The sequence below is a fragment of the Tumebacillus avium genome (assembly GCF_002162355.1).
GTDB lineage: Bacteria > Bacillota > Bacilli > Tumebacillales > Tumebacillaceae > Tumebacillus_A > Tumebacillus_A avium.
Genome location: NZ_CP021434.1, coordinates 32,501 through 147,843 on the forward strand (window position 1 = coordinate 32,501; position 115,343 = coordinate 147,843).

General features: G+C 56.8%; 106 protein-coding genes, 8 tRNA genes, 1 rRNA gene, 2 pseudogenes and 2 other annotated features (2 of these 119 running past the window's edge). Of the genes and pseudogenes, 20 read left to right on the forward strand and 97 right to left on the reverse strand.

Annotated features, from left to right (window positions below):
- The 5 genes from CBW65_RS00220 to tyrS form a co-directional block, all read right to left on the reverse strand.
- Positions 1 to 815 (reverse strand): 16S ribosomal RNA (locus tag CBW65_RS00220); it reaches 732 nt to the left of the window's first position.
- Between the two features lie 111 nt (positions 816 to 926).
- Positions 927 to 1,003, reverse strand: a tRNA-Pro gene (locus CBW65_RS00225).
- 206 nt (positions 1,004 to 1,209) lie between these two features.
- A complete protein-coding gene (locus tag CBW65_RS00230; RefSeq protein WP_087455030.1) occupies positions 1,210 to 1,494 on the reverse strand; it encodes a hypothetical protein in 285 nt (94 codons plus the stop codon).
- 18 nt (positions 1,495 to 1,512) lie between these two features.
- Positions 1,513 to 2,790, reverse strand: coding sequence for an ArsB/NhaD family transporter (locus tag CBW65_RS00235; protein WP_087455031.1), 1,278 nt, complete (start codon positions 2,788 to 2,790; stop codon positions 1,513 to 1,515).
- Positions 2,791 to 3,030: 240 nt separating this feature from the next.
- Complete coding sequence (tyrS, locus tag CBW65_RS00240; protein WP_087455032.1) at positions 3,031 to 4,275, reverse strand: tyrosine--tRNA ligase; 1,245 nt, start codon at positions 4,273 to 4,275, stop codon at positions 3,031 to 3,033.
- A gap of 49 nt (positions 4,276 to 4,324) precedes the next feature.
- Positions 4,325 to 4,540, reverse strand: a binding site (T-box leader).
- Between the two features lie 164 nt (positions 4,541 to 4,704).
- Here tyrS and CBW65_RS00250 point away from each other — a divergent pair.
- Positions 4,705 to 7,911 carry a transglycosylase domain-containing protein gene (locus tag CBW65_RS00250; protein WP_198299715.1) on the forward strand — a complete coding sequence of 1,069 codons (3,207 nt, stop codon included), beginning with the start codon at positions 4,705 to 4,707 and terminating at the stop codon, positions 7,909 to 7,911.
- A 69-nt stretch (positions 7,912 to 7,980) separates the two neighbouring features.
- Here the strand turns inward: CBW65_RS00250 and CBW65_RS00255 are convergent, their stop codons facing one another.
- Positions 7,981 to 10,332 (reverse strand): endonuclease MutS2, encoded by a 2,352-nt coding sequence (locus tag CBW65_RS00255; RefSeq protein ID WP_087455035.1) that lies wholly within the window; start codon positions 10,330 to 10,332, stop codon positions 7,981 to 7,983.
- Positions 10,333 to 10,446: 114 nt separating this feature from the next.
- On the opposite strand from CBW65_RS00255, the gene CBW65_RS00260 reads away from it, so the two are divergent.
- Positions 10,447 to 10,827 carry a phage holin family protein gene (locus tag CBW65_RS00260; protein ID WP_087455036.1) on the forward strand — a complete coding sequence of 127 codons (381 nt, stop codon included), beginning with the start codon at positions 10,447 to 10,449 and terminating at the stop codon, positions 10,825 to 10,827.
- A gap of 79 nt (positions 10,828 to 10,906) precedes the next feature.
- On the opposite strand, the gene CBW65_RS00265 is transcribed toward CBW65_RS00260, so the two are convergent.
- The 11 genes from CBW65_RS00265 to ytxC form a co-directional block, all read right to left on the reverse strand.
- Positions 10,907 to 11,425 (reverse strand): CvpA family protein, encoded by a 519-nt coding sequence (locus tag CBW65_RS00265; RefSeq protein WP_087455037.1) that lies wholly within the window; start codon positions 11,423 to 11,425, stop codon positions 10,907 to 10,909.
- The gene (gene zapA / locus CBW65_RS00270; protein WP_087455038.1) at positions 11,422 to 11,727 is read right to left on the reverse strand and encodes a cell division protein ZapA; all 306 of its coding nucleotides are present in this window, start codon (positions 11,725 to 11,727) and stop codon (positions 11,422 to 11,424) included. Before zapA ends, CBW65_RS00265 begins: the two co-directional genes overlap by 4 nt.
- A gap of 64 nt (positions 11,728 to 11,791) precedes the next feature.
- Entirely contained in the window at positions 11,792 to 14,218 is a 2,427-nt protein-coding gene (gene pheT, locus CBW65_RS00275) for a phenylalanine--tRNA ligase subunit beta (protein WP_087455039.1), read from the reverse strand.
- 15 nt (positions 14,219 to 14,233) lie between these two features.
- Complete coding sequence (gene pheS, locus CBW65_RS00280) at positions 14,234 to 15,298, reverse strand: phenylalanine--tRNA ligase subunit alpha (RefSeq protein WP_087455040.1); 1,065 nt, start codon at positions 15,296 to 15,298, stop codon at positions 14,234 to 14,236.
- Positions 15,299 to 15,352: 54 nt separating this feature from the next.
- Positions 15,353 to 15,617 (reverse strand) — a binding site (T-box leader).
- An 88-nt stretch (positions 15,618 to 15,705) separates the two neighbouring features.
- Positions 15,706 to 16,086: a DUF2512 family protein gene (locus CBW65_RS00285; RefSeq protein WP_157721674.1), complete on the reverse strand. Its 381-nt coding sequence runs from the start codon at positions 16,084 to 16,086 to the stop codon at positions 15,706 to 15,708.
- Positions 16,087 to 16,245: 159 nt separating this feature from the next.
- Positions 16,246 to 17,049 carry a TrmH family RNA methyltransferase gene (locus CBW65_RS00290; protein ID WP_087455042.1) on the reverse strand — a complete coding sequence of 268 codons (804 nt, stop codon included), beginning with the start codon at positions 17,047 to 17,049 and terminating at the stop codon, positions 16,246 to 16,248.
- 27 nt (positions 17,050 to 17,076) lie between these two features.
- On the reverse strand, positions 17,077 to 17,730 hold the full coding sequence (locus CBW65_RS00295) for a potassium channel family protein (protein WP_087455043.1): 654 nt from the start codon (positions 17,728 to 17,730) through the stop codon (positions 17,077 to 17,079).
- A gap of 113 nt (positions 17,731 to 17,843) precedes the next feature.
- Positions 17,844 to 18,203, reverse strand: a complete 360-nt coding sequence (gene rplT / locus CBW65_RS00300; protein WP_087455044.1) for a 50S ribosomal protein L20 — start codon at positions 18,201 to 18,203, stop codon at positions 17,844 to 17,846.
- A gap of 44 nt (positions 18,204 to 18,247) precedes the next feature.
- The gene (gene rpmI / locus CBW65_RS00305; protein ID WP_087455045.1) at positions 18,248 to 18,445 is read right to left on the reverse strand and encodes a 50S ribosomal protein L35; all 198 of its coding nucleotides are present in this window, start codon (positions 18,443 to 18,445) and stop codon (positions 18,248 to 18,250) included.
- 23 nt (positions 18,446 to 18,468) lie between these two features.
- Complete coding sequence (gene infC / locus CBW65_RS00310) at positions 18,469 to 18,990, reverse strand: translation initiation factor IF-3 (RefSeq protein ID WP_087455046.1); 522 nt, start codon at positions 18,988 to 18,990, stop codon at positions 18,469 to 18,471.
- A gap of 253 nt (positions 18,991 to 19,243) precedes the next feature.
- Positions 19,244 to 20,131, reverse strand: coding sequence for a putative sporulation protein YtxC (gene ytxC, locus CBW65_RS00315; protein ID WP_157721675.1), 888 nt, complete (start codon positions 20,129 to 20,131; stop codon positions 19,244 to 19,246).
- Positions 20,132 to 20,320: 189 nt separating this feature from the next.
- Here ytxC and CBW65_RS00320 point away from each other — a divergent pair, with 189 nt between their 5' ends.
- Positions 20,321 to 21,625, forward strand: coding sequence for an S-layer homology domain-containing protein (locus CBW65_RS00320; RefSeq protein ID WP_087455048.1), 1,305 nt, complete (start codon positions 20,321 to 20,323; stop codon positions 21,623 to 21,625).
- A 36-nt stretch (positions 21,626 to 21,661) separates the two neighbouring features.
- Here the strand turns inward: CBW65_RS00320 and CBW65_RS00325 are convergent, their stop codons facing one another.
- The 4 genes from CBW65_RS00325 to trpB form a co-directional block, all read right to left on the reverse strand.
- A complete protein-coding gene (locus tag CBW65_RS00325; RefSeq protein WP_087455049.1) occupies positions 21,662 to 22,933 on the reverse strand; it encodes a sensor histidine kinase in 1,272 nt (423 codons plus the stop codon).
- A complete protein-coding gene (locus CBW65_RS00330) occupies positions 22,933 to 23,610 on the reverse strand; it encodes a response regulator transcription factor (RefSeq protein WP_087455050.1) in 678 nt (225 codons plus the stop codon). The genes CBW65_RS00325 and CBW65_RS00330 overlap by 1 nt, the downstream gene beginning before the upstream one ends.
- Positions 23,611 to 23,703: 93 nt before the next feature.
- Positions 23,704 to 24,600: a hypothetical protein gene (locus CBW65_RS00335; RefSeq protein ID WP_087455051.1), complete on the reverse strand. Its 897-nt coding sequence runs from the start codon at positions 24,598 to 24,600 to the stop codon at positions 23,704 to 23,706.
- A gap of 115 nt (positions 24,601 to 24,715) precedes the next feature.
- On the reverse strand, positions 24,716 to 25,876 hold the full coding sequence (gene trpB / locus CBW65_RS00340; RefSeq protein ID WP_087455052.1) for a tryptophan synthase subunit beta: 1,161 nt from the start codon (positions 25,874 to 25,876) through the stop codon (positions 24,716 to 24,718).
- A 147-nt stretch (positions 25,877 to 26,023) separates the two neighbouring features.
- On the opposite strand from trpB, the gene CBW65_RS00345 reads away from it, so the two are divergent.
- Positions 26,024 to 26,629: a pentapeptide repeat-containing protein gene (locus tag CBW65_RS00345; RefSeq protein ID WP_087455053.1), complete on the forward strand. Its 606-nt coding sequence runs from the start codon at positions 26,024 to 26,026 to the stop codon at positions 26,627 to 26,629.
- Between the two features lie 298 nt (positions 26,630 to 26,927).
- Here CBW65_RS00345 and CBW65_RS00350 read toward each other — a convergent pair whose 3' ends face one another.
- The 19 genes from CBW65_RS00350 to CBW65_RS00435 all read right to left on the reverse strand — a co-directional run bounded on the left by CBW65_RS00350 (position 26,928) and on the right by CBW65_RS00435 (position 38,279).
- The gene (locus tag CBW65_RS00350; protein WP_087455054.1) at positions 26,928 to 27,653 is read right to left on the reverse strand and encodes a C40 family peptidase; all 726 of its coding nucleotides are present in this window, start codon (positions 27,651 to 27,653) and stop codon (positions 26,928 to 26,930) included.
- 292 nt (positions 27,654 to 27,945) lie between these two features.
- Positions 27,946 to 28,119, reverse strand: a complete 174-nt coding sequence (locus tag CBW65_RS23965; RefSeq protein ID WP_157721676.1) for a hypothetical protein — start codon at positions 28,117 to 28,119, stop codon at positions 27,946 to 27,948.
- A 114-nt stretch (positions 28,120 to 28,233) separates the two neighbouring features.
- Positions 28,234 to 28,308, reverse strand: a tRNA-Val gene (locus CBW65_RS00355).
- 3 nt (positions 28,309 to 28,311) lie between these two features.
- A tRNA-Cys gene (locus CBW65_RS00360) sits at positions 28,312 to 28,385 on the reverse strand.
- Positions 28,386 to 28,401: 16 nt separating this feature from the next.
- A tRNA-Gly gene (locus CBW65_RS00365) sits at positions 28,402 to 28,476 on the reverse strand.
- Positions 28,477 to 28,581: 105 nt separating this feature from the next.
- Positions 28,582 to 28,657, reverse strand: a tRNA-Phe gene (locus tag CBW65_RS00370).
- Between the two features lie 21 nt (positions 28,658 to 28,678).
- Positions 28,679 to 28,755: transfer RNA gene (locus CBW65_RS00375), tRNA-Asp, on the reverse strand.
- Positions 28,756 to 28,762: 7 nt separating this feature from the next.
- Positions 28,763 to 28,838, reverse strand: a tRNA-Val gene (locus CBW65_RS00380).
- Positions 28,839 to 28,915: 77 nt separating this feature from the next.
- Positions 28,916 to 28,990 (reverse strand) — tRNA-Ala (locus CBW65_RS00385).
- 121 nt (positions 28,991 to 29,111) lie between these two features.
- Positions 29,112 to 29,498, reverse strand: coding sequence for an adenosylmethionine decarboxylase (gene speD, locus CBW65_RS00390; protein WP_087455055.1), 387 nt, complete (start codon positions 29,496 to 29,498; stop codon positions 29,112 to 29,114).
- Between the two features lie 31 nt (positions 29,499 to 29,529).
- Positions 29,530 to 30,201, reverse strand: a complete 672-nt coding sequence (locus tag CBW65_RS00395; RefSeq protein WP_087455056.1) for an ATPase — start codon at positions 30,199 to 30,201, stop codon at positions 29,530 to 29,532.
- Between the two features lie 10 nt (positions 30,202 to 30,211).
- A complete protein-coding gene (locus tag CBW65_RS00400) occupies positions 30,212 to 30,469 on the reverse strand; it encodes a hypothetical protein (protein ID WP_087455057.1) in 258 nt (85 codons plus the stop codon).
- A complete protein-coding gene (locus CBW65_RS00405) occupies positions 30,450 to 32,069 on the reverse strand; it encodes an AAA family ATPase (RefSeq protein ID WP_087455058.1) in 1,620 nt (539 codons plus the stop codon). Before CBW65_RS00405 ends, CBW65_RS00400 begins: the two co-directional genes overlap by 20 nt.
- Entirely contained in the window at positions 32,066 to 33,055 is a 990-nt protein-coding gene (locus tag CBW65_RS00410; RefSeq protein WP_087455059.1) for a metallophosphoesterase family protein, read from the reverse strand. Before CBW65_RS00410 ends, CBW65_RS00405 begins: the two co-directional genes overlap by 4 nt.
- 144 nt (positions 33,056 to 33,199) lie before the next feature.
- The gene (locus CBW65_RS00415; protein WP_087455060.1) at positions 33,200 to 33,985 is read right to left on the reverse strand and encodes a TIGR00266 family protein; all 786 of its coding nucleotides are present in this window, start codon (positions 33,983 to 33,985) and stop codon (positions 33,200 to 33,202) included.
- Between the two features lie 14 nt (positions 33,986 to 33,999).
- Positions 34,000 to 34,536, reverse strand: a complete 537-nt coding sequence (locus CBW65_RS00420; protein WP_157721677.1) for a GNAT family N-acetyltransferase — start codon at positions 34,534 to 34,536, stop codon at positions 34,000 to 34,002.
- Between the two features lie 19 nt (positions 34,537 to 34,555).
- On the reverse strand, positions 34,556 to 36,424 hold the full coding sequence (locus CBW65_RS00425) for an ATP-binding protein (protein ID WP_087455062.1): 1,869 nt from the start codon (positions 36,422 to 36,424) through the stop codon (positions 34,556 to 34,558).
- 3 nt (positions 36,425 to 36,427) lie between these two features.
- Entirely contained in the window at positions 36,428 to 37,489 is a 1,062-nt protein-coding gene (locus tag CBW65_RS00430) for a DNA double-strand break repair nuclease NurA (RefSeq protein WP_087455063.1), read from the reverse strand.
- A 7-nt stretch (positions 37,490 to 37,496) separates the two neighbouring features.
- Complete coding sequence (locus tag CBW65_RS00435) at positions 37,497 to 38,279, reverse strand: enoyl-CoA hydratase/isomerase family protein (protein ID WP_087455064.1); 783 nt, start codon at positions 38,277 to 38,279, stop codon at positions 37,497 to 37,499.
- Positions 38,280 to 38,462: 183 nt separating this feature from the next.
- On the opposite strand from CBW65_RS00435, the gene CBW65_RS00440 reads away from it, so the two are divergent.
- Positions 38,463 to 39,647, forward strand: coding sequence for an aminotransferase class I/II-fold pyridoxal phosphate-dependent enzyme (locus CBW65_RS00440; RefSeq protein ID WP_087455065.1), 1,185 nt, complete (start codon positions 38,463 to 38,465; stop codon positions 39,645 to 39,647).
- A gap of 22 nt (positions 39,648 to 39,669) precedes the next feature.
- Positions 39,670 to 40,884 (forward strand): alanyl-tRNA editing protein, encoded by a 1,215-nt coding sequence (locus CBW65_RS00445; RefSeq protein ID WP_087455066.1) that lies wholly within the window; start codon positions 39,670 to 39,672, stop codon positions 40,882 to 40,884.
- 18 nt (positions 40,885 to 40,902) lie between these two features.
- Here the strand turns inward: CBW65_RS00445 and CBW65_RS00450 are convergent, their stop codons facing one another.
- From CBW65_RS00450 to CBW65_RS00465, 4 genes are read right to left on the reverse strand one after another with little or no spacing between them, the layout of a single operon-like run.
- Positions 40,903 to 41,202: an Mpo1-like protein gene (locus tag CBW65_RS00450; protein ID WP_087455067.1), complete on the reverse strand. Its 300-nt coding sequence runs from the start codon at positions 41,200 to 41,202 to the stop codon at positions 40,903 to 40,905.
- Positions 41,203 to 41,215: 13 nt separating this feature from the next.
- A complete protein-coding gene (locus tag CBW65_RS00455) occupies positions 41,216 to 41,965 on the reverse strand; it encodes a hypothetical protein (protein WP_087455068.1) in 750 nt (249 codons plus the stop codon).
- A gap of 42 nt (positions 41,966 to 42,007) precedes the next feature.
- Positions 42,008 to 43,204 carry an iron-containing alcohol dehydrogenase gene (locus CBW65_RS00460; protein WP_087455069.1) on the reverse strand — a complete coding sequence of 399 codons (1,197 nt, stop codon included), beginning with the start codon at positions 43,202 to 43,204 and terminating at the stop codon, positions 42,008 to 42,010.
- Positions 43,205 to 43,264: 60 nt separating this feature from the next.
- Positions 43,265 to 43,663, reverse strand: coding sequence for a hypothetical protein (locus CBW65_RS00465; protein WP_408646518.1), 399 nt, complete (start codon positions 43,661 to 43,663; stop codon positions 43,265 to 43,267).
- Positions 43,664 to 44,006: 343 nt separating this feature from the next.
- Between CBW65_RS00465 and CBW65_RS00470 the strand changes: the two genes are divergently transcribed.
- Positions 44,007 to 44,642 (forward strand): hypothetical protein, encoded by a 636-nt coding sequence (locus CBW65_RS00470; RefSeq protein WP_087455071.1) that lies wholly within the window; start codon positions 44,007 to 44,009, stop codon positions 44,640 to 44,642.
- A gap of 58 nt (positions 44,643 to 44,700) precedes the next feature.
- Here CBW65_RS00470 and CBW65_RS00475 read toward each other — a convergent pair whose 3' ends face one another.
- The 5 genes from CBW65_RS00475 to CBW65_RS00495 all read right to left on the reverse strand — a co-directional run bounded on the left by CBW65_RS00475 (position 44,701) and on the right by CBW65_RS00495 (position 48,389).
- Positions 44,701 to 44,967, reverse strand: coding sequence for a DUF2621 family protein (locus tag CBW65_RS00475; RefSeq protein ID WP_087455072.1), 267 nt, complete (start codon positions 44,965 to 44,967; stop codon positions 44,701 to 44,703).
- Between the two features lie 46 nt (positions 44,968 to 45,013).
- Positions 45,014 to 45,313, reverse strand: a complete 300-nt coding sequence (locus CBW65_RS00480) for a hypothetical protein (protein ID WP_087455073.1) — start codon at positions 45,311 to 45,313, stop codon at positions 45,014 to 45,016.
- Positions 45,314 to 45,411: 98 nt separating this feature from the next.
- The gene (locus CBW65_RS00485; protein ID WP_157721678.1) at positions 45,412 to 46,635 is read right to left on the reverse strand and encodes a hypothetical protein; all 1,224 of its coding nucleotides are present in this window, start codon (positions 46,633 to 46,635) and stop codon (positions 45,412 to 45,414) included.
- A 133-nt stretch (positions 46,636 to 46,768) separates the two neighbouring features.
- Positions 46,769 to 47,773: an inorganic phosphate transporter gene (locus tag CBW65_RS00490; RefSeq protein WP_087455075.1), complete on the reverse strand. Its 1,005-nt coding sequence runs from the start codon at positions 47,771 to 47,773 to the stop codon at positions 46,769 to 46,771.
- The gene (locus CBW65_RS00495) at positions 47,766 to 48,389 is read right to left on the reverse strand and encodes a DUF47 domain-containing protein (protein ID WP_157721679.1); all 624 of its coding nucleotides are present in this window, start codon (positions 48,387 to 48,389) and stop codon (positions 47,766 to 47,768) included. The genes CBW65_RS00490 and CBW65_RS00495 overlap by 8 nt, the downstream gene beginning before the upstream one ends.
- Before the next feature lie 259 nt (positions 48,390 to 48,648).
- On the opposite strand from CBW65_RS00495, the gene CBW65_RS24675 reads away from it, so the two are divergent.
- Positions 48,649 to 48,987, forward strand: coding sequence for a hypothetical protein (locus CBW65_RS24675; RefSeq protein ID WP_232463411.1), 339 nt, complete (start codon positions 48,649 to 48,651; stop codon positions 48,985 to 48,987).
- Positions 48,988 to 49,262: 275 nt separating this feature from the next.
- A pseudogene (locus CBW65_RS00500) lies at positions 49,263 to 49,676 on the forward strand (M23 family metallopeptidase); the annotation flags it as partial.
- 94 nt (positions 49,677 to 49,770) lie between these two features.
- Here CBW65_RS00500 and CBW65_RS00505 read toward each other — a convergent pair.
- Positions 49,771 to 50,052: a DUF3905 domain-containing protein gene (locus CBW65_RS00505; protein WP_087455077.1), complete on the reverse strand. Its 282-nt coding sequence runs from the start codon at positions 50,050 to 50,052 to the stop codon at positions 49,771 to 49,773.
- A 115-nt stretch (positions 50,053 to 50,167) separates the two neighbouring features.
- On the opposite strand from CBW65_RS00505, the gene CBW65_RS00510 reads away from it, so the two are divergent.
- The 3 genes from CBW65_RS00510 to CBW65_RS00520 all read left to right on the forward strand — a co-directional run bounded on the left by CBW65_RS00510 (position 50,168) and on the right by CBW65_RS00520 (position 55,173).
- Positions 50,168 to 51,517 (forward strand): PIG-L deacetylase family protein, encoded by a 1,350-nt coding sequence (locus CBW65_RS00510; protein WP_157721680.1) that lies wholly within the window; start codon positions 50,168 to 50,170, stop codon positions 51,515 to 51,517.
- 207 nt (positions 51,518 to 51,724) lie between these two features.
- Positions 51,725 to 53,011: a helix-turn-helix domain-containing protein gene (locus CBW65_RS00515; RefSeq protein ID WP_198299716.1), complete on the forward strand. Its 1,287-nt coding sequence runs from the start codon at positions 51,725 to 51,727 to the stop codon at positions 53,009 to 53,011.
- Positions 53,012 to 53,109: 98 nt separating this feature from the next.
- Entirely contained in the window at positions 53,110 to 55,173 is a 2,064-nt protein-coding gene (locus CBW65_RS00520) for an S-layer homology domain-containing protein (protein WP_087455080.1), read from the forward strand.
- Positions 55,174 to 55,235: 62 nt separating this feature from the next.
- On the opposite strand, the gene CBW65_RS00525 is transcribed toward CBW65_RS00520, so the two are convergent.
- Genes CBW65_RS00525 through CBW65_RS00540 form a run of 4 tightly spaced genes read right to left on the reverse strand, consistent with a single transcriptional unit; the run spans position 55,236 to position 62,858 of the window.
- Positions 55,236 to 57,224: a glycoside hydrolase family 15 protein gene (locus CBW65_RS00525; RefSeq protein WP_087455081.1), complete on the reverse strand. Its 1,989-nt coding sequence runs from the start codon at positions 57,222 to 57,224 to the stop codon at positions 55,236 to 55,238.
- Complete coding sequence (locus CBW65_RS00530; protein ID WP_087455082.1) at positions 57,224 to 59,653, reverse strand: sugar phosphate nucleotidyltransferase; 2,430 nt, start codon at positions 59,651 to 59,653, stop codon at positions 57,224 to 57,226. The genes CBW65_RS00525 and CBW65_RS00530 overlap by 1 nt, the downstream gene beginning before the upstream one ends.
- Positions 59,650 to 62,436, reverse strand: coding sequence for a 1,4-alpha-glucan branching protein domain-containing protein (locus CBW65_RS00535; protein ID WP_198299717.1), 2,787 nt, complete (start codon positions 62,434 to 62,436; stop codon positions 59,650 to 59,652). The genes CBW65_RS00530 and CBW65_RS00535 overlap by 4 nt, the downstream gene beginning before the upstream one ends.
- 11 nt (positions 62,437 to 62,447) lie before the next feature.
- Positions 62,448 to 62,858 (reverse strand): hypothetical protein, encoded by a 411-nt coding sequence (locus tag CBW65_RS00540; protein ID WP_087455084.1) that lies wholly within the window; start codon positions 62,856 to 62,858, stop codon positions 62,448 to 62,450.
- Positions 62,859 to 63,019: 161 nt separating this feature from the next.
- Between CBW65_RS00540 and CBW65_RS00545 the strand changes: the two genes are divergently transcribed.
- The 4 genes from CBW65_RS00545 to CBW65_RS00560 all read left to right on the forward strand — a co-directional run bounded on the left by CBW65_RS00545 (position 63,020) and on the right by CBW65_RS00560 (position 64,977).
- Positions 63,020 to 63,364 (forward strand): DUF4383 domain-containing protein, encoded by a 345-nt coding sequence (locus CBW65_RS00545; protein WP_087455085.1) that lies wholly within the window; start codon positions 63,020 to 63,022, stop codon positions 63,362 to 63,364.
- Positions 63,365 to 63,453: 89 nt separating this feature from the next.
- Positions 63,454 to 63,885: a CBS domain-containing protein gene (locus CBW65_RS00550; RefSeq protein ID WP_087455086.1), complete on the forward strand. Its 432-nt coding sequence runs from the start codon at positions 63,454 to 63,456 to the stop codon at positions 63,883 to 63,885.
- Positions 63,886 to 63,960: 75 nt separating this feature from the next.
- The gene (locus tag CBW65_RS00555) at positions 63,961 to 64,395 is read left to right on the forward strand and encodes a CBS domain-containing protein (RefSeq protein ID WP_087455087.1); all 435 of its coding nucleotides are present in this window, start codon (positions 63,961 to 63,963) and stop codon (positions 64,393 to 64,395) included.
- 90 nt (positions 64,396 to 64,485) lie between these two features.
- Positions 64,486 to 64,977, forward strand: a complete 492-nt coding sequence (locus tag CBW65_RS00560; protein ID WP_087455088.1) for a VanZ family protein — start codon at positions 64,486 to 64,488, stop codon at positions 64,975 to 64,977.
- Between the two features lie 21 nt (positions 64,978 to 64,998).
- Here the strand turns inward: CBW65_RS00560 and CBW65_RS00565 are convergent, their stop codons facing one another.
- The 6 genes from CBW65_RS00565 to CBW65_RS00590 form a co-directional block, all read right to left on the reverse strand.
- On the reverse strand, positions 64,999 to 65,385 hold the full coding sequence (locus tag CBW65_RS00565; protein WP_087455089.1) for a phage holin, LLH family: 387 nt from the start codon (positions 65,383 to 65,385) through the stop codon (positions 64,999 to 65,001).
- Positions 65,386 to 65,393: 8 nt separating this feature from the next.
- Positions 65,394 to 65,519 (reverse strand): S-layer homology domain-containing protein, encoded by a 126-nt coding sequence (locus CBW65_RS24680; RefSeq protein ID WP_157721681.1) that lies wholly within the window; start codon positions 65,517 to 65,519, stop codon positions 65,394 to 65,396.
- Positions 65,516 to 66,208 carry an N-acetylmuramoyl-L-alanine amidase family protein gene (locus CBW65_RS24685; RefSeq protein ID WP_157721682.1) on the reverse strand — a complete coding sequence of 231 codons (693 nt, stop codon included), beginning with the start codon at positions 66,206 to 66,208 and terminating at the stop codon, positions 65,516 to 65,518. Before CBW65_RS24685 ends, CBW65_RS24680 begins: the two co-directional genes overlap by 4 nt.
- Positions 66,209 to 66,322: 114 nt before the next feature.
- Positions 66,323 to 66,955 carry a CBS domain-containing protein gene (locus CBW65_RS00580; RefSeq protein ID WP_087455092.1) on the reverse strand — a complete coding sequence of 211 codons (633 nt, stop codon included), beginning with the start codon at positions 66,953 to 66,955 and terminating at the stop codon, positions 66,323 to 66,325.
- Positions 66,956 to 67,015: 60 nt separating this feature from the next.
- Positions 67,016 to 67,435, reverse strand: a complete 420-nt coding sequence (locus tag CBW65_RS00585; RefSeq protein ID WP_087455093.1) for a hypothetical protein — start codon at positions 67,433 to 67,435, stop codon at positions 67,016 to 67,018.
- A gap of 72 nt (positions 67,436 to 67,507) precedes the next feature.
- On the reverse strand, positions 67,508 to 68,659 hold the full coding sequence (locus tag CBW65_RS00590) for a citrate/2-methylcitrate synthase (RefSeq protein WP_087455094.1): 1,152 nt from the start codon (positions 68,657 to 68,659) through the stop codon (positions 67,508 to 67,510).
- 481 nt (positions 68,660 to 69,140) lie between these two features.
- Here CBW65_RS00590 and sda point away from each other — a divergent pair, with 481 nt between their 5' ends.
- Positions 69,141 to 69,281, forward strand: coding sequence for a sporulation histidine kinase inhibitor Sda (gene sda, locus CBW65_RS00595; RefSeq protein ID WP_087455095.1), 141 nt, complete (start codon positions 69,141 to 69,143; stop codon positions 69,279 to 69,281).
- A 92-nt stretch (positions 69,282 to 69,373) separates the two neighbouring features.
- Here the strand turns inward: sda and CBW65_RS00600 are convergent, their stop codons facing one another.
- Complete coding sequence (locus CBW65_RS00600) at positions 69,374 to 70,408, reverse strand: 23S rRNA (cytidine(2498)-2'-O)-methyltransferase RlmM (RefSeq protein ID WP_087455096.1); 1,035 nt, start codon at positions 70,406 to 70,408, stop codon at positions 69,374 to 69,376.
- Positions 70,409 to 70,554: 146 nt separating this feature from the next.
- Here CBW65_RS00600 and CBW65_RS00605 point away from each other — a divergent pair, with 146 nt between their 5' ends.
- A complete protein-coding gene (locus CBW65_RS00605) occupies positions 70,555 to 71,241 on the forward strand; it encodes an ADP-heptose synthase (protein ID WP_198299718.1) in 687 nt (228 codons plus the stop codon).
- A gap of 133 nt (positions 71,242 to 71,374) precedes the next feature.
- Positions 71,375 to 71,908, forward strand: a complete 534-nt coding sequence (gene hpt, locus CBW65_RS00610) for a hypoxanthine phosphoribosyltransferase (RefSeq protein ID WP_087455097.1) — start codon at positions 71,375 to 71,377, stop codon at positions 71,906 to 71,908.
- 56 nt (positions 71,909 to 71,964) lie between these two features.
- Here the strand turns inward: hpt and CBW65_RS00615 are convergent, their stop codons facing one another.
- From CBW65_RS00615 to CBW65_RS00745, 27 genes and pseudogenes are all read right to left on the reverse strand, one after another.
- Positions 71,965 to 72,174 (reverse strand): hypothetical protein, encoded by a 210-nt coding sequence (locus tag CBW65_RS00615; protein ID WP_087455098.1) that lies wholly within the window; start codon positions 72,172 to 72,174, stop codon positions 71,965 to 71,967.
- A gap of 54 nt (positions 72,175 to 72,228) precedes the next feature.
- Positions 72,229 to 72,819 carry a lytic transglycosylase domain-containing protein gene (locus CBW65_RS00620; protein ID WP_157721684.1) on the reverse strand — a complete coding sequence of 197 codons (591 nt, stop codon included), beginning with the start codon at positions 72,817 to 72,819 and terminating at the stop codon, positions 72,229 to 72,231.
- A complete protein-coding gene (gene coaE / locus CBW65_RS00625; protein ID WP_087455099.1) occupies positions 72,816 to 73,433 on the reverse strand; it encodes a dephospho-CoA kinase in 618 nt (205 codons plus the stop codon). The genes CBW65_RS00620 and coaE overlap by 4 nt, the downstream gene beginning before the upstream one ends.
- 20 nt (positions 73,434 to 73,453) lie before the next feature.
- On the reverse strand, positions 73,454 to 74,131 hold the full coding sequence (gene ytaF / locus CBW65_RS00630; RefSeq protein ID WP_087455100.1) for a sporulation membrane protein YtaF: 678 nt from the start codon (positions 74,129 to 74,131) through the stop codon (positions 73,454 to 73,456).
- Positions 74,132 to 74,195: 64 nt separating this feature from the next.
- On the reverse strand, positions 74,196 to 75,032 hold the full coding sequence (gene mutM / locus CBW65_RS00635) for a DNA-formamidopyrimidine glycosylase (RefSeq protein WP_087455101.1): 837 nt from the start codon (positions 75,030 to 75,032) through the stop codon (positions 74,196 to 74,198).
- A gap of 101 nt (positions 75,033 to 75,133) precedes the next feature.
- Positions 75,134 to 77,797 carry a DNA polymerase I gene (gene polA, locus CBW65_RS00640; RefSeq protein WP_087455102.1) on the reverse strand — a complete coding sequence of 888 codons (2,664 nt, stop codon included), beginning with the start codon at positions 77,795 to 77,797 and terminating at the stop codon, positions 75,134 to 75,136.
- A gap of 93 nt (positions 77,798 to 77,890) precedes the next feature.
- Complete coding sequence (locus CBW65_RS00645) at positions 77,891 to 78,889, reverse strand: ABC transporter ATP-binding protein (RefSeq protein WP_087455103.1); 999 nt, start codon at positions 78,887 to 78,889, stop codon at positions 77,891 to 77,893.
- A complete protein-coding gene (locus tag CBW65_RS00650) occupies positions 78,882 to 79,913 on the reverse strand; it encodes an ABC transporter ATP-binding protein (protein WP_087455104.1) in 1,032 nt (343 codons plus the stop codon). The genes CBW65_RS00645 and CBW65_RS00650 overlap by 8 nt, the downstream gene beginning before the upstream one ends.
- A 14-nt stretch (positions 79,914 to 79,927) precedes the next feature.
- Positions 79,928 to 80,842, reverse strand: a complete 915-nt coding sequence (locus tag CBW65_RS00655; protein WP_087455105.1) for an ABC transporter permease — start codon at positions 80,840 to 80,842, stop codon at positions 79,928 to 79,930.
- A gap of 3 nt (positions 80,843 to 80,845) precedes the next feature.
- Entirely contained in the window at positions 80,846 to 81,775 is a 930-nt protein-coding gene (locus tag CBW65_RS00660; RefSeq protein WP_087455106.1) for an ABC transporter permease, read from the reverse strand.
- 770 nt (positions 81,776 to 82,545) lie between these two features.
- Positions 82,546 to 83,490, reverse strand: coding sequence for a malate dehydrogenase (gene mdh / locus CBW65_RS00665; protein ID WP_087455107.1), 945 nt, complete (start codon positions 83,488 to 83,490; stop codon positions 82,546 to 82,548).
- A gap of 46 nt (positions 83,491 to 83,536) precedes the next feature.
- Entirely contained in the window at positions 83,537 to 84,826 is a 1,290-nt protein-coding gene (gene icd, locus CBW65_RS00670; RefSeq protein ID WP_087455108.1) for an NADP-dependent isocitrate dehydrogenase, read from the reverse strand.
- Between the two features lie 162 nt (positions 84,827 to 84,988).
- Positions 84,989 to 85,915 carry a DMT family transporter gene (locus CBW65_RS00675; RefSeq protein WP_087455109.1) on the reverse strand — a complete coding sequence of 309 codons (927 nt, stop codon included), beginning with the start codon at positions 85,913 to 85,915 and terminating at the stop codon, positions 84,989 to 84,991.
- 18 nt (positions 85,916 to 85,933) lie between these two features.
- On the reverse strand, positions 85,934 to 86,326 hold the full coding sequence (locus tag CBW65_RS00680) for an FxsA family protein (protein WP_232463413.1): 393 nt from the start codon (positions 86,324 to 86,326) through the stop codon (positions 85,934 to 85,936).
- On the reverse strand, positions 86,326 to 86,754 hold the full coding sequence (locus CBW65_RS00685) for an acyl-CoA thioesterase (protein WP_087455111.1): 429 nt from the start codon (positions 86,752 to 86,754) through the stop codon (positions 86,326 to 86,328). The genes CBW65_RS00680 and CBW65_RS00685 overlap by 1 nt, the downstream gene beginning before the upstream one ends.
- 89 nt (positions 86,755 to 86,843) lie before the next feature.
- Positions 86,844 to 88,598 (reverse strand): pyruvate kinase, encoded by a 1,755-nt coding sequence (gene pyk, locus CBW65_RS00690; RefSeq protein ID WP_087455112.1) that lies wholly within the window; start codon positions 88,596 to 88,598, stop codon positions 86,844 to 86,846.
- Between the two features lie 48 nt (positions 88,599 to 88,646).
- Positions 88,647 to 89,605: pseudogene (pfkA, locus tag CBW65_RS00695) on the reverse strand (6-phosphofructokinase).
- A gap of 177 nt (positions 89,606 to 89,782) precedes the next feature.
- Positions 89,783 to 90,736, reverse strand: a complete 954-nt coding sequence (locus tag CBW65_RS00700) for an acetyl-CoA carboxylase carboxyltransferase subunit alpha (RefSeq protein WP_087455113.1) — start codon at positions 90,734 to 90,736, stop codon at positions 89,783 to 89,785.
- On the reverse strand, positions 90,726 to 91,622 hold the full coding sequence (accD, locus tag CBW65_RS00705; RefSeq protein ID WP_087455114.1) for an acetyl-CoA carboxylase, carboxyltransferase subunit beta: 897 nt from the start codon (positions 91,620 to 91,622) through the stop codon (positions 90,726 to 90,728). The genes CBW65_RS00700 and accD overlap by 11 nt, the downstream gene beginning before the upstream one ends.
- Before the next feature lie 14 nt (positions 91,623 to 91,636).
- Positions 91,637 to 91,840 (reverse strand): glutamate decarboxylase, encoded by a 204-nt coding sequence (locus tag CBW65_RS00710; protein ID WP_087455115.1) that lies wholly within the window; start codon positions 91,838 to 91,840, stop codon positions 91,637 to 91,639.
- A gap of 91 nt (positions 91,841 to 91,931) precedes the next feature.
- Entirely contained in the window at positions 91,932 to 93,161 is a 1,230-nt protein-coding gene (locus tag CBW65_RS00715; RefSeq protein WP_087455116.1) for an NADP-dependent malic enzyme, read from the reverse strand.
- Between the two features lie 129 nt (positions 93,162 to 93,290).
- Complete coding sequence (locus CBW65_RS00720) at positions 93,291 to 93,758, reverse strand: phosphatidylglycerophosphatase A family protein (RefSeq protein ID WP_087455117.1); 468 nt, start codon at positions 93,756 to 93,758, stop codon at positions 93,291 to 93,293.
- 68 nt (positions 93,759 to 93,826) lie between these two features.
- Positions 93,827 to 97,291, reverse strand: a complete 3,465-nt coding sequence (locus CBW65_RS00725; protein ID WP_087455118.1) for a DNA polymerase III subunit alpha — start codon at positions 97,289 to 97,291, stop codon at positions 93,827 to 93,829.
- A 116-nt stretch (positions 97,292 to 97,407) separates the two neighbouring features.
- Positions 97,408 to 98,946 (reverse strand): bifunctional GNAT family N-acetyltransferase/carbon-nitrogen hydrolase family protein, encoded by a 1,539-nt coding sequence (locus CBW65_RS00730; RefSeq protein WP_087455119.1) that lies wholly within the window; start codon positions 98,944 to 98,946, stop codon positions 97,408 to 97,410.
- 122 nt (positions 98,947 to 99,068) lie between these two features.
- Positions 99,069 to 100,679, reverse strand: coding sequence for a hypothetical protein (locus tag CBW65_RS00735; RefSeq protein WP_087455120.1), 1,611 nt, complete (start codon positions 100,677 to 100,679; stop codon positions 99,069 to 99,071).
- A 263-nt stretch (positions 100,680 to 100,942) separates the two neighbouring features.
- Complete coding sequence (locus CBW65_RS00740) at positions 100,943 to 102,256, reverse strand: DRTGG domain-containing protein (RefSeq protein WP_087455121.1); 1,314 nt, start codon at positions 102,254 to 102,256, stop codon at positions 100,943 to 100,945.
- 100 nt (positions 102,257 to 102,356) lie between these two features.
- The gene (locus tag CBW65_RS00745) at positions 102,357 to 102,671 is read right to left on the reverse strand and encodes a hypothetical protein (RefSeq protein ID WP_087455122.1); all 315 of its coding nucleotides are present in this window, start codon (positions 102,669 to 102,671) and stop codon (positions 102,357 to 102,359) included.
- Positions 102,672 to 102,970: 299 nt separating this feature from the next.
- On the opposite strand from CBW65_RS00745, the gene CBW65_RS00750 reads away from it, so the two are divergent.
- Positions 102,971 to 103,219, forward strand: coding sequence for a DUF3243 domain-containing protein (locus CBW65_RS00750; protein ID WP_087455123.1), 249 nt, complete (start codon positions 102,971 to 102,973; stop codon positions 103,217 to 103,219).
- Between the two features lie 49 nt (positions 103,220 to 103,268).
- On the opposite strand, the gene CBW65_RS00755 is transcribed toward CBW65_RS00750, so the two are convergent.
- The 9 genes from CBW65_RS00755 to CBW65_RS00795 all read right to left on the reverse strand — a co-directional run.
- Positions 103,269 to 103,958 carry a metal-dependent hydrolase gene (locus CBW65_RS00755; RefSeq protein ID WP_087455124.1) on the reverse strand — a complete coding sequence of 230 codons (690 nt, stop codon included), beginning with the start codon at positions 103,956 to 103,958 and terminating at the stop codon, positions 103,269 to 103,271.
- Positions 103,959 to 103,990: 32 nt separating this feature from the next.
- Positions 103,991 to 104,341, reverse strand: a complete 351-nt coding sequence (locus CBW65_RS00760; protein ID WP_087455125.1) for a YlbF/YmcA family competence regulator — start codon at positions 104,339 to 104,341, stop codon at positions 103,991 to 103,993.
- Between the two features lie 125 nt (positions 104,342 to 104,466).
- Complete coding sequence (locus CBW65_RS00765) at positions 104,467 to 105,813, reverse strand: DUF445 family protein (RefSeq protein WP_087455126.1); 1,347 nt, start codon at positions 105,811 to 105,813, stop codon at positions 104,467 to 104,469.
- Between the two features lie 79 nt (positions 105,814 to 105,892).
- A complete protein-coding gene (locus CBW65_RS00770) occupies positions 105,893 to 106,561 on the reverse strand; it encodes a hypothetical protein (RefSeq protein WP_087455127.1) in 669 nt (222 codons plus the stop codon).
- Positions 106,551 to 107,714: a YheC/YheD family endospore coat-associated protein gene (locus CBW65_RS00775; protein WP_087455128.1), complete on the reverse strand. Its 1,164-nt coding sequence runs from the start codon at positions 107,712 to 107,714 to the stop codon at positions 106,551 to 106,553. Before CBW65_RS00775 ends, CBW65_RS00770 begins: the two co-directional genes overlap by 11 nt.
- An 80-nt stretch (positions 107,715 to 107,794) precedes the next feature.
- Positions 107,795 to 111,217, reverse strand: coding sequence for a M4 family metallopeptidase (locus CBW65_RS00780; protein WP_087455129.1), 3,423 nt, complete (start codon positions 111,215 to 111,217; stop codon positions 107,795 to 107,797).
- A 130-nt stretch (positions 111,218 to 111,347) separates the two neighbouring features.
- On the reverse strand, positions 111,348 to 113,741 hold the full coding sequence (locus tag CBW65_RS00785; RefSeq protein WP_087455130.1) for a M4 family metallopeptidase: 2,394 nt from the start codon (positions 113,739 to 113,741) through the stop codon (positions 111,348 to 111,350).
- 184 nt (positions 113,742 to 113,925) lie between these two features.
- Positions 113,926 to 114,693 carry a 2,4-dienoyl-CoA reductase gene (gene fadH, locus CBW65_RS00790; protein ID WP_087455131.1) on the reverse strand — a complete coding sequence of 256 codons (768 nt, stop codon included), beginning with the start codon at positions 114,691 to 114,693 and terminating at the stop codon, positions 113,926 to 113,928.
- A 116-nt stretch (positions 114,694 to 114,809) separates the two neighbouring features.
- Positions 114,810 to 115,343: the final stretch of an FAD-dependent oxidoreductase gene (locus CBW65_RS00795; RefSeq protein ID WP_087455132.1), read on the reverse strand. It continues 1,068 nt past the right edge of the window; the window shows 534 of its 1,602 coding nt (coding positions 1,069–1,602); its start codon lies beyond the right edge, outside the window — the gene reads right to left on this strand; its stop codon occupies positions 114,810 to 114,812.

A 115,343-nucleotide genomic window follows, 5' to 3' on the forward strand; every position in this document is an offset into this window, starting at 1 on the left:
GTGGACTACCAGGGTATCTAATCCTGTTTGCTCCCCACGCTTTCGCGCCTCAGCGTCAGAAATCGGCCAGCAAGGCGCCTTCGCCACAGGTGTTCCTCCACATCTCTACGCATTTCACCGCTACACGTGGAATTCCCCTTGCCTCTCCGATCCTCAAGCCATCCCGTATCCAAGGCAATCCCAAGGTTGAGCCTTGGGCTTTCACCCCGGACGCAAATGGCCGCCTGCGCGCGCTTTACGCCCAGTGATTCCGGACAACGCTTGCCCCCTACGTATTACCGCGGCTGCTGGCACGTAGTTAGCCGGGGCTTCCTCCTCTGTTACCGTCAGGGTGTGAGCGTTCTCTTCTCACACTTGTTCTTCACAGAAGACAGAATTTTACAACCCGAAGGCCTTCATCATTCACGCGGCGTTGCTCCATCAGGCTTGCGCCCATTGTGGAAGATTCCCTACTGCTGCCTCCCGTAGGAGTCTGGGCCGTGTCTCAGTCCCAGTGTGGCCGGTCACCCTCTCAGGTCGGCTACGCATCGTCGCCTTGGTGAGCCGTTACCTCACCAACTAGCTAATGCGCCGCGGGCCCATCCGACAGTGAAGCGAAAGCTTCTTTCTCTTCTCCCTCATGCGAAGGAAAAGCCTATCCGGTATTAGCACTCGTTTCCAAGCGTTATCCCGGTCTGTCGGGCAGGTTGCCCACGTGTTACTCACCCGTCCGCCGCTAACATCATCGGAGCAAGCTCCGAATCAGTCCGCTCGACTTGCATGTATTAGGCACGCCGCCAGCGTTCGTCCTGAGCCAGGATCAAACTCTCAATAAAAGTTGTTCAACCGAAGTTGAGAAAGTTTGTATCTCTGACTCGCATCTAATCTCTGTAACACTCGTTTAGTTTTCAAGGATCAATCAAAGTGAATCAGTCAAAGGATAAAAATGGTCGGAATGCAGGGATTCGAACCCTGGACCTCACGCTCCCGAAGCGTGCGCGCTACCAAGCTGCGCTACATTCCGACGTTGTTGTGTTTCGTGTTGTCCGCTCTCTCGCGGGGCAACGAAGAGTATCTTACCACGCCCCAAGCGAACCTATCAATCACACGAACTGCGAAAATCAAAACAAATTCAGCCAACCAATCAAACCAACTTCACCTCTCTCGTCCATCCTGCATCATCCGACAAAAAACGCCCGACCGATTATTCCGGCCGGGCGCAAGATAAAATCACTCGTTTCGCTCGCGGCGCACCGCGTCGACAATCCCATACTTAAACATCAGCAGCACGAACTCCATCCGAAAGTCATGCCTGACAGCAGCGAGATACACACTTCCCGGCTGCGTGGCAAAATGCACATCGGTCAGGTCATCGTTATTCTCGACTTCCGACCTCAGCTGCTTCAAACGACGCAACACATTATCATCCTGCACGCGGAAATGAAACTCATAATCGGACTCTGTCTTCAACTCCTGAATCGAAAGCCCTGCTTTGTCATATTCATAACGAACCATTCAGAAACCCCCTTCTCCTTAGAGGTAGCGCATGTAAAGATACACAGTCGAGATGAGAATCGAGAGAATCATCAACGGGAAGCCGATCAGCAAGAACTGTACAAACGAAATCTTATACCCTTCTTTCGCCGCCAAGCCAATCACGATCACGTTTGCGCTCGCTCCGATCACCGTGCCGTTGCCGCCCAAGCAGGCACCAAGCGCCAAACTCCACCATAACGGCTCCAGATTGGAAATGCCAAGCACTCCCATCTCTTTGATCATCGGGATCATCGTTGCCACAAACGGGATGTTGTCCACAAACGCCGAGGCGATCGCGCTCATCCAGAGAATCAACAGCGTCGTCGCCGTCAGATCCCCGCCGGTCAGTTCCACCGCCTGCGAGGCCAGCATCGAGATGACGCCCGTCTCCATCAGGCCTGCCACCAGCACAAACAGCCCAACAAAGAAGAAGATCGTGGTCCACTCCACACGCTCCAGCGCCTGCTCCAGATACTTCTCACCGGTCAGGAGCAGCAGCAAAAACGCGCCGCTGAGCGCCACCGTCGCCGACTCCAGATGCAAAGCCTGATGCAAGCCGAAGCCCACAATCGTCAGCGCCAGCACCGCCAGCGATTTTTTCAACAAAGTCATATCCTGCAGTTCATCCTGCTCATTGAGCGACATGATCAGCTGTTGCCGCTCCGGATCTGCTTTCAACTGACCGCGGTAGATCAGTGCAAGCAAAGCGACCGTCACCAGCAGAATGATCGCCGCCACCGGGGCAAGGTTATAGATAAATTCCATAAACGAAAGTTCCGGCACTGCGCTGCCGATCATGATGTTTGGCGGGTCGCCGATCAAGGTTGCCGTGCCGCCGACGTTCGAAGCGAGCACCTCGGAGATCAAATACGGCACCGGGTTCACTTTCAACTGCCGCGCGATCGAGAAGGTGACCGGCACGATCAACAGCACCGTCGTGACATTATCCAGCAGCGCCGATAGCACTGCGGTGATCAGCGACAGGTAGATCAAAATTTTCACCGGGTGCCCGCCGGCCAGTTTGGCCGCTTTGATCGCGAGGTATTTGAACACGCCGGTCTGTCCGGTGATCGAGACGAGAATCATCATCCCGATCAACAGCCCGATCGTATTCAGGTCGATATGGTGAATCGCCGTCTCCTGATCGATGATGCCAAAAGCGACCATCAAAATGCCGCCGACCATCGCGACGATTGTCCGATGCAATTTTTCCGATACGATCAACGCGTAGGTGACCAGAAAAATGCCGATTGCGAATAAAGCTTGGTTCTCCATTACCTTCCTCCCCTGATCTCAATTTATCGCCCATATGGTAGCACACTTCACTTCCAGCAATGGATTCAGAAAATTTCAAGAGCCGCCAACAGATTGCTGCTCCTAGTTTCTCCTGCTCCTCCTTCATTCTTACGCCGTCATTTGTTTCCTGAATCCGGCAATATTGAAGGACCTCTATAATAAATAGGAAGAAAAAGACCCCCGTTTCCGGAGGTCCCCTTTTCACCGCACAGACGGCAGTTAGCCCAGTTTGATCTTCGCAAATTTGCGTTTGCCAGCCTGTACGACCATACCGTCGATAAGCTCGATTTGCGCGTCGGCCGCGTCGACTTTTTCTTCGTTGATCTTCACGCCGCCCTGCTGCACCAGACGGCGCGCTTCGCCGTTCGACGGAGCCATGCCGAGGTCGACGAGCAGTTTGACGATCCAGACGGTGCCTGCTTCCACAGTCACTTCCGGGATGTCGGTCGGCAGCGCGCGCTTTTGGAAGATCGTTTTGAAATTCTCTTCCGCCGCCTGTGCCGCTTCTTCTCCGTGGTACATGCGGACGATCTCGCGTCCGAGACGCATCTTCAGATCGCGCGGGTGCAGTTCGCCGCTGGCCATGCCGGCCTTGATCCCTTCGACTTCTTCGGTCGGCAGGTCGGTGACCAGCTCGTAGTATTTTGCCATCAGCTCATCGGGAATCGACATCGTCTTGCCGTACATTTCGTTTGGCGCTTCGTCGATGCCGATGTAGTTGCCAAGCGACTTGGACATTTTCTGCACGCCGTCGAGGCCTTCGATCAGCGGCATGGTCAAAATGATCTGTTGCTCTTTGCCGTATTCCTTCTGCAGCATGCGGCCCATCAGCAGGTTGAACTTCTGGTCGGTGCCGCCCAGCTCCACATCACACTCCAGCGCCACCGAATCGTAGCCCTGCATCAGCGGGTAGAAGAACTCATGCAACGAGATCGGCTGCTGCGAGTTGTAACGCTTCTCAAAATCATCGCGTTCCAGCATGCGCGCAACGGTGGTCTTCGCCGCCAGACCGATGACATCAGCAAAATTCATCGGAGCGAGCCACTCGGAGTTGTAGCGGATGCTCGTCTTCGCCTGGTCCAGCACTTTGTACAGCTGGGTGACGTACGTTTCAGCATTGTGCTTGACCTGCTCCGGAGTCAGCTGTTTGCGGGTCTCCGATTTGCCGGTCGGGTCGCCGATCATCCCGGTGTAGTCGCCGATGATGATCGTCACGTGATGGCCGAGGTCCTGGAACTGGCGCATCTTTTGCAGCACGACGGTGTGGCCGAGGTGGATATCCGGCGCGGACGGGTCGAGGCCCAATTTGATGTGCAGCGGCTTGCCTTTGGTCAGCGACTTCTTCAGTTTCGCGATCAATTCTTCTTGCGGAATGATCTCGACAGCGCCGCGGCGGATCGTTGCCAACTGGCGGTCAATTTCCGCTTGCAGCTGCGGATCGATGGTTTGCTCTTGCGTGGTCATTCAAATCCCTCCAAATAGTCGTAATAAAATACAAAAAACCCCGTCCCCAAATAGGGACGAGGTTCGAACTCGCGGTACCACCCTAAGCAGCCTGCCACAAACGCAAGCTCCTTCATTGCAATAACGGCCACGCGCGTGACCGGCTTGGCATTGCCTCCAAGCGGCTCCGGAGTGTATTTCACGTCTTGGGACTGACCGGTTCGCAGCAACCACCGGCTCTCTGCACAATCCTGTAAAACGCTACTCGCTCCCTCATTGCCTGTTCTGTATGATTTTGTCATTCACAGCACAATATATGCGATAAATAATAGCAGTGCAGAAGACTGCTTGTCAAGCCGATATGCTGTAGAAACAAGTCCCAACCTGTCATTTCTTGTCCACTGATTGAGCTGTGGTATAATGATCAAGATAAGGGGGAGGACGCTATATATGGAAGAGAACAACACCCGAACCGATCAGCACAAAAAGAAACCGAAAAAGAAGAAACGGCGCTGGCTTAAATTTGTCAAAGTCTTCTTATTCCTGTTCCTTGCCGTAACGATCATAGGCGGGGGTGCGGCGGCCGGCTTTGTTGCCTCGCTGGTCAAGAAAGCTCCCGAACTCGATCTTAATGCGATCACCAATATGGCCGCGAAGACCAAGGTGTTCGACAGCGAGGGCCAGTTCATGTTCGAACTGCAAGGCGACGGCGACCGCGAGTTGATCAACTCGCTGCAGGATACTTCACCTTATGTGGTTGATGCATTCGTCGCTGCAGAAGACAAAGACTTTTACGAACATTTCGGCGTCAATCCGTACGCGATCGCCCGCGCAGGCGTGCAAAACGTACTCGGCGGCGAGATCCGGTCCGGCGCGTCAACGATCACACAGCAAACGATCAAAAACGCGATGTTCCCGGAGCAGGAACGCTCCCTGGAGCGCAAAGTGCAGGAAGCAGCGCTGGCCATTCAGCTCGAACAACAATTGACCAAAGATGAAATTATGCTTACCTATTTGAACTGGATCTATTTTGGCAAATCGGGCCCGGCCAACCTGTACGGGATTGAGCGCACGTCGAAGGCGATCTTCGGCAAACCGTCCAAGGACCTCAACCTGGCACAGGCAACCATTCTGGCTGCGCTTCCGAACAACCCGAGTTTATTTAATCCTTATACCAATCTTGAAGCAACGCTGGAGCGTCAAGAGTACATTTTGCAGGCGATGCTCGAAGCGGCGTATATCACGCCGCAAGAATACCAGGAAGCCAAGGCGTACGATGTCGCCAAGGACATTCAGGAACACAAGGAAAAAATGGCGGTTCAAGGCGGCGAATTTGCCCATCTGACCTCCGAGGTGGAAGAGCGCGCTGCCCAGCAGCTGTTCGACACCGGCAAATACGAATCGCTCGACAAGGCCCGCGAAGCGCTGTTCCGCGGCGGGTATGAGATTCACACGACGATCAACCGCAAGATGCAAAACAAGCTCGATGCGGTGATCGACAACGATGAGCTCTACCCGGAGAACATTTCCTACACGATCACCGACAATGCCGGCAAACAGATCGCTGTGGAAAATGCGATGATGCAGTCGGGCGCTACGCTGATCGAAAACAAATCGGGCAAGATCCTCGCCATGGCCGGCGGCCGCAAGTATGAGATCGACCAGGTCAACCATGCGACCCAGCCGCGCCAGCCCGGTTCGACGATGAAGCCGATCGCCGTCTACGGCCCGGCCATCGAGAAGAAGATGATCGGTTCCGGCTCGGCGATCGACGATGTGCCGATGGTCTGGCCGGACCAGAACGCAGCGGACGGCAAATACTTCCCGAAGAACTGGGACAGCAAGTTCCACGGGCTGATGACCGTCCGCACCGCGCTGGAGCAGTCTTACAACATCCCGGCGCTCAAAGTGTTCCACGAACTGACGCCGACCGTCGGCCTTGATTACCTGCGCAAGATGGGCGTCACGACGCTGGAAGATACCGACGCCAACCTGGCAGCGGCGATCGGCGGACTCTCTCACGGCTTGACGGTCACCGAAGCAACCAACGCCTACTCGACGTTGCCGAACATGGGCGTCTCGCATGATGCGTACCTGATCAGCGAGATCAAAGACCGCACCGGACAGCAGATCTTCCAGCACAAATCAGCGACGACGCAGGTGTTCAGCCCGAACACCGCCTACATCCTGAACGACATGCTGAAAGACGTCGTGCGCAAAGGCACCGCTTCCGATGTCGGCGCACGCTTCTCCGGCTATGAAGTGGCCGGCAAGACCGGTTCGACCGACGTGGACAAAGACGCATGGTTTGTCGGATACACGCCGGACGTGACGCTTGGCGTCTGGGCCGGTTACAACATCCCGTACACCTTGGAGTCCACCTATCAGAAGAACCTGCCCAAGACGCTGTGGAGCAACATCATGACCGATGTAGTACCGATGATCGAAAATCGCACGCGCAGCTTCCCGGGCAATCCGGGCGGTGTCCGTCAAGTGACCGTCTGCAGGCTCTCCGGTAAAATACCGTCCGAGCTGTGCAAGGCCGAACACACAGTCACCACCGAACTCTTCCTCGCCGGCACCGCTCCGACAGAAGTCTGCGATGTGCATGTGAAAGCCAAATACTACGAAGTCGGCGACAAGAAATACCTTGCTAACGATTCCACTCCGTCGTATCTGGTCAAAGAAGGTATCTTCATCAAGCGTGAAAAATACACCTTGCCGAACAACGACAAGCGCTGGCTCCCGATCGACCATGAGAAGGAACTGCCGAGCGACAAGGACCCGCGCAGCGGTATCGAAGAGCTTGGCACCACCCGCGTTCCGGGCGGCCTGCAAGTCACCGGCACAACCGACTCTTCCGTTTCCCTGAGCTGGAACCGGGTCGCTGCTGCGACCAGCTATCTCGTGCTCCGTTCGAACAGCGAAGCCGGTCCGTTCCAGATCGTCAGCGAAGTCAAGTCAACGACCTTCACCGACACTTCGGTGCAAAAAGGCAAGCAATACGCCTACCGCATCGTCTCGATCGACAAAGAAGGCCTGCAGTCCGACCCGGGCAAAATCATCACCGCCACGCCGGGCGCTGTGCAGGTAGCCCCGCCAAGCGGCGTGCAGGCTCAGCCGGGCGCAGTCGGCCTGACCATCACCTGGCAGCCGGCAGCAGGTGCCACCTCCTATGCGGTCTACCGCAGCGACGAGCCGTCCGGCAGCTACCAGCGTATCGGCACCGCCAGCGGCACATCGTTTGACGATGTTGGCGCGATGCCAGGCGTGACCTTCTTCTACAAAGTCGCCTCGATCGCAGACGGCAAAGAATCGGACGCGTCCGCTCCCGTCCCAGGCTCGCTGACCGGCGGCGGGCAAGATCCGGGCCAACCGGCCACCGTGCCCGCTCCAACCGGCGTTGGGGTCACCGATCCGAAATCGGGCAACTCGCTTGTCATCGGCTGGAAAGCGTCCCGAGGCGCGACCTCCTACTCGGTCGAGCGCAGTACAGACGGCGCAACCTGGGCACCGCTTGGCGAAACCAGCGACACCGGCTATTTTGACACCGGACTGTCGACCGGTCAGAAGTACTTCTACCGCATTCTTGCCACCGACGCGAACGGCAAACGCTCCACGCCGTCCGCAACGGCAAGCGGCACGCCAACAAAATAAAAACAACGCAATAAAAAACCACCCGGCCTCCTCTTCCGATGAGGCCGGGTGGTTTTTTGTTTTCCCGCATTATTTCAATGTGACGACGGTGACTCCATTTCCGCCTTCGCCTTCCACGCCGTAGCGGTAAGACTTGATTTGGCGGTGGGTGCGCAAGTATTCCTGCACACCGGTGCGCAGCGCGCCGGTGCCTTTGCCGTGAATGATATGCAAGGTGCTGAGACCGGCCAGCAGCGCATCGTCGATCTTTTTGTCGATCGCATAGATGCCTTCCTCCACGTTGGCCCCGCGCAGGTCGAGCTCCAGCGAAACGTGCTTCGCTTCTACCTGCTTGCGGCCCACGATGGTGCGGGTCGGTTCTTTTTCAGGCGCCAACAGTTCCAACTGGTCTTTACGGACTTTGGTTTTCATCATGCCGATCTGGATCAGCACCTGATTGCCTTTGATTTCAAGAATGTGACCTTTTTGTCCCAGATGTACCACCGCAACGTGGTCACCCGCTTGCAACGGACGGTCGGCTGCTTTGGCTGTCGGCTTTTTCGCTTCCCGCTTGAGCTTGGGCGCTTTGCCTTCCAGCTCTTTGCGCAGTTCGATCAGGCGGTGTTCCTTGATCTGTCCGCGCTCTTCGGCGGCGATGCGGCGCAGCTCTTCCACGATCTCAGTCGCTTCCTTCTCCGCCTTTTGCACCGCTTTGCGCGCTTCTTCCTCGGCGCGCTCCATCATGCGGTCCTTCTGCTGGTAGAACGCTTCTTTCTCCTTGTCGAACTCCTCCAGCAGCTCATCCAGCTCGCGGCGCAAGGACTCGGCCTGTTCGCGCTCCTGGTTGGCGATGACCTGGTTCTGCTCCAGTTTGCGGATCAGCTCATCGACCGCCACGTCCTCGGTCGTGAGGCGCGACTGGGCGTGCTCGATGATGTCGCGGCGCAGACCGAGGCGCTCGGAGATGGCAAACGCGTTCGAACGGCCCGGCACGCCGATCAGCAGACGATAGGTCGGACGCAAGGACTGCACGTCAAATTCCACCGAGGCGTTGATCGCGTTTGGTTCGTTGTACGCATACCCTTTGAGCTCCGAATAGTGTGTGGTCGCGACGGTGCGCACCCCGCGCTCCTTGAGGAAGTCGAGGATCGACATCGCCAGCGCCGCCCCTTCGGTCGGGTCGGTGCCCGCGCCGAGCTCGTCGAACAGCACAAGGCTTCTGAAGTCGACCTTCTCGAGGATCTGCACGATGTTCGTCATATGCGACGAGAACGTCGAGAGCGACTGTTCGATCGACTGCTCATCGCCGATATCGGCAAACACTTCATCAAACGTGGACAGGACGCTGTCATCATCGGTCGGCACATGCAGGCCGGACATCGCCATCAAGGTCAGCAGGCCAAACGTCTTCAGCGTCACCGTCTTACCGCCCGTATTCGGGCCGGTGATGACCAGCAAAAGAAAATCTTCGCCGAGGCGCAGATCGGACGGCACCACCACGCTCGGGTCGATCAGCGGATGGCGGGCGCGCTTCACGCGGACGATGCCCTGGTCGTTCATCTTCGGACGCACAGCGCGCAATTCACGCGCATAGGTCGTTTTGGCAAAAATAAAATCAAGGTCGGCGAGCGCTTCCTGCCCGTCCTGCAGTTCATCGGCATGCTGCCCGACCAGTGCGGACAACTGCTGCAAAATGCGCTGCACTTCGCGCTCTTCCTTGATCTGCAATTCCCGCAGCGCGTTGGAGAGGCGCACCACCGAAGCCGGTTCAATATACAGCGTGCTGCCCGATGCGGACTGGTCGTGGACGATCCCGTCAAACGTGCCGCGATACTCCACTTTCACCGGCACGCAGTAGCGGTCATTGCGCTGGGTGATGATCGGGTCCTGCAGCATTTTCTGATAAGAGGACGTGCGGATGATCGACTCCAGCTTCTCCTTGATCCGCGCCTGCTGGGATCGCATCTCTCCGCGAATGCGGCGCAGGTCGGAGGACGCGGTATCGCGCACCGCGCCGTTGTCATCGACGACCGCACGAATATCATCTTCTACCTGTTTCAGTTCCGGCAGCATCTCCGCGAGACCCATCATCCCCGGCAATGCGTGCTCTTCATGAGTATCCTGCAAAAATTTCTTCAGGCGGCGGCCGGCCATAATCGTGTCGGCCGTATCGAGCATCTCATGCGCGGCCAAAATCCCGCCCAAAGCGGCGCGGCGCACAAAGGAGCGGATGTCATGAATGCCGCCCAGCGGAATCAGCCCGCGCAGACGGTAGACGGTGACGCCTTCCTCTGTGAGCTGCTGCCACGTTTCCACCTCTGCCAAATCGGAGGACGGATACAGTTCCTCAGCTCTTGCTTTCCCTAACGAAGAGCTGGCCAAACGCACAACATGATCGCGTATTTTATCATACTCGAGCACTCGCAGCACTCGTTCATTCATGGCTTTCACCCCCGAAATTTCATCCATTATAGCATATCCGTCAAAAAAGTGGACATTCTACTGTGTACGGAAGACATGGAAGACACATCAAAGGAAAAGGAGGATGAAGTAGAGATGACAATCCTTGGAGCTATTGTCCGCTTTATCGTATCCGCCTTGGTGTTGATGGTGGTCGGCCTGCTCGTACCGGGCTTTGACCGCTTGTCGTTCACGTCGGCGCTTATCGCTGCTGTCGTGATCGCCGTCATCGGCTGGGTGGTAGAAGCATTGTTTGGCAGCAAAATGTCGCCGTACGGCCGTGGTATCGTCGGGTTCCTCGTCGGTGTAGCGGTCATCTACGCGGCACAGTGGTTTGTGCCGGGCATGCACGTCACCTTGCTTGGCGCCGTGATTGCCTCGCTGGTGATCGGGTTGATCGACCTGTTCATCCCGGGCAGCCTGAAAGGCAACATGATGGGCGGCGGCGGCCGTCGCAGCGAACGCCGCGACGACTAGTTCTTCCCCGGAAGTACCCCCATATTGAACGGCAGAAAAGCCCTGGAGCATGCTCCAGGGCTTTTTGTCCTCCAAACGATCAGACAGTCGGCAGATTCAGCTTAAAGAAATCAAACTTGGTCAGCAACTGCTGCGCGAGCTGCGACCCGTCGAGCGCCGCCTGCAGCGCATCGTACGGAAGCAACGCCAGCACATTGACCAGCACCGCCGCCACAACCACGCCGAGAATGGTGCCAAGCAACAGCCCCGACACGCGGTTCATGATCGACAGGCCGGGCAGCTTGGCGATCATGTCGAGCACCGTGCCGGCCAGCTTGATCACCAGAAAAATCACGACGAACAGCACGATAAACGCGATGCCGCTGTGCAACTGCTCCTCCAGGTTCAACCCTGGAATCAGGTGCAGCGGGTTGTCGGCCGAAAGCGTCGGCATCGGCACAAACTGCGCGATGACCGGCGCAAACGAATCATGCAAACTCCGCGCGAGGAAAAAGGCCAGGAACGCACCAACCAGCGAGACGATCTGTTTGACCAGACCGTTGCGCCATCCGTTAACCGCTGCGAGCAAAATCCCGCATCCGATGATGATGTCGGTCACTCTTGCTCATCCTCCGCATGCGAGACCGCTTGCGGTTCGAGAACGCGAAGCAGTTCCTCATACTCTTGGCGCAGCTTCAAATACTCGTCTGCCACGTTGACGGCGGCAAGCACCGCGACGCGATTGAGATCGAGCCGCGGGTTGCCTTCCCCGATTTCTTTCATCCTGTGGTCGACGAGCATGGCGACAAGCCGCAGATGCTCAATCGGTGCTTTGCCTTTTATCTGATAGTCTTGGCCGTAAATGACAGCTTTGATCTTGTTCGATTCGTTGGTCTGAAATCCGTTGGGATTCTTAGGCAAGGGAATCGCCCCTTTCTGTACTCCCCACACTCTTCGCCTTCAATGTCAAAAATTCCTTCTCAGCTTACGCACGAAGTTCAGCGTGATGCGTTTCCTTGAGCGCTTGGAGCACTTTTTCATGCTCAGCCGTCACTTCTTCGTCGGTCAAGGTGCGCTCTTGGGAACGGTAGACCAGCGCATACGCGATCGATTTCTTGCCCTCCGGCACTTGTGCGCCTTGATAGAAGTCGAAGATGCGCGCGCTGACCAGCAGTTCGCCGCCGTTCGCGTAGATCGTGTCGAGCAGCGCGCCTGCCGGAACGTCCACGTCAACCAGCACGGCGATGTCGCGTTCCATGCTCGGGAACTTCGGCAGGGAAGCTGTCACGGTGGTAGCGCCGTGTTTCGCCGCGAGCAGACGTTCCACGTCCAGTTCGAAGTAGTAGGTCGGCGCCAGTTCGGCCGCCTCTTCCGCTTCCGGATGCAGACCGCCGATGAAGCCCAAGGTCATCTCGCCTTGGAAAATGCGGGCAGTGCGGCCCGGATGCATCGCCGGCAGCTCCGTGCGCTCATAGCTGACACCGGTGATGCCAAGGCCGGTCAGCATGTTTTCCACGATGCCTTTGACGGTGAAGAAGTCGACCGGGCGCGCTTTTTCCCCGATGCCGACCGGGGAGAAGTTGCCGGTGACCAGACCTGCCACGCGCAAGTGTTCGTGGGGCAGTTCGATTTCGATCTCGTGCGGCGTGAACACTTTGCCGATCTCGAAGATGGCCAGGTCGTTCTCGCGGCGGTTGCGGTTGTACTGCACCACTTCGACGAGCGACGGCAGCATGTGCGTGCGCAGCGAGTTGCGCTCTTCAGACAGCGGGTGCATCAGCTTGAGCTGCTTTTCGTAGCCAGCTGTGGCCAGACCCAGCTTTTCGAAGTTGCCGATGTGGATCAGCGAGTAGGTGACCACTTCGGTCAGGCCCATGTGGATCAGCAGTTCGCGGGCGGAACGGCGCAGCTTTTGCACCGGGGAGAGCTGGCCTTGCACGAGCGGCGATTCCGGCAAGGTGACCGGAATTTTGTCGTAGCCGTAGACGCGGGCGATCTCTTCGATCAGGTCGGCTTCGCGCAGCATATCCGGGCGGCGGGTCGGAGCAGTGACGTGATGCGCGCCGTCCACTTTGAAGCCGGACACTTCGAAGCCGAGGCGGCGCAGGATCGCGACCATTTCGCCTTCTTCGATCTGGGTGCCGAGCAACTTGTTCACGCGATCGGCACGCAGCGGAAGCACATGCGGCTCAGCCGCTTTTTTCACGACTTCCACCGGAAGGCCTGCGATCTCGCCACCGGCCAGTTCGACGATCAGCTCAGCGGCGCGAAGCAGCGCACCGGTGATCATGCCTTGGTCGATCATGCCTTTTTCGAAACGCTTTTGCGCTTCGGAATTCAGGCCCAGCGCTTTGCCCGTCTTGCGGGTGGTCGCCGGATCGAAATACGCAGATTCCAAAACGATCGTCGTAGTCGCCGCATCAACTTCGGAGTTCTCGCCGCCCATAACGCCGGCCAGACCGATCGCTTTTGCCGGGTCGGCGATGACGAGCATGCCGTGGTCGAGGTTGCGCTCATTGCCATCGAGGGTGACCAGCGTTTCGCCGTCATACGCCTGACGGACGATGATCGTGCTCTCCGCCACTTTGTTCAAGTCGAACGCATGCAGCGGCTGGCCCATTTCGAACATCACGAAGTTGGTGGCGTCAACGACGTTGTTGATCGGACGGACGCCGACCGACAACAATTTCGCCTGCAGCCAGAGCGGCGATTCGCCGATCGTCACGCCTTGGATCACTTGCGCCGAGTATTTGGTGCAGTTCTCCGATTCGATCTTCACCGTGACCGGGGACGCGCCATTGCCGTGCGGCTTGAACGTTTCGTTCAGCTTCACTTCGCGGCCAAGCAATGCGGCCACTTCGTAAGCCACGCCGCGGTAGTTCAGCAGGTCGGAACGGTTTGGCGTCAGTTCCAGTTCGAGCACGGTGTCGTTCATGTACAGGTATTCGGTAATGGCTGTCCCGATCGGTGCGTCAGACGGGAGGATGTACAAGCCTTCGGTCTGCTCTTTGGGCAGCAGCTTGATGTCCATGCCGATTTCCTTCGCCGAGCAGAGCATGCCTTGCGACTCCACGCCGCGCAGTTTCGCTCGTTTGATCTTGAAGTCGCCCGGCAGTTCGGAGCCGATCACCGCGACCGGAACTTTTTGGCCCGGCGCAACGTTTGGTGCGCCGCAGACGATCTGCAGGTGCTCGCCGGTGCCGGCGTCGATCGTGCAGACGCGCAGCTTGTCGGCGTTTTCATGAGGGCGGGTCTCAAGGACGTGGCCGACGACCACGCCGGTGACGCCGAGGTTGAGCGGGGTGAACTCTTCGACCGGCACGCCTGCGTCGGTGAGCAGAGCGCCTACTTGTTCGGGAGTCAAATCATCGATTTCTACATATTCACGAAGCCATTGATAGCTGATTTTCATTGTTTTCCCCTCCTGCTACACGCGAGACTTGAACTGCGACATCAGGCGCACATCGTTGGTATAGAAATGGCGGATGTCTTCGATTCCGTAGCGGCGCATGGCCATCCGCTCAACGCCCATGCCGAATGCAAAACCGGTGAACTCTTCCGGATCATAGCCGGCCATCTCCAGCACGTTCGGATGCACCATACCTGCGCCGAGGATCTCGATCCAGCCGGTCTGCTTGCAGATGCGGCAGCCTTCGCCTCCGCAGGAGTAGCAGGTCACATCGACCTCGGTGGACGGTTCGGTGAACGGGAAGTAGGACGGACGCATGCGGATCGACACGTCGGCCCCGAACATCTGCTGCGTGAACAAGGTCAGAATGCCTTTCAGGTCGCTCATGCGGATGTTGCGGTCGACGACCAGCCCTTCGATCTGCATGAAGACGTGGGAATGTGTCGCGTCGTCGTCATCGCGGCGGTACACGCGGCCTGGCGCGATGATGCGCACCGGCTGCGGAGAGGTCTCGCCGCGCTGCTTGGCCGCTTCCACGTTGGCGCGCAGCACGCGGCCTTGCACCGGGGACGTCTGCGTGCGCAGGAGCATGTCTTCGGAGATGTAGAAGGTGTCCTGCATGTCGCGGGCCGGGTGGTTTTTCGGTACGTTCAAAGCGCCGAAGTTGTTGTAGTCGGTCTCCACTTCCGGACCTTCTGCGACTTGGAAGCCGAGGCCGAGGAAGATCTCTTCCGCCTCGCGGATCAGGCGGTTCAGCGGATGTTCGCTGCCGAGCGGCACGTTGCGGCCGGGCAAGGTGACATCGACCGTCTCTTCGCGCAGGCGCTTCTCACGCTCTTGGCGGCGCATGTCTTCTTCGCGCGCTTCCAGCGCCTGCTCCAGAGCTTCGCGCACTTCGTTGACAAGTGCGCCGATCACGGGACGCTCTTCGGCGCTGAGGTCTTTCATGCCGCGCAAGGCTGCGGTCAATTCGCCTTTCTTGCCGAGGTAGGTCGCTTTCCAGTCTCCGAGCTGTTGAAGCGTCGACTGCTCTTCCAGCTTCTCCAGCGCTTGTTCTTTCAGGACAACAAGCTGTTCTTTCATTCGTGGTTCCCTCCTGCTTCTCTGTATCCAAAATAAAAAAGACCTTCATCCCTGGCAAGGGACGAAAGTCTTCGCGGTACCACCCTATTTGAGCATGGGGAATACACCCATGGCTCCACTTCGTTAAACGGTAACGGCAGTCTGCTGCCGGCTTGCCCTACGCAAGTTGCCCGCAACGCTTGTTGCGCTTACAACTCTTCAGGCAAGCAGCTCCGGAGTGAACTTCGGCGGTCGTTGTCGCGTAAGGATGCTTGCAGTCCATGACATCCTCTCCCTGAACGCTTCCCGAGTCGCGTACTCTCTCCATCATCGCTGTTGATTGTTAGATTGTGCTATTAGTTACATAGTATAGTACAGGGCAAAAGGCTTTGCAACTGCAAACGTGCAAAAATAGGCGGCGGCGCTGTCTAGCGGTCAGGGCCGGGTTCGCCGACCGGCTCGTTCGATTTGCGGACAAACTGATTGTGGTAAAAGATCTCGATGCCGGCGACGAGCAGGCCGACAAACCAGGCAAACGTCCAGGACACGTTCATGCCGGGCAGAAAATAGTTGCCGGCAAACACGACCAGCGCTGCCAGCACCAGGTCGACGGCGACCGCAACGATCTGATTGAGCGCACGCGGAATGATCAGGTCGGCCACATAGCCCAGCACGGCGATGATCAGGCCGAGGATGATGGCGTGGAACAAGTTCGCCTGCCCCCAGAGCGGGAAAAACAGCGCGATAAAATATACAGCTGCAATCATTGAGCCCAGTTTTACCACAAAAGCAAGCAGATGTCGGTTCACTGCAAACACCTCCATGGATCAAGTCTGCCCCAATGCAGCGCCAAGCATGCAAACAAGGTCTCGGTTCCGTGTGACACGCTCTGCCTGCAGCATCGTCTCCGTTCCATGCGCACACTCTCTGCATGCAAAAAGGCACCCGGTAGGGGTGCCTTTAGACTGTTACTGCGTGCGCTGGCGCAGCGCTTCGTACATCATGACCGAAGAAGCGATAGCCGCGTTGAGCGACTCGGCCTTGCCGGGCATCGGGAGGCTGATGTTCTGGTCGACCGCGTCGGCCATAGCAGCGCTCAGTCCATGCGCTTCGGAGCCGATGACCAGCGCCGTGCCTTGGGTAAAATCGTGCTGGAAGACAGTCTTGTCCGCATCGATCGCCGTGCCAACAACGGTGATGCCTTGGCGCTTCATCGCGGGCAGGAACAATTCCAGATCAACTTCAAACACAGGGAGATGATACATCGACCCCATCGTCGCCCGCACCACTTTCGGGTTGTAGAGATCGACGCACGTTTTGCCGAGAAACACGCCGGTCGCGCCGACCGCATCGGCGGTGCGGATCATCGTCCCGAGGTTGCCCGGGTCCTGAATCCCGTCCAGCACCAGATACAGCGGGTTGGTCTTGTTGTCCAAAAAGTCGTTCGGGTCGCCTTCCAACTGGCGGATCACGGCGATCACACCCTGCGGCGTCTTGGTGTCGGAGATGTGCTCCATCACCTGCTCGGCCACTTCATATACCTGTGTGCCAAGCGATGCCAAGCCATTGATGATCTTGTCAAAACGCCCGGACTGCAGATCGCCGCTCAGCAGGATCGCATCGATCGGCGCGCCTGAAGCCACCGCATCTTCGACGAGACGGGTGCCTTCCGCTATGTACAAACCTGTTTGACTGCGGTATTTCTTCTGCTTCAGCGCTGCCCAGTCTTTGACCCGGTTGTTCTTGACCGAAGTAATCTGTTCAAATCTCATCAGAGTCTGTTCACCCTTTATCTGTCTTTATCTGTTTTCATCAAGCTCATCTAAGTCTTCATTCTTCCCTACGACCACCAAAACATCCCCTTGATGTAACAGGTCGGTCGCGATCGGCGAGATGTTGATATCCTTGCCATGCTTGATCGCCATGACGTTGACCCCGTAGCGGCGGCGCAGGTCGAGCTGCTCCAGAGACTTGCCGATAAACTTGCTTGGCGCCTGCAGCTCGTAGATCGAGTAGTCGGGTGCCAGCTCGATATAATCCAAAATGTTCGGCGAGATCAGGTTGTGCGCCACCCGGTAGCCCATGTCGCGCTCCGGATAAACCACTTTGTCCGCCCCGATCTTCTCCAGCACTTTGCCGTGCAGCTCATCTTGCGCCTTGACGACGATAAACTGCACCCCAAGCTCCTTGAGGATCAAGGTGGTCAAGATGCTGTTCTTAACATCATTGCCGATCGCCACGATGACGACGTCAAAATTGCGAATCCCGATCGATTTCAAAGCGTTCTCATCGGTCGAGTCGGCCGTCACCGCATGTGTGACGAGATCGGCGATGTCTTGAATGCGGTCCTCATCCGAATCGATGCCCAACACATCGTATCCCATCTCGTACAGCGTGCGCGCCACGGAGGTTCCGAATCGGCCCAAGCCGACCACCGCGAATTGTTTTGCCATTTGTCTTCCCCCTTACGACCAGGTCGTTCCACGTACTAAAAACCAACATTGTTAGTAGCATACCCTAAAATGTACAAAAAAAGGCCTGCCGAAGCAGGCCTTTCTCGCGCAAGTTACGCGTTTACTTTCGATTTTGCCAGGTTTGCAAGTTCTGCAAACGCTGCTGCATCGGTTACTGCCAGGTCAGCCAGCATCTTGCGGTTCACTTCAACGCCAGCTACTTTCAAGCCGTGTACCAGCTTGGAGTAGGACAGACCGTTGATGCGAGCAGCCGCGTTGATACGAGCGATCCACAGTTTGCGGAAGTCGCGCTTCTTCTGGCGGCGGTCACGGTAAGCGTACATCAGGGACTTCATGACCTGTGCATTAGCAGTTTTAAACAGACGATGCTTGGAACCGCGGAAACCGCGTGCAAGCTTCAGGATTTTCTTATGGCGACGGCGGGTAACAGTACCACCTTTAACTCTCGGCATTCTAAGTAACCTCCTATGCTGTGTTCAAACAGAAAATAATAGTCTTACAGGTACGTGAGCATTTGCTCGATACGTTTTTGGTCGGACTTATGAACGGTACCGCGCTTGCGCAGTTTGCGCTTTACTTTTTGCTCTTTGTTGGAGAACATGTGGCTGGTGTATGCATGGCTGCGGGAGAGCTTGCCGGAACCGGTACGCTTGAAACGCTTCGCCGCGCCGCGATGAGTTTTCATTTTGGACATGGTGCGAACCTCCAATTGCTAAATTAGTTGTTGGTGTTTTTCGGCGAAAGGATGATCATCATCGAACGGCCTTCCAGCTTCGGTGCACGCTCGAGGACTGCGATTTCTTCACATTCTTTAGCCAAACGGGTCAGAACTTTGATCCCGATGTCTTGGTGCGTGATCTCACGACCGCGGAAACGGACACTCGCTTTGACCTTGTCGCCTTCGTTGAGGAACTTGACGGTATTGCGCAGCTTCGTTTGGAAGTCGTGTTCTTCGATATTCGGGGTCATGCGGATTTCTTTGATGGATACGATCTTCTGGTTCTTCCGAGCTTCTTTTTCCTTCTTGCTCTGCTCGTACTTGAACTTGCCGTAGTCCATGATCCGGCATACAGGAGGCTTGGCGGTGGGTGCTACGTTCACCAAGTCAAGGTTCTTGTCAGCTGCGAGTTGCAGCGCTTCACGAAGCGAAAGAATACCCAACTGATCACCATTGCCATCGATCACCCGCACCTCACGTGCGCGGATGCCCTCATTGATTTGAACATCGTCTTTGCTAATAACCTGTCACCTCCAGAGTTAATGGCCCAACTTTGTGCTGAAGAAAAAAGAAATGCGGGATGTATTGTAGAATACATCCCGCATGGTTACAGACGAAATTAAAATCCGCGCTGAAACGTTCGCATAACCCGGTCACAGTCCAGAAGGACGCTCGTCGGGTGAGAAGCGGGAAGCTTCTTCTTTCTTCACGAAGTATGCCATTAAACTTCTTTATGTAGATTACCCTATACGAGGTAAGCTGTCAACCCGTTTTTTATTGATCGGTCGCTTTTTGGGCAGGCAAATCTTCCCACTGGTGCACCGTGTGGCAGAGCGGACAGCCGCGGCAGACCACCGTCTTGCCGGCAAAGATCTTCGTCACCGTCTCCACCAATGGCGGCAGGCTCTCCCCGGCAGCATGGATGTGCAGCTTCTCCGGGGCGAGGTTGATCAACGTGCTCATCAGCATGTCCTCAACCACCGGTTCGGTGATGTCGCCAGGCTCAATCGGCTTGCCTTCCGCATTGAACAGCCGGGTCGTGTTCTCGTCCAAGTATACCATGTGCAAGAGCGGCAGGCGAGGCTCCTGCACATCCAAAAAGTAGCGCAGGATCTTGACGAACTCCTGATACTCCAGATCCATCAGATACTCGTCGATCGACTGCAAAGCGACGCGGTGCAGATCTTCCTGCAGCGACTGCATCCGAAAGCGCAGGAGCCCTTCGATCAAGATTTCATGGCCCTGGCTGAACTGCTCCAGCACCGACAGCGCGATATGCTGGGCGCGCAGCGGCTTCCCGTCCGGCCCCAAGAGTCCGGCCAGCATGTTGACGGCCGAGTCGGCGAGGTACTCCACTTCATCCGAACCGTAATAGTAAAAATCACTCGCCACGATCCTTTGCAGTTCATAACGCTCCCACACGTCTGTAATAAACTCTGCAATCCCTTCGGCGAGTGCGACCATGGCGGTCCCTGTGCAGTTGTCTTCGATGCCTTCGCTTGTCCCGCTCACTCTGTATGTATAAAACGTGTACCTGCCACGCGAAAATTGCTCTCCGTTCAGCCGGATGCCGTGCTCCTCCCAGAGACGCTCCCGTGCCCGCTCCAAACAGGCGCACAGCTCTTCGGCGTATTTTTCCGCTCCGATGGTCAGTTTCTTCAAACGCATGTCCCCCCTTCCAATTCTCTCCAGTCTGTCCAAGGTGTTATTGATAAGTGTATGCAGCCCTGAAGACTCCTATACAAGTTTTAAGTGGGGGGTGTGCCAAGAAGTGTTCGGAGAGCGTGGCGCACGTCGAAGAGACACTAAGGGAGCACCGCTGTGACTTTACAAAGGAGGTCTCCTCAGCTGATGCGAAAACGCTCCTTTTGCAAATGGCTCCTCGTTGCGGTCTGCTCATTCTCGCTCGCTTTTTCCGGCGCTTCCGGAACACCGGTGCGCGCGCAGGATGCAGGCGCGGTCACGCTGCGCAACGTATTTCCGAAAGTGGACGAAATGCAGACCAACTCCTTTCGCTTCCAGGCTGCAGCCGGGTTGGTGACGATCTCTGCACCTGACGTGGCGGTGGGCCAGTACCTTTCTGTACGGGTGGAAAACGCGACCACACACGACATCGTGCATGACGAACTGCTAGGCAAAGACGAGCCGGGCGTGGAAGACCCGGTCAGCCCGTCGACCACGTTTAAGCTGGCATCGCCCGGCGCGTACAACTTGCTGGTCAGCAACATTTATCTTGGCGAAACGGGTTCTGCGACGGTGAATGTCTCGATCAGCGGCACCGGGCTGACCGTCCCCGACACTCAGGTGCCGGAACTGACGATGCGCTCATTTCCGATCGGCGAAGTGATCACCAAACCGTTTGACCTGGCGCCAAACGTGTCTTCAAACGTCCCGTCGGCGAAGCTGCACATCTATTTGGACGGGGAACTGCACAGCGAAACGGCGCTGTCCGCAGGCACGCACTCGGCGATCTTTAACCCGGCTGCTTTTGAAGACGGCTTTCATGAACTGACCGTCACCGCATCGCGGCCCAACTCCGCCAACGAAACGGTGCTGTTCGGCAGCTTTTTCTCAGCGGTCAGACAATCGTTTCAGGATGTCAGGCAGACGCACTGGGCGTACGGCAATATTGAAATTCTGCATGAGCTTGGCATGATCACCGGCTTTCAAGGAAAATACGAGCCGGACAAAGCGAGCTCCCGCGCCGAATATGCCACGCTGCTCGCCAACTACTTCTTCACGCCGGAAGACATCGCAGCCGCTCCAGTGAAAGGGCCGTTTGCCGATATCAATACGAAAGAAGGCCACTGGGCGGCGAAAATGATCAACCTGCTCGCCGAAAATGACCTGATCTCAGGTTCGGTCAACGAGCAAGGGCAAACGGTCTTCCGCCCGAACGACACGATCAGCCGGGCCGAAGCGGCGACCATGGTCGGCAACATTCTCGGCTTCTCGCAGGAGGACATCACCGGCCAGAACACGTCGTTCTCCGACTTTGCGAAAGTTCCGTCCTGGGCCAAGCCGTCCGTTCTGGTCATGAACCAGTACGGCTACCTGAAAGGCGTAAACAACAACGGCCTCTACTATTTCAATCCGTTCGACAAGCTTTCGAAAGCGGAAGGCGCCACCATTCTCGCCAAAGTGCTGGGGTATTAGAAACAAACAAAACCGCTCCCGATGACGGGAGCGGTTTTACTTTTTCGCAGGCAGGAACACCGTAAAGGAGGTGCCTTTGCCCGGCGTGCTGTCGACGCGGATTTTGCCATGGTGGGCTTCGACGATCCACTGGGCGATCGAAAGGCCCAGCCCGGTGCCGCCGTCTGACGAAGTGCGGACTTTGTCCCCGCGAAAGAAGCGGTCAAACACAAACGGCAGGTCTTCCCGCGCGATGCCTTCGCCCGTGTCTTCCACCTCGAACTCCGCCCCGTGCGAGGTGCGGCTGCAGGACACATGCACCTTGCCTTCTGCCGGGGTGTATTTCAAAGCGTTGTCGAGCAGGATGACCAAGAGCTGGCGCAGGCGCGCTTCGTCCGCTTCGATCTGGATGCCCGGCTGCAGCTTGGTGGTAAGCTCAATGTCGCGCAGCTCAGCCATCTGCGCGAACTGCCACGACACGTCGGCGAGCAAGGCGTCGAGCTGCAGAGGTTTGCGCTCGATCTCCATCTGGTTGGAGTCGGAACGGGCCAGCGTGAGCAGATCGCTGACCAGTTTGTTCATTCTTCGCGTTTCTTTGTAGACGTTGGAGATCTTTTCGCTTTCCTCTTCAATCGTGCGCTCCGGGTGACGGAACAGCAGCTCGGCCTGCGACTGGATGACGGCCAGCGGCGTGCGCAGTTCATGGGAAGCGTCGGCGACAAACTGCTGCTGCTTGTCCCACGAGACGCGGATTGGCACCAAGGCTCGTCCGGCCAGAAACAGTCCGGCCAACACTGTGACGATCCCGCCTGCTAAGGTGCCTGCCGTCAAGACCATCAGCAGGCGGTCGAGGATCGTCTGCTCGGAGTCGATGTTGCGCACCAACTGCACTTTGGAGATCGACACTTTAAAGAGATTGCCTTTCAGCTCGATCAGCGTATTGCCGGGCGGCGGACTCACCGTCAGCACCCGGTAGCTGTGCTCGCCGAACTGATAGGTTTGCGGGAGATCGTGCGGTTCGATTTTTTGAAACTCCAGCACGTCCGCTTCATCCATCTCTTCCTGATTGGGATTGGTGTTGATCAGCTTGCCTTCTGTCGTCCAGACCAGCAGGACTGCCTGGCGGTCGATCGGCCGGCCAACCGGGCGAAACATCGGGCTCTGCCCCTGGTCGAAAATGCGCCGGGACTGGTCGATCATCGCCGCATCAACCTGATCGACCAGCCGTTCTTCCATATAGAGATACAATGCGGTGCTGCCTGAGATCAAAATGATAAAAAAGACGAGTGCGTTTAAAATGACCAGCTTGTTGCGGATCTTCGCGAACATCAGCTTTTCTCCTTCAGCATATAGCCGACGCCGCGAATCGTATGAATCAGCCCGTCACAGTTGTGCGGGGCCAGTTTCTTGCGCACATAGTGCAGATAGACGTCAACCACACCCATGTTCGTGTCCACGTCAAATCCCCACACGCGGTCAAAAATCTGCTCTTTCGTTAAAATCTGCCCCCGGTTGAGCAGCAAAAACTCCAGCAGCTTGTATTCTTTCGCCGTCAGCTTCAGCGGTGCGCATTCAACAAACGCATCAAATTCCTTCGCTTTCAGCACCAGCGGACCGCAGACCACTTCACCGTCCGTTCCGACCCCGCCTTTGCGCCGCAGAAGCGCGCGGGCGCGGGCGAGCAGTTCCTGAAAGGCAAACGGCTTGGTCAGATAATCATCCGCCCCTGCGTCCAGCCCCTTTACCCGGTCTTCCACCGAGTCGCGGGCGGTGAGCAGCAGGATCGGGGTCTCGCTGCCCGCTTTGCGCAGCGCTTTGATGATCTCCAGCCCCGTTTTGCCCGGCAGCATGATATCGAGCACCAGCAGGTCATAAATGCCCTGCTCCGCATACATCAGCCCGTCGTAGCCGTTGTCGGCACGGTCGGTCTGATAGCCTTCTTCTTCAAACACATCTGCGACTGCCTGCAAGAGCGAAGCATCATCTTCGACGACCAGCAATTTCATCGCATCGCCCCCTTTTTCCAGTGTGTGCAGCTTCTGGGTAAATACTCGAAGGGAACAGGCAATCCCTGCCTGTCCCCTTCGAAAAAGAACTGATTAGTCGATGCGAAGCGAAGTCGGTGTTGCTGCCGCGCCGGTGGTGGAGCCGGAAGCATCCGGAGCGACTGCGCCGTCGGTGCCCGGTGCTGCGCCCGGGAAGCCGCCGAAGCCGCGCTCGCCGTGACCATGACCTTTGCCGCCAAAGCCTTTACCAATCGGGCCGGTGCTGGTGATCATCTCTTGGAGGTGCTCTGCGGTCATCTTTTCTTTCATCGCGTCCGCCTGCTCTTGGGTGATCTTGCCGTCGGTCACCGCCTGCTCAAGCTGCTTTTGCTGCTGGGTCTGCAGGAACTCGATCAGCTTGTCTTGGGTGATGCCTTTGCCTTCTGCGATCTGCGCGAGGGTTTTGCCTGCTTGCTTCGCGGTGCACAGCTCTTCTTCGGTCAGGCCGAGGAACGTTGCCAGCTCTTCGCCGCCGGCGCGCATGATGAAGTCGCCTTTCCCGCCGTGGCCGCCCTTGCCGCCGCCGAATCCGAATTTGCCGGTGCTGTTGATCATCTCTTGGAGTCGTTCGGTCGTCAGGCCCGCTTTCATGCTGTCAGCCTGCTCTTGCGTGAGCTTGCCGTCGGTCACCGCCTGGTCGAGTTTCTTTTGCTGCTGAGTTTGCAGGAACTCGATCAGTTTGGCCTCGGTGATGCCTTTGCCTTCTGCGATCTGCTTGAGCGTTTTGCCTTCCTGCTGTGCGGTGTGCAATTCTGCTTCGGTCAGGCCGAGGAACGTTTGCAGCTCGGTGCCGCCAAACGGGATTTTCATCATTTTCTTGCCTGCGACCGGCGCTTGCTGCTGCTGCGTGCTGGTCGTGTTATCGGTAGTCGCTGCCAGCGCTGTGCCGGAACCTGCCAACACCGCCGCGATCCCCAAGGTCATCAACAATTTCGTTCTTTTGCTCATCATATTACACTCACCCTTTCGGTTGTAGTTGCTTGCCTTGCCGCCTTACAACCTCAGTATGGGGGAGCTCCTTTAGATTTTCTTTAAAAAAACCCCTCCGAAGAGGGGCTTGGCAAAATTATTTTTGCAACATGTGGAAAACCTGCTCGACATCCTTGTCGCCACGGCCGGAAATGTTGATGATGATGATCTGGTCGCGCGACATCTGCGGCGCGATTTTCATCGCATGCGCCACCGCATGGGAGCTTTCCAGCGCCGGAATGATCCCTTCGGTGCGGGAAAGAACTTGGAAGGCCTGCAGCACTTCTTCATTGCTGACCATCACGTATTCGGCGCGGCCCGATTCCTGCAGGTAGGAGTGCTCCGGCCCGATGCCCGGATAGTCGAGACCGGCTGCGATCGAGTACGTTTTGCGCGGGTTGCCTTCATCGTCGAGCAGCACGAGGCACTTGAAGCCGTGAATGACGGCAGGTACCCCTTCGGCCATCGTCGGAGCCTGGTCCGGCTCGACGCCGATCAGTCGCACGCCTTCTTCTTCAATATAATGGGCAAACGCGCCGATCGCGTTCGACCCGCCGCCTGCGCAAGCGATCACCGCGTCGGGCAGCCGGCCTTCTTTTTCAAGAATCTGGCGCTTCGACTCTTCGGAGATCACCGATTGGAAATGCTTGACCATCGTCGGGAACGGATGCGGACCGACGGCCGACCCGAGCAGGTAGAACGTGTTCTGATAATTGACTACCAGGTCGTTCAGCGCTTCGTCCACCGCGTCTTTCAGACGGCCCTGGCCTTTATCGACGGCGACAACTTTCGCGCCGAGCAGTTCCATGCGGAACACGTTTAACGATTGGCGGCGGGTGTCTTCCGCGCCCATGTAGATCGTGCAGTCCATGTCGAACATCGCACAGACGGTCGCTGTCGCCACCCCGTGCTGGCCCGCGCCGGTCTCGGCGATGATCCGCTTGGCGCCCATGCGTTTGGCGAGCAGGATCTGCCCCATGACGTTGTTGATCTTGTGCGCACCGGTGTGGTTGAGGTCTTCGCGCTTCAGATAGATCTTGGCGCCGCCCAACTTATCGGTCAAGTTTTTCGCAAACGTCAATGGATTCTCGCGCCCGACAAACTCGCGGAGATAGTAACGGAATTCCTCATTGAACTCCGGGTCGTCTTTGTATTTGTTGAACTGCTCGCTCAAGTAATCCATGACTTCTTGCAGCTCCGGCGGAACGTAGCTTCCTCCGAATTGTCCAAACTGGCCTTGCTTCGTCTCTGTGCTCATCTCAACTTCCTCCTCAGTGAATATAACTATAACTTTACTTTCACTCATCTGAGGTTAATTATAACAAACAATTTCGACGCTTTCAATCTGGAGTCCAAGAACTGGTATAATTAAGAATCGGTATTAGAACAGAGGAGGTTTCATCTGATGATCGAGTGGAACGGACGGGAGTTTGAAGGGGAGGATCTGCGCGATGTGGATTTTACGGAGGGGGAGCTGCGGGACTGCAAGTTTGTGAATTGCGATTTCCGGCATGCGGAGCTGAAAGAGCTGCAGACGCACGGGTGCCAGTTTGTCGGCTGTGATTTCAGCGGCGGGCTGTTTAACAACTCGGTGCATCACAACTCGGCATTTGTGAACTGCCAGTTCCAGTCGGCCAACCTGTTTGTGACCGAGTTCAAAGGGTGCAAGATGACCGGGTCGAGTTTTCTGGAAGCGGTGTTGACCGGGGTGAGCATCACGGGCGGGGATTTTTCGTATGTCAATCTGCGTTCCCAGGATCTGAAGGGGCAAAAGCTGCGCGGGGTGCGTTTTGTGGAAGCGGATCTCTACGGCTGCCTCTTGGAAAAAGCGGACTTGCGCGACGCCGACCTCAGCCGCGCCAACCTCGCCCATGCCAAAGTGTCCGGCGCAGATTTTCGCGGGGCGGCGATGGATGGAGTTCCGTTTGAAAATCTGGATGTGCGCGGCGCGAAGCTGGACATGGAGCAGGCGGTGCTGTTCGCCAAGGCGCATGGCGCGAAAGTAGATTAGAAAACGAAAAGCCCTGGTCAGGGCTTTTTTGTTAGTATTGCATAATGCCGTCGAGATCGAGATTAGGCGTCCAATCCGCTTGGCCGTGGAACTGCTCGACTTTGAAGTCGGTCACTAGATCTTGTAGCCGTTCGACCAGTCGCTTTTTTCCACAGCGACCAGATCGGGATGACCTTACACGGCAAAAATATCAGCGCCGACTTCGCTCGATTGGCCCGCAGACGCCTCCATTCCCTTTTATTTTCCAACAAAAAGAGAGCGGTGGTCAACCCACCGCTCTCCGATTTCCACTATGCGATTAATAATAACGGCGTGCCCCGACGAAGTGCGGGCCCCAGTAGGTGTTGCTCATCGAGTAGACCCAGATGCCTTTGGACGATGTGGCGGAGATGAATTTGTTGTTGCCCATGTAGAACCCGACGTGCGAGATATGCTGCCCTTCGACGGCAAAGAAGACCAGGTCGCCAGGCTGCATTTTCCAGCGGTTGATCGCTCGGCCGTACTTATACAGGCCGGACGATGTGGTGCGCGGGATGTTGACGCCGAACTTGCGGAACATGTAGTAGACGAAGCCGGAGCAGTCGAAGCCTTGCGACGGCGATTCGGCGCCCCAGACGTATTTGATGCCGGTGTAGTGCGTGGTGTCGGCGATCATCTTGCGCTTGAGAATCGCGTGCGAGATCTCGCGCTGGGTGACCGGGCCGACCACACCGTCGGCGCGGATGCTGTAGGCGAGTTGGAAGTTCTTGACCGCCTGTTTGGTGACCGTGCCGTAATAGCCGGTGATCTTCCAGTATTTATAGAAGCCAAGCGTTTTCAAATTGGTCTGCAATTGGCGCACTGCCCAGCCGGAGTAACCTTGTTTGAGCAGGCCGGACGTCAGGGTGTTGGGCAGATTCACAGCAGCTTCGGTCGCAGGCTGCTGCTGCGGCACATGGCTTTTCGCCTGAGCGGGCAGTCCGGTGCAGATCAGGGAAGCGGCGATCAGGACGGAGCAGAGCATCCGTTTGGCAAACAATCTCATGTGAAATTCCTCCTTCGGCTCGTGTACCCTTATAACATCACCAGAAGAGGAAGTTCACATGACAGGAAAAAAGCCCCCGGTATAATCCGGGGGTCAGAAGGGAAGCATTCTGTGATTTCACGAATCTGCCAGCAAGGCATTGTTGGTGAAATGTTTATGACGGAACCCACCGATCACTCTCACATTGCGACCCGCTGGCCATTCATGAAGCAAGATGCTTATGTAGTTAGTCGCAGATGGGTTCCGTTTTGTTTCACTTCTGATTTAATTTTTCTGATCTAATTTTTCTGATCTAATTTTTCTGGTCTAATTTTCTTTCGATCGCTTCAAGGCGTTTGTTCATCTCGGTGGTGTTGTTGCGAATCTTGAAGATCGCTCCGATCAGGGAGACGACCGCCACGATAATTACGGCATAAAATAAGAGTCCAATCACCTGTACCAGCATTGTGCCTACTTGAAAGTCCATTCGGTAATCCTCCTTCATGTTCTGTCTAGTAATACGCACTAGAAGGAAAAAAGTTACATCCAATGTCAAAAAATGCAAAACGCCCGTCATCCGAAGATGACGGGCGTTCGATTATGGTGGAATCGAGAGGAATCGAACCTCCGACCCCCACCGTGTCAAGGTGGTGCTCTCCCTCTGAGCTACGATTCCATATGGAGGTGGCACCCGGATTTGAACCGGGGGTCAAGGATTTGCAGTCCCACGCCTTACCACTTGGCTATGCCACCATATGTTTTTAAAAAATGGAGCGGAAGACGGGATTCGAACCCGCGACCCTCGCCTTGGCAAGGCGATGCTCTACCCCTGAGCCACTTCCGCGTACAGGATGTACGGCGTCCCGCGTTGCGACACGACGTCACGTACAGGATGTACCGTGTCCAGCGTTGCGACAGGACGTCGCGCTTTTAGCTGGGCTTCCTTAAATGGTGGCTCGGGACGGAATCGAACCGCCGACACGAGGATTTTCAGTCCTCTGCTCTACCGACTGAGCTACCGAGCCATGTTGCATTTGAAATTAAAGTGGCGGAGCTGACGGGATTCGAACCCGCGGTCTCCCGCGTGACAGGCGGGCATGTTAGGCCACTACACCACAGCTCCATATAGATGGTGGAGGTTGACGGGATCGAACCGCCGACCCTCTGCTTGTAAGGCAGATGCTCTCCCAGCTGAGCTAAACCTCCGTGTTAGATAAAGCAGCTTGTCTCAAGAACATTTACTACTTTATCAGTTTCTCGACTGTGCGTCAAGAGTAAAATCTTGGTGGAGAATAGGGGACTTGAACCCCTGACCCCTGCGCTGCCAGCGCAGTGCTCTACCACTGAGCTAATTCCCCGCGGCGACAAGACTTATTATATAGCGGACAACCATACAAAAGCAATACCCAAATCCAAACAAAAAAGAGAACTCCCGAGGAAGTCCTCTCTTTGTTGGCAATTGGCTGGTCCATCGTACAGTTAACGCAGAATCTCGACGTTTTGCTTCACATTTTCAAACGAACCGACCCCGCGCGGAATGAAGATCTCTTCCTTGCGGCCGGCACGCAGGCGTTTGGTGATATAATCGGTCGCCACCTGCGGGTCGATGCGGTCGCCGCACGTGTAGACGTCGATGCTCGCGTACCCGTGCTCCGGGAAGGAGTGAATCGTCAGGTGCGATTCGGAGATGACCACCACCCCGCTCACACCTTGCGGCGTGAACTTGTGGAACACCACTTCCCGAACTTCTGCACCCGATTCGAGCGCGGCGTTCACCATGATCTTTTCGACTTCTTCCTGGTTGTTGAGAATCTGTCCGTCACATTCCCACAGTTCTGCAATGACGTGTCGTCCCATCGTGTCCATGCGATCAGCCCCCTTGCGATGGAGATGCGAGTTACGCTTGTTCTATACTCTGATAGACTCGTACATAGCTTTTCCCGGAACGCATCTCCACCATGTAGGAAGTATCCCCCGTGTTTGCCAAGTGCTGGTTGTGCGTGACCATGATGATCTGCCGCCCAAACGCGGTGGACAGCTGCTTCAAAAACTCCGCCACTTGGCGGCTGTACTCTTCCGACACGTGCTTGGCCGGCTCGTCGAGGATGATCGGCCCGTCCAGACGCGGACGGTTGGCATGGAGCAGCGCCGCACGGAGCGCCAGCGAGATCACGTCGACCACCCCGCCGCCGCGCGCATCTTGCGGGCGCGTCTGCACCGGAAGCTCGCCGCCGTACTTGGAGACGACGAGAAACTCGCCTTCCGCTCTCCCCCGCACTTCATCGATCTCCACCCGAAACTCCAGGTCCTGATCGCCAAAGATAAACTGCAGCGCGTTCGTGACCATCGTCTCGATCTGCCGGCGCGCCTGTTCGCGGGCGAAGGCGCTCGATTCCTGAAGCAGGATCTTGACCCCTTCCAGTTTCGCGATCTCCGTCCGCTTCTCTGTCACTTTATCTTCCACTTGCCGCTTTTTGCGCAGCAACGCTTCCTGCTCGCCCAAGCGGCGGTTGTAGTGATCGCGCAGCTTGGCGATCGCAGTGTCGAGACTTACGGTATCTGTCGTCATCACCGTTCACCTACGCCTGCTGCTTGATCAGGTCCCACGGAATCAAAGATTCCACTTCGTCGGCCAGCTGGGCGATCTCGCGCTCCAGCTTTTCGATTTCCTGTTCGAGCATCTCCGGGTCGACCTGCTCGGCGCGGATCTGTTCGAGGATCTCATCCTGCTGTTTGAGCAGGGCGTCTTTGCGCAGTTCGGCTTTGTAGCGCATGTCTTTTGCTTTGGCGAGACCGTCTTTTAATGTGGACAATTTGTTATCGATGGCTGTGCTCATGGGGAAGTCCTCCTTTAAATTCATCAAGCAGTCGTTCGGTCGTATGTTCATTGATCGGCGCAAAACACACCGGGCACGACCCGGAACGCTTCAAGGCGTCACTGTATTCGGCCAGTTTCTCGGTGATTTCCAGCGCGTTGGTTTTCAGGTACTGGTCCGCTTTGCGCAGACGGTCGCCGAGGTCGAACAGGCCTTCGTTCATTTTCATCAGTATCTGCTGGCGTCCGGTCAGCATCAGGAGCTGCTCCAGCGCCCACTCGGCGCGCTCCGTTTTCGCAAGCGCGGTGAGCATGTTCTGCAAGGCTTGCAGCTTTTGCGACAGGTCGGCTTTTTTCACGACGAGGTCGCGGAGCTTGAGCGCCTGCGCGCGTTTGTGCTCCATCAGATCGAGCCGCCCGCCCAGCTGTGGCGTGTCTTGGGTCAGTTCCAGCACGCGGTCGATTTTGGCGAGCAATTGTAAGGTATCAAAGCGCTTGGTGCGCAGCGTGTGCAAGTTGGTCAGGCGATGCTTCGACGTTTCCAGGCGCAAGACGCGGTGTTCGGCGTCAGACAGCCCTTCCGTCTTTTGCAAAACCGCCTCGACACGCCCCCGCAGCTGGTGCAGCTGCTGATGAGCGTCGGACAGCTTGCTCAGGCGGTGGAAGCGGGCGAGCAAGTTTTCGCTGGTGCCAAGGCCCTGCTCGGCGTTCGCAAGCCCTGCTGTCTGCTGCAACACAAAATCGGTGCGGGCGATGCCGTCCGCCACCGTGTCGCGTTTGCTGCGGGCCTGCTGCAGGCGGAGCGCTTTGCTTTGCAAGGTGATGGCGCGTTCCGCCTGCAGTTCGGCGCGGTCGAGGTGTGCCGTCTGCACGAGCACTTGCTCGGCCGCCAAGAGATCGCTTTGCACCGCCTGATGTTTTTTCGTCAAGGCTTGCAGGCGCAAGAGGCGGGCCGAGTGATCTTTCAGTGCGGCTTGCTTTTCCTCGACCAGCAGCAGAATGTTTTCCAAATAAGGCAGGTCGGAGAACTGTTCCAGCTCCTGGTCGACTTCGGCGAGCTGCTCACGGTACCCGCGCTCGTCAGCATTGGCGCGGGTCAAGTCACGGTTGGTGTCGCGGGAGGCGGCGTCGATGATGTGTACGCCGTTTAAGCGCCCAATCGCTTTGGCTTTGATCGAACCCGGTTCGGAGAGCAGAAAGGGTGCTTCGAGCTGCGTCCCGAGGTGCAGCGTCGTTTCGTTGTCTTCATCGAGCGCGACTTTGCGCACGCCGGTCAGGTCGCTGACCTCCTTGGGGACGGTGTTGCCAAAGCCTTCGTAGATCTGCTCCTCGCCGCTCGCCTGCATGACGATGTAGCGGTTTTTCGACGGGGTGCGCTCGCGGGTGACGCGCGATCCGTCGGCGAGCTCGATCATCACGCGGCACTGGTTGGCGCCGACGCGCATGAAGTCGGAGCCGCGCGGCTCGTTGTAGAGCAGCCAGCGCAAGGCGCGGATCACGGCCGATTTGCCGTTGTCAGAAGCACCGACGATGACGTTGAGCCCGTCGTCGAACGCCATTTCGGTCAGTTCGTGCGATTGGAAATTTTCGATGCGCAAGTTGCGGATGGTCTTCAGGTTCATGATGCACTCTCCCCGGTCGACAGGCGTTCCTGCGCGGCGGCGATGCGCTTCATCGCCTCTTCGCGCACATCGGGCTGCAGGCCGTCGCGGGAGGCGATCTCGTCGATGATCGCGCCGATGTCAATCACTTTGTAGTCGCCCGCCGCCTTGATGCCCTGGACGAAATCAGCGAGGCGCTGCTGGGTGAACGCCGCCTCTTCATTTTTCGTGCGGTCGAGGCACTCGTCGCCGGGCGGCGCGGACTTCAGCTTGATTTTTTTCATCACCAGTTCGCCGCTGGTCATATCCAGAATCAAAACTTGCGGCGTGCGCCCCGCATCGGCCGGATGGTTGGACAGGCGGACGAATCCGCCCGGGTTGTAAAAGATCTTGCCCTCGTGCCGCACTTCCTGCCAGCCCATATGATTGTGGCCGCAGAGGGTGAGGTGGGCTTTCGTATCGAGGATCTGGTCGACGCGGGTATGCGCCACGCCTTCAATAAAAGCGCGGTCCATCAGCATCCCGTGCACGAGGTGGATGCCAATATCGGCGTTCACTTCCTCGACCACATAATCAAGCCGCGGATCGCGGCGGTCCAAGTCATAATGGTAGTGCTGGCCGGTCACTTGCACCTTCAGCCCGTCTTTTTCCAAAAACAAGGGTGCACCGGGATGGATCAGCTGCACAAGGCCAATGCGGTCCATAAAACCAAGCATCGTGCGCGGCAAGGTATCCGGGTTGTGCCCAAACACATCATGGTTGCCGGCGATGCCGTAGATCGGCACGCCCGCATCGCGCATCAGGGCAATAAAATCGGCGCAGACAGCCAGCGATGGGCTGGGAATGTCAAAAAAATCGCCTCCGTGCAGGATGGCGTCCACCCCTTCGCGTTTGACGATCTCGTTTACTTCGCGATACTTATTTTTCAGCGTCTCTACAAAATCATCGGTGCGGTTCTGCGGTGAACTCGCCCGGATGTGGGTATCGGTCATATACAGCAATTTCACAGGGGTTTGCCCCTCTCTACTATGCGTTATGTCAACTTACAACTTCGACGCCCAAGGCGGTGTTCCTGCCTGATGCGAACAGAAACTCTTGGGAATAAAAAAGCGCCTCCGTGTTTCGGAGGCGCTTAGCGTACTTTGCTGATCCTAGTCGTCAAACAGGTTGGCCAAGCCGCCGAGCACACCGCCGCCGCCTTCTTCTCGGCGGCTGGCTGCCGCAGCAAAGACGCGGGAAGCCAGACGGTTGAACGGCAGGGATTGAATCCAGACTTTGCCCGGCCCTTGCAGCGTGGCGAAAAAGAGCCCTTCGCCGCCAAACAGCGCCGTCTTCACGCCGCCAACAAACTGGATGTCGTAGTTGACTTCGCGCGTCATCGCCACCAGACAGCCGGTGTCGATCTTCAGCACTTCGCCGGGGTTGAGTTCACGCTCGTAGATCGTGCCGCCGGCGTGGATAAAGGCGAGGCCGTCGCCTTCCAGCTTTTGCATGATAAATCCTTCACCGCCAAAAAAGCCGGCGCCGAGTTTGCGCTGGAAGTCGATGCCGATCGAGACGCCTTTGGCTGCGCAGAGGAAGGCGTCCTTTTGGCAGATCACTTTGCCGCCGAGTTCTGCCAGGTCCATCGGGATGATCTTGCCCGGGTACGGTGCGGCAAAGGAGACGTGTTTTTTGCCCTGACCGACATTGGTGAAGACGGTCATGAACAGGCTTTCTCCGCTGATCAGGCGTTTGCCTGCGCCAAACAATTTGCCGACCAGACCGCCCATGCCGCCTTTGGAGCCGTCGCCGAAGATGGTGTCCATCTGAATCATGTCTTCCATCATCATCAAGCTGCCCGCTTCGGCGATCACGCTTTCCTGCGGGTCGAGTTCAATCTCGACAAACTGCATGTCGTCGCCGTACAGTTTGTAGTCGATCTCATGTGCTGCCATCTGCCAGACTCCTCCTATGCCTTGCGCGCCTCATATTCGCGGCGCAGCAGGCCCATATAGATGATGTCGTGAAACTTGCCTTCGCGGAACAGTTCTTCGCGCATGCGCGCTTCCACGACAAACCCGCTTTTTTCATACGAACGAATCGCCGGTTGGTTGAAGCCAAAAACGCCGAGTTTGATTTTGTGAACGTTAATGTAGCGGAAGATCCAGTCGATCAACAGCTCCATCGCTTCCGTCCCATACCCTTTGCCCCGCTGTTCCGGCCCGCCGATCATGATGCTCACCCAGCAGTTTCCATGATTCAAGTCTACCCGAAAAATGGTGCAAATCCCCAGAAAAGTTCCGTCTTCCAGCAGCTCAATGCCAAACGTATAGCGGTCTTTTTCCGATCGAACCTCGTCGACAAACTTCTCAATATCGGTCTCCATCACCGGATACGGAATCCCCGGCGTATGCATCAGGCGCGATTCAAAATCCTGCTCTAAACGCAAAATGTGTTCAGTATCTTCACGCTTCAAGGCACGCAACCCTATGCGTTGTCCTTTCATATGGCAGTCTCCTCCTCTGTTACGCCTTCCGGTATCGCGAACCGAACGGTGTGTTTTCCTGCACGACTTTCCCTTGCTCGCACAGCTCTTCGAGGGCATGGGCGAGCTCGTCATGGCCGAGGGTGCGGCCGGCTTTGCGCGAGACGTCGGTGAGGTAGGCGTTGAGGTTAAAGGCGTCGATCGGCAAAATCGGCTCGATCGCTTCCCACAGCTTGGCGTCTTGCTCGGCGAACACTTCTTCGAGCTCTTCGAACGGGTTCTTGAAGTGCGGCGACGTGGTTTTGGAGACGCGGATGCGCACGGCGTTGGTGCGGCCGGTGATCGCCGAGGAAATGAACGCGGTGCCAGACGGCAAATACGGCAGGCGGTTGGCTTCTTCCGGCGTGATGTCGGTCTCCTCTTTGATCACCGAGATATCTACCGAACGCACGGTGCGGAACACCATCTTTGTCGAGAGTTGGGCGGTGATCGTATCGTCGAGCAAGGCGGGACGCTGGGTGGCGAAGACGAGGAACACGCCGTATTTCCGGCCTTCCTGCGCGATCTCTTTCAGCACGCCTTTCGCCGGAGCCGGCACATCCCCTTTGGGCGCGAAGTTGTGCGCTTCGTCGGTGATGATGATGAACGGCGGGAATTTTTCCTCGACCGGTCTGCCTTTTTGGATCGAATCGCGATAGTCGCGGCGCTTGCGGTACAGCTTGCGCACCACATAAAACGCAAACACGTTCAAGAAATACATCGACCCGCGGATGACGACGAGCTGGCGTTTCATAAACGCCTCTTCGACTTTCTTCGTCCCCGCCGACGTGAACACGCCTTCCATCTCCAGACGGTGCATCCGGCGCATGACGGAACGCAGCGTCCCGGCAAAGCCCCCGACTTTGTCCTTGTATGTCTTCAAGAGCGTGAACAAAGTCTGCACGCGCTCTTTTTCATCCGGGTTGAGATACTCCATCTCCCCGTGCTGCTTGCGGAGCTCCGCTTCGTTGTCCAGCGCCTCGGCGAGGTTGGACAAACGCGTGGAGTAGGACAGGTAGCTGTCCTTGTTTTTGTGCACCGCTTTGATCGCCGTCTCCATCGCATCGGTGATCGAGCCGGACGATGCGCGCAGGAGCGACACGATGTCATCGCTTTGCAGCTCCGTAAACTCAATCCCGATATCCACTCCGGCATCGAGCACGACAAACCGCTTTTTGAACGACTGCCGGAACTCCTCGGGCAGCCCCGGAAACTCCTGATCGAACGTCAATTCAAAGTGCGGATCGAACACCACCGCCGGCACTTGCTTCATCATGATCTCTTCGAGCAAGACGCGTGTGCCAAACGATTTCCCCGACCCTGACCCGCCGAAGATCCCGATGTGCGGGTACTGGTCCATCGAGCGGTAATCGAACACAAACGGCACGCCGACCTGTTCGCGCACTCCGTTCTCTTTATCGAACAGCGGCGCCACGCCCTGCAGATCGGCCGGCATCTCCCGCGAGATCTCCGCCGTCCCTTGGATCACGCCAAGCGTCAGGCCCTGCGATGGGCGGCGCTTGACGAGCAGCCCTTCCACTTCCGAAAAATGCGGCACTCTCGCCGCCGCCCCGACGCGGATCGGAATCGCCAGCTCTTCGATCAGACGCACTTTCGCCAGGTTGATCTCCTCATCCTCAATGTCAAACCCGACCTGGCGCAACCCGCTCAACACGCCTTCATCAACAAAATTGGTCTGCTCGGACGCCAGCGGAATGTAGCGGTTGAACGTCATCGTCTCCACCACTTCCGCCTTCGGATTGCCTTGCTCGCGGTCTTCGATGATCAAAATCTCATTGATCGAAAACTTCCGCGTCCGCGAAGCGACCCATGCTTCCAACTGCGTTGTTTGCCCGACGATCTGCATCATCTGCTAAAAGTCCCTCCGTTCCCGTTGCGGCCGCAAAAACGACTCGACAATCTCAGCATCCACATTGCTTTTCACGATCATCTCGATCTGCTTCTTGGTCAGCCGCGCCTCGGCGTCGACCACATCCAGCCACAGCGGAATCCCCCGCGACTTGCTGGGCGTGATCGTATATAAAAAGTCGATCACCTCGTCCACCCGGTGCGCCTGTTCCCGCAAAAAATCGCACGCGCCGGCCTGCGGTTGATGAGACAGCCGGTTGAACACGGTGTAAAATTCATTTTTGATCGGGCGCTCCAAGCTCGTTTTCAGCCATTCGCCCGTCTCCAGCATGTTGAACAACACTTCCCGGTCATGCCCGCGAATAAAGCCGCGCAAGAGCCGCTCATCCACATCATCCAGCCGCGACTTCAAACGGTAGGAGCCAACCTCTTCGATCACCCCAACGACGATCGTGTCTGAGTACGTCACTTTCTCCTCAAACTGCTCCCACAGCTCGCCGCCTTTGCCTTTCAGGCGGGAGAACCCGCCGTCCATCAGCATCAAAAACGGTCGGAACGTATCGAGCGCTTCGATCGCCGCCTGCAGTTCCATCTCGACCATCTTCTGATCGACCAATATCATATACGCCTGCTGCTCGGCGATGTCACGCTCCGCATTGCGGTCTTCCTGCGGCTCCACGCGCAGCTCTTCGCGCCGCTCGACGACAAACTGCCGGACCGCCGCGTGGTCTGCTGCGCTGAGCGGCGAAAACATCTGCACCTTTTCCACTTTGGTGACACCGTCGCGGCCGGGCAGCGTGGATTTGGCCAGCGCTTTGAACAGATGGATCGCATACGGATAATTGCTGCCAAACTGATTGACCGACCCGTCGACGCCAACCAGCGAACGGCCGGCAAACAGCTCGCGGATCTGCTCGTCCGACAAGCGTTTGGCGTGGACAAATTCTCCGACGTTCGTCTCCAGCGCCGCACGAATCGCCGTGCGGTCGGCCCGCTCTTTGCGTTTTTCATGCAACGAGCCGTTCAGCCCCTGCAGTTCCTTAGCCAGCGTAAACAACCCGCTCATCAGCTTTTCACTCCTTCCGCCCTTTGCGGTTCAAGAACGCTTCCACCGCCTGCTCATGCTCGGGCGATCCCCACAGCGCGGCAACCAGACGGCTTTCCCGCTCCATCGCTTCGCCCAGCGGCAGGGATTCGCTTTCGGTGACTAGCTGTAACAAGCTCTGCACCGCCTGAGGAGCATTGGCAGTAAACAGTGCGGCGAACTCTTTCGCCGCATCCAAAAGATCGGCAGCCGGCACTACGCGGTCAACCAGCCCGATCGCTTCGGCCGCCTGGGCATCGAGCACTTCGCCGCTCAGCATCATGCGGAGCGCTCGCTGCCGGCCGACGATGCGGGTCAGCAATGCGCCGCCGCCCCAGCCCGGCGAAACCCCGAGCTTGACCTGGATGAAGCCGATCGTCGCCGTCTCGGCCGCCACGCGGAAATGGCAGGCTGCCGCAACTTCTCCGCCGCCGCCCCGGGCCGCGCCGTTCACCGCCGCGATCACCGGCTTCGGAAAATTCGCCAAGGTCTCCAACACGCGGCGCATCTGCGACATTTTGCTGTACACCTGTTCTTCCGTCTTCAATTCTGCGTGAAATTCCTTCAGGTCTCCGCCCGACACAAACGCGCGGCTCCCCGATCCGGTCACAATCACCGCACGCACGTCCGGGTCTTGCCCGGCTTGCAACAGCCCGGCAGCCAGTCCTTCCATCACCGCCGTATTCACCGCATTGCTCGCCTCCGGGCGGTCGATGGTCAGCACGGCCAGATGACGTTCTCTATCAATCTCAAAATGAACAGCTTCGTTCATTGCCCTTGTACTCCTTTATGTTAAAATAAAAGACGGTTCCAAATTCCGTGGGATGATCATGCCGTCCGCTAGAAAAACTACCTAGAGAAAAACTACTGTTGTATTTATCTTTCTCTCATCCTACCATAAAATGAAACGTGTCATGTAACGTGTATCGAAACATCATGTGCAGGGGGAAACAACATGATCCGAGCAAAGAAATTAGAATATCTGACATCCTCCATCTTCACCGAGATGGCCAATCATAAACACCGCTTGATGGCTCAAGGCCGCGACATCATCGACCTTGGGATCGGCTCGCCCGACCTGCCGCCGCCCAAGCATGTCATGGAAGCGCTGAAGGAATCGGTCATGCAAGGCAACGTGTACGGCTACGCGCACCAACAAGGCTTCCCGACGCTGCGCCAAGCGTTTGTTGAGTGGTTCGAAAAGCGCTTCAACGGGATCAAGCTCGACCCGATGAAAGAAGTCCTCACCCTGATGGGCTCCCAAGACGGCCTGGCTCACCTGCCCTTGGCCCTGCTCGATCCGGGCGATGTGGCGCTGGTGCCCGACCCGTCCTATCCGGTGTTCGCTTCGGGCATCCATCTGGCGTCGGCCGATGTGGCGCCGCTGCCGCTGTTGCCGGAAAACGGCTTCCTGCCCGACTTCTCCGCCCTCGACCCGGATGTGGTCAAGCGCGCGAAAATGATGATCCTGAACTACCCGGGCAACCCGGTTCCGGCCGTCGCCGACGAAGCTTTCTACAAGCGCGCGATCGACTTCTGCCGCGAACATGAGATCGTGCTTGTCCACGACCTCGCCTACTCCGAGCTGACGTTTGACGGCTACCGTCCGATGTCGATCCTCGAAATCGAAGGCGCAAAAGACGTTGCCGTCGAATTCCATTCACTCTCCAAGAGCTTCTCGATGGCCGGCACCCGCATCGGTTTTATCGCCGGCAACACGGAAGCGGTGGAAGCGTTGGCCCGCCTGAAGTCGAACATCGACTACGGCGTGTTTGGCTCCGTTCAGCACGCAGCGACCGTTGCGCTCAGCGGCGACCAGTCCTACACCCGCGAAATGTCGGCCGTCTATCAAGAGCGCCGCGACATTCTGATCGACGGGCTGTCGGCGCTGGGCTGGCAGATCGAAAAGCCGAAAGCCACCATGTTCATCTGGGCCAAGCTCCCGTTTGACATGCCGTCCAAAGAGTTCGCGCTCCGCCTCGTCGAAGAAGCGGGCGTTGTCGTCATCCCGGGCGAAGCGTTTGGCAACTACGGCCACGGCTATGTCCGCATCGCGATGGTGCAGCCGGCAGAACGTCTGCGCGAAACGGTGCGCCGGATTGCAGAATCTGGTATTCTGAATACAAAACCGATTGCCTGATTCGCAAAAAGGGAGGCCCGTCATGTCTCGCAAGCTGTATTATGAAGACGCTTATCTGAAAACATTTACCGCCGCTGTCCTCGAGCGCGGCGTTGAAGCAAACGGCACACCGTTCGTCGTGCTCGACCAGACCGCTTTTTATCCGGTCGGCGGCGGACAACCGTGCGACCTCGGCACGATCAATGGCGTGCAGGTGGTCGATGTGGAAGAAGTAAACGACCGCATTTTGCACCGCCTCGCCGCCCCGCTGGCAGCAGGCGATGATTCTGTGACCGCCGAGCTGGACTGGGCGCGCCGCAATGACCTGATGCAGCAGCACACTGGCCAGCACATCCTCTCCGCCGCTTTTGAAGAGCTGTTCGAAGCGGAGACGGTTGGCTTCCACCTCGGCCGCGAAGTGACGACGATCGACTTGACCGTGTCCGAGTTGACCCAGGAAATGGTCGAGCAGGCTGAACAGATGGCCAACGCGATCATCTTTGAGAACCGCCTGATCGAAGCCCGTTTCGTCACGTCCGAAGAGCTGGCTGAACTGCCGCTGCGCAAGCCGCCGACGGTGACCGAAAACGTGCGCATCGTGTCGGTGCAAGACTTTGACTATTCTCCTTGCGGCGGCACGCACTTCTCCCAGACCGGCGAAGTGGGCCCGATCAAAGTGCTGTCCTGGAGCAAATACAAAGGCAACACCCGGCTCGAACTGGTCTGCGGCTGGCGCACGCTGCATGCGATGACCGGCAAGCAGCTGATCTTGCGCAGCCTGTCCCGCCAACTGACCTCTTCCGAGGCAGACCTGCCCGCCAATGTCGAGCGACTGCTCAGCGAGAAGAAAGAGCTGGACAAGCAGTTGCAGGAGATCAAAGAAAAGCTGATCGCCACCGAAGCGCAGGAAGCGCTGCAAGGAGCGGTCGCGCACGACACGCTGAAGATCGCGGCGCTCACCTTGGAGAACCGCACGATCCCGGAACTGCAGAAGCTCGGCCAGCACATCGCAGCACTCGACCCGAACGCGGTCGCCCTGCTCGTGACGTCCGGCGAGAAAACGCAGCTCGTCTTCGCCCGCGGCGCCAATGTCCCGGTGAAGATGAACGAACTGCTCAAAGAGACCCTGCCCCTGATCGAAGGCAAAGGCGGCGGCAACCCGGACACCGCGCAAGGCGGCGGTGCGGCAAATGTGCCGACGCAAGACGTGCTGCAGCATGCCTTGTCCCTGTTGCAGTCCAAATTAGCCTTCGTCTAAAACAAAATCCGGTGCCGCTCAGGCACCGGATTTGCTTTTTCCTGTTACAAAACCAAACATGCGCTTGATGATCCACAGAGGACCCACAAGCAGGAAGATCGGATTTTTCAAAAATGATGGCGGGTTACCTTCAAAATAATGACCGATAAATTGGAAGATCCATCCCAAAACAAACAGGGCCAACGCCCATTTCCAGTCCCAGAACACGACCGGCAGCGACACGACGATCATCGGAATGCCGATCGCATGCGTCAGTTTGTTCATCGGATGCTGATGATCGCGGTTGTACCGCTCCATAAACGACAACTTTTCTTCCATCTGCATCGCCTCCTTACTTCATACTATTCTGATAAAAGGATAAAGACTCCTGCAACACCGCTTTGTCCAACCCGGTGCGCAGATGTATCCGCTCACACCATGCTTCGATCGTCGCCAGTTGTTCCTCGGGGTACAGCCCCTCACTCGTGCTGAGAAAACTCTCCCAGTCGCAAAATTCCCAGTGTGCCGTCTCCGCTCCGTGCGGCACCCGAAACTCGACCAGCGCCTGTCGATAATCATGCTGGCACGCTTCCGCCGCAACCATTAGGTCATGTTCGCTGATCGGAGTCAGGTCATATTCCTGACGGCTCACCTTGCCGTTCGGGCGGAAATAGCACACTTCACAGCGATCCCCTTGCACCGCCACTTGCACCTCGGCCGCCGGGAAGAATCCTTTCAATTTGTCACCCGTAAACTCTGGCCGGGCAGGATCGAGCAGGATCGGCTGCAGCCACAGGTCGCCCAGATCGCACAGATAGCGCGAGCCTAGCTCATCCTCGGCCACCACCGCGACATGCGCGTCGCTTGTGCCCAGGTCATGTCCCACACCATACGCTGTGATCCCGGCGGCGCGAAACTCGTCCAGCAGCCAGATCGCCAAATCAAAACAGTTCCCCGAAGTGCCGTATTTCGCGCGGTGCTCTTTCATCTCCGCCACCGTGCGCTGTCCGCCGCGATGCCACGCTTTGGTCAGCGTCTCCATCGGGAATTCATCAAACTTCTTCCACACCGCTAAAATCGCTGCCGACGCCTGCACAGCCATTCCTCCTGAAAAGCCGCCCTCACACGGAGGACGGCTTGATGATTAGAAACTGTCTTCGTAAATCGCCAGCACTTCTTGAATATCCAGGTCGCGCGTCGCTGCGATATGACCCATGCCACGCCCGCCGACGCGCACCGACTCTTCGGCCATCTCGGCCAGCGATTCGCGCTTGATGCCCAGATCGCTCAGCTTCAGATAGACATTCATCGACTTGAACCACTCGATGACAGCAATGATCGTCTGCTCCGCCGCCAGCTTGTCATCCTGCTCGGTGACGCCAAAGCAATTGCGGCCCATCCGCGCCAAACGATGCGGACGGTCTTCCGCCACGCGCTTGAAGTATGCCGGCGCCAGAATCGCCAAACCCCGTCCATGCGAGATGTCATAGTACGCCGACAAAGTATGTTCCATCTGGTGCATCGGGAACGAACCGCCGCGCCCGGCGCCGGCCAGACCGATCAGCGCCAGCGTCGAAGCCCACATCAGAGCGGCGCGCGCTTCATAGTTGTTCGGCTCTTTGACCGCAATCGGGCCGTTCTCGACGGCAGCGCGGATCAGGCCTTCGGTCAGATGATCCTGCACGATCGCATCTTCTTCGCCGGTCAGGTACGCTTCGTACAAATGGGTAAACATATCGACCGCGCCGTCTGCCGTGTATTCCGGCGATACGGTAAAGGTCAGCTCCGGGTCGATGATCGTCACTTTCGGGAACAGGGCCGGGCCGCCGATGCCGCCTTTTTCCTTCGTTGCTTCATGGGTCAGCACGCCGCCGCTGTTCGCTTCCGAACCGGTTGCCGCAAGTGTCGGGATCGTCATCACCGGCAAGGCTTCCTGCACCGGCAGCAGTTCTTTCCAGCGGCCTGTTTTGTTGCCTGTTATGTATTCATGGCTCGGATGACCGCTCAGCGCTACCGCTGCGATCGCTTTGGCTGCGTCCATCGGGGACCCGCCGCCAAGGCCGATGATCAGCTCGCACCCTTCCTCGCGGGCGATGCGTCCGCCTTCATCGACAGTATGTGTGCGCGGGTTTGGCTCGATCTTGTCAAAGACCACCACTTCCACGCCGGCTTCTTCCAGCGAACTCACCACGCGCTGCAGCACGCCCGTCTTGCGGGTCGCAGTGCGCCCGGTCACCAGCAGCACTTTCCCTGCCAGCTTGGCTGCTTCCGCTCCAGCCTTTTCCACTTCGCCGCGCCCGAAAATAATGCGCGTCGGCATACTCAACTGAAAGTTCAGCATCAATAATCGCCTCCTGTTTTTAGTATAGCATACAAACAAAAGAGCCACCCTCGCGGATGGCTACGTGAGTGCGGCCAACACCCGTTTGACCGCTGCGCCGACCAAAGCTCCGGCGATCAAAGCTACGATCGGAAGAAAGACGGGGCCAAGCAGTTCGCCGCCGATCCGAAACGTCGACGAATAGATCACGCCGATCGTGCCAATGTACGCCGAAAAAACAAACGGCACCGTGGCAAATTTCACTCCTTCTCCGCCGCCTGCATCCTTATAGGCATCCCAGATCGCAAACAGATAGAGACAAGGGTAAAACATCAGCCACTGGTAATCGGTCGCTTCCACCGCTTTTGTCATGTCTCCTTGGAAAGAGAAGACGATAACCAGGTTTAACTTAGCCCGTACGTTGATCAGGAATTCCAGCACGATCAACAGCAGGCCTTTTAAAAACCTTCGGTTTAACAACTGTCCAAATCCGGGCAACGCTATGCTCCACAACAATCTCTCCACTAAGTCTGAGCGCTGCATCTCTCATCACTTCTCTTTTCCAAACTTTAGCCCGCACAATTATACAGCCCTATACCAATGGTTCCACCTGTCTGCGAGTGCGATTGCTCCAGACAGGATTAGATTTTCCGATAAAGCATGCTTTTATCCGATGCGCCGAACATGTTTCAGATGTTAACCGTTCAGCTCATTAATGTCTTAAGTGGTTGACAAGAGTACTGGCAAACATAGGAGTGAATATGCGCCGCTTGGGTACACTAGCCATAAAGCATTGGCTATTGTTCCTTAAGGAGGAAATTCGATGGCAGTTTCACGGATGGCACTCTTGACCTGTTCCGCCCTGTTTGCCGCATCCGCGTTGCTTTCCGGCTGCGGACAAAGCGACGCTGAGCAGGCACAGCAAGCCGGGATTCAAGGGGCGAATCAGCACAACACCGCTGCAACCAAGGCGCTGGCCTCCACCGACTTGCCGGCGTTTGAACATGAATTGTTCCGGCAGATGGACTTGCCGGCCGACACGCGCCGGCAATTTCGCGTCTTGGAAACAAAAAATACGCCGGCCGGCACGTATGTGCTCTACTCCCTGCCGCGCAATGACGGGCTGGCCTTTGCCGGGCGCCGGGCGGACGGCTCGGTGGCGATCTATCAGGCGCGCTGGCCGTTGGCAGTCACCGACCCGGCCAAAGATCTGATCGTCGTGCGCGCCATCCCGCCGAACAACGGGATCAACGCTCCGTACGGCGTGCTGGCGGGGCGCGTCTACAACCCGTTTATCGAATATGTGGAGATCGCGTACCGCGACGGGCACGTCGACCGGATCGATGTCTCGCACAACCGCGGCTTTATCGCGGTGCGCAAAGCGTTTGACACGCGATTTGTCCAAGTCCGCGGCTATTCCACCAACGGAACACCGTACTGGGAGATCGACACGCGATGACCGTACAAAAAGAGCGCCTGTCCCACAAGGGAACAGGCGCTCTTTGCTGTCTGCAGACTTACGCCAGCAGATCCTGATATTTCGAGAGATCGTAGCCTTTATCGGTCAAAAATTGCTTCATGCGGTCGCGATCCGCTTCTTTCTTTGCGCCCGCGATGATGTATCCACGCAGAACGTCCTCTTCCGAGACCGTATCATGGCCGGCTTGCTGTGCTTCCGCAAAGATTTGCTTCTCGATCATCTTCTTTGCCATCGGACGGGCAAAAAACGGGATCGGGCTCAAAAGTTCGTCAAGCAGTTGTTTCGACTGGTCTGTGTAATTCAAAAGGAATTCCTCCTACAAAATTGATTCCTTTTTAGTGTACCACAACTTACCGCTGTACATCCTGCACGAGGAGCTGATAGACGCCGCCACGGCGAATTTTTCCGGAACGGGTGATCATGCTGCGCTCGGCCACCGTGCCGGTCGCCGTCACAGGGTCCCCGCTTTTTAAGCCATGGTCGCTCTGACCCAGGTTCAAAAACAGCTCGGTCAGTTCCAGATCGCCCGCCTGGAGCGGAGCATGCAGAACCAGCTTAACCAAGTAAACTTCAGCATCTTCTTCGACGCTCTGGTACGGCATCGGGTCGCTCGCCAAGACGCCGTCCACATGCACAAGCGTTTCGTTCATGAGTCTCCCCCCTTCCTTTCATCGTACTCCTGCGGAAAAGTCGCGTCAAGAACACAAAAAAGGCACGTCTGATGACGTGCCTTTCTGTTCCAGCGCAATTAGAACTGACGGCCGAATTGTCCACCCATGTTGGTCATTTGGTTCATCACCGACTGGTTGACGGTGTCGAACTGGTTGCCGCGGAACATCGAAGCCGGGTAGCTGTTCGGACCTTCGTTGTCCTGGATGCCTGCGTCTGCGTTCATCACTTGCTGGAACGCGTTTTGGTTCGGAAAGCCTTGGTTTTGTTGCTGTTGCTGTTGGTTGAAGCCTTGGCCGCCCATGCCCATCATGCCGCCGCCGAAGCCTTGGGAACCGCCGGAACCGCCATTGAACAGCGAGTTCTGATGGATGCGCTGGGTCTGTTGCTGGAAGTTGTTGCTCGGCTGGGATTGGCCGTTAAACAAGGAGTTCTGATGGATGCGGTCGATTTGCGCATTGCTTACACCTTGGTTAAACGACTGCTGTGCGCCGTAGCCTTGGTTTTGCATGCCAAAACCTTGGGAAGCGGAAGATTGGGAACCGCCGCCGAAGATGGAGTTTTGGTGGATGCGCTGCGCTTCTTGCGGGAAGGTGCTGCTCGGCTCAGACTGGCCGTTAAAGAGCGAGTTTTGGTGAATTTGGTTCAGTTGCGCCTGGCTTACACCTTGCTGAGCGCCAAAGCCTTGGTTTTGCAGGGCTTGATTTTGGTAGCCTTGGTTAAAGGACTGCTGGCCGCCAAAACCGCCCATCATCATGCCCATGCCCAGCGGGTTGGACTCTTCGCCGTTGATCGTTGCTTGCTGAATGCGCTGCACTTGGAAGTTGTCCGGTTGGGAATTGCCGTTAAAGATCGAGTTTTGATGGACCTGGTTCAACTGAGCTTGGTTCACGCCTTGCTGCATACCGCCAAACCCTTGGTTTTGGTTTTGGAAACCTTGGTTTTGGAAACCTTGGTTAAAGCGCTGCTGGCCGCCAAAGCTGCCCATCATCATGCCCATGCCCAGCGGGTTGGACTCTTCGCCGTTGATCGTCGCTTGCTGAATGCGCTGCGCTTGGAAGTTGTCCGGTTGGGAATTGCCGTTAAAGATCGAGTTTTGATGGATCTGGTTCAAATGAGCTTGGTTCACGCCTTGCTGCAGACCGCCAAACCCTTGGTTCTGGTTTTGGAAACCTTGGTTAAAGCGCTGTTGACCACCGCCATAGCCGCCCATCATGTTCATGCCCATATTTTGCTGATTCGGGTTGATTGTGTTTTGCTGGATGCGATCCAGTTGAGCGCCAAACTGTTGGTTCATATTCACGTTGATTTCCCTCCATGTCTGTTGATCCAAATATGTAAAACTCGTTGCTCCCATCCCTCAGTATGTACAGCCGGTCTATTCGTATTCACAACCAAATAAAAAACACCCCGGAAAGATTCCGGGGTGCTCATTTTTAGAAGAAGAGTAATCCTAACAGCCAGTACAGAACCGCAGCCAGCACCGCCGTGATCGGCAAGGTGATGATCCACGTCGTGACGATCTTGCCCGCCACGTCCCATTTGACCTTATTGAAGCCTTTCGCGGCACCGACACCCATGATCGCCGAAGAGATGACGTGGGTCGTAGACACCGGCAGCTTGTACAAAGTCGCCACCAGGATGACGATCGAGGAAGTAAAGTCGGCCGCAAAGCCGTTGACCGGCTGGATCTTGATGATGCCGCGTCCGACGGTGCGGATGATCCGCCAGCCGCCCGTTGCCGTACCGGCCGCCATCGCCAGCGCTGCGGAGATCTTAACCCACAGCGGGATGTCGGTCGTTTCTTGGAAACCGCCGGCGATCAGCGCAAACGTGATGACCCCCATCGCTTTTTGCGCGTCGTTCGTGCCGTGCATAAACGCCTGGAACGCCGCGGAGAAAATTTGGAAGGTCTTGAAATTGCGCGTCATCTTCGCCGGAGCGAAGTTACGGAAGAGCCACAACAGGGACAGCATGATCGCAAAACCGAGCACCAGCGCGATGATCGGCGAGAAGATCAGCGACTTGAGAATGTTGACAAAACCACTATAGTTCACCGCCGAGAAGCCAGCCGATGCGATGACCGCACCGACGAGCGAACCGATCAACGCGTGGGAGGACGAAGACGGGATCCCATACCACCACGTGATCAGGTTCCAAATGATCGCAGCCAACATCGCTGCTACGACGATCCACATCCCGTTGGAGAGGACAAACGGGTCGGCGATCCCTTTCCCGATCGTCTTCGCGACGCCGGTGAAAGTCAAAGCGCCAAGCAGGTTCATCGACGCTGCCAGAACGATCGCCACGCGCGGCGACAACGCTTTGGTCGAAATCGAGGTGGCGATCGCGTTTGCGGTATCGTGGAAACCGTTGATGTAGTCGAACGCCAAAGCCAGGATGACGACCGTGATGATCAGAATCAATCCACCATCAGGCATTTTTCAGGACGACCCCTTCCACCAGGTTGGACACGTCTTCGCAGAAGTCTACGCCGTCTTCCAGCTTCTCGTAGATTTCTTTCCATTTGATCACGTGGATCGGGTTCACATTTTCATCGTTGAGCAGTTTTGCCACCGCGCGGCGGTAGATCTGGTCGGATTCCAGTTCCCACTGCTTCATGCTCTTGGTCAGTTCTTTGATGCGCTCATATTTCAGTTCACGCAGCGCGTGAAGCAGCTTGACGATCACTGCGGCTGCACCTTCCATCGCTTTGGACAGCGCGAGCATTTCCGGCGTTACCGATCCGATGCGGTACAGAACACAGCGGTCTGCCACGCCGGTGATGATGTCGAGCACTTCGTCGATCGTAAAGGCCAGCGCAGAAATGTCGTCGCGCTCGATCGGTGTGATGAAGGAAGAGTTCAGCTTCTCCATGATCTGACGCGTGATCGCGTCGCCTTTGTGCTCGATCTCTTGAATGGCGTCAAACTTCTTTTCCACATCGGTATAGTTTTCCATCAGTTCGAGGAAAGCCTTCGCGCCGCTGTACAGGTTGTTTGCTTCCTGTTCCAGCAGATCGAAAAATACATCATTTTTCGGCCCAAAATTCAGCATACCAAAGATGCCTCCTTGTAAAAAGGTCAAGTTAGTTTTTGCAAAATAGACATAGATTATGTAATAGATTCGTAAAACCTTTCTCATTATCATCCTGTCCTCCAACTTTGACAAGACGACAATAGAGCAAAAACGCTACTTTTACACAATCTTAACATTCCCGTCACCGTTTCGACGAAAAGCGAATGCCGTCTCGGAAAGAGTTCCCTGTAGTGGCTCTGTGCATTCCCGGAGACACTAGATTTCGAGGTGAGCACACATGATGAAACAGCGAACCCGATTGTTCGCAGGCTTGCTGCTGACCCTGGCTCTGCTCCCCGTTCCGGGAGCGGGCGCAGCAGAGGAGCAAACGCCCATCGAACAAACGCTGGAAGTCGCGACAGCCGGACAATACCAAGCAGAACTGCCCGTGCTCCAGCGCGTGGAGAAGGTGACCAAAGTGCCGTGGTACTACCTGGCGGCGGTCAACCAGTACGAGATGGGGATTCATTGGAAGAAAAACAAAGACAACCCGAACAAATCGGGAATTCAAATCGAGTTTCCCCCGAGAAATGGAGCGGGCCGGTCAATCCGAAAGGAGAAGACAACAACCCCGTGACGATCAAAATTTTCGGCGGGATGGGTCTGGACGGCAACAAAGACAAAGTCGCCGACCGCACCAACCCGGAAGACGCTTTGTTTACAATGGCCAAATGGCTGAGCGCGGAAGGGACAAATGAGGACGCGATCCGCCGCAAGATCTGGGACTATTATCAGGACGGCATGGTCGTCGACCGGATCTCCGGATTCGCCCGCATCTTCCGCGAGGCAGGCACCACCGAGATCAAAGGCAACTCTTTCCCGATTCCGAAACGCTTCAACTATTCCTACCGCTCCACCTGGGGCGACCCGCGCGGCTGGGGCGGCCGGCGGATGCATGAAGGATGCGACATCTTTGCCGGACATGGCACCCCGGTGCTGTCCACCGCGCACGGCGTGGTGGAAGTGATCGGCTGGAACCGCTTTGGCGGCTGGCGCATCGGCATCCGGGATTTGAACAACGTCTACCATTACTACGCGCATCTCGCCGGGTTTGAAAAGGACGTCAAGCGCGGTTCGATCGTCAAACCGGGCCAGGTGATCGGCTATGTCGGCTCCAGCGGCTACGGCCGTCCCGGCACATCGGGCAAATTCCCGCCGCATCTGCACTACGGGATGTACCGCGACACCGGCACCCGCGAGTGGGCGTTCGACCCGACCCCGCATCTGCGCAAATGGGAGCGCGAGATGAAGAAGAAAAGACGCTAAAGCTGAGCAGCCACCCCAGACAAACACGGTGGCTGTTTTTTTCTGTGCGCAAAAAAGACCTCTCTCCGAAGAGAGAGGTCTGCCGTTGCAAACGCTAGCCGTCATTGCGCATCGACGTATCGTGTGTCGGATGCATAAAAGGAGCCATCACCGGGCTCGCTGTGCCGTTCATCAGCTCGAGGTTCTCGCGGCGCGTGCTGCCAAGGTCGTGATCGTTGTCGACGTACTTGTCCCCCGACATGATGTAGGGGTCCACATCTTTGCTCCAATTGTCGAGCGGGGTGTTTCTCCATGGAGCGTTTTTGTGATCGTCATCGATGGCGCCGCGATTGGTCAGTTCGTCCTGTCGCGGACTCACTTCGAATTCCTTTTCCATGTGTACTCACCTCCACGCTTAGTGTCCCCAACTCCAAGCGGTCTACTCTGTATAAGAAGCGAGCCGGGCTCAAACACTGAAACTACTCATCGCACTGACCAAGGGGGAATTTCAAGTGAGCAACGGGCAAACCAAGCGGGGCCTGGCACAGCTGCTTGTCTTGACGGGCTCCCTTTTGCTTCTGTGCATCCCGGGACAAGCCAAAGACCTGCCCTCCGCCGCCCGTCCGCACCCGGCTGAAAAGCGCCTGCTCGTCATCGCGCCGCACCCTGACGACGAATCGCTGGCCGGTGCGGCGCTGATTCACAAAACGCTGCAGGAAGGCGGTTCGGTGCGCGTGGCGGTGATGACCAACGGGGACGGATTCCGCCGCGCCGCTTCGGAGCAGTTTCATCTGCCCAAAGCAGAAGCGTCCGACCTGTACCGGCTGGGGCTGCTCCGCCAGCAGGAGGAAGTGACCGCAGCCAAACAGCTCGGCTTGCAGGAACAAGACATCCTGTTTCTCGGCTATCCGGACGCCGGGCTGCGGCACCTGTGGAGCGGGCATTGGAGCAGGCAGGCGCCGTACACCGGGCTCAACGGCTTCAACCATGTGCCGTACCGCCGCGCCTTTCGCCATGGCAGCCCGTACTGCGGGCAGGCGGTGACAGACGACCTGCGCCGCATTTTGACTGCGTATCGCCCGACACATGTGCTGTATCCCGACCCGCACGATGTGCATGGCGACCACTGGGCTTCGTCCGCCTTTACGCAATACGCGCTGGCCGGACTGCCCTTGACCCCGGTCGAATCGACCTACCTGATCCATTATCCACAGTTTCCAAAGCCGCAAAGCTACCGTCCCGCGCATCCCCTGCAGCAGCCGAAGGGGCTCGAGGACATCGGCATCCGCTGGCGTTCGGTGCCGCTCGGCGGACACGAGGTTCAACAAAAGCGTTCTGCCATCCTCGCCCATCAGTCACAGATTCAGGTGATGAAAGACTTGCTCACGTCCTTCGTGCGCCAAAACGACTTGATCGGCAAGTCGAGCATCCCGCTGCTCCAGAACGGCGGCCCCGCCTCCGAACTGCTTGATCCGGCAGGCGACCAGAGCGGTGACGCTGCGGTCGACATCCGCAAACTGACCGTCTCCCGCCGTGGAGAGCAGCTTCGCCTGTGTCTCGACCTGGCCCGCCCGGTCAGCTCCGAACACCGCGTCACCGTTCGCCTGCGCATGCCACAGGCCCAAGGCGGCGAAACGTCGCAACTGGAAGTTAAGGTTCATCAACGCAAGTTAAATATCACCTCCTATCCCGAGTTAAACAGTCGGGTTCAGCATCCTCTTTTCTGGCAGTTGCAAGGAGAGCGTTTCCTGCTCACGCTGCCCATGTCAACATTCCGCAACATGGGTTGTCTGATGCTCGAAACGGAAGTCAAACAGGGGACCTCTGTCGACCGCACAGCATGGCGACGCCTTTATTTATAAGCTTTTCTCTCGCAAACCCGATCTCCGTCGGGTTTTATTTTTACATAAAATCCCAGTAACTACTAACCCCCACAACCATTACTTATACTCAGAAACAATTCGCTTATATTATAAGAAAAATTGATATAAAGTTTACTTTCCTCTTTATTCGCCTTCCCTAAAGGTGTAAAATGTGTGTAGATAACACCATAGATGGGGGTATTTTTCATGTCTTTAGGGCAGAAAATTCGCGAACTTCGCATAGTGAAAGGACTGACGCAAAGTGATCTCGGTTCGGGGCTCGTCACACCCAGCATGATCTCCCAGATCGAGTCTGATAAAGCGAATCCGTCATACAAAGTACTGGAAGCGATCGCAGAAAAGCTGGAGACGCCGCTCGAATTTTTTCTGACCGACATCCAGACGCAGTTGGAGCAGACCAGCGCGCACAAGGTGGCCAAAGCCTTGTTGTCTTCCGCTAACTATGAACGTGCATACGGTCTCCTCGAGTCCTTGCTGCAGAAGCCTTCACAGAGCCTGAACATCGCCGAAGTGATGTCAGACCTCGGGGAATGCTACCTGCATCTCGGCCGCTATGACGAGGCCGTGGAACAGTTCGAGAAGGTGCTGGAGATCGCCAAGACCAAAGAAAATCCAACTGCATCCTTGCAGGCGCTGAACAAACTTGGGGTGATTGAACAGCGCCGCCAGAAGTATCATCTGGCGATCTACCACTGGCGCAAAGCGTATGAGCAGTTTGAGCTGCTCCTGCAGCCGGAGCCGTTTTTGCAGTCGCAGATCTTGACCAATTTGGGGACGATTCACTATCAGCTGGGAGAGTTTCAGGAAGCGCTCAACTATTATGAGACCGCCTATAAGTTCTTGGCGAAAAGCAGCCATTTTGAACAGATCGGCTTCACCTATATCGGCCTCGGCCTTTCGTATAAGCGCATGAAAGAATTTGAAAAAGCATCCGAGTATTCGCAGTATGCGATCGCCATTTTCGAATCACTTAAAAATATCAAGCTTGCGATCGATGTGAAGAAAAACTACGGCATTTTGAAAAGCGAAGAAGGCCAGTTTGAAGCCGCCCATGAGCTGTTCTTGGCTTGCATCGAGGAGTATGAGAAGCACAACTACACGCTTGATGCCGGCTCTGTCTATGGCGAAATCGCCCGGCTTTATGTGAAAGAGCAGCGCTTCGACGACTGCAAACTGACCTGCCAAAAAGCGCTGGCGACGATCCCCGCCACCTCGCTGGAAGCGGCGCCGATCCTGCGCACGCTGGCGATCGCCGAGGACAAGCTTGGCCATCGCGACCGCGCGACCGCGACGATGGTGCGCTCGATCAACATCTTCAAGGAGCATCGCCTGCTCAGCGAGCTTGCTGAGACCTATTCCCTGCTCGCCGACTTCTACCAGTTGGACGGGAACTTCGCCAAAGCCAACGAGTCGCTGTTGAACATGAAAGATGCGCTTAACGAAAACTTGAAAGAGCGCGGCATCATTCTTTAAACAACAATTGCCAAATACTGAAATTTTGTGATAAATTGGGCTTGTTTCTATCTAATTAGAACAGCCCAATTTTTTCTTTTTATAAAGGAGATATCAACATGCCACGTAACGGGAAAAGCATGACTCTGCTCACCGCAGCCTGCCTGCTCCTGGCCGGCACGATGCCGCTGCAACCGCAGACCGCATCGGCTGCCAGCGCAGTCCAGCCAGCGACGCTCAGCGAGGCGGCTGCCGTGCAAAAAGCGCGCGAACTGCTGACGATTCCTGAGAACAAGTACAAGCTCGAAAATGCCGAATATTTTGAGGAGCCGCATTTCATTGGGTTGCCGGACACCAAGCTGTGGTTACTCGTCTTTGAACAATCAGAAGATGTGATCGCTGTGGTCATCGATGCCGTGTCCGGACGTCTGCTTTATTTTGACAACGGGCAGTTGGAAGAACCGGACGAGCATCAGCAGTATCTCTCGCCCGCCGAAGCAGAAACTGCGGCCGTCAAGTTTTTACAACAGCATGCGCCGGAAGAATTCCGCCAAGCCAAGCTGCAAGCACAGGACATGGCGGGGGGGCTGGAGCACAGCTTTTCCTATTACCGGATGGTCAACGGCATTCCGGTCAGTCAGCAGGGACTGTATGTGACGGTAGGCTGGGACGGCAAGATCAACTCGTTTATCATGCAATGGGAGCCGTCTCTCCAGTTCCCGTCCCCAGAGGGCGTGCTTGCCCCAGAAAAAGCGCGGCAGACCTTTGTCAATAACATCGACATTGAGTTGCAATACGAACACCTGTACAGCGATGCCCCCGAACTCGTCTACAAGCCGTATTTTCCATACGGCGAAGCGCTTAACGCGATAACGGGAGCCATGTCGACCATACAGACCTCTTATCTCAATCCGCCGAAAGTGCCGTCGACCGAACCGCTGGTCAAAAACGGCCCGAAAACGCCGCCAAAACTGTCTGCTCCGCTGACAAAAGTGCAGGCTCAGACGCTGGCACAAACCCTCGGTCTGCTGCCTGAAGGCGCTGAATATGTGGAAAATGAGTACGAGGAATATGAAGACGGCGAATGGTATTTAACCTTCGAAACGGCCGGCGACCCGGTCATCACGTACACGGTACGGCTGGACGCGAACACAGGGGAGTTGATCGAGTTCTTCTCCGATGACGAAGCGGAGCCTGAATTCGATCAGGCGCCCGATATGGCTCGTTTGCAGCAGATCGCACTGGAAAAAGCGAAAACGCTGTTCCCGCACCGTACCGGGGCGCTGGCGATGGAGCCTCCGGTCGACTCCGAGTCCACTCTGTTTACGTTCAATTTCCTCGTCAACGGACTTTTGGCTTCGGGCGATTATCTCGACCTGCGGCTGAATCCGGCAGACGGCAGCGTGCTGGAAGTCTATCGCAGCTTCTCCGAAGCAGATGCCTTCCCTGATCCGAAAGCGGAGCTCACGCCGGAACAAGCGAAGGAAATGTTTGCCAAACTGCCGCTACAACTCTACTACGGTTTCGAACAGACGGAAGACGGGCTGCTGAAGAGCACGCCAGGCCTTTACTACCGATTCCAGCAGCTCTACCCAAGCGAAGTGGCCATCGATGCCAGAACTGGCCAAGTGAAGGGCATGATCAGTCCCAACGGCGTTCCGATGCCGTATGACATCCATGGGCATTGGGCGGAAGAAGCATTGACCCTGTTCTCCGACAAACAGTTGCTGCACACCGACGACATGAATGCACTGCCGGACGAGCCGATCACGCGAAGCTACCTGATCGAACTGATGATCGGACATCTGCAGCACAATCCGCCGACCGATCAGACCATCTACTACCAGGACGTCACGCCCGACCATCCGTCCTTCTACGCGATCAGCGCAGCCGCCAAGCTCGGCTGGATCGCGAAGGACAAGAACTTCCGCCCGGACGATCTCATCACCCGCGAAGAGATGGCGATCCTGATGGCCAAAGCGGCCGGGCTTGACCCGAAACCGCACCAAAAGGACCCACTTCCTTATGTGGATGCCCAAAACATCTCCTGGTGGTCGTACGGCGCGGTGGCGCTGAACTACAAGCAGGGCTGGATGCAAGGCGATGACGAGAACAAGTTCCTCCCGCAAGGCGACCTGACCCTCGCCGAAGCGGTCAGCATGCTCTACCGCTTTAAGCACTAGAGCACCGCTTCCAGCAGCAACATAAAAACGTGCCGCCCCGCCCGGGGATGGCACGTTTTTTGTTACTCCTGCAACTGATGCAGCGCCTTGTTGTACAGCTCCTTGTAGCGCCGCCCGTAGCGCACCACCTCTTGCACAAACGTCGCGTGCGACCAGGTCAGCGGCGCCACCGACAGCGGAGTTCCATGGTACGGATGCAGTTGCTCCGGCAGCACGCCGCTGTCCATGCGGTGGCGAAGCACCCAGTCGAACAGCTCCTTCGCCTTTTGCAGCTCCTCCACCGTCTCCGCCCGCTCGATCTCCCACGCCGCCTGCCACAGCGTGCAGATGATCCACGGGTTGCCCGGCACCTTTTCGATCTCCTCCGACTTTTTAAAATAGTAGTCGTCCGTGTAGCGGGCAATCCCGCCGATGTCCGTCTTCACGCGCAGGCCATCCCAGACCCGTTCCATCGTCGCCTGCAGGCGCGGATCGTCCGGCGAGAGGATGTCAAAATGAAACAGGCCGTACAGACTCGACTCCAGCGTCTTGTCTTTGACGATCTCCCCGTCCGCCCCGAGATACACCCCGCGCAAGAAGCGTCCGACCGTCGGGTCGTAGAGGTATTTGTCCATGCCTTCGAGCAGTTGCTCCGCTGTGCTCTGCATCTTTTGCGCCCGCTTGGCATCGCCGAACACCTGCGCAAAATTGCGCACCGCCCGCAGCCCTGCGATCACCGTCGACACGGTGAACGTAAAGATCCCGCGCCGCTCTTCCCACAGGTCATAGCTTTCGATCGGCAGCCCGAGATGCTCATAGACATACTCAGCCATAAACTCCCCGGCCGGGGCGATCAGCGTCGTGTACAGCGACTGGGCAAATTCCACATCGCCATAGCGCTGGTAATGCTCCCACAACGCCCAGATCACCAGCCCCGTCTCATCCTCCTGGATCGGCAGCGACGGGTCTTTGCCCTGCAGATAAGGATGCCACGACGATCCGACCGAGCCGTCCGGGTTGTATTTGTGCAGCAGAAAGCCGCCCGCCGTCAGCGAATCCTCGCAGAAGCGGAAGAAGCGGTTGGCGATGCGCTCATAGCCCGCCTCGCTCATCGCATGGGCGATCAGCGCCCCGTCGCGCGGCCACATGTAGGAGTAATGATCGCGGTTGTACTGCAAAATGTCGGTGTCGTTGGCGGCGATGATCGCGCCGTTCGCATCGGTCAGCGTCTGCACCAGCATCAGCGACAACAGATATTCGTCGATCACATCCTGCCCCAGATCGCCAAACTCCTGCTCCGACTGCCGCAGCCATTCCCGCCAATACGCATCAATTTCCGTAAAAAGCTGCTCCGGCGTGCGCAACAGCACCCAGCGGTTCATCTCCTTGACCTCCGGGAACGTGCGCCCGACACAGACCCAGTAATACAAAGTCTCTTCCCCGCCGCCCGGCACAAACATCTTGAACGACACCGTGCTGTCGACCGACCCTTGGGCGATCGGGTTGCCTTCCAGCGTCCCGTCCTCCGCGTCCTTCCACGTCCCTTGCAGCGAATGGAACCGCTTGATGCCGGTCGAATATTCGAACAGGCCGCCCAGATGCGTGAAGCCGTTGATCAGCAGGTAGCGGCTGCGCTTGTAGTGATAGACGGTGTTTTGCACCGGGTCATACACCGCCGTGTCGCCGATTTCCGTTTCGTCGATGCAGAAGTCATGCGTGAAAAACAGGCGAATCTCGCGCTCAGCATCGCGGGTGTTTTTCACGCGGACTTTTTTCAAATAGGCATTTTCCCGAAAATGCACGGCGTCCTCGATGTACAGCTCCAGCCCCAGACGGTCGTTTCTGGCCAGCACGTCGGTCACCAGCGTGCCGGTGCGGTAGGAGTTCTCGACGATCCAGTCCGACTCGTCACACCAGCTAAACGTGCCGTCCACATAGACGCCAAGCGAGTTGCGGTTGCCTCCGATATGGTTGAGCTGCCCGACATACGGATAATAGAGATCCCGCATGTTCGTTTTCGCGTCAAAGCCGATAAACAGATGCCCGTTGCCGATCACCAGCGAGCGCGGCATTATCCCCGCCCCCTTACACTAGTCTGTTGGAAGTCGCGAATCTTCTTGGCGTACACCCCGGCCAGCTCTTCTGCACGCTGTTCGGTCACGCCTTGGGCAAACACTTGGAACAGCGGCTCATCGGAGTCGGGCAGGATCAACGTCCAGCCGCCCTCTTTGAACACTTTGATCCCGTCGACCATCTCCACCGTCTCGTCTTTCATCTCTTCGATCAGCAGGCGCATCACCCGCCCTTTGTCTTCCCACGGGCACGGCACGTCACGACGCAGCAGATGGAAGTGCGGAATCGACTCCACCAGTTCGGACAAGGCCAGCTTGCTCATCGCCAGCGTGTCGAGCACTTTGACCAGCGTGTACATCGCGTCGAACAGCATCGGGAACGGCTCGTGTTGCAATGGCTCCATCAGCGAGCGCGGGTTGGCTTTCGTCCGCAGCACCTGCGCGCCAAACTTGGCGGCCAACGTCTCGACGATGCTTGGCGCCGTGACGGGCACAGCGACTTGGTCACTGCCGGAGATCAGCTGGATCAGCGTCTGCAAAGCGAGCAGACGGTCTTGTTCGATCACTTGGCTCCGGTCGGTGATCAAGGCGATCTCCTCCCCGTTGTCATCGATGCGCACCCCTAAGTGGAAGATGCCGGTCGAGACGAGATTCTGCAGTTCGCCATGCGACGCTTCCTTGGCGTCGATCACCGACACTTTGCAGCCGAGCCGCTCCATCAGTTCCGGGACGAAACTGCCCCACGGCATCTGATCATACTGCATCGCCACGCGAAACCGCTCGCGCTTGACGCTGTCGACGTTAACCTCCTTGAGCAGATCGGCGACATACGACTCCTGCAGCCCGGCGAACACCGTGGTGCGCCCGATCTGGGAGAGGTTGGCGCGGCGAAAATCTTCCTGCCAGTAGGCGTTTTCAATCTTGCGCTCCAGCCCTTTGGCGATGTTGATCCCGCTGTGATCGATACATTCGATGCTCACGCGGTCGTCCGACAGGCTGCCGGTGCGTCTGACGTGGATGCCGGCCTCCGCTTCCACTGAACGCACCGCATAGCGCATCATCGGCGTTGTCGCCACGCCGCAGTCGATCGTGTTCACGCCGGCCGAATGCAGCCCGGCAGCGAGCGCCCGTTTGATCAGACTGGAGAACCGATCGTTGTCACAGGAGACGGCGACGCTGGCTCCAAACGGCAGCGCTGCGCCAAACGCTGCGGCCAGACGACCCGCGAAGTCGGGCGTCATGTCGACATTGCCGATGCCTTGCACGCCGTGCAGGCCAAACAGGCTGCGCTCCAATTTCTCGCCCCAGATCAGCGAGGTGTGCGCCACCGAGCCTTCCTGCACCCGTTTGCCCGGCCACAACTTCACCTGCGGCTTGACGACCGATTTGGCGCCAAGCGAGCAGGAGTCGCCGATCACCGAACCTTCAAAGCAGGCGACATGGCTTTGCAGATTGATCTGTGAGCAGAGCGTGGCTCCGCGCAGCTCCACCCCGTCGCCGATGTAGCTGCGGTTCCAGATCACAGAGCGCTTCAGCGACGCGCCCGCTTTGACCACATTGCCCACGCCAAGCACTGTGTATGGCCCGATGTGCGAACCTGCTTCGATCACCGTGTCCCGCCCGATGTAGCACGGCGGCTCCAGCGTCACGCCTTCCGCGACCTGCGCGTTATGCCCCATCCAGATCTTCGGCGCGACGCGGAAGCCTTGGATCCCGCAATTCACTTTCCCGTCCAGCATGTCAAACTGGGTCTGGCGATATTGCGCCAGGTTCCCGATGTCCGACCAGTACCCTTCGGCCACATAGCCATACAAGTCATGCCCATTCTGCATGAGCTTTGGAAACAGGTCTTTGGAGAAATCAAACTCCTGATCCGGGGGGATAAAGTCCAAAACTTCTTTTTCAAAAATATAAATGCCGGTGTTGACCGTATCGGAAAACACTTCGCCCCATGACGGCTTTTCGAGGAAGCGGGTGATCCGACCGTCTCCTTCGGTGATCGCCACGCCAAACTCCAGCGGCGTCTCAACGCGGGTCAAAATGATCGTCGCCATGGCGCCTTTTTCCCGATGGGCGCGCACGGCTTCTAAAAGGTTGAAATCGGTCAGCGCATCGCCCGAGATGACGATAAACGTCTCGTCGAGGAACTCCTGGGCATTTTTCACCGAGCCGGCCGTGCCAAGCGGCGTGGTCTCCTCATAGTAGGCCATCTGCACGCCGTGCTCCGCCCCGTCGCCAAAATAGCCGCGGATCACGTCCGGCATGTATTGCAGCGTCACCGCGATGTTCCCGACGCCCGTTCTGCGCAACAGGTCGATCGTGTAGGCCATGCAGGGCTGGCCGAGCAGCGGCACCATCGGCTTGGGCTTGTTGCAGGTCAATGGCCTGAGCCTGCTGCCTTTGCCGCCTGCGAGAATGACAGCTTTCATCTCTGTTCCCCCACTTCCTGCTCCTTCTTTTGCAACGCCTGCTCATAGACGAGGAGCGTCCCCCGCGCGATGGCCGGCCAGCTGTAGGAGTCGATCGCTTTTTGCATGCCCCGCGCTGCCGTCTCCCTTGTGCCCTCCGGATCGGCAAACAGTTGCAGGAGCGTCTCGCACAAACTCCCCGGATCGCCCGGCTCGACCAGCCAGCCGTCCCGCCCGTGCTCCACGATCTCCGCCAAGCCCCCCGTTCGCGCTACGAGTGTCGGCGTGCCCACGCCCATCGCTTCCAAAGCCACGATGCCAAACGGCTCATAGAGGCTCGGAAATACGGCAACATCTGCGTCACGCATCAGGCGGTTGCGCTCCTCATCGGTCACAAATCCAAGAAAGTCCACATGTCCCGCGATGCCTAAGAACCGGGCCTGCTCCTGCAACTGGGTCAGCATCGGGCCTTTGCCCGCGATGACAAACCGGGTGTCGGGATGCTGCTGCAGCACGGCAGGAGCGCTGGCCAACAGCACCTGCACGCCTTTTTCCGGGACCAGGCGGCCCACGTAGAACACCGTTTTAGCTGTGCCGTTTTTCACTTGCCCGGACAGATCGAGACCGCGCGACAGTTCGGTCAGGTCGACGCCGTTGGGCAGCACATGCAATTTGCTGTCTGTGATGCCATAGACTTCGCGCAGCTCGGCCTGCATGTAGTTCGAGCAGACGATCACTTCGGCCGATTCCCGGGCCAGCTTTTGTTCGATCTCATAGATCCGGTATTGCAGTTCGCTGTGAATCCCATGGTTGCGCCCGTGCTCGGTGGCGTGAATCGTCGTCACCAGCGGCAAGCCGGACACTTCGGACAGCAGATGCGCACACTCCGCCGCCAGCCAGTCATGGGCGTGCACCAGATCAAACGGCCCGTACGCGCCCAAGACCCGGCTGCCCATCGCGCCCAGCCGGATATTCAGCAAAGCTGCCCACTGCACAAAATCGTCGTGTTCATAATCGGGCGCATCCACCCGGTGCACATGCACACCCTCGACCACGCCGTATTCTGGCGTCCCGTCCCCGTGGCAGGTGACGACATGCACTTCGATGCCCTGCTCGGCCATCGCCCGCGACAGATCATACACATGACGTGCCAGCCCGCCGACGGTGCGCGGCGGGAACTCCCACGACAGCATCAAAACGCGGCGCTTCGGCACCCGGTCCGCTTTTTCCCCACGGCCAAAATGGTCTAAGTTCAGCTCCGGGAAAATCGGGGTCGCCGCCTCCATTTCGGCCAGCAGACTTTCGGTCACCATGCCCGCTTCGATCAGATCGGCGAGCCGTTCGGCCCGCGCCAAATGCTCGGTCGTGCGGCGCACGCCGTACTCGACCGTCGTGCCCATCGTGATCATAAACGCCCAGTCGCTCGCTTCAGCGAGCAGCGTTTCCCGGGCCAACTGCCGCAGCGCCCGCTCGGTCAGGAGGTCGGCGAGGAGATCGGTCCGCTCCGCTTTCTGCACCAGTTCGACCAGGCGCTCTTCCAGACGGTGCAGGTGCGGGTAAATCCAGTCGTTCGTCTCGTTCAGCCAGACGTCCGCATACCCGCCGCGCCCCCACGATGACATCGACAGCTCCGCCCGCTCCGCTTGCGGAAACTGCGCCAAATAAGCGCTGGGCGTGGTCATGCCAAGCTCGGTGCCGGCCAGTTGCAGCGCCACCTGCTCCAGCCACTGCGGACCTTCATACCACCAGTGTCCAAACAGTTCGGCATCATAAGGGGCGGTGATCAGCGGCGGCTGTCCGTCCGTTGCTGTCCAATCGAGGGAGTGAAGCCGCTGCAGCCGGGAAGCTGTAAAATGCGCGGCATGTTCATTGCACTTTTTTGCAGCCCATGCCGGGTTGTACAGTTCTTTCGCTTCGCCCCGCCCTGTGACGCGGTGGTATTTGATCCCCGTGTTGACGCGGATGCCGTCCGGATGAATGTAGTCGCGGATGTAAGACAAGTCCAAATCAAAGCCAATGTCGCGATAATACTCGCGATAGTCGGGATCGCCCGGATAGCCGGTGAACGAGCTCCACACCTGCCGCGTCGACTCCGGGTCGCGCCCCAGCGCGTACACATCCGCCCCGGCCGCCAGCAGCGGCCGGTAGACGCTCCGCTCGCCAAACGCGTGCGAGTCGACGAGGAAATAGGAGAGTCCCTCATCGGCCAGCACCTTTTCGATGCCGGGCAGGTAGCCGCACTCCGGCAGCCAGATGCCGCGCGGTCGGCGTCCGACGATCTGCTCATGCGTCTCACAGGCGACCGCCACCTGCGCCCGGCGCAGCTCCTCGCGTCCGATCACCGGCAGGAAGCCGTGCGTCGCGCCGCAGGTCATCAGCTCCAGATGTCCGCTCGCTTCCAGATCGGCCAGGCGGGCCACGATGTTTCGTCCTGCGCCTTCGAACTGGTCGAGCAGCCCGCGGTATCTGGCGTAATACATGCGCGCCAGATTCTGCAGCTCTGGTTCGTGCACGGTGCGCACCAGCTCTTTTTGTGTCAGTTCGATCGTTTTCTTCATATGTTTGACATACCTTGCTGCCATCTCCTCATCGGTGAGCAGCGTCAGCAAGGTCGGCGACATCGTCAGCGCAAATGCAAAAGGGGCTTTGCGCTCCCGCAGCCGTTCAAAGACGGCAAGCATCGGCAAGTACGTTTCGGACAACGCTTCATATAGCCATCGCTCTTCCAGCGCATGCGCACGCTCCTCATGGCGCACGTACGGCAGATGGGCATGCAAGATCATCGCCAAATAGCCTTTTTTCATCCCCATCCTCCTCACGTCACACGATAGATCGAATAGGAGCTGATGCTGTCGGGACGCTCCCTGCGCGCGGAAACGGAAGCTCCCGTTCCCGGCGTTCTCACACTCGTCTCATAAAGAGGCCAAAACTCGCCCTTCATCTCCATCCCATACTCCACTCGAACTTCTGCGCCCGAAAGCAGCCCTTCTACAAAAGAAGCGCCGTATTCAGCAGGGCAGTCCAACAGGCGCGCTGTGTCCGTCCCGCTGTGGATCCGCAGCCGGCGCGGCGCCGTGTCCCATCCGTCCGGGAACATGCGGGCCGCGATCGTCTGCAGGGCAGCTCCTTCCGCCCAATGCACCCAGATGCGATTTTTGTCGAGCGCCAGCGCGTACAGCCGATCGTCCCGGTAACGCGCAGGCAGGTGATACCCTCCCTGCTGCAAACAAAATCCACTCCTTTGTTTTGGCGATTGGACAATGAATCTCTAATTTTTTATGAGTGGGAACCTGCAAAAAGAACGTCATATTGCCAACATTGGCTCCATAAGGTGAAGTAAGCGCAAACGAAATTGCGCAATTCATCTTGCAAGGAGGACGATCAAGAATGGCGAAGGTGTATGCTCGTGCGGCCGGTTGGATTTTCCTGCTCATCGGGATCCTCGGGTTCTTCATTACTGACCTCCTCGGACTCATCCAGTTTGATACGACCCACAACATTGTCCATCTGGTCCTCGGGGTGATCGGGATCGCAGCCGGGCAAAATGCGAACTGGTCGCGGCTGTATGCGCAAGTGTTTGGTGTGATCTACTTGCTGCTGGGCGTCGTTGGCTTCTTCCTCGCTGACTTCCTCGGCATGCATCTGGAAGTGACCGAAAACCTGGTGCACATCATCCTCGGTGCCTGGGGTCTGTATGCCGTGCTTGGCGAGAAGGAAACCGCCGGCGAATAGCGGCAGGCAGGCAACGCATACTAAGGGCTGTCGGGTTGATCCCCGGCAGTCTTTTTGCGTTTCCACACCACGAGACAGGAGGCGTTTGCATGAAGGTCCGTGATCTCATGACCAATGAAGTGATCACCCTGAAGGCGAAGCACACGCTGCAGGATGCGGCGAAACTGATGCTTGACCTGAATGTCGGCGTGATTCCGGTCGCCGAAGAAGGGGACAAACTGCGCGGCATCATCACCGACCGCGACATTGTCGTGCGCGCCGTCAGCAAAGGTGCGGACATCACAAAAGCCAAGATCAACGATTACATGAGCCCGAAACTCGTTTCGATCAATCCGTCCGAATCGGCCGAAGAAGCGGCCAAGCTGATGGCCGAACACCAGATTCGCCGTCTGCCGGTCGTCGAGGAAGGCCACATGGTTGGCATCATCTCGATCGGCGACTTGTCGGTGGTCGACATTCACGAAAACGAAGCCGCTTTTGCCCTGCACGATATCTCCACCCCGGCCCGCCCGCAGCTGTAACCGCATAGACCCGGGCGTTTTCGGCATACTAAGTTTGGTTGCACCTAAATCCCAAATCATGAGGAGGGCGATTCGATGCAAATCCGTGAACTCATGACCTCTGAAGTTGAATCCTGCTCGCCGCAGGACTCCCTGCAGCAAGTTGCGCAAATCATGTCCGATCTGGACGTCGGCATCGTGCCGATCGTTCGTGACGGCGGCTACCTCGAAGGCTGCATCACCGACCGCGACATCGTCATCCGTGCGGTTGCCAAAGGCATGGACGTCAACTCCACCCGCGTTGACGAGTGCATGAGCGAAAACATCGTGTCCTGCACTCCGGACCAATCGGCGACCGAAGCGGCGCAAATGATGGCCGACAACCAAGTCCGCCGTCTGCCGGTCGTGGAAGATGGCCGTCTGGTCGGCATCGTGGCGATCGGCGACCTGGCTGTAGAACGCGCAGCTGACGAATCGGCCGGCTACGCGCTGAGCGAAATCTCCGAACCGGCTCGCCCGGAAATGCACTAATCTTTTCAGAAAAAATGGACAAGACCCTTCGCGGGTCTTGTCCATTTGCTTGTCCTTGGGTACACTGTACCCTAAAGGAGGGACGGCCCCATGATTGCAGACCGCAGACGATTTGGGATCTGGCTAATGCTTTGCCTCGCCTGGATGCTGCTCATCTTTTACAAATCGGGACAGTCCTACGGTGAACAGGACCTGCGTCCCCTGCTCCGGCAGTGGATCGCCGAGCCGACGCTTTTGATGCTGCTTCCGAACATCGAATTTCACTATGACGGCGGGCTTGTTTCGTATCAAGACCCGTACTCGATGCTCGAATTCTTCATTCGCAAAGCCGCGCATGTGACCGAATATTTCCTGCTCGCCTTCCTCGTCTGGCGCACATTTGCCGCCACGCGGGTGCGGCGGAGCATAGCGCTGACCGTGACGGCGCTCTTGTCGATTCTGTACGCAGCGTCCGACGAGTGGCACCAGGCGTTTGTGCCGGGCCGCACCGGGCACGGCATCGACGTGTTTGTGGACAGTTTCGGCGTGCTGCTGCTCGTGCTGTTTGTGCTGGTGAGCAGACAAAAAACTCTCTCAAGATAAGCTGAGAGAGTTTTTTGATTCTTACCGCTCTTCGCCGGTGATCAGCCGGGCGCGGTCTTGCGAGCCGGTGCCGCGGCGGTCGTCCAGCCAGGCCGATTCGATCACCGCACGCATGTCTTTCATCGGAACGTCTTTCATTCCGCACGTCTCGCATTTGTCGATCAGGTATTTGACCGCTTCGTTCATCTTGGCCGGTCCGTCTTCCGTTGTATATACGGTCTCCGCATAGGAAAATGCTTCCCGCCCGAGTTGTGCCAACAGTTGTCGATTCTGTAAGGTAGTCTGGGCATCATAGTAGTTCTGCATGCGTTGTTTGAAATTTCGAAGCAGGAGCAGACCGGCGAGGACAGCAATTTGCAGCACGATGGACGCGCCGTCTTGCAGCATCCCGAGGATCTGTTCCGTCATGGTGGCATCTACCTCCCGCTTCGGATAAAGTTGTAAAAGCGCACGAGCACCGAAGCCATCTCCGCCCGTGTCACCGCTTGATTCGGGCGCCAGGTCCCGTCTTCATACCCGGTCATCACGCCCCATTCGATCACTTGGCGGATCGACTCTTCCGCCCAGGCCGGCAGGACTTCCTGACTGGGCGCCGGATTCGTCGGTGTGGCCGGCGTTGGCGTCGCAGGCGTCCCCGGCTGCGGGGTCGGGCGGGCCGGTGCGTTATATGGCAGGTCAAAAATAGCGCATACCCCCTTGCCGCTCCTTCTGCTGCGGCGATTTGATAGTCACGGGTCGCCATCCGGCTTGCTTCAGCCGCATTGGTGATAAAACCCGATTCGACCAGCACCGCATCCATCGCCGTGTCGCGCAGGACTTGGAAATCTCCATAATACACGCCGCGGTTGTTCTGCCCCGTAGCGGCGGCGATCGCGTTGACGATCCGTGAAGCCCATTGCTGGGTGCGCCCCTCGCGAGTGGAAGGATGAATCCAAATCGCCACGCCGTTTACTGCAGCCGTACTCGCCGCGTCGGTGTGCCAGGAGATAAACAAGTCTGCCTTTGCGTCATTGGCGAGGCGGGCACGGTAGGCCAGGTCCTGGCCGATCGTCCCATTAGGGTCAGGCAGCGTGTCGGTGGTCCGCGTCATGATTACGCGAAAGCCGCAGCGCTGCAGGGCATCGCGAAGCAAGAGCGAGGTCTGCAACACGAGATTCTTCTCCTGAAATCCATTGGCAACAGCTCCCGGATCTCTTCCTCCATGCCCTGGATCGATTACAACTAACGGCACTGCCCTCACTCCTTTCTAGGACAATTTCGATATCATCATATGTTTACTTCCGCCCAAGTGTGAAAAAAGCGCCCACATACGGTTAGTATGTGGGCGCTTCGAAGTTCTCAATCGTTATCGGGTGACGTGGAACACGCGCACGCCGATCTGGCGCAGGTCTTCCGTGATCGCATCGACATCAGCATCCGGCGCGACCTTAAAGGATACGCGGCGGTAACCGAAGTCCGCATCGTCATCAAGCACGAGCAGACCAAAGATGTTCGAGTACTTGCGCACAACATCGGCAAACTTGAGCAGGGAGCCTTGCATCTCCGGCATGGAGACGGTCATGCGAATGCCCGGCTTGTGCATGCCCAGCGCATCGCGCAGCATTTCGAAGTTGGCGCTGTGTGTCACGATGCCCGTAAAGGTGCCTTCCTCAGACAAAACGGCGATAAACGGCACGCGGTCGATCGCTTTCAAGATGTCTTCGATGCTGCCTTCCTCGTGGATCGTCGCGTTCTTGTTGACTGTGATCGCTTCGACCTTCATCGCATTCAGGAACTGCTCCTGGTCGGCATTGCCGCTTTCAAAATATGCCTTGTGCACGTCAGCGTAGCCGACCATACCGTAAAACGCTCCGTCCGCTACGACCGGAATATGTTGGAACCCGCAGGAATCAAGCGCCGCGAGGAGCTCTTTCAGATTCGCAGTTGGTTCGATGGTTACGACTTTATGTGCTTCTACTTTCAGCTGTTGTACAATCACCCATGACATCCCCTTTCTTCTCTCTTCTTTATCTATTCGGCGGTCCTGCAAACTTTCCTCTTACATCTGGAAAATAATTAAAGCTGCTGCCAGCACCGCCAGCGCCAGCAAATAGGCGAGCAGACCACGCAGATACTCCTTGCCTTCCAGCTTATAAAAAATCCGCAGCATGATCGCCGTCAGCACCATCGCGATGAAGGAGACGGAGAACAAAGTCAGGCTCAGCGCTTCCGTGGCCCCGCGCGCCACATATTCCCCGTTTTGGTCGACCATCATCAGCCCAAGCATCAGGTTGGAGAGGTAGGCCTGTCCGATCAGAAAGACGGGGACGGCAAACAGCCAGCGCTGCATCGAGACTTTTTTGCGGAACAAAAGGACGATCAGAATCTGTGCCAGCAGAGGCAACAGCGTATAGTAACCTAAAAAGAACAAGGCGAAATCCGGGTTGTTTTGCAGTTTCTCAAAAATGTTTTGCGTCATCAGTGTGCTCAGCCTCTCTGCCGGGTAAAGAAAAAGCTCCCCGCTTCGCGAGGAGCCTTTTGTGCGGCCGGTTTATTTGCGCTCTTCGATCGGAACGAAGGTTTGATCCACCGGACCGACATAGTCGGCAACCGGACGGATGATGCGGTTGTTTGCATACTGTTCGAGGATGTGCGCCGTCCACCCGGATACGCGGGAGATGACGAACAGCGGGGTGAACAGTTCCACCGGAATGCCCATCGCGTTGTACAGGGAGCCGGAGTACAGGTCGACGTTGTACTTCAGGTCTTTGCCCTTCTTCGCGAAGTGTTCGAGCACGACGCCTTCGGTGATCTCGGTCATTTCGTACCACTTGGTTTCGCCGACTTTCTCGGTCAGCTGCTTCGCGTAACGCTTCAGCACCAGACCGCGCGGGTCGTAAGAGCGGTAGACGCGATGGCCAAAGCCCGGAACTTTCACGCCGTTGTCGAGCTTGTTCTGAACTTCCACAGCTGCATTTTCCACGGAGTTGATCTCCATCAGCATGCGAAGCACGTCTTCGTTCGCGCCGCCGTGCAGCGGGCCTTTCAGCGCGCCGATCGCCGAGGTGACGCCGGAGTACATGTCGGACAGAGTCGCCACGGTGCAGCGTGCGGTAAAGGTGGAAGCGTTAAACTCGTGGTCAGCGTGCAGGATGAGCGCGACATCAAACGCCTCAACCGACAGCTCATCCGCCTCTTGTCCGGTCAGCATATACAGGAAGTTCGCTGCATGGCCGAGGTCGCCCCGCGGAGCCACATATTCTTTGCCTTGCTTGAAGCGGCCCACCGCTGCTGTGATCGATGCGAGCATCGACACGAGCTTGGTCGCCTGCTTGATGTGCGTTTCATGGTCCATCGACTTATCCGGATCAACCGCACCGAGGTAAGAGGCTGCTGTGCGCAGGATCTCCATGCCGGTCGGGTTCGCAGCCGAGGCGCTCAACGCTTTTACCAGTTCCAGCACATCGGACGGGATCTCACGGTTTTTCTTCAGCTCTGCATCGAGAGCTGCCAGTTCGCTCACATTCGGAAGCTTGCCGTACCACAGCAGGTAGACCACTTCTTCAAAAGAAGCTTTCCCTGCCAGATCGTTAATATCATATCCTTGATAGACGAGACGGCCTTGTTTCCCGTCTACGAGGCAGATGGAAGAATCACCTGCAACAACGTCTTGCAAACCAGCTTTCGCTTTTGCTTCAGACATTGACGAACACCTCCTGAAAAATACACTGTTTCCATATAGTCAATCCATACCCAGAATAATCCGATGTTACTTATTATACAGGACTTGGTCTCGTTGGTCGAACTTTGTGAATGGGCTTTCATTCATTTCTCGGACTGCGAAAGCCCGTAACCTTGCGAAAGCGTTTACTTCCTTGGATTTAGCCATCTTTAGGGTTCCCTGCGCACCGGGGGATATTTGTCGAATAAAAATTTTTTTTGGTGCCTTTTGGCTCCTCTATGGAAAATGTGGATAAGTTTGTACACAGTATTCCACATACAAGCCAATGGCAAAAATGCCCTTTTCCACAGTGAATCCACAACTTACCCACAAACTGTACACAGGGTATTGTGGATAATCGGAACGCTTGTTCGCTCATAAATTCCATGTTATAGTCATACCACAACCAACTCGCGCGCGGGATTTGGTAGAGTACGAGATCAGAACTGTGAGGTGAACCACCATGCATTTGCTGAGTGATGAGTACCTTGTTGAAGCCTACACCAATGCAGTGAAGCAGAAGTTGGACAGACAGTTTATCGACCTGTTATACAAGGAAGTCCAGGCACGGGGTCTTACAGTCTCTGTCAGCATCGCTTCGTAACCTACCGTTCCCCAGAATGTTCGACAGAGCATTATCTTGATTGAGAAGGCCTGTTCTACCGGGGAACGGGCCTTTCTCATGAACTTTTCCGGTTACAGCTCTTCTTCTTTCATTAAATACAACGTCAGCTCTTCACGGTTATGGAACAGTTGCTTGGCTTTGAGCAGCACCAGCTGCGGCTCGAGGTTCTCCAGCGTTTCTCTGACCGTCTGAAACGGCTTCTTGTGCATCAGCTTGACCGTGATCACCGCCACCCCGCCCGTCTCTAAGGCGGGTAACAGTTCGGCCACCAGCTTGCTCATCTGCTTCGGGCTCCAGCTCATGTCGCACACAAGCAGATCGAACGCCCCTTCTGCAAAAACAACGTCCCCCGCGTTCTTTTGCAGGATGGTGAGGTTGGGATGTCCGGACAGGGATGGGTGCAGCGCACCCGGATCGACGGCGGTCACTTGCAAGTCCCGCTCCAAGAGCAGCGAAGTCCAGCCGCCCGGCGCGGCCCCGATATCAAGCGCGCTGCGGAACTGGGAGAGGTCGAGATGGAACCTTTCTTCCGCTTCCAAGAGCTTAAACTTGGCGCGCGATACCTGCTCCTCTTCTTTGCGGTACCGCACCATTCCCCCGTTCCAATCGGATAGATTTTCATAAGGCGTGGAGATTCCGAAATAGCACGTGCCGTCCGTCAAGTACACGGAGATGATCTTGTCGGCGCCGCGGACAACCGGCTCCACGCTTTGTTCTTGTTCCAAGATCGGGTCGAGCGCGTCTTTCACGCCAAACGGCGTGTAGGCAAACTTGACCTCTTTGACTTTGCGGGCCTGCACCGCCACCTTTTCGCCGGCCGCAAAAGGGCGCAGCTCCTGCATGAACTGAATCAGGCGCATCAGATCGTCTGCCGTCTTGCCCAGCGGCAGTTCATGCTGCACAGGCTGAATGTGGCGCAGGAAGATCGGCTCGTGTTCGAGCAGCGCTGCGGTCACCTCTTCGGCCGGGGCCGGCGCATCGATCAGAAACACTTCGCCCGCTTCGAGATAACGGAATTTAACGCCCGGAAACAGGCGGCGAATCTCTTCTTGTGCGTACTGGGCAAAACCAAAATTAGCTGATCCGATAAAACGAGATGAAGTCATAAGTTCCTCCAAACGAACATTCTGCTGTTGCTCTTCTATGTATTCTTCTCAGTATAGCAAACAACATGTGACTTTTTCCTTATAAAAATGGTTGCAGAGAGCGGCATCGTCCGATATGCTTTTTTTATTAAAGGAGTTGGGGTTAGATGCAGCGTTTTGTAGTTGAACCGATCTTATTTGCAATGTTTGGCGAACTGTTATTTCCGACGGAGCCAATCGAATATATCATCCCCTACTCGACCGTCATGGAACTGTATGATTTGCGGGAGAGCGAGGAAGTCATCTCCGATCCGCGGGAAAACGAGCGCGTCAAAGCCAATTTGGAGAAGATCATCCAATTCTTTGAGCAGCCGTTTGTGTCCAAGAAGCTCGACAAGTCCCTGCGCGTGCCGTGGCAGAAGAGCCGTCCGATTCTCTTTAATGAGAACGTGACCTTCACCGTCGTCAACGCCTTGGACAATGCCGAATACGGCGAAGGATTTGACCCGGTGGAAACGGAGCTCATCTTGTTGGCCCGACGGGAAAATGTCCCCTTGATCACCGACCAGCTGCAGTTTCAGCAGCGCATCGTGGAAACGCGCATCGGGATCACGGTGATCGACGTCGCCGATTTTGGCTTTCTTGTCGATGATCAGTTGGTTGAAGAGCTGGAGATGTTCGAAGAGGACACCGTGCTGGAACAAGCGCCCGTCAACTCGTTAGAAGCGCAGGAAGGCGCCTTGAGCGCCGCCGAAGAGCGTGCTGTCAACTCGAAGTCCAACAAGATGCTGCCATGGGTGATCGGCGGATTTGGCTTGATTTTGGTGCTGTTTGTCTTCAGTTTCTTTCAGTGAAAAAGCTCTGCACACATTTCTCGTGTGACAGAGCTTTTTTTGTGGAATGCTGTAGAAGTGTTGCCACATAGATTTCACTACGGTACAATTAGCCAAAATACAGTAACCTTCGCAAAACAGGAGGCCAAACCCCATGGCAAAGACTCGTGACCGCATCCTCTTCAGCCGTGAAGCGATCCAAACCCGGGTCGCCGAACTCGGCACGCAATTGTCCCAAGATTATAAGGACGGCGAGGTCGTCGTCATTTCCCTTCTGCGCGGGAGCTTCGTGTTCACCGCCGACCTGGTGCGGGAGATCACCGTTCCGGTCAACGTGGACTTCATGACCACGTCCAGTTACGGCCACGGCGAGCACAGCACCGGGCGCGTGGAGATCGTCACCGACATCCGCACCGACATCGCCGGCAAAGACGTGCTGGTCTGCGATGACATTCTCGACACCGGCATCACCATGCGTGGCGTGCTCGACCACTTGGCTGCCAAGAATCCCAAGAGCCTGAAGACCTGCACCTTCCTCGACAAGCCGTCCCGCCGTCTGGTGGACGTGCCGCTCGACTACACCGGCTTTACGATCGAAGACCTGTTTGTGGCCGGCTACGGCCTCAACCTGGGCGATTATGCCCGCAACCTGCCGTACATCTTCGTCCGCGAAACGGTGGAAGACTAGCAGGCAGAACATACAAAGAAGCCCGATCCCCTTATTGAGGGATCGGGCTTTTTTGATCAGATCTTGTGCTTTTTCGTCGGAAGGGGTTCGACCAGATCGCGGTACTCGTGTCCCGCCGGCATGCGGTCGAGTTCAAAGTCCTCTTGCTCTGCGCGGGTCGTGCCGTCGATCGCGTCACCCGACAGGAAGTCGTTCTTCATGTTTTCATGCGTCAGAGGCTTGTGCAGGTTGCCAAGACGATCCCGATAGGTCTCGCGTTGTGTCATCAGCCATTCCCCCTTTCGCGTTTAGTGTCCGTTCTCGCCAAAGGGGGCATACGATCAAAAATCTGGATAGAGCTCCTGATACTTTTCGTAGGAAAAGCTGACGCGCTGTATGTAATGCCTGGTCTCTCCGACCGGGATCTTCTCCGAAGTCGCGAGCGTTCCGTCCCAGACGCCTTCTTTCATCCAGCGGGAGACGCGCCCTTGCCCGGCGTTGTAAGCGGCGATGGCAGCCGCCTGATTGCCGTCAAACTGCTTGAGCAGATAGGCGACATACCACGAGCCCATGCGGATGTTCGTCTCCGGATCGGACAGGTCCTCGGTGCCGCTGTAAGGAATGTCGCTTTCCCGCGCGATCCAGTCGGCCGTCTCCGGCATCAACTGCATCAGGCCGACCGCACCTACTTTGGAGACGTTTTCGGCGCGGAATTTGCTTTCCACACGGATGATTGCGGCGACGAGCAGCGGGTCGATCCGATTGTATTCGGCCGCCTCACGGATCGTCGCTTCGTGGTGGATCGGGTAGATAAAACGCCAAAACCAGTCGCTGCCGACGGCAAGCACGATCAGCAAGATCAGGCCGAGAATGACGGCGACTTTGCGTTTGGCTTGGGGCGTGAGTACCCAGGAGATGCGGGGCCAGATCACCTCGCCGACCTCTCCCGTTGGAGGCGGGTCAATTCGGCCCAGACCTCCTGCACCTGCCGCTGTGTTTCCTCGATCGTGCCCCGGTTGTCGATCAGGAAGTCGGCGTAGCGCTTTTTCTCCTCAATCGGCATCTGTGCGGCGATGCGTTTTTCCGCCGCTTCTGCCGACAGCTCGTCCCGTTTCAGAAGACGCGCATATTGCGTCTCCCGATCTACATAGACAACAACTGTCTTTTCCACCTCTTGATAGATCCCCGTCTCGATCAACAGCGGGATATCCCAGATGATGATCGCCCGACTGTCGCGGGCGAGTGTTGCTCGTGTCTGTTCATCGCGCGCCTCGCGGACGCGCGGGTGCACGATGGCATTGAGTTTCAGCCTGTTTTCTTCATTTCCGAAAACCAGCGACCCAAGCTTGGCGCGGTCCAGTTCGCCGTTTGGCAACAGCACCTCTTTGCCAAAATGATCGACGATCTCTTGGAACGCCTGCTGGCCGGGCTGCTGGACCTCGCGCACGATCTTATCTGCATCGACGATGACGGCTCCTGCGTCCGCGAACATCTTCGAAACGGTGCTTTTTCCTGTTGCTATCGAGCCGGTCAGACCTACGATCATAGAGAGCCTCCTGTCACCGCTTAAAAGAATTTCGAAATGCCGATCAAGATCAGCATGACGCCTGGGATATAGACCATCTTGCGCAGCAGGCGCGCATCTGCAAAGCGCATGCCGACCCGCAGTCCCGTATAGATGAACACCAGGTTCATCACGGCGATCGTCAGCGCTGTCGAAATGGAATGAAATCCGATCAGGCTCGCCCCGACACCCGCTCCAAAGCCGTCCATCGACAAAGCAAAGCCAAGGATCAAGCCTTCCTTGACCGAGATGTCGCCGGAGCGGTCAACGTCTGCAGATGACGGCGTGCGCAGGATCTGAATGACCAGACCGATCTTTTTCAGTTCCACGTGCAAAACGGTCTTGTGTTCTTCTTCTGCCGGCTGGAGGGACGCTTCCTGCGTCTGCTCCTCAGCTACCGGGTCCTTTTCCTTCTGGGTCAAAATGTTATAGATCGCAAAACTGCCGACGCCAATCAAGATGACCGCCCCAAACGTTTTGGCAAAGGAGGGGGTCAAATACATCGAAAGCACGTCGCCAAGCTGCATCGCAACCAAGATCATCGTCGCCGAACAGAGCGTAACGACAAGCAGGGACCACAGAGGAAAGCGGATTTTGCGGAGTCCGTAAGTCAAGCCTACGCCGAAGCCGTCGAGTGAGACAGCAAACGCAAGCACCAGCAGGGAAAAATAGTGAAGCACGCTTGACTCCTCCTTCCCTCAATCTGCCAACATGATATGCGCAGGAGGGAAAAAGGGTGTTCACCTACTTGTCCAGCGGCTGACACGACGGGCAGAAGTGCGTGCCCCGCCCGCCGATGCGGGTCTTGGCGATCTCCGTGCCGCAGTTGGGGCACGGGTTGTCTTCATGGCCGTAGACTTTGAGGAGATGCTGCATGCCGCCCTCTTGTCCGTAGCCGTTTACGTATGACTTCACCGAGGAGCCGCCGAGCTCCACCGACTGGGCGAGGACCGCGACGATCGCCGCATGCAAACGTTCGATCTGTTCGCTTTGCAGGTCGGGTCCGCTCGCTTCCGGGTGGATGCCCGATTGAAAGAGCACCTCATCTACATAGATATTGCCAAGCCCGGCCACAAATGTCTGATCGAGCAGCAAAACTTTGATCTTGCCGCTCCGGCGGTTTTTCAGCGCCGTCTGCAGGACGTCTGCGGTAAACGATTCGGCCAGCGGCTCCGGGCCAAGCGAGGCCAGTCCGGGCAGCAAGGCGTATTCGCCGCGCGGAAGCAGATCCATCGTGCCGAACTGGCGCACGTCTTTGTAGCGCAGTTCCGTGCCATCGGTGAAATGGAAGATGACGTGCGTGTGCTTCTCCATCGGCTCGTCCGAGCGGTAGATGCCATAGCGGCCTTCCATGCGCAGGTGCGAGACCAGCGTGTACGGCCCGATGCCAAGCAGCAGGTATTTGCCGCGGCGCTCCACCGCGTCGATGGTGTGGCCTTGCAGCATGAGGGCGAACTGCTGCACATCATCGGGCATCCGAATGATGCGCGGCAGGCTCACCGTCACATGATCGATCGTTTTGCCGAGGACCAGCGCTTCCAGCCCCCGGCGGACGGTCTCAACCTCCGGCAATTCCGGCATGAGGCTTCATCCTTTCTCTTGCTGACTTATGCTCATGCAGCCCGGCACGCTTGCAGTTCGCTTGCAAGCTCTTGCGGCCGCATTGCTTGTTGTCGATGCTGTTACTTTGCTTCGTACCAGGTATCGCCGACGTTGATGTCCGCTTTGAGCGGAACGGAGAGCACTGTGACATGCTCCATCTCTTGGCGGACGAGGCCTTTGAGCTGCTCGATTTCATCGGGCGGGCACTCAAAGATCAATTCATCGTGCACCTGCAGGAGCATTCTGGCGCGCAGCTTCTGCTCTTTCATCGCTTCGTGGATGCTGACCATCGCTTTTTTGATGATATCGGCAGCGGTGCCTTGGATCGGCGTGTTCATCGCCGTGCGCTCGGCAAAGCTGCGGATGTTAAAGTTGGATGCTTTGATATCCGGCAGATGGCGCTTGCGCCCGAGCAGCGTGGTGACATACTCGTCGCGGCGGGCCTGCTCGACGACATCTTCCATATAACGCTTCACGCCGGGGAATTTCGCAAAATAGCTCTCGATAAATGCCCCCGCCTGCTTGCGCGGAATGTTCAGGTTCTGGGACAAGCCAAAATCAGAAATCCCGTACACGATCCCAAAGTTAACCGCTTTCGCCGCCCGGCGCATGTTCGAATCCACCTCTTCCGGCGACACTTCAAACACTTGCGTCGCGGTGCGGGTGTGGATGTCCTCATCATGCACAAACGCATCGATCATGTTCTCATCGCCCGAGATGTGCGCGAGAATCCGCAGCTCGATCTGCGAATAGTCGGCCGCGAGGATCTTCCACTCCGGATCGGTCGGCACAAAAACATGGCGCAGACGACGCCCTTCTTCTGTGCGGATCGGGATGTTCTGCAGGTTCGGCTCGGTGGACGACAGACGGCCCGTCGCCGTCAGCGCCTGGTTGAACTGCGTGTGCACGCGGAAGAGGTCCCCCGCCTGGCGCGCCGCATTCAACAGCCCTTCCACATAAGTGGATTGCAGCTTGCCCAATTGGCGGAAGTCGAGAATCTTCTGCACGACCGGCGAGTGCTCGGCCAATTTTTCCAGCACATCGGCCGATGTGGAATAGCCGGTCTTGGTCTTCTTCGATGCCGGCAGCCCCATTTTGTCAAACAGCACTTCGCCAAGCTGCTTCGGGGAATTGAGGTTGAACTCCAGCCCGGCCAGCTCGAAGATTTCCTTTTGCAACGCTTCGATGCGCTCTTTCAAGTTCTCCCCAATCTCTTTGAGCTCCTCTGTGTCGATGCGCACGCCGGACGCTTCCATATCGGCCAGCACAAACGACAGAGGCAGTTCGAGATCGCGGTACAACGGCATCAAGTCGCTCGTCTCCAGCGCCACTTCGAGCAGCTCTTTCAAATGCGCATTGGCCGCTGCGACGGAGCCTGCCAGCTTGGCGCGCTCTTCGACGGAGACTTCGACCTTTTTCTTCGCCGTGCCTTTCGGGAGCGGCTCGATTCTCCAGCCGATGTGATGCTCGATCACATCAAACAGGTCGGGTGTGCCGTCAGACGGCGACAGCAGATAGGAGCCGAGCAGAGAGCAGAACACGTTGCAGTCCAGCTCGATCCGTTGGGTCTTCAGCGCCGCGCAGACCGCCTTCACATCATAAAAGACCTTGCTCTTACCCCCATCTTGCAACAGCGCCACCACTTCATTGGGCAGCATGCCGTCGAACGGCATGTACCAGGCGGCGTCTTTGGTCGCCAAAGCCAGCCCGTGGATCTCGCCGAGCTGATAGTTCCCTTCCAAGTCGAGGTACAGCCCGACCGTCTCCGGCAGGATGTCGATGATGCTGCGGAGTTCATCTGCGCCGATGATCTGCGTGACCACCACTTCATGCAGCGGTGCAGCCGGCTCTGCTGCCGACTCCGATTCGGTGCCGCCTTGCGGGAGTCGATCGAGCAGCGACTTAAATTCCAGCGCTTTGAAGATCTCGCGCACTTTCCCCGCATCATAGGATTCGAAACGATAGGACTCAAAATCGATGTCGAGCGGAATTTCACGGTTGATCGTCGCGAGTTGCTTGGACATGCGTGCGGAATCGGCATGCTCACGCAGCTTTTCCTGCAGCTTTTTGCCCGGCGCTTCGTCCGCATGTTCAAGCACTTCTTCGACGCTCGGGAACTGAGCCAGCAGTTTCAGCGCCGTCTTCTCCCCCACACCCGGGATGCCCGGGATGTTGTCTGACGTATCGCCCATCAGGCCTTTCAAGTCGATGATCTGCTGCGGAGTCAGGCCGTAGCGCTCCGCAATCTCTTTTTCCGTGTATTTCTCTGTCTCGGAGATGCCTTTGCGGGTCAGCATCGTCGTCACATGATCGGAGACAAGCTGCAACAAATCTTTGTCCCCGGTGACGACCAGCGACTCATAGCCTTGTGCTTCCGCTTCTTTGGTGATCGTGCCGATGATGTCGTCCGCTTCATGGCCTTCGACTTCTACATAAGGAATGTCGAAGCTGTCCAAAATCGAGCGCACGATCGGGAACTGCTCGCGCAGTTCGCCCGGCGTCTTCTCACGCGTTCCTTTATACTCTGCATAGATCTCTTGGCGTACGGTGGCCTTGCCTTTATCAAACGCCACCATTAGGTGCGTCGGCTGCTCGTCCTGCAAGAGACGCAGGAGCATCGTGGTAAAACCATACGCTGCGTTCGTATACTGCCCTTTGCTGTTCGACAGCGGCGGCAGTGCAAAAAAAGCCCGGTATGTAATGGAGTTCCCGTCAATGAGAACTAATTTCTTTTTATCGGTCATGTCTCCACCTCGTAGAAAGGTATGTGCTTCGTTTATTGTAGCATAATGAAAAGTAAAAAAGCACACCCGAAGGTGTGCTTCTTAGAACGGATCTTAGCTGTAGAGCAGGCAAGCCACGTGGTGGCCCGGCTCAACTTCTTTAAGTTCCGGAGTGATCTGTGCGCATTCCGGCATTGCTTTCGGGCAACGGGTACGGAAGCGGCAACCGGACGGCGGGTTAACCGGGGACGGAACGTCGCCTTCCAAGATGATGCGCTCACGAGTACGCTCGATTTCCGGATCCGGAATCGGAATTGCAGACAAGAGTGCTTCCGTGTACGGATGCATCGGCTTGCGGTACAGTTCGGTCGCTTCGGTAACTTCGACGAGTGCACCGAGGTACATAACGCCGATACGGTCGGAAATGTGCTTAACCATTGCCAAGTCATGCGCGATGAAGAGGTAGGTCAGACCGCGCTCTTCTTGCAGGTTCTTCATCAGGTTAACAACCTGCGCCTGGATGGAAACGTCCAGTGCGGAGATCGGTTCGTCCGCGATGATGAACTGCGGCTCGATCGCCAGGGAGCGAGCGATACCGATACGCTGACGCTGACCGCCGGAGAATTCGTGCGGGAAGCGGGAAGCGTGCTCTTCGTTCAGACCAACGGTTTTGAGCAGTTCGTAGATGCGTTCCAGACGTTGACGGCCGGACATCAGCTTGTGGATGTCGATGCCTTCGCCGATGATGTCACCGACGGTCATACGCGGGTTGAGCGATGCGTACGGGTCTTGGAAGATCATTTGCATGTCGCGGTTGAATTTCTTCAAGTCGCGGCCATGTACTTTATGAACGTCTTGGCCGTTGAACTTAACGGTACCTGCAGTTGCATCGTACAGACGGATGATCGTACGACCGGTGGTGGATTTACCGCAACCAGACTCGCCAACCAGACCGAAAGTTTCACCGCGCTTGATCGAGAAGGAGACGTTGTCGACAGCCTTCAGGATCGTGCCACGGCCCAAGTCAAAGTGCTTGGAGAGGTTCGAAACCTCAAGAATGTTATCAGTACCCGTTTGGGTCGGGTTTGCAACAGTCGATGTAGCATTAGCCATTGTGGTTACCTCCCCCTACTTCTACTGGACGTTCAACTTTCGGAGCGTTCGGGTGGAGAAGCCAGCAAGCAGCCGCGTGGTTTTGGTCGATCTTAGTCATTTCCGGATCCTGCTCCATGCAGATCTCCATCGCGTACGGGCAACGCGCAGCAAATGCGCAGCCTTTCGGCGGTGCGATCAGGTCCGGCGGGGTGCCGTCGATCGGGATGAGATCTTCATCTTTGGAGGAGTCCAGACGCGGAACGGAACGCAGGAGACCCCAGGTGTACGGATGTTGCGGGTTGTAGAAGACATCGTCGATCGTGCCGTTTTCTACAACTTTGCCCGCGTACATAACGACTACCTTTTGTGCAACGTCAGCAACAACGCCCAGGTCATGGGTGATGATGATGATCGAAGCGCCGGTCTTCTCTTGCAGGTCACGCATCAGGTCGAGGATCTGCGCTTGAATCGTAACGTCGAGCGCGGTGGTCGGCTCGTCGGCGATCAGGAGCTTCGGGTTACAAGCCAGCGCGATTGCGATCATAACACGCTGACGCATACCGCCGGAGAATTGGTGCGGGTACTGCTCAACGCGGGATTCCGGGTTCGGAATGCCTACGAGGCGCAGCATTTCGATCGCACGCTCACGAGCTGCTTGACGGGACAGACCTTGGTGCTTGATCAAGCCTTCTGCAATCTGAGCGCCAACCTTCATGGTCGGGTTCAGAGAAGTCATCGGGTCCTGGAAGATCATGCCCATCTCAGAACCACGAACGTTCTCCATTTCTCTATCGGTCAGCTTTGCGATGTCGGTTTTGCCGTCGAACACGATCTGCGAACCTGCTTTGATCTCACCCGGCGGGGTTTGAATGAGGCGCATGATCGCTTGGGAGGTTACGGATTTACCGCAACCGGACTCACCAACGATCGCAAGGCATTCGCCTTTTTTCAGATTGAAGGTAACGCCGCGTACGGCTTGAACTTCACCGGCATAGGTGTGGAACGATACCTTCAAGTCTTTGACTTCTAAGATGTTGTTCATGGGCATTACCCTCCTTATTTACGAAGTCTCGGGTCGAGTGCGTCACGCAGACCGTCACCCAGAAGGTTGAAGGACAGCATGATGCAAGCGAACACCACAGACGGGCAGATCAGACGGAACGGGAAGTTACGCATCGATTGCACGCCGTCGTTTACCAGAGAACCGAGAGATGCGAGCGGAACTTTGATCCCCAGACCGATGAAGGACAGGAATGCTTCCGCGAAGATCGCGCCCGGAACGGTAAACGTGATCTGTACAATGATGATCCCCAGTGCGTTCGGAATCAGGTGGCGCAGGATGATGCGCCACGGGCTTGCGCCCAAGGTGCGAGCAGCGAGTACGTACTCTTGCTCTTTCAGGGACAGGATCTGACCCCGTACGAGACGGGCCATACCCACCCAGCCGACTGAAGCCATCGCAAGGATGATGGTGAAGATACCCGGACCCATGACCATGATCAGCAAGATGATCAGGATGAGGTACGGAATACCGTAAACGATCTCAACGAAACGCTGCATGACATCATCGATACGGCCGCCGAAGTACGCGGAGATACCGCCATACAGGATACCGATCACAAAGTCAAGGAATGCAGCAACGATACCGATAAACAGCGAGATACGAACGCCCCACCATACGCGAACCCATTGGTCACGGCCGAAGTCGTCGGTGCCAAACCAGTGGTCAACGGACGGAGATTGGTTACGAACTTGCAGGTCTTGCTCTTGGTAGTGGTACGGCTGGACTTCCGGACCGGCGATCGCCAGAACGGCCAGCATAACCAACAGGATCAAGCCGATCATTGCTGCTTTGTTTTTCTTCAGGCGGCGCCACGCGTCAGCCCAGTAGGAAACGGAAGGGCGAACGACGCGCTCTGCATCGGTTTGCTTCTGCGCCAGTTTAAACTTGTCTTGAGTAACAGGTTGCATCGTTTATTTCCCACCTTTCGCCAGACGGATACGCGGGTCGACAACCCCGTACAGGATATCTGTCACGATGATAGCGAGAATGAGGAGACCCGAGTAGAAGATCGTCATACCCATGATCATCGTGTAGTCATTCGTCGTGATAGAGTTAACGAAGTGCTTACCCATGCCCGGAACTGCGAAGATCTGTTCAACGACGAGGGTACCGGTCATGATGCCGACGGTGAGCGGGCCCAGGATCGTGATGATCGGCAGAATCGCATTTCGAACGGTATGCTTGATAACGATCGAGATGCGGGAAAGACCTTTGGAACGAGCGGTCTTAATGTAGTCTTGGTTGACTACGTCCAGCATGGAAGTACGCATCATACGTGCCATGGTAGCCAGTGTGCCAAACGCCAGTGTGATGGTCGGCAGAATGACGTATTCCGGACCTTTCCACAGCGCCGGCGGCAGCCAGCCGAGTTGAACCCCGACGTAGTACGAAAGCAACGGCCCGATTACGAAGGCCGGAACGGATACGCCGACAATCGCGGTAAACATTGCAAAATAGTCGAGGCCTTTGTTGTGGTTCAGCGCTGCGACGATACCAAGGGTCAAACCGATGACAACGGCAACGACAATCGAGTAGAGACCAAGTTCAGCAGACGTCGGGAACGTCTGGCCGATGATTTCATTAACAGTACGTGTCGGATAGAAGAAGGATACGCCAAGGTCACCGGTGACGATGTTCGACAGGTAGCGACCGTATTGCACCCAGATCGGGTCATCAAGACCGTAGTGGTCCATCAAGATAGCTCTTGTGGTGTCATTCAGACGTTCAGACGCGGCGAACGGATCGCCCGGAAGGTTATGCATCAAGATAAAGGTCAGAGAAACGATTACCCAAAGGGTGATCAAACCGTAAAGTACACGACGGAGGATAAAACGAAGCACAACCACACCTCCCAAAGAATTTTTTTTGTTATTTGTGGTTTTGGTTGAGATACGACTTTTAGTCTACTTGTATCTCTGTTTTTTCGCTAGTGGCTTTTTGCTGGCAATTGTGAGTCAGGGCGCCCCCAGCGCCGCTGTCCTCAGCTTTCAGAGAACCTTGTTACTTTCTCCCAGTCCGTATTGGAAGCTGCTTCATGGAAGCGGTTTCGCACATGTTGCATTCAGCATCCAAGTCCGGGACTCACTCACTCCTCTTCCCCGGCTCCCCCCTTTTCCTGAAATCTCATGTAAGTGTTTAGTAATTGTATGGTAAGGCTCCAGCCTAATACCCGAAAGGAATGATTCAAGAGTTTTTAAAAGACAGATTATTCATAAAAAATTATAGTCTAATCTGCCTTTCTCGTCCACTAGTAAAATTACGAGTGGATCGAGGCAATTATGCAAGAGATTCACAGGTCACTTTTAAATAAGTTCTAGATTCTGAATCTTTGGTGCAAATCTACGAATCAGCCACAAGTTATACAATATCATAAAGATGTTATACATGCGAGTCATTTGTGGCTAAAATTCGTCAAGATTCTAGAATATTTCTAGATAGATTCGACATTTTTCTACATCATTCAATGCTTTTTAGCTGTCAGCTAAGGGACTCGCTAAGATTTCTGCTTAATTTCATTGTACTACAGACACGAAAAAAATTCCCCAGAATTTTCTAACTTCTGGGGAATTTTAGCAAATTGTAATCTACCTGTAATCCTTTTGTTACGAAACTACCTGCCTTCTACAACGGCAATGACCTTGCGGACAGAGTCGGCCGACTTGTCGAGCGCGGTTTTCTCGTCTGCAGTCAGTTCCAGTTCGAAGACTTTCTCGATGCCGTTTTTGCCGAGCAGGGTCGGAACGCCCATGAACAAGTCGTTGTAGCCGTATTCGCCTTCGAGCAGTGCGATGGACGGCAGAATGCGCTTCTTGTCCTTGAGAATCGCTTCGGTCATCTGAGCGAGCGATGCAGCCGGAGCATAGTAAGCCGAACCGTTGCCGAGCAGCTGCACGATCTCGCCGCCGCCAACGCGTGCGCGTTGCACGATCTCTTCGAGACGGCCGGCCGGGATCAGCTTCTCCAGCGGAATGCCGCCTGCGTAAGAGTAACGAACGAGCGGTACCATGTCATCGCCGTGTCCGCCAAGCACGAAGCCTTGGATGTCTTCCACAGACACGCCAAGCTCCATAGCGATGAAGGAACGGAAACGCGCGGTGTCGAGAACACCAGATTGTCCGATCACGCGGCTCTTCGGGAAACCGGAAGTCTTGTAAGCCACATAGGTCATCGCGTCAACCGGGTTGGACAGGATCATCAAAATCGAGTTCGGAGAGTACTTCACAACTTGTTCGGTAACGGACTTCACGATACCCGCGTTGGTTGCCACAAGGTCATCACGGCTCATGCCCGGCTTGCGGGCGATGCCTGCGGTGATGATGACCACATCGGAGTCTGCCGTGTCTTCGTAGTTGGAGGTGCCGGTGATGTTTGCGTCAACGCCGAGAACCGGGGTTGCTTCAAACATGTCGAGCGCCTTGCCCTTGGTCGGGCTCTCCAGCTGCGGGATGTCGAGCAGAACGATGTCGCCAAGTTCTTTTTGTGCCAGGAACAGTGCGGTGGTGGCGCCGGTAAAACCTGCGCCGACGATGGTGATCTTGTTACGCTTCATGGTCATGATGGTTCCCTCCACTCACAATTTGATTGTTTATGTGGTGATGAACTTACAGGTTTTTGATCAGCGCATCCGCAAATTCGGAGCACTTGACTTCGTTTGCGCCTTCCATCAGGCGTGCAAAGTCATAAGTGACCGTCTTCTGGTCGATCGCCTTTTCCAGTGCGGCAACGATCATGTCAGCCGCTTCCTGCCAGCCGAGGAATTCGAGCATCATGACGCCGGAGAGGATGACGGAGCCCGGGTTTACCTTGTCGAGGCCAGCATACTTCGGCGCGGTGCCGTGGGTTGCTTCGAATACCGCATGGCCGGTGACGTAGTTAATGTTAGCACCCGGAGCGATACCGATACCGCCAACTTGGGCAGCCAGTGCGTCGGAGATGTAGTCGCCGTTCAGGTTGAGGGTCGCGATCACATCATACTCAGCCGGACGGGTGAGGATCTGTTGCAGGAATGCGTCTGCGATCACGTCTTTTACGATGATCTTGCCTGCAGCTTCTGCAGCGGACTGCGCCTTGTTCGCAGCTTCGGTGCCTTCTGCGTCCTTGATGCGGTCGTACTGCGCCCAGGTGAATACCTTATCAGCGTATTCACGCTCGGCCACTTCATAACCCCAGTTCTTGAACGCGCCTTCGGTAAACTTCATGATGTTGCCTTTGTGCACGAGGGTCAGGGACTTGCGGTTTTGCGCGATGGTGTAGTCAAGCGCTGCGCGCACGAGGCGCTCGGTGCCTTCTTGAGATACCGGCTTGATGCCGATGCCGGAAGTTTCCGGGAAGCGGATTTTCTTCGCGCCCATCTCTTCGCGCAGGAACTTGATCACTTTTTTCACTTCTTCGGTGCCTTCTGCGTACTCGATGCCGGCATAGATGTCTTCGGAGTTTTCACGGAAGATCACCATGTCGACTTGCTCCGGATGTTTGACCGGGGACGGAACGCCGTTGAAGTAGCGAACCGGACGCACGCATGCGAACAGGTCGAGCTCTTGGCGCAGCGCAACGTTCAGGGAACGGATGCCGCCGCCAACCGGAGTGGTCAGCGGGCCTTTGATGCCGACGAGGAATTCGCGGAATGCGGTCAAGGTGTCATTCGGCAGCCATTCGCCCGTTTGGTTGAATGCCTTTTCGCCTGCGAGAACTTCAAACCACTCAAGTTTCTTCTCGCCTTTGTACGCTTTCTCAACAGCAGCTTCGAAAACGCGAACGGAAGCGTTCCAGATGTCCGGACCGGTGCCGTCCCCTTCGATAAACGGAATGATCGGGTTGTTCGGGACGTTCAACTTGCCATTTTCGATGGTGATCTTTTGACCTTTTGTCGGAGCCGTGTACTTTTCAAACATAATTTCGACCTCCTGGCTATGTATAGATATATGATTGGGTAAGGCGACGCTATTGTCTCCTTACCCGCTGTTGAACATGTGAGTTAAAAATCCATGCATGTAAATCATACCATAGGATTCAGGGCATGAACAAGTGGATTTTTCGTACTCCGAACCATTGTTTCACCCAGTGAAACCCTCTTGAGTTTTCGGCTCGGCGCTCTGCTTCTTTTGCGTGGCCAGAAACAGCCAGATGCCGCTCATGATGATCGCGCCGCCGACCCATTGCGCCCAGGTGACTCCTTCGCCGAGCAGCAGGTACGCCAAAATGGTCGCCCCGATCGGCTCCCCTAAGATCGCCATCGAGATCGCAGCCGCGCTGACGTACTTCAGGAGCCAGTTGAACAGCGTATGCCCAAAGACGGTCGGGATGACGGCCAGCAGGACGAACAGGAGCCATTCCCGGCCGCTGTAGTCCACCAAAGAATAGCCTTCCCCAATACAGTAGAAAAACATAACGATGATCGAAAATACGTAGACGAGCAGCGAATAGACCATCGAGGACATCGCCCCGCGCAGATACTGGCCGATGACCAGATAGCCGCTGACGACAAACGTGCCGAGCAGGGACAAGAGATCGCCCCACAGCGCCATCCCGCTGATCTGCAGGTCGCCCCAGCCGATGAACGTGCTCCCGACGATGGCGATGCCGGCACCCGCCCAGGCCTGCCAGGACGTGCGCTCTTTGAGCGTGACATACGCCATCGCCATGACGAAGATCGGCTGCAGCGTGATCAGGATGGTCGAGGAAGCGACCGTCGTGTATTTGAGCGATCCAATCCAGAAGATAAAGTGGAACGCCAGAAACACGCCGGACAGCGCGACGAGCAGCCACGTGCGCAGGCTCATCCCCCGCAGTTCCGCCCGCGCCCCTTTGGTCAGCAAAAACGGGCCGAGCAGCAAAAATGTAAACACGAGCCGGTACAGCCCGAGAATGGCGGCCGGCGCCGTCGACCATTTGATGATGATCGCCGAAAACGAGACGGCCAGCACGCCGATCAGCATAAACAAGAGAGGTGAAACGGGCAGCTTGTTCTTATTTTCTTCCATACGTGTAAAAGCCTCTTTCTAGAATCTGCGGTAAAACGAGTAGTTCCCGTTTTGCATCATTTTCATCAGATATACCTTGATCAGGCGTTTCGGAATCTCCCGTGTGCCGGGGAGCAGCATCATCATCCCGACGATGTCAGACAGGAAGCCGGGCGTGAGCAGCAGCGTCCCGCCGACCAAAAGACAAGCCCCGTCGAGCAGCGAATCACCGGGGAGTGATCCCATCTGCATCTCGCGGCTGATCTGGCGCAAGGTGTTTCGGCCCTGCACTTTTAGCAGGTACGCCCCCAGCGCCGACATGGCGATGACCAGGAAAAAGGTCAGCCAGCCGCCGATGACTTGTCCGACTTGAATCAATGTGAAAATCTCCAGCGCCGGCACGACGATAATCAAAATGAGGAACAGGCGCATCATCTGGAACTCACCGCTTTTTGTTGCATCAATTCGTACAGATCCGGCAAAATGCGGTTGATCCGCTGCACTTGGCCTTCGCGGTTGATGAAGACATGCTCCGTCTTGCCGCTGACCAGCTTTTCGCCGTCCGTTGCACGGGTGACTTCATAGCCGAAAGTCATGCGCAGTTTGGAAAGCGTGTCGATCCAGATCTTGATCCGCACCAGATCGTCGTACTTGGCCGATGCGTGATATTTGCACCACACTTCTGTCACCGGAAGCAGCCAGCCTTGTTCTTCCATGCTGCGGTAGGACAGACCGTATTCACGCAGCCACTCGGTGCGGCCGACTTCAAACCAATTCAGATAGTTGGCGTGGTAGACGATGGCCATCTGGTCGGTTTCCTGATAGCGCACGCGCAGCTCCACTTCATAAAATTCAGCCATGTATTTCCCCTCCTCTGCACGATGCTCTTATTATAGCAAAAAAGCTCCTTTGCCAGTTTGCAAAGGAGCTTTTTCTTTATCTCTTTCAATTAAATAACGTGTGCCACGCCTTCATAGATCAAACCTGATTTCGAATCGACGGTGACGACCATGCCGGTCTTCAGCTTCTCGGTGGCGTTCTCCACGCCAACGATGACCGGTTTGCCCAAGTGCAGCGCCACGACGGCCGCATGCGAGGTCAAGCCGCCTTCGACGGTGATCACGGCAGCAGCGCGCTCCATCGCCGGAACAACATCGCGGTCGGTGGAATGCGTGACGAGGATATCCCCGTCCTGCAGGTTGAGGAGTTCATCCGACTTGTTCGAAGAGAGCACGCGTCCGCTGACCGCCTTTTGGCCGATGCCTTGGCCTTTGGCGATGATTTCGCCGATCGTGTGGACTTTGAGCAGGTTGGTCGTGCCCGGCTGTCCGACCGGCACGCCGGCGGTGATCACGATCAAGTCGCCGTGCTGGACGTAGCTGGAATCGAGCGCCCCTTGAATCGAGATGGCGAGGATTTCGTCTGTCGTCTTTGCGGTGCGCGACACGACCGGGTACACGCCCCAGGACAACATCAGACGGCGCGCCACTTCCACGTTGTCGGTGACCGCGATGATCGGCGTGGTCGGGCGGTGCTTGGAGACTTTCTTTGCTGTGTGGCCGCTCGACGTTGCCGTCACGATCGCTTTGGCGTTGAGGTCGTCGGCGATGGTGGAAACGGCCAGCGACATCGCGTCGGTCACGTTCGCTTCCGCTTCCGCCACATTGCGGCGGGACGGGACGAGGTTGTTGATCAGCGCTTCTTCGGCGCGCTTGGCGATCTGCGCCATCGTCGCGACCGCTTCGGCCGGGTATTTGCCGGCTGCCGTCTCACCGGACAGCATGATCGCATCGGTGCCGTCAAAGATCGCGTTGGCGACGTCGCTCGCTTCGGCGCGGGTCGGGCGCGGGTTGCGCTCCATCGAGTCGAGCATCTGCGTCGCCGTGATCACCGGCTTGCCAAGCGCGTTGCATTTTTGGATCAGCATCTTTTGCACGAGCGGGACTTCTTCGGTCGGAATCTCCACGCCGAGGTCGCCGCGCGCCACCATCACGCCGTCGGTGACAGCGAGGATCTCGTCGATCTTGTCGAGCGCTTCTTCCGCTTCGATTTTCGAGATGATATCTTTATGTACGTTTGCTTCTTCGAGAATGCGGCGCACGTCAAGCACGTCAGACGCCTTGCGCACAAACGATGCGGCGATGATGTCGACGCCTTGCTCGATGCCGAACTTGATATCGGCGATGTCTTTCTCCGTGACGCTTGGGATGCGCAGCTTGACGCCTGGCGCGTTGATCCCTTTGCGGTTCTTCAGCATACCGCCATTGGTGACGCGGCAGTGAATCTCCGTGCCTTCAACTTTTTCCACGACCAGCCCGATCAGGCCGTCGTCGATGCGCAAGATCGAGCCCGCCTGCACATCTTCGGGCAGACCTTCATACGAGATCGAAATGCGGTGTTCATCGCCTTCTGCGATCTGTTCGGTGGTCAGGATGAGCGCTGCATCATTATGTAATTCAACCGCGCCGTTTTTGACCAGACCGGTGCGGATCTTTGGTCCTTTGATGTCGAGCATGATCGCGACATATTTGCCCGTTTCCTTGGCTGCCCGGCGGATGTTTTGAATGCGTGCAGCATGCTCATCGTACGTGCCGTGCGAGAAATTGAGCCGCGCGACATCGAGACCGTTTTGCATCAGCGTCTTCAGCATTTCCACCGATTCGCTGGCCGGTCCAATCGTACAAACGATTTTCGTTCTTCGCATGGGTGATCCCCCTTGATTTCTAACGTTTAGGTTTTACTTTACCACATCTTAAATAGAAAGCACATCCGCTAAGTCATACAAGCTGAGATCGGGGAGGCGCGGCGTGTTTAACGCTTCGGTGATATCGGTCGCTTTGAGCTGTCCGCCAAGCGTGCCGATCATCTTCGCCTTCTCGCCCGCCTGCAGCAGATCGACCGCGTAGGCGCCCATCTTGCTGGCCAGCATCCGGTCAAACGCGGTGGGCGATCCGCCGCGCTGAATGTGACCAAGCACGGTGACCCGCGTCTCCCAGCCGGTCAGCTCGCGAATGACTTCGCCGATCGCAAAGCCTTTGCCTGCGCCTTCGGAGACGAGGATGATCGAGTGCTTCTTGCCTCTGGCCGCCCCGCGCTTCAACTTCTCGACCACTTTGATGATGTCATGCTTCTCTTCCGGAATCAAAATCGTCTCCGCGCCGACCGAGACGCCAGCCACGAGGGCAATGTCGCCCGCGCCGCGTCCCATCACTTCGATCACATAGGTGCGCTCGTGCGAAGTGGCAGTATCGCGGATTTTGTCCACCAGTTGGATGACCGTGTTGATCGCCGTGTCGAAACCGATCGTGAACTCGGTGCAGGGAATATCGTTGTCGATCGTCCCCGGAATCCCGATCGTCGGCACGCCCATGTCGGAGAGCAGCTTGGCGCCGCGAAACGAACCGTCGCCGCCGATGACGATCAGGCCGTCGATGCCATGATCCTGAATCTGCTGGAACGCTTTTTTCCGTCCCTCTTCCGTTTTAAACTCCTCCGAGCGGGCGGTGAACAGCATCGTCCCCCGCGATGGATGATGTCGCCGACTGACCCGAGGTCCATGTCGACGATCTCCCCTTGGATCAGCCCTTGATACCCGCGCTTGATGCCCGCCACTTGCAGTCCGTGATAGATCGCTTTGCGCACGACCGCACGAATCGCCGCGTTCATCCCCGGCGCATCGCCGCCGCTTGTCAGCACCCCGATTTTCCGCACCTGCTCCACTCTCCCTGTACGTCAATTTATCCGAATAGACCGATTTTGTCCCACGGGACATTTCGAGTCCCATATGTACATAAAAGGATGTGCCCGTCCGGAAACGAGCACACCTGTGGCTAGTGAACACGTTCCATCTCTCGTACAGTGTTCACTCTTATTTCTTGCACTATGCAGTTATTCGGCAAAGTGCCCCATCTTCTTGAACTTCTGGTAACGCTGCTCGACCAGCACGTCCTTGGGCAGTTTGATCAGCTCTTGCAGCGCCGTCGTAATCTGCTCGCGAACGGCAGCGATCGTCGCCGCATGGTCTTTGTGCGCGCCGCCCTGCGGTTCCGGAATCACCCCGTCGGTGATGCCGAACTCGTGGATATAACCGGCGGTGATCTTAAAGGTCTCCGCTGCGCGCTGAGCCTGTCCCGCATCTTTCCAGAGCAGAGCTGCACCGCCTTCAGGCGAGATGACCGAGTAGATCGCGTTCTCCAGCATGTACACGCGGTCGCCGACGCCAAGCGCCAGCGCGCCGCCCGAACCGCCTTCGCCGGTAACGACGCAGATGATCGGCGTGCGCAGACCGGCCATTTCGATCAGGTTGCGCGCCACCGCTTCGGAGATGCCGCGCTCTTCCGACTCGATGCCGGGATACGCGCCCGAAGTGTCGATGAAGCAGATGACCGGGCGGTTAAACTTCTCCGCCTGTTTCATCAGGCGCAAGGCCTTGCGGTAGCCTTCCGGAAGCGGCATGCCCCAGCGGCGAAGGATGTTTTCCTTGGTATCCTTGCCCTTCTGATGGCCGATCACCGTGACCGGAATGCCGTCGAGCTTCGCCACGCCGCCGACGATCGCCGGGTCATCCCCGTAGGTGCGGTCGCCGTGCATCTCCAGAAAGTGCGTCATCATGCCGTTGATGTAGTCGAGCGTGGTCGGGCGTTCCGCATGGCGGGCGATCTGTGTGCGCTGCCACGGGGTGAGTTCGGTGTAGATGTTGCCGGCCAACTGCGATGCTTTCGCTTCCAGCTTGGCAATCTCGTCCGTAAAATCCAAGCCGCTCTGCTCCGAGAAGGTGCGCAGTTCCTTGATCTTCTTTTGCAGTTCTAAGAGCGGCTTTTCAAACATGAGCTCATTCGCCACCTGGCACACCTCCATGCAGTTCTAACAGGGTCGAAAGAGTCTGACGCATCTCTTTGCGCGACACGACCATGTCGAGCATGCCGTGCTTGAGCAGAAATTCTGCCGTTTGGAAATCGTCAGGCAGCTTTTGGCGGATCGTCTGTTCGATGATGCGGCGTCCGGCAAAACCGATCAGCGCACCAGGCTCGGCGAGGTTGATGTCGCCAAGCATCGCAAACGATGCGGTGACACCGCCCGTCGTCGGGTAGGTGTTGACGGCGATGTACAGGCCGCCCGCTTCGGACAGCTTGTGCAGCGCGGCCGACGTCTTGGCCATCTGCATCAGCGAGAAGATCCCTTCCTGCATGCGTGCTCCGCCCGATGCGGTGAAGATGATGATCGGGTAGCGCTTAGCCAGCGCCGCTTCGATGGCACGGGTCAGCTTTTCGCCGACGACCGAACCCATCGAGCCCATGAAGTAAGTCGAGTCCATCACCGCGATGACCACCGGATAACCGCCGATGGTGCCTTCCCCGGTCACGACCGCTTCCTTCATGCCGGTCTTCTTCTGCTCGCGCTCGACCTTCGCCGGATAGTCCGGGAAGTTCAGCGGGTCGACAGCGGTCATCCCGGCGTCGTACTCAAAGAAACGACCGTCATCAAGCGTCGCCTTGATCCGCTCTTCGGCGTTCATCGTATAGTGATATTCACACTTGGGGCAGGTCTTGAGATTTTTCTCCAATTCCTTCGTGAACGTCATCTCGCCACAGCGCTTGCACTTTGACATGAGACCTTCCGGAACAGAAATTTCAGGCTGTTTGGTCCGGCCCAGTCGCTCCGCCACGTCGGCGGACGTCAAGGTCGCATATCGTTGCTTCTTTTTATGAAAAATGTCCTTCAGCGCCACATTTTCACCTCATTTTATGATTCGCGATGTGAAGAGTGGAGAATGTCTTTTAAGACTTCCTGCACTTCGTCCAATTCTGTCTCTGGCACCAAAATCTCAAACTGCTGCTTCGCTGCATTCGTCTGGCGGAGTTTGACCAGGAAACCCTCTTCCGTAAGCTTGTCCTTGATCCGCTCGGCCGTCTTCGTGTTGGGCGCAATATAGATGACAGTCCACATACGAGAGAACCTCCCACGGGCTACGTCCGCAATTTTGGACTAATCATATCATACGGGCAGGGAGCTCAGCAACAGAGCGAAATTGACGGATTTACTCGCTTTTTGTCAGGCGAGCTGTGCGTTCCGCCACTTCGTCCGGGTTGACAAAAAGCTGCGCAACTCCTGTGTCCATCGCCGCCTTCGCCACCGCTTTGGCGACGTTTGGCGCGACGCGCGGATCGAACGGCTTGGGAATGACATAATCGGGAGACAGCTCGTGCGGCTGGATCAGTTCGGCGATCGCGTAGGCGGCGGCGATCTTCATCTCTTCATTGATCGAAGTCGCCCGCACGTCAAGCGCGCCGCGGAAAATCCCCGGGAACGCCAGCACGTTGTTGACTTGGTTCGGATAGTCGGAACGGCCTGTCCCCACAACCTTCGCGCCAGCCTCCATCGCTTCGTCGGGGCGGATCTCCGGATCGGGATTGGCCATAGCGAAAATGATCGGGTCGCGGTTCATCGAGCGGACCATGTCGGACGTGACCGCATCGGCGACCGAAACGCCGATAAAGACGTCGGCCCCTTCGAGCACCTCTTCCAAACTGCCGGTGACGCGCTCGCGGTTGGTATTTTTTGCGATCAGCTCTTTGACCGGGTTCATCCCTTCGACGCGGCCTTCATAGATCGCGCCTTTGGTGTCGCACATGACGACGTGTTTGACCCCCATCGAGAGCAGCAGCTTGATGATCGCAATACCAGCCGCACCCGCGCCGTTGGCTACTACTTTGATGTCCTGCATCCGCTTGCCGACCACTTTCAATGCATTGATCAGACCGGCCAGCGTCACGATCGCCGTGCCGTGCTGGTCATCGTGGAAGACCGGGATGTTCAGCTCTTCTTTGAGCCGCTGCTCGATCACAAAGCACGCCGGAGCTGCGATGTCTTCGAGGTTGATGCCGCCAAACGTCGGCTCGAGCAGCTTGACGGTGCGGATGATCTCCTCCACGTCGGTCGTGTCCAGGCAGATCGGCACCGCATCGACACCGGCGAATGCTTTAAAAAGAACCGCTTTCCCTTCCATGACCGGCAGGGCCGCATGCGGACCGATGTTGCCAAGTCCAAGAACGGCGGTTCCGTCACTGACGACGGCAACAAAATTGCCTTTGGCTGTATAGTCATAAACGCGCTCAGGCGTCTTGTGAATCTCTTTGCACGGCTCGGCGACCCCCGGGCTGTAAGCCAGGCTGAGATCGCGGGCATTGCTCACAGGCACCTTGGAGGTGACGGCGAGCTTGCCCTGATGAACGCGGTGCAGTTCAAGTGCATCTTCTCGCAACGACACGTACTTTCACTCCTTTTCCGGGCCCTGCCCAATTGAGGAAAAAACGGGCAGGGTCAAGCGTCAAATTTTATTATATCATGCCGCTGCGTTCCCTTTCTACCAACCAGTCATTTACGTAGTAAGATCGGATTAAGGCTTGGCAGAACGATGTGCGATACGGGCGGAGGCTGCTGCTGCCACGCCTGCCACCAAGTCGTCGAGGAAGACGTGGACACCATTGCTCTTGTTATTAAGTTTCGCGATGATACCGATTTTTTCCTTGTCCAAAAAGCCGAACGAGGTCAGGCCGATCGAACCGTACACGTTGGTGATGGAGAGGGCGAGAATCTCATCGACGCCATACAGCGGCTCATCCGTATCAAGGATGCGCTGCAAAGGCTCGGGCAGGGCTTTCTGCTCGGCGAGTTCGTCGAGCGCCACGCCGGTGTACAGGGCGTATTGCACTTCGCGTTTGGCGAGCACGCGCATGACGCTGGTCACGCACGGGTCGCGCTCAAGGTCAGGGTGATAAGGTTTTTGCAGCGTATACACGATATCCACAATGTCGTCGACGGTGACTCCGCGACGTTCCAACAGTTCGATAATTTCACGGGCCATATGGGTACAACCTCCCTGCAGATAAGAGAAGATAGTTACATCCTATGTGCATGAGCCCAGAAGGTTGCTTAGTTTCTCCGCATTTTTTTGACAACGGCGCCCTGCCCCAAGATCCGTTCCGCCGCCGCCACAAACTGCGGTGTCATCGCCACCGCGTACCGCTCCGACAGTTCCCGCGCCTTGCGCGTCGCCGTGTAAAACAACAGCACAGGCAACGTCCCGTGGAAGCTCGTGATCACCTGCTGCAGCTCCGCGAGGCGCGGTTCGTCCTCCGGGCGAATGCGCAGATAGACGACCGGTTGGCCTTGCTGGGAAGCATCGCCGGAAAGTCTTGCGTCATTCGCAGGGATTCCCTCATGTTCACCCGCTGCTTCCGGTTCAAGCGCTTTGATCTGTTCGGCGATGATTTTCACTTCATCCCCGCGCTGCTGCAGCCGGCCGCGCACGGCGATCACTTCGGCATCCAGCATCGGTTCGCTGCGCTTGAAGACTTCCGGGAAGAGGACGACTTCGGCGAGTCCGGTGGTGTCCTCGACTTCTAAGAACGCCATGCGCGCGCCTTTCTTGGTCTGGATCTTCTTGGCCTGGCGCAGCATTCCGCAGACGGTGACCATCGCCCCGTCGGGCGTGTCGGCGAGCTCGATCATCCGCTTGTCGGCGATCTGCTCCAACAGGCGGCGGTACGGTGTCAGCGGGGAACCGGTCACATACAGCCCAAGCAGTTCCTTCTCCATCTCCAGCCGTTCGCGCAGCGAATAGTCGCTCGTCTCCGGCAGCACAAATTCCCGCTTCTTCTGCTCCCCCTGCCCTTCCATCATCCCAAACATGCTGATCTGGCTGTCATCATGCTCCTTTTGCTTCACCCGGCCCTGCTCCACCGCTTCCTCCAGCGCCAACAGCATCGCCCGGCGGTTGCCGTGCAACTCATCAAAACAGCCCGCTCGAATCAGCGACTCGATCGCCTTCTTGTTGCACGACCGCGCATCCACCCGCTCGCAAAAATCAACCAGATCGCCAAAAGGCTGCTTGCGCCGCGTCTGCACCAGCGACTGAATCGCCGCCACGCCGACATTTTTGATCGCCAGCAGGCCAAAACGTATTTTTCCGTTCTCCACCGTAAACCGATAGGCGCTCTTGTTCACATCGGGCGGCAATACCCCGATGCTCATCCGGCGCGCATCATCCACATACTGCGCCACCTTGTGCGATGACATCATCACGCTCGTCAAAAGCGCCGCCATGTACGCCGCCGGATGGTTGGCCTTCAGATAACAGGTCTGGTACGCCAGCACCGCATACGCCGCCGCATGCGCCCGGTTAAATCCATAATCGGCAAAGCGCACGATCAAATCATACACCTCATGCGCCAACTGTTCCCCGTACCCTTTTTGCAAACACCCGTCCACAAAGATCGCCCGCTGCTCATCGAGCACATCGCGCTTCTTTTTGCCGACCGCGCGGCGCAGCAGATCGGCCTGCCCCAGCGAAAAGCCGGCCATCGTCGAAGCGATCTGCATGATCTGCTCCTGATAGACGATGACGCCATACGTATCTTCCAAGATCGGTTGCAGGTCCGGATGCGGATAGCGAACGGCCACCTCGCCGTGCTTTGCTTTAATAAACGTCGGGATGTTCTCCATCGGACCCGGCCGGTACAGCGAAATCACGGCGATGATATCCTCAAACGTCGACGGGCGCAGCTCGCGCAGCACATGCTTTACCCCGGAGGATTCCAGCTGGAAACACCCGTCCGTATCCCCGCGGCAGAGCAGCTCAAACGTCTTGGGATCCTCCATCTCCAGCTCCGAAAAGCGAATCTGCCGCCCTTCCGTCTGCTTGACGATCTCAATCGTCTGGTCGATCAGGCTCAGATAGCGCAGCCCCAGAAAATCCATCTTCAGCAGCCCGACATCCTCCAGCACTTCCATCGAGTACTGTGTCACGACGCCGCCTTCCGCCCCGCGCTGCAGCGGTACGTATTCGGTCAGAGGAGCTTTGGAAATCACCACGCCTGCCGCATGCAGCGACGTGTGTCTGGGCAGCCCTTCGATCTGGCGCGCCGTGTCGACCAGTTTGCGCACCTGCGCGTCGGTCTGGTAGTACTTTTGAAAATCAGCATCGGCCAGCGCTTTTTCAATCGTGATGCCTAAGAAATGCGGCACCATCTTCGCCGTCTTGTCCACCGTTGACTGCGGCAGGTCGAGCACCCGACCGACATCGCGGATCGCCGCGCGGGCCGCCATCGTTCCGAACGTGACGATCTGCGCCACGCGATCCGCCCCGTACTTGCCTGTCACATATTCGATCACTTCCCCGCGCCGCTCGAACTCAAAGTCGATGTCGATATCCGGCCACGAGATCCGCTCCGGATTCAAAAAGCGCTGAAACAGAAGATTGAACTTGATCGGATCGACGTCGGTGATCCGCAGCACATACGAGACCAGACTCCCTGCTGCCGATCCGCGCCCGGGTCCTGTCGAGATACCGTTCTCATGTGCAAACCGCATAAAGTCCCACACGATCAAAAAGTAGCCCGCGAAGCCCATCGACCCGATCACGTCCAGCTCATAGCGCAGACGTTCCCACACTTCCGGCCCCGGATCGCCGTAGCGCACCTTCGCGCCCTGCTCGCACAGGTGCGCCAGATAGGTCTGCTCCGTATACCCCGGCGGCAGGTCAAACGCCGGCAAATGCGTCTCGTTCAGATTGAGCTCCACATGACAGCGGTCGGCGATCTTCCGCGCATTGTGCAACGCCTCCGGAAAATGCGAAAACAGCTCCGTCATCTCCGCATCCGACTTCATATAATACTGGTCGGTGAGCAGGCGCGGCCGGTTCTCTTCGCCGATCGTGCGCCCTTCGCGAATGCAGGCCAGCACGTCTTGCACCGCCGCCTCGTCCTGCTGCAGGTAGTGAACCGCATTGGTCACCACCAGCGGCAGGTTGACCTTGTACGACAGCTGCACCAGATTTTGCACGACTTGCTTTTCCTCCAGAATCCCGTGATCCTGCAGTTCCAGATAGAAATTGTCCTTGCCAAAAATCGCCGCGTATTCATTGGCTGTATGTTCGGCCGCCAGCAAGTCGCCTTGTTGAATCTTCTGCGCCACTTCCCCTTCCAGCCCGGAAGACAGCGCGATCAGCCCTTCGCGATGGCGTTTCAGCGCCTGCTTGTCGGTGCAAGGCAGCGTTCCGCCGCTATCCAGTTGCGCCTCCGACACGATCTTCAGCAGATTGCGGTACCCGGCCAGATTTTCGGCGAGCAGCACCAACCGATACGGCGTTTCGCCGCGCAACTGCCGGTCGCGCAGACTCCCCCGCGCCACCAGCACCTCACAGCCCAAGATCGGCTTGATCCCGGCCGCCTTCGCCTTCTTATAAAACTCCACCGCCCCGTACATCACACCAAGGTCGGTCATCGCCACCGCATCCATGCCCAAGGCAGACGCCCGTTCTACCAACTCGTCAATCCGGCACAGCCCGCGCAGCAAACTGTATTCTGTATGTACATTCAGGTGGACGAACCCGTTCATCGTCCAGCCCCCTTTCGTATGCGAACAAACATTCTCCTGTCATTATACAAAAAAATCCCCTCTCGCATCCATACGGCAGAGGGAGAATCGGCGATTATTTCGAATAGATCGTGGTGTTACTGCTGTTTCAACTTCACCTCATACAAATCCAGTCTTCGATCCCGCAATTGCGTCACGCTGCCCGACTTTCTTGTGCGGCGCAGCAGTTCCAAGTCGATATCGCCAACCACGACCGTCTCGATGTTTTCGCTGCACATGCCGACGATTCCATCTCGCGGGAATGAGTAGTCGGACGGCGTGAAGATGCCGGACTGGGCGTATTGAATGTCCATGTTCTCGACATGGGACAAGTTGCCGACCGTCCCGGAGATCACCGTGTAGACTTGGTTTTCGATCGCGCGGGCTTGGGAGCAGGTGCGCACGCGGAGGTAGCCTTGGCGGTCTTCGGTGTTAAACGGGGTGAAGATGATGTTCGCGCCTTTTTGCGTGACGATGCGGGCGAGCTCGGGGAACTCGATGTCGTAGCAGACGAGGATCGCGATCTTGCCGCAGTCGGTGTTAAAGACGCGGATGTCATCGCCCGGCTGCACCCCCCACCATTTTGTTTCGTTGGGGGTGATGTGGATCTTATACTGCCGCTCGATCGTCCCGTCGCGGCGGAACAGATACGCGATGTTGTAGATGTGGTGGTCTTCCTCCACAAAATGTGAGCCGCCCACGATGTTCACATTGTATTTGACGGCCAGCGAGGTCATCAGGTGCAGGTAGTCTTCGGTGTACTCGGTCAGCTTGCGAACGGCGACGCTTGGCGTTTTTTCATCCAAAAAGGACAGGAGCTGCATCGTGAAGATCTCCGGGAACACGGCGAAGTCCGACCCGTAGTTGGACGCGACATCGACGTAATACTCGCACTGCTGGGCGAAGTCTTCGAAGCTCTCGATCTTTTTCATCATGTATTGGATCACGCAGATGCGCACCGGGAACGACGTTTTGAACTGTTTGCGCGTCTGTGGCAAGTAGTCGACGTTGTTCCATTCCATCAAGGTGGCGTATTGCAGCGACTGTTTGTCATCCGCGAGGTAATGCGTGTTGATCCGCTTCACCGTAAAGCCGTTCATCAGTTGGAACGTCAGCACGGGGTCATAGATGTTGTGTGCCATCACCTCTTCGACATACTGGCGCGGCGACATGTTGTCGGCGTAAAGGTGGTAGTTGGGAATGCGCCCGCCGATGATGATGCTTTTTAAGTTCAGCTCCTGGGCGAGCTTCTTGCGCGCTTCGTACAGGCGCCGCCCGATCTTCATCCGGCGGTAGTCAGGGTGCACCATGACTTCCATGCCGTACAGGTTAAAGCCTTCCGGGTCGTGGTTGCGGATGTAGCCATGATCGGTGATCTCGTTCCAGGTGTGCTGGGCGTTGTATTCGTTAAAGTCAACGACCAGGCTGGAGCAGGAACCGATGATTTTGCCTTCATATTCCACACAGAACTGCCCTTCCGGAAAATGGCGCAGGTGGCTTTGCAACTGCTCGATCTTCCACAGATCCATATTGGGAAAACAGATCTTTTGCAACGCGATCAGCTCTTCGAAGTCTTCACGCTCGATGTTGCGCAGGATCATTTTTTTCTCAAATTTTGAAAGGTCAATGTCTGACATGCTGTGTCAATCCTCCCCGTTCTATCCCAAACGTAATGAAAGTGTACCGTTTGGATGTGGTTATTATGCCTCCGAAATGAAAACAAAAAGCCTCCTCTTCGCGATGAAGGGGAGGCAATTTATTATTCAATCGGGTAGGTGTTCCAGCCTTGCTCGGAAATCACCCGGTCGACTTCGCGGCTGTTGGTCAAATACAGCGCGTAGAGGTTCCAGCTTGCGTCGATCGGGATGCGCACCATCTTGGCATCCGGCGGGAGCATCTCTTTGTTCCACACGCGGTACCGGTAGAGGCTTTTGACGGTGATGAGGCCCGGTGTGACATTGCTTTGCTCCATCCACGGATGTCCGATGACGAGGTTGACCTTTTGTTCTTTCAGGTAGCCGAACGTCGTGATGCGGTAATGACCCGGCTTGTTGCTGTGGTGGTCGCCGTGGCGGGCGATCCAGGCGTCGTTTAAGCCGAGCATGTCGATCGTGCGCAGCTTGGCGTAGTACGGTGTCGCTCCGGCGGCGGTGACGGCGATGGTGACATCGCGGTTGTAGTTAAACGCATCGCCGAGGACGCGGCCGATCTCGTCCCAGTTTTCATTTTCGTTGGTGAGATGGGCGGCGAGGGTGGTGCGCGTTTCGATGTTCTTGCGGTAACTCGCCGTGTCGAAGTTGACCGCGTGGCTGTAGGAGCCGGCGACGACGACGAGGGCGAGCAGCGCTTGCAGCCAGCGCCATTTCACGCATTTGACGATCAGCCAGGCGAGCAGCATGAACGCAAACGGCAGGATCGGCACGAGAAAGCGGAACTCCATAAAATCGCCGCCGACTTTGACGATGTAGCCGAGCCAGAGCAGGACGGTCACCGAGAGAATGGCGGTGTAGACGTTGGTGAAGATCCGTTTGGCAAACGCCAGCGCCAAGAGCGGGAACGGGAGCAGCCAATAGGAGATGAAAAACATGCCGAGGAAGCGGATGCCGTTTTTCTCAAGGGCGACGCTGCCGACTTTGGCATAAAAGGTGTTCGGGAGGATGTTGCCGTAGTAGGACAGCTTCCACAAGAACCAGCCGCCGACGAGCAGCAAAAACGGCAGGGCGAGGGCGGCGAAGTTCAGCGCCTTCTGCTTGCCGGATGTGCTGTCGCGCAACAGGAAAAACAGGGTGAGCGGCCCGATGAAGATCAAAAAGACGGCCGAGTCGAGCCGCGTCATCGCAGCGAGGCTGGCCAGCACGGAGATCTCGAGCAACGGGATGATGCCCCATTTGCGGCGTTTGATGCCCATGAACAGAACGTAGAGGATCATCGAAAACAGGCTGGCTTGGAGCTGTGTTTCCAGCCCGCCGGTCGCGTACATGCTAAAGGTGTAGTTGGTGCCGAGCAGAATGATCGTGAGCAGGCCGACCGCTTTTGATTCAAATACCTGAACGGCGGCGTGGTAGGTAAAATGCAACGTCACCAGGAACAGCAGCAGCCCGGCCGCGTACGAAAACGCCACCACGTCGATGCCAAGCTTGATCGGGATGACCATGATAAGTGTCCATAAGAAGTTCGTATAGCCTTCAATCCGCTCCCCCTCGTTCCAGACGAGGCCCAAGCCGGATGCTAAGTGATCTGCATAACGAAACGAGATAAAAGCGTCATCTTGCACAAAGCGATTCAGAAAAGCCAGTCCGAGCAGAACAAATACCAGCAGGAACAAGCCAACTTGGTATGGTGATTTTTCTAATTTGAACGACTCCCGCATTCCATCATCTCCTACAATCTAAACGACTCATTTGACTAAGGCTAACGCCTATTTCGGGTGTATTGCAATGGTTGTTAGCTTGGGCTCACGATTCAGATCAGCATCTAATCAGCATCTAATCAGCATCTAATCAGCATCTAATCAGCATCTAATCAGCATCTAATCAGCATCTAATCAGCATCTAATCAGCATCTAATCAGCATCTAATCAGCATCTAATCAGCATTTGATCAGCATCTGATCAGTTTCGGATCAGTGAAATGCTTATCGCTCAAGCACTTGTGCTGTATATAAGGCTTTCCCCATCAGATCTCCGTGGCTAGAGATTTCGACGTCGACTTTGCCGAATTTGCGGCCGGAGTCGACGATGGTGGCACGGACGGTGACCGGGGCGTCGATCTGGATCGGCTTGAGGAAATAGACGGAGACGTTTTCGACGACCATATCCGAATTCTTCAAGCGGCGGATCGCCAGCGTCCCTGCCTCATTGATCAGCGTCATCAGCACACCGGGTCCCATCGTGCCCATCTGGTTGGTCATCTGCGGGGTGACCACGCCGGAGAGCACCACGCTTTTGCCGTCGCCCGCTTCTTCTTTAAAATGGCTGAGGATGATATCTTGAATCGTCTGCGCCACCTGGGGCTGATTTTGAACATGCTGCATGGCACGGATCACATCTTGGCGCGAGATCACCCCGACCAGCCTTTTGTGATCAACTACCGGGAGCAGCTCAAATCCTTCCCAGACCATCATGTGCGCCGCATACGCCACCGTCGTCCGCCCGGAGGCGCTGATCGGGCTGCGCGTCATCACCCGCTCGATCGGCTCCTCAAGATCATGACCCGTCACGTCTTTGGACGTCACGATCCCCACCAGACGCTCCCCGCTGTCCAGCACGGGAAACCGCGTATGGCCCGTCTCTTCCACCATCCGGTACCACGCCTGGATCGTATCGCCCACGTACATCACATCAGGGATCACATTGGCCGGCAAAATATCTTCGACCAGCAGGATCTCCTTTTTAATCAAGCGGTCATAAATCGCCCGGTTGATCAGCGTGGCGATCGTAAACGAATCGTACGCCGACGAGATGATCGGCAACTGCAGCTGATCGGCCAGCACCTTCACATCGTCGGTCGTGTCAAATCCGCCCGTGATCAGCACCGCCGCGCCATGCTCCAATGAAATCTTATGTACCTGCTCGCGGTTGCCGACGATCATCAGCGAGTCGCGGTCGATGTAGCGGAGCATCGCATCCACTTCCATCGCGCCGATGACGAATTTGCTCAGCGTCTTGTGCAACCCTTCCTTGCCGCCCAGCACCGTGCCTTCGACGATGTTCACGACCTCGGCAAACGTAAGACGTTCAATGTTCTTCTTTTGCTTCTTCTCGATCCGGACCGTCCCGACCCGCTCGATCGTCGAAACGATGCCCCGCGTTTCCGCTTCCTTGATCGCACGGTAAGCGGTGCCTTCGCTGACTTCCATCACTTTGGCGATCTGGCGGACGGAGATCTTATTGCCGACTTCCAGGTCTTCGATATATTTTAATATCTGCTCATGCTTCGTCGTGCTCATCTTGGCAGCCTCCGAACTTCCCAATCTATCCTGTCTCTTCTCAATACCCTCTCCTATTATAGTACAGCTTGAATAAAAAAACGCACCCTTTTTGGGTGCGTTAGGACATAAAACGGCGCTGCTTCTTTTGTCTCATCTCGCGCTTTGCTTCGCTGAAGTAGCCGCGCTTAAATTCGCGCAAGCCCCGTTCCAGCCACTCGTTGCGCTTCTTTTTGCGATCCTGTTTCTCCTTGTCCACCCCGATCAGGTAATACAGGTTGGAACTGATGATCAACATCGCAAAAGCCAGCCATACACACGTGAAAGCACCTTCCAGCGACCACGTTACATGCGGCACGCGCGGCAGTGCGTAGAACAGCAAGGCGAGACCAATCGTCATGTAGACAAAGCTGCGCGTCGTCTGTTTGCGCTTCAAAGCGAACTGCCCCCTTCTCCTCGTACAAGTCCCTGTCTTTTACACGATATGCGCCCAAGACGGGGGGTATGTCCGAAAAAAGGCAAAAAAATAGGTGACCTCAAACCGCGGGGTCACTTCTGAAAAGGGGGTAATGTCGATGTAGTTACATCTTACGCCAGATATATTACGGCATTATTACAAGAACCTTACAGAAGAATGTTTTTTTAATACACCTGTCTTCTGCATAGCCAAGCGCGGCGCGTGGGATAGTAACACGTGTAATCAGTTTCCCTGAAATCTGAGAAGGAGGGATCACGATGTCCGTTCTGAGCAACTTCGATCAATGGAAAGAGTTCCTGGGCGACCGCGTCTCCCAAGCGGTTGATGCAGGCATGTCGAACGACAAAATCTCCAACGTAGCGTATCGCGTTGGCGAATACCTCGCCGACAAAGTGGACCCGAAAAATGAACAAGAGCGTCTGCTGCAAGAAATGTGGAACATCAGCGACGAAGAAGACCGCCACGCGCTGGCTCGCGTCATGGTCAACCTGGTCGCGAAACACTAAGCAGTACAAAAAGGAGGTGTCTGCCGACACCTCCTTTTTTTCTGTGCTTTTATGCTTCCACCGACTCGTCGGAGCCGAGCACGATGCCTTTGAGATCATATTCGCCGAGGCGATCCACCCATTGCTGTGCGTCCTGCTTGATCGGCGGGAAGGTGTTGAAGTGAATCGGGAAGGTGACGCCGGCCTTGATCCACGACGCCGCCAGCAGCGCGTCGTCCGGGCCCATCGTGTAGTTGTCCCCGATCGGCAGCGCCGCGATGTCGATCTTGTTCAGCTCGCCGATCAGTTTCATGTCGCCAAACAGGCCCGTATCGCCGGCATGGTAAAACGTCTTGCCGCCCATGGTCAGCAAAATGCCGGTCGGCATGCCCCCGTAGACCAGGTCGCCGTTCGGCAGCTCAAATGCGGAGCCGTGGAACGCCTGGGTCAGCTTGACGCGGCCAAAATCAAAGTTATACCCGCCGCCGATGCTCATGCCGTGCGCCTTCACGCCGTGCTTCGCTTCGAGGTAGGTCGCGATCTCGTGGTTGGCGATGATCAGGCAGTCGTTGTTTTTCGCGATCTCCACCGCATCGCCGACATGGTCGCCGTGCGCGTGGGTGATCAGCACGGCGTTTACTTTCACGTCAGCCGGCTTGACGGTCGCTTGCGGGTTGTAATTCAAAAACGGGTCGATGATGACTTTGAAGTCTCCTGCTTCCACTAAAGTGCATGCATGTCCTAAAAACGTAACTTTCATTTCTTTTTGACCTCTCTTCTCAATCTGTTTGGTTAAACATTCTCCGGCTGTGCGATCACGTCACGCACCGCTTCGCCGAGAATTTTGTGAATATCGGCATACATCATGCCAAAGCGGTATTCCGCCTCCAGATAGCGGCGGGCCGTATCGTTCATCGAGAGCGCTTCCTGCAGGCGGGTCATCTGTCCGAGATCGTCTTCTGTGACCTCTTCCCCCATCAGCCTGCGCGTCTCCAGCTCCCACTGGCGGCGGCGAAAATCATCCAAGATCTTTTTGACAGACGGGTCTTGATCGACGCGCTTTTTCAAGTCCTGCAAAAGCTGAAACTCCTGCGTGCTCTGCAGCGCGCGGGCCAGTTCGTGTGCTTTGTCATATAGATTCATGCACCAGATGACCTCCTGAAAAGTATGGGTTCAATTTCAATGGTAACAAAGTTGATGTTCATAAATCAATCTATGCTTTGTTAAATCTGTGCATGTGTGTAAATCCGACAAAAAACCTGATGATTCTACAGCACGAGCAGCGCTTGCACCAGCCCGATGATCCCCCCGAGCACCCCGCCGAGGATCGTGATCAAGCGCAACTCTTTGTTGACCACCGACAGGATCAGTTTTTCCAAAGTCGGGATCGGGTAAGACGCCACCTGATCGCGCACCACTTGGCGCAAGGCCAAAGCATCGAGCAGGGCGGGCATCGCTTCGATCAGCTCGCCGCGCAGCCAGCGCCACCCTTTCATGAACAGGCGGTCAAATTCTTCCGTATGTGTGATGTACAGCTCACGGACGTTCCATTCGGCCAAGCCGTCGACCAGCCGCCGCACAAGATCGCCGACCGTGGCCGGGTTGGCGCCTGCTGACAGGCCGTTTACGATCATGCTTGTGAACAGCTCTTTGGAAGCCGTTTCCTCCGACAGAGCCCGCTCCAGCACCACCCCGAGCACTTTTTCCAACAGGACGGCCACATCATCGGCCGACATGCGGGAGATGTAGCTGCCGATCGGCTTGCCCCAGAACTTGGCGACGACATCTTGCAGACGGTCTTGCACCAGCTCTCGTACAGACGAAGAGACGATCACCGCCTGCAGGCGCGGCACGATGTCGCCCGCCACGCGCTCCGGCGTCAAAAAGCTGACCGCCATCGGGCCGAGCAAGGGGATGTTTTTCACTTTGTCCTGCAGCATTTCGGAGATCGCCTGCACGACCTGCGGCTCCTGCATCCAGTGCGCGGCTCCTTCGAGCAGCGGCGCCACCTGCGCCCGCAGGCGGTCTTCCACGATTCCGCGCGTCCCTTCCGGCAGCGCTTCCTGCCACGTCACCTGCCCGCTGGACAGGTTGGCATGGAACGGGCCGGCAAATCCGCGGGCCAGTTCGCGGCGCGTCTCGTCGCTTTTAAGCGTGCCGCGCAGATGGTCGAACAGCCCCTCCGCCAGTCCTTCGAGGCGGTTTCTCCCCGCTTCGCTTTGCAAAAAGGCGACCGCGCGCTCAACCAGCCAGTCTGACGCTTTGCCGAGCATGTCCGGGCCAAACAGGTGGACGGAGAGTTGGCCGGCCGTTGGCGCTTCATTCAGCCGCTTGGCGAGCGCGTTGATGCCCGCCCGCTTGACCGCATATTCCAGATCGGGCCTGCTCAGCGACTTGGCCAATCCTTCCGGAGTCAGCAGGTCCTGCTCCACGATCTGGCCCAATTTTTCAGCGAGCTCATCTTGACGGCGCGGGATCAGCCCCGGCGTCAACCACACCCGTCTGCCAAAGATCCGGCGTTCTTTCCACGGGCGAAACAGCATGACGATCGCCAGCCAGTTCGTAAACAAACCGATCAAGGCACCCACGCTCACGGTGACTAACAAGACTTTCATTGTAGAATTAGACCTCCAATCAAAAAGGCCGACACATGCATGCCGGGCCCTTCAGCCTGCTTACCAGTATACCCAATTTTTACACACCAAGATCCCATCCTTCAACCAGATGACCGGATGGAAGTTTCACTTCCCCCGTGCCGACCTGCTGCGGATCAGAAAAATACGGCCGTTCCCAGATCTCAAATTGATACACGTCATAGACCGGCATCACCCGCACCTCATAGCGATGCTCAAACGGCATACTGACCGTAAACGTATCTTCGTTTGGCACCGCCTTGGTGACGTCGATCTCAAAATACGCCGAGATCACATCGGCGGGGATGGTTGGACTTGCTGACACCAGCGGCAGAAAATTGTCCCCGTCCGTTGTGGTGACGGTCATTTGACCGCGAAAGGACACCATGCCCAGCGGCTCAGTGCCATACTCCTTGCCCTGCAACCTCACGCTGCGCAGCTCGTAGCGGGTGAAATGCCAGTCGGCGTCCAGGTCGATTTGGTCCGGGTTCTGCAGAAATTCCGATTCGACGAGCTGAATCCGGTGCGGGTAGGTCTCGCCCGGCTTCAGCTCATACGGCGGAATCTCCACCTTGGCGTCTGAACGCGACTTTCCGATCACCGTGCTGTCTCCGTTTACATCGACGAGGCCGGTTTCGCCCGATCCGGTCGTGACGAAGTTGATCAGAATCGACAGCAAAAACAGCACGCCGATCACAGACATGGCCCACGCGACAGCTTTATTTTTCATCCGGTTGCTCCTCTGCCCCTTTTCCCATATTGTAGCACAGGAACTTGGCAAATTCTGCATTCAGCTGCTGGCAGTGCACCTTCTGCTCCGGCTCCAGAATGTTGCGTCCGGGGCGGGCGTTGACGTCGAGCAGCCAGACTTTGCTGTCTTCGTCGATGCCGAGGTCGAGCCCGAGGCTGGCCAGATGCGGATGTTTGGCGGCGTAGGCGGAACAGATCTCTTGTGACAGCCGGATCACGTCGCGCCGCCGCGGCAGTTCGATGTCGTTGTTCCGCGCCCAATTCTTCAGCCATTCCCAAGAGTGCACCGAGCCTCCTGCATGGTAGTTGGAGACGATCGACTTCGGGCTGCCCCGCTTGACGATCAAGCCGACCAGCACCCACTCGCCCGCTGCATTGCGCTGCAGATGGGTGCGCAGGTCGATCTTGCCATCGCCGATCCAGAGCAGTTCACACCCGGCCTGCAAAATGTAGCGCAGACGCTTCTGCTCCTTTTTCACGAACTCCAGCATCTCCGCTTCGGCCAGCTCTTTAGTGAAATAGCGTTTGTCTTTGCCATATTTGACGGCGCTGACCTTGTAGCGGCCTGCGTCCGTTTGTCGAATTTCCACGATGCCTTGTCCGGCGCTGCCAAGCACCGGCTTGAGATAGACCGACTTATGGCGCAAAAGCAGGTCGGTCACCTGCGCAGGGTCGGTGAGCGGCAAGGTCTCCGGGTGGTGCTTCCACAGCTGCGGGTAGCTGCGCAGCCAGTCGGCCAGCTCGGTTTTGTTGCCGAGGCGGGGGTTGAACAGCGGAATCTGCCTGGCTGCAAAATAGTTCCGCACCCGGTTGATCGCGCGGGTGTGGCTGAGATGCACATAGACGTTTTCATACACCACATCGGGCAGCGGGCAACTGACGCGCCGCCAGATTTTTGTTTCCTGTTCTGCACTGTCAGCTTTTCGGTAACACACCCAACCGTGCACACGCTTTCGTTTCGTATCGAGATCTTCCGGGCGGAAGAGACAGGTCGTCAGGCCAAGTTCGTACGCGCGCTGCTCAAGTTCCTGCCAGATCGCGCCGGGCTGGTACTGGGCCAGATTTCGTTTCGAGCGGTGCCGGTGGGCAACGGTCGTCGTGATGACGCCAAAGAGCGGGCGCTGTGCTGTCATAAGCTTCTCCCCCTTTTTGTCCACCTTTGTACCAATATATGAAAAAACCGGCAGGGGCGTTCTCCCTGCCGGTTGTCCTGTTACGGAACGAGATAGTATTTGATCTGGTCAATCGTGTAGCCGTATTTGGTGACCGACCCGTCGGTTGTAAAGTTCGACGTGATCGTGTCTCCGTCGATCAGCACCCAGTGGTCGGTGTAGGCGCCGCTGATTTTGGTCAGCGTGCTGCCCGCTTGGTCTTTGATGTTGATGTAGTCGTAGCCCGATTCGGTGTCGATCGTGGTATAGTGCAGACCGATCTTCAGCGCGCCGGGCTTGCTGACCATATGTGCCGTGCCGTTGTTGTAGTTGTTGGCGTACGGATGCGGCGTGTCAAAAGCGACCGCTTCATACAGCCACTGGCCGCCGGTCAGCGGTGCGGGCAAGTCGACACGGAGATGATAAGGCTGGGTGGTCGACCAGTCGGCATACGGGTCGACATGGATGTAGTACACCGCCCCGCTCAACCCGTTAAATGTGAACACTTCGGTTGTCGTGCCGCTGTTTTTCGACCAGCCGATCGTGCTGCCCGATGCGTCATACAGCTGCAGATCGAAGTTTTTCGGCAGGTTGCTCAAGGTCACTGTGACCTGCCCGCCGTCTTGGACGGTAAATTTGTACCAGTCCTCATCAGGCTGGGAGGTCGCGTAGGCCTGATAGGTCACGCCGCCTTGCAGCATGCCCCATGCTTTATCCCGCGTGTCATTCGGTTCATAAGCAAACAGTTCGGCCTGCGTCGGACCGCCGGACAGCGGATATTCCACTTTCAAGGCATACGGGTACGTGCTGGAGGAGTAGCTATAGTTTGGTTTGACTTGCACGTAATAGGTGTTGCCGGCGATCACATCAAACGTGTAGATGTCGTCTTTGGTGCCGCCGTTCGATGCATAGCCGATGGAGTTGCCCGCCGCATCCAGCACGGAGAAATCGAGATCGTAGGGCAGATTCGTCAGCGAGATGACTGCGGTGCCGGTGCCGCCCGGCGTGAATTTGTAGAAGTCCTGATCGCTGGACGATGTGGTGTACGCGCCATAGACCGTTCCGCTTTGCAGCGGGCCGTATGCTGCTGTGCGGGTATTGTTTGGCTCATAGATATTCGGGTCGCTCGAAGCGGTCGGCCCGGTCGTCGAGAAGTCGGCAAGCAGCGAATAAGGCTGGAGCGTCGAGAAATAGGAAGAGTTCGGCTGGACATCGATGTAATAGGTCATGTTTTGCACGGTCGAAAACGTGATCATCTCGTCACGTGTGCCTCCGTTGCGGGAGGAGCCGATCGTCTGATTGTACTCATCAAAAATCACGAGTTCATAATCATAAGGCAGATTGCCGAGCTGCACCGTCGCTTGTCCCATCACCGGCGATGTAAATTTATAAAAATCATGGTCGGTCGTCGAGGTGAGGTAACTATAGATCTTGCTGCCGCCGGTCAACGGGGTCGCTTCGGCTTTCGAGTTGTTCGGCTCGTAGACGTTGACATCGGACGGCGCCTGGTCGCCGGTCAGCGGATAGTCCGCTTGCAGGAGATAGGAGTCGGTCGTCGAGTAGTAGAGGGGCTTGACATGGATGTAGTACGTGCGCCCGGAAGTGACGGCAAAAGTAACCACATCTTCTGTCGTGCTGCCGTTGCTGGAATGGGCGATCTCTTGGCCGTCCTCTCCATAGATGTAGAGGTCATAATCGAACGGCAGCGAACTGAGCATCACCGTCGCCTGGCCGATCGCCGGTGCGGTGAACTGGTAGTAATCATCATCACTGTGCTCCGAGATGTACGCTTCATAGGCAACGCCGCTTTGCAGCGGGCCGTAAGCTTCGGTCAGCGTGTTGTTCGGCTCGAAGACGAACGGTGTGGTGTCAGTGCCAGTGCTGCTGTCATACGGCTGGCCGATACCTGTCGCCGCCCACGCGTTCGTCACGGCGATTACTTCCGGCGAATCTTCTCCATACAGGTCGATCGCCGCTTGCAGTGTGGCGTTGCGCGCATCGAGAAACTGGGAAGAGGAGACCAGGTACTGGGTCAGCGCCCGGTACCAGACTTGCGCCGCTTCATCGACCGTCACGCCTTCTGAAGTGACGAAGTTGTAAAACGCTTTGTTCGGAATGCCCGAGTTGGTGTGCACTCCCCCGTTGTCAGAAGTTGTATTTACGTATTGGCTCATGTGTGCCGGCTGGCCATACAAGGCCGGGTCGGCCATCGAACGGGTCGCATCGCCGTCGACGCCCGGTGTGTACACATCTTCGCCGAGCAGCCAGTTGCTGTCCCCTTGCACCAGATTGCCAAACACGTCGGCAAACGATTCGTTGAGCGCCCCGGACTGGTCCTGATAATTGAGGCCGGCCGTCGTCTCGATCACGCCGTGCGTGTATTCGTGCGCCACGATGTCGAGCGCTCCCGACAGCGGCAGATATTGCGTGCCGTCCGCATCGCCAAAGACAAGCTGCGTGCCGTTCCAAAATGCGTTCACATAGTCCTGGCCGAAATTGACGACCGACCGAATGCTGCTGCCTTGGTTATCGTACGAGTTGCGTCCAAAATGAGTCCAAAAATAATCATACGTGCGCCCTGCATAAAAGTGTGCATCCACGCCGGATGCCGTCTCGCTCCAGACGTTGTCCGCGTCGGACAGCACCGTGCCCGGCAGCGTTTCGGTGTTCCCGGCCGTAAACGTTTCGATCACACCGCCGGTCGCATTCATCGGCTTGGTCAAGTCGCGCAGCAGGAAGCCGTCTGTCACCGACTCGGTGTAGATCGTCTTTTCATCCTGCAGCACGCCCGTCCCGCTGCCTGTCGCGCTGGCATGGGCGATCCGGTTGATGCTGCGCGTGATGGAGCCGTCATGCGCGTTGACAAACACATCCTGGTAGAAGGGCGCTTCTGCTTTCAGCGTGGAGAGGGTCACCACATAGACCAGGCTGTATTTTTCTTCTGCGCTGCCAGCGATGAACAGCTCCGCTTTTTCCAACGCCATCGCGGTGCTGTCGGTGAGGCCAAGATGCTTTTTTGCGGCGGTGATCGCAGCCGCTGCGCTCAGCTTGGCGCGGGTGCTGACGCCTTTGATTTTCACTTGCGGATCGTAATACCCGTTGACCGAGGTCATGTCACCGGCGTTGTTCGCATGCACGATCAGCTCTTGTCCGTAGACGGGCACGCCTTTGTACACTTGGCGGTACTTGTACATCTCCCCCAGCTTGTCGGTTGTCTCCTGCACCAACGCCAATTCGTCCTGCGGGGAATTCATCTTGAACTGGCCGCGGTGCAGGCCCAGCGCGGTCAAAACATCGCCGGAATTTCGCACTGGACGCTCCGACAGCTTGCCGGTCAGGAAGCTCGGCACCCCTTTGGCATCGTTCATCATGATCGATTTCGTCATCTGATCAGCCGACTGCGCGCTGACCGGAGCGCCGGACATCGCCGTTGTCAGGAACATCGAGGACACAACGGCAAGCGCAAGACACTTGTTTGCTTTCATCACTAAACCACCTTTTATTGGAATTTATTCATAATCAACCCTATATTAAAGCATATTGCTAGAAAATAGAAGACAGAATTAAAAAACCACCCGGACGCATTTGCGTGCCAGGTGGTTTTTGCCAAGCAGTTTAGTTGCCGATGATCGGATCAACGGTCGTGGTTGCACTTGCGCCAAACAGCGGTGCGGTGCTGAAGTAGGCAACTTGGTCGACCGAGTAGCCCCAGCCGGTTACCGAGTAGTCGGTGGTCAGGGTCGAGGAGATCTTGTCGCCGTCGACGATCGCCCAGAATGCTGCTTTGGTGCCGCTGTAGGTAAAGATGACGTTGCCGTTTTTGTCTTTGATCGTCACTTTGTCGTAGCCCGATTCCGTTTCAAAACGGGAGAAGTGCAGAGCTACTTGTTGAGCGCCGGTCTTGGTGTAGGAATGTGCTGCATAGGTGGTGGAGTTGCTGTACGGATGCGGCGTGTTGAACGCCAGCGTCTCGTAGTACCACTGGCCGGTCGTCGGCGTGCCCGACGTCGGGTAGGTCGCTTTCAGCGCGTAGGCAACCGAGTTGCTCATCGCGCCGTTGTAGCCAACCACTTTCACGTAGTAGGTGCCGCTTGCCGTCGAGTTGTAGGAGATCGACTCGTTCGACGTGCCGCTGTTCCAGGACTTCGCCACTTCGGTGCCTGCGGAGTTGTACAGGTACAGGTCATAGTCGCCCGGCAGGTTGGTCAGGGTTACCGCGATCGTGCCGGTAGCGCCGGTGTTAAACTTGAACCAGTCTTGGTCGGCCGTCGTGGTGAGCTTGCCGTTGTAGACGGTGCCGGACGTGATCGGGCCGTATGCGGCCGTGCGGGAATCGTTCGGCTCATACGCGTCACCGGTGTTCGGTGCGCCAACGCCGACAGAGTTCCACGCGTTGTTCACAGCGGTCACTTCTGCAGAGCTTGCGCCAAACAGGTCGGTCGCCGCTTGCACGGTCGCGTTTTTCGCGTCGATGAACTGCGAGTTGGAGGTCAGGTATTGCGTCAGTGCGCGGTACCAGACTTTGCCTGCGTTGTCGCGGGTGATGCCGCTGGTGGTGACAAAGTTATAAAACGCTTTGTTCGGAATGCCGGAGTTGGTGTGCACGCCGCCGTTGTCGCTGGAGGTGTTCACGTATTGATCCATGTGCGACGGATCGCCGTATTGCGACGGGTTGGACATCGAGCGCAGCGCGTCGTTGGCAATGCCCGGCGTGTAGATGTCTTCGCCGACCAGCCAGAGGTTGTCCGATTTGTTTTCGATCAGGTTGCCCAGCACGTCCGACCAGGACTCGTTGAGCGCGCCAGACTGGTAGGAGTAGACGAGGTTTGCCGTGCGTTCGGTCACCCCGTGGGTGATCTCATGGCCAACAACGTCCAGCGCTGCGGAGAAGGCGACAAATTCGCTGCCATCGCCGTCGCCGTACACCATCTGCGTGCCGTCCCAGAAAGCGTTGACATAGTTCTGGCCATAGTGGACGGTCGATTTCATCGTGCCGCCAACGCCGTCATACGAGTTGCGGTTGTGCTTGTTGTAGTAGTAGTCATAGACCACGCCGGAGTGGTAGTGCGCGTCCACTGCAGCCGGGTCGGTCCAGTTGTTGTCCGCATCGGTCATCAGCGTGCCCGGGTAGGACGAACCGTAGTTGGCGGTGTACGTTTCGATCTTGCCGCCGGTCGAGTACATCGGCTTGCTGACATCGCGCATGTAGTAGCCGCCCGAGTAGGAGTCGGTGTTCAGGGAGCGGGTCGCGCCGTTGACGCCTTTGCCGGTGCCGACTGCGTGAGCATGAGCAGACTTGTTCAGCTTGTCGACCACTTTGCCGGTTTGCGCGTCTACAAACACATCCCAGTACGCCGGCTCTGCGCCTTCCGTTGTGGAGAGCGTCACCAGGTAGACGAGATGGTATTTGCCGTTTTTCGCTTGATAGAAATACTTGTCGCCTTTGGCGATGCTAAATTGTTGGATGCCGGAAAGACCGGTGTCAGCTTTGGCAGCGGAGATCGCTTCATCCACGCTGAGCTTTTCTTTCGCTTTCACGTCGGAGCGCTTCACTTCCGGGTCGTAGTAGCCGTTGATCGAGGAGACCACGCCGTTTTTGTCAGCGTGCACGATCAACTCGTTGCCGAAGACCGGAATGCCTTGGAAGGACTGTTGGAACTTGAACATCTTGGTGCCAAGCTCATCTTGGGACGAGGTGAGCAGGCTCAGTTCGCCGGCAGCCGAATCCATGTCGAAGAGAGACTTGTTCTCTTCCAGGAACGCCACAGCGTCATTTGCGTTGCTCAGTTTCTGATCGGACAGCTTGCCGGCCACGAAAGTCGGAACGCCTTTTTTCTCGTTCCAGGTGACCTGCTCAGGCGCGATTTTGGACAGCGCCTGCACTTGCTTGGCCTTTTTGTCGATCGCATTGTCTTTGCTGACCGGTGTTGCCGAGGCATTGCCTGCAGCCAAGGTCAGTACCATGGTGGACAGGACGGCGAACGCCGTCACTTTGTTTATCCGGGACATTTAAATGACCCCCCTCTTTTTGTCTGTAGAAATTTAAGAACTATTCTTTCTAGTAAAAATAATACAACAATTGCGCCACCCTGTAAACAGTCAAAGATAAATAGTTACTAAATTAAAACGACAAGATTCGTTACTATTCGTCGAAAAAAAAGAAAAGCCCCTTAAAAGGAAAGGGGCTTTCGGGTTAGAACGGCATGCGGTTGAGCCACTGTCCGCCGTCCATCGTGATCGTGTCGCCGTTGATATATTCCGCTTGCGGCGAGAGCAGGAAGTAGGCGAGGTTGGCGATTTCGTCGACGCGGCCGAGGCGGCCAAGCGGAACCGATTTCAGCGTCGCTTTGTGCATGTCTTCAGACAGGAACAATTTTTCCGCACCGCCCGTTTCGGCGATCGGGCCCGGCGCGATGGCATTGACGCGGATGCCGTAGCGGCTGCCCCATTCCACAGCCAGCGTCCGGGTCAGCGACTGCACGCCCGCTTTTGCTGCTGCCGAGTGGGCCACACCGGCGCCTGCTGTCCAGGCGTAGGTGGCAAGCATGTTCAGAATGCTGCCTTGCTGCCCGTTTTCGATCCACTCCTTGCCGACCGCCTGCGAGCAGTAGAACGTGCCGTTGAGCACGATGTTGATCACCGAGTTCCAGGCATTGATCGACATCTTTTCGGCCGGGACGATAAAGTTGCCCGCCGCGTTGTTGACGAGAAAATCAATTTTGCCAAAAGCGGCCTTGGTCTCCTCGACCATCTTTTGCACCAGTTCCGGGTCGCGCACGTCCATCTCAACGGTCAGCACCTGCCCGCCGCCAAGAGAGACGATCTCCCCCTTCGCCGCTTCCAGCTTCTCTTTCGTGCGGCCGGTGATGACGACGTTCATGCCTTCTTGCGCGAACTTTTTCGCCATCGCTTTGCCCATGCCGCTGCTGCCGCCTGTGACGATGACCACCTTGTCTTTCACGGAAATTCCTCCTTGGGAGCATTCTTTTTATACTGACTAGTTCGACTAAAAAACGCAAAAACCTCTCCCGCATCGGGAGAGGTTATGTTTGGCGCCGCGCAATTATTTCTCCAATTCTATTTATCGAGCCGTGCCGAGACGGTGCGCAGCATGCTCTGCACGTTGGCGATATCGCCCGACGTGAAGTACAGCGGATGCTTCCCGTTGTTGACCGCATAGGCGGCCGTCACGCCGGCCGCGTCGCCAAGCACGGCGAGGTTGGGCAACACGCGCAGCTCCGACCATGAGTAGGAGGAGACGCCGGTCGCATAGCCGGGCAGGAGCAGGTTGGCCACGTAGTTGGTCGTGATCGCGTTGTACGGCAGGTAGACCGGATTCGAAGCACCGCCGGTCCAGCCGCCGAGGTCGGGTCGGAGTTGCAAAGAGACGGCCGAGCCGAGGATCCACTGTCCGGCCGTATTGCGCAGGTCGGTGTATTCATACGCATTGATATCCGGCCAGTAAAAACCAAGCCCGATGCGGGTCGCGTAGTTGGCGGTGTCCGTTCCGGTCGTCGGCGAACTGCCCGCGCCAACCGACTCGGTGGCGGCGACTTCGTAGTTGTTGTTTTCCGTGCCGTTGCCGCGAATCGCCGCGTTGATCGCGTTGTG

Bases quoted from the DNA above. Each gene is read 5' to 3' on its own strand.
- CBW65_RS00295 (WP_087455043.1), bottom strand. From the start codon at position 17,730: ATGGCAAAACAATTCGCGGTGGTCGGCTTGGGCCGATTCGGAACCTCC.
- rpmI (WP_087455045.1), bottom strand. From the start codon at position 18,445: ATGTCCAAAATGAAAACTCATCGCGGCGCGGCGAAGCGTTTCAAGCGT.
- CBW65_RS00755 (WP_087455124.1), bottom strand. From the start codon at position 103,958: ATGAAAGTTACGTTTTTAGGACATGCATGCACTTTAGTGGAAGCAGGA.
- CBW65_RS00775 (WP_087455128.1), bottom strand. From the start codon at position 107,714: ATGACAGCACAGCGCCCGCTCTTTGGCGTCATCACGACGACCGTTGCC.
- CBW65_RS00260 (WP_087455036.1), top strand. From the start codon at position 10,447: ATGACAATCCTTGGAGCTATTGTCCGCTTTATCGTATCCGCCTTGGTG.
- CBW65_RS00445 (WP_087455066.1), top strand. From the start codon at position 39,670: ATGTCTCGCAAGCTGTATTATGAAGACGCTTATCTGAAAACATTTACC.
- CBW65_RS00565 (WP_087455089.1), bottom strand. From the start codon at position 65,385: ATGACGGAACAGATCCTCGGGATGCTGCAAGACGGCGCGTCCATCGTG.
- CBW65_RS00770 (WP_087455127.1), bottom strand. From the start codon at position 106,561: ATGAAAAATAAAGCTGTCGCGTGGGCCATGTCTGTGATCGGCGTGCTG.
- CBW65_RS00330 (WP_087455050.1), bottom strand. From the start codon at position 23,610: ATGAAATTGCTGGTCGTCGAAGATGATGCTTCGCTCTTGCAGGCAGTC.
- CBW65_RS00685 (WP_087455111.1), bottom strand. From the start codon at position 86,754: ATGGCTGAATTTTATGAAGTGGAGCTGCGCGTGCGCTATCAGGAAACC.
- CBW65_RS00420 (WP_157721677.1), bottom strand. From the start codon at position 34,536: ATGAAAGGACAACGCATAGGGTTGCGTGCCTTGAAGCGTGAAGATACT.
- CBW65_RS00430 (WP_087455063.1), bottom strand. From the start codon at position 37,489: ATGAGCGGGTTGTTTACGCTGGCTAAGGAACTGCAGGGGCTGAACGGC.
- CBW65_RS00735 (WP_087455120.1), bottom strand. From the start codon at position 100,679: ATGCGGGAGTCGTTCAAATTAGAAAAATCACCATACCAAGTTGGCTTG.
- CBW65_RS00760 (WP_087455125.1), bottom strand. From the start codon at position 104,341: ATGAATCTATATGACAAAGCACACGAACTGGCCCGCGCGCTGCAGAGC.
- hpt (WP_087455097.1), top strand. From the start codon at position 71,375: ATGGCAAAGACTCGTGACCGCATCCTCTTCAGCCGTGAAGCGATCCAA.
- mutM (WP_087455101.1), bottom strand. From the start codon at position 75,032: ATGCCGGAATTGCCGGAGGTTGAGACCGTCCGCCGGGGGCTGGAAGCG.
- CBW65_RS00455 (WP_087455068.1), bottom strand. From the start codon at position 41,965: ATGGCTGTGCAGGCGTCGGCAGCGATTTTAGCGGTGTGGAAGAAGTTT.
- CBW65_RS00785 (WP_087455130.1), bottom strand. From the start codon at position 113,741: ATGTCCCGGATAAACAAAGTGACGGCGTTCGCCGTCCTGTCCACCATG.
- polA (WP_087455102.1), bottom strand. From the start codon at position 77,797: ATGACCGATAAAAAGAAATTAGTTCTCATTGACGGGAACTCCATTACA.
- CBW65_RS00645 (WP_087455103.1), bottom strand. From the start codon at position 78,889: ATGGCTAATGCTACATCGACTGTTGCAAACCCGACCCAAACGGGTACT.
- CBW65_RS00655 (WP_087455105.1), bottom strand. From the start codon at position 80,842: ATGCAACCTGTTACTCAAGACAAGTTTAAACTGGCGCAGAAGCAAACC.
- coaE (WP_087455099.1), bottom strand. From the start codon at position 73,433: ATGATCGTAGGTCTGACCGGCTCGATAGCAACAGGAAAAAGCACCGTT.
- tyrS (WP_087455032.1), bottom strand. From the start codon at position 4,275: ATGACCACGCAAGAGCAAACCATCGATCCGCAGCTGCAAGCGGAAATT.
- CBW65_RS00780 (WP_087455129.1), bottom strand. From the start codon at position 111,217: ATGAAAGCAAACAAGTGTCTTGCGCTTGCCGTTGTGTCCTCGATGTTC.
- trpB (WP_087455052.1), bottom strand. From the start codon at position 25,876: ATGAGCACAGAGACGAAGCAAGGCCAGTTTGGACAATTCGGAGGAAGC.
- CBW65_RS24675 (WP_232463411.1), top strand. From the start codon at position 48,649: ATGATGAAACAGCGAACCCGATTGTTCGCAGGCTTGCTGCTGACCCTG.
- CBW65_RS00435 (WP_087455064.1), bottom strand. From the start codon at position 38,279: ATGAACGAAGCTGTTCATTTTGAGATTGATAGAGAACGTCATCTGGCC.
- CBW65_RS00230 (WP_087455030.1), bottom strand. From the start codon at position 1,494: ATGGTTCGTTATGAATATGACAAAGCAGGGCTTTCGATTCAGGAGTTG.
- CBW65_RS00505 (WP_087455077.1), bottom strand. From the start codon at position 50,052: ATGGAAAAGGAATTCGAAGTGAGTCCGCGACAGGACGAACTGACCAAT.
- CBW65_RS00515 (WP_198299716.1), top strand. From the start codon at position 51,725: ATGTCTTTAGGGCAGAAAATTCGCGAACTTCGCATAGTGAAAGGACTG.
- CBW65_RS00235 (WP_087455031.1), bottom strand. From the start codon at position 2,790: ATGGAGAACCAAGCTTTATTCGCAATCGGCATTTTTCTGGTCACCTAC.
- CBW65_RS00535 (WP_198299717.1), bottom strand. From the start codon at position 62,436: ATGAAAAAAGGCTATTTGGCGATGATCTTGCATGCCCATCTGCCGTAC.
- CBW65_RS00440 (WP_087455065.1), top strand. From the start codon at position 38,463: ATGATCCGAGCAAAGAAATTAGAATATCTGACATCCTCCATCTTCACC.
- CBW65_RS00710 (WP_087455115.1), bottom strand. From the start codon at position 91,840: ATGTGGACTGTCATCTATATTGCGCCCAACACGAAGACGGCCGAGCGG.
- CBW65_RS00720 (WP_087455117.1), bottom strand. From the start codon at position 93,758: ATGGCCCGTGAAATTATCGAACTGTTGGAACGTCGCGGAGTCACCGTC.
- CBW65_RS00555 (WP_087455087.1), top strand. From the start codon at position 63,961: ATGCAAATCCGTGAACTCATGACCTCTGAAGTTGAATCCTGCTCGCCG.
- pyk (WP_087455112.1), bottom strand. From the start codon at position 88,598: ATGCGAAGAACGAAAATCGTTTGTACGATTGGACCGGCCAGCGAATCG.
- CBW65_RS00520 (WP_087455080.1), top strand. From the start codon at position 53,110: ATGCCACGTAACGGGAAAAGCATGACTCTGCTCACCGCAGCCTGCCTG.
- CBW65_RS00450 (WP_087455067.1), bottom strand. From the start codon at position 41,202: ATGGAAGAAAAGTTGTCGTTTATGGAGCGGTACAACCGCGATCATCAG.
- CBW65_RS23965 (WP_157721676.1), bottom strand. From the start codon at position 28,119: ATGGACTTTCAAGTAGGCACAATGCTGGTACAGGTGATTGGACTCTTA.
- CBW65_RS00470 (WP_087455071.1), top strand. From the start codon at position 44,007: ATGGCAGTTTCACGGATGGCACTCTTGACCTGTTCCGCCCTGTTTGCC.
- CBW65_RS00765 (WP_087455126.1), bottom strand. From the start codon at position 105,813: ATGAAAGTCTTGTTAGTCACCGTGAGCGTGGGTGCCTTGATCGGTTTG.
- CBW65_RS00545 (WP_087455085.1), top strand. From the start codon at position 63,020: ATGGCGAAGGTGTATGCTCGTGCGGCCGGTTGGATTTTCCTGCTCATC.
- CBW65_RS00325 (WP_087455049.1), bottom strand. From the start codon at position 22,933: ATGTTCGCGAAGATCCGCAACAAGCTGGTCATTTTAAACGCACTCGTC.
- CBW65_RS00460 (WP_087455069.1), bottom strand. From the start codon at position 43,204: ATGCTGAACTTTCAGTTGAGTATGCCGACGCGCATTATTTTCGGGCGC.
- CBW65_RS00730 (WP_087455119.1), bottom strand. From the start codon at position 98,946: ATGTCAGACATTGACCTTTCAAAATTTGAGAAAAAAATGATCCTGCGC.
- pheS (WP_087455040.1), bottom strand. From the start codon at position 15,298: ATGAAAGAACAGCTTGTTGTCCTGAAAGAACAAGCGCTGGAGAAGCTG.
- CBW65_RS00400 (WP_087455057.1), bottom strand. From the start codon at position 30,469: ATGAGCACAGCCATCGATAACAAATTGTCCACATTAAAAGACGGTCTC.
- mdh (WP_087455107.1), bottom strand. From the start codon at position 83,490: ATGACCATGAAGCGTAACAAGATCACCATCGTCGGCGCAGGTTTTACC.
- CBW65_RS00335 (WP_087455051.1), bottom strand. From the start codon at position 24,600: ATGATGAGCAAAAGAACGAAATTGTTGATGACCTTGGGGATCGCGGCG.
- icd (WP_087455108.1), bottom strand. From the start codon at position 84,826: ATGTTTGAAAAGTACACGGCTCCGACAAAAGGTCAAAAGATCACCATC.
- CBW65_RS00560 (WP_087455088.1), top strand. From the start codon at position 64,486: ATGATTGCAGACCGCAGACGATTTGGGATCTGGCTAATGCTTTGCCTC.
- CBW65_RS00395 (WP_087455056.1), bottom strand. From the start codon at position 30,201: ATGACGACAGATACCGTAAGTCTCGACACTGCGATCGCCAAGCTGCGC.
- CBW65_RS00650 (WP_087455104.1), bottom strand. From the start codon at position 79,913: ATGAACAACATCTTAGAAGTCAAAGACTTGAAGGTATCGTTCCACACC.
- CBW65_RS00425 (WP_087455062.1), bottom strand. From the start codon at position 36,424: ATGATGCAGATCGTCGGGCAAACAACGCAGTTGGAAGCATGGGTCGCT.
- CBW65_RS00320 (WP_087455048.1), top strand. From the start codon at position 20,321: ATGCGAAAACGCTCCTTTTGCAAATGGCTCCTCGTTGCGGTCTGCTCA.
- sda (WP_087455095.1), top strand. From the start codon at position 69,141: ATGCATTTGCTGAGTGATGAGTACCTTGTTGAAGCCTACACCAATGCA.
- speD (WP_087455055.1), bottom strand. From the start codon at position 29,498: ATGGACACGATGGGACGACACGTCATTGCAGAACTGTGGGAATGTGAC.
- CBW65_RS00605 (WP_198299718.1), top strand. From the start codon at position 70,555: ATGCAGCGTTTTGTAGTTGAACCGATCTTATTTGCAATGTTTGGCGAA.
- CBW65_RS00740 (WP_087455121.1), bottom strand. From the start codon at position 102,256: ATGAGCACGACGAAGCATGAGCAGATATTAAAATATATCGAAGACCTG.
- CBW65_RS00600 (WP_087455096.1), bottom strand. From the start codon at position 70,408: ATGACTTCATCTCGTTTTATCGGATCAGCTAATTTTGGTTTTGCCCAG.
- CBW65_RS00675 (WP_087455109.1), bottom strand. From the start codon at position 85,915: ATGGAAGAAAATAAGAACAAGCTGCCCGTTTCACCTCTCTTGTTTATG.
- CBW65_RS00490 (WP_087455075.1), bottom strand. From the start codon at position 47,773: ATGCCTGATGGTGGATTGATTCTGATCATCACGGTCGTCATCCTGGCT.
- CBW65_RS00345 (WP_087455053.1), top strand. From the start codon at position 26,024: ATGATCGAGTGGAACGGACGGGAGTTTGAAGGGGAGGATCTGCGCGAT.
- CBW65_RS00615 (WP_087455098.1), bottom strand. From the start codon at position 72,174: ATGACACAACGCGAGACCTATCGGGATCGTCTTGGCAACCTGCACAAG.
- CBW65_RS00680 (WP_232463413.1), bottom strand. From the start codon at position 86,326: ATGCGCCTGTTCCTCATTTTGATTATCGTCGTGCCGGCGCTGGAGATT.
- CBW65_RS00255 (WP_087455035.1), bottom strand. From the start codon at position 10,332: ATGAATGAACGAGTGCTGCGAGTGCTCGAGTATGATAAAATACGCGAT.
- CBW65_RS00250 (WP_198299715.1), top strand. From the start codon at position 4,705: ATGGAAGAGAACAACACCCGAACCGATCAGCACAAAAAGAAACCGAAA.
- CBW65_RS00290 (WP_087455042.1), bottom strand. From the start codon at position 17,049: ATGAGATTTGAACAGATTACTTCGGTCAAGAACAACCGGGTCAAAGAC.
- CBW65_RS00405 (WP_087455058.1), bottom strand. From the start codon at position 32,069: ATGAACCTGAAGACCATCCGCAACTTGCGCATCGAAAATTTCCAATCG.
- CBW65_RS00525 (WP_087455081.1), bottom strand. From the start codon at position 57,224: ATGCCGCGCTCGCTGGTGATCGGCAACGGGCATCTGTTTATCGGCTTT.
- CBW65_RS00725 (WP_087455118.1), bottom strand. From the start codon at position 97,291: ATGAACGGGTTCGTCCACCTGAATGTACATACAGAATACAGTTTGCTG.
- CBW65_RS00480 (WP_087455073.1), bottom strand. From the start codon at position 45,313: ATGAACGAAACGCTTGTGCATGTGGACGGCGTCTTGGCGAGCGACCCG.
- CBW65_RS00415 (WP_087455060.1), bottom strand. From the start codon at position 33,985: ATGGCAGCACATGAGATCGACTACAAACTGTACGGCGACGACATGCAG.
- rplT (WP_087455044.1), bottom strand. From the start codon at position 18,203: ATGCCGAGAGTTAAAGGTGGTACTGTTACCCGCCGTCGCCATAAGAAA.
- CBW65_RS00585 (WP_087455093.1), bottom strand. From the start codon at position 67,435: ATGACGCAAAACATTTTTGAGAAACTGCAAAACAACCCGGATTTCGCC.
- CBW65_RS00550 (WP_087455086.1), top strand. From the start codon at position 63,454: ATGAAGGTCCGTGATCTCATGACCAATGAAGTGATCACCCTGAAGGCG.
- CBW65_RS00750 (WP_087455123.1), top strand. From the start codon at position 102,971: ATGTCCGTTCTGAGCAACTTCGATCAATGGAAAGAGTTCCTGGGCGAC.
- pheT (WP_087455039.1), bottom strand. From the start codon at position 14,218: ATGAAAATCAGCTATCAATGGCTTCGTGAATATGTAGAAATCGATGAT.
- CBW65_RS00590 (WP_087455094.1), bottom strand. From the start codon at position 68,659: ATGTCTGAAGCAAAAGCGAAAGCTGGTTTGCAAGACGTTGTTGCAGGT.
- CBW65_RS00350 (WP_087455054.1), bottom strand. From the start codon at position 27,653: ATGAGATTGTTTGCCAAACGGATGCTCTGCTCCGTCCTGATCGCCGCT.
- CBW65_RS00530 (WP_087455082.1), bottom strand. From the start codon at position 59,653: ATGAAAGCTGTCATTCTCGCAGGCGGCAAAGGCAGCAGGCTCAGGCCA.
- CBW65_RS00495 (WP_157721679.1), bottom strand. From the start codon at position 48,389: ATGCTGAATTTTGGGCCGAAAAATGATGTATTTTTCGATCTGCTGGAA.